This is a genomic window from Paramagnetospirillum marisnigri, assembly GCF_001650715.1.
Lineage (GTDB): Bacteria > Pseudomonadota > Alphaproteobacteria > Rhodospirillales > Magnetospirillaceae > Phaeospirillum > Phaeospirillum marisnigri.
In genome coordinates this window covers 1-113,017 of the sequence record NZ_LWQT01000055.1, presented here as the reverse complement: position 1 = coordinate 113,017, position 113,017 = coordinate 1, and the positions used below count along the sequence as shown (strand labels likewise).

Annotated in this window: 107 protein-coding genes, 1 tRNA gene and 1 riboswitch (1 of these 109 cut by a window edge); of the genes, 51 read left to right on the top strand and 57 right to left on the bottom strand. The window is 65.8% G+C overall.

Annotation, left to right across the window (positions count from 1 at the left end):
- Nucleotides 1-1,168, top strand: the 3' portion of a protein-coding gene (locus A6A04_RS10390) for a SpoIIE family protein phosphatase (RefSeq protein ID WP_245651158.1). Its footprint begins 482 nt before the window's first position; the window shows 1,168 of its 1,650 coding nt (coding positions 483-1,650); its start codon lies off the left edge, out of view; the stop codon is at nt 1,166-1,168.
- A gap of 18 nt (nt 1,169-1,186) precedes the next feature.
- Here the strand turns inward: A6A04_RS10390 and A6A04_RS10385 are convergent, their stop codons facing one another.
- The 7 genes from A6A04_RS10385 to A6A04_RS10355 all read right to left on the bottom strand — a co-directional run bounded on the left by A6A04_RS10385 (nt 1,187) and on the right by A6A04_RS10355 (nt 7,854).
- Nucleotides 1,187-1,774: a hypothetical protein gene (locus A6A04_RS10385; RefSeq protein ID WP_068492549.1), complete on the bottom strand. Its 588-nt coding sequence runs from the start codon at nt 1,772-1,774 to the stop codon at nt 1,187-1,189.
- Nucleotides 1,775-1,997: 223 nt separating this feature from the next.
- Nucleotides 1,998-2,087, bottom strand: a tRNA-Ser gene (locus A6A04_RS10380).
- A 116-nt stretch (nt 2,088-2,203) separates the two neighbouring features.
- Nucleotides 2,204-2,725 (bottom strand): translation initiation factor IF-3, encoded by a 522-nt coding sequence (infC, locus tag A6A04_RS10375; protein WP_068492547.1) that lies wholly within the window; start codon nt 2,723-2,725, stop codon nt 2,204-2,206.
- Nucleotides 2,726-2,827: 102 nt separating this feature from the next.
- Nucleotides 2,828-4,744 carry a threonine--tRNA ligase gene (thrS, locus tag A6A04_RS10370; RefSeq protein WP_068492545.1) on the bottom strand — a complete coding sequence of 639 codons (1,917 nt, stop codon included), beginning with the start codon at nt 4,742-4,744 and terminating at the stop codon, nt 2,828-2,830.
- Between the two features lie 65 nt (nt 4,745-4,809).
- Nucleotides 4,810-5,715: a metallophosphoesterase gene (locus tag A6A04_RS10365; protein ID WP_068492543.1), complete on the bottom strand. Its 906-nt coding sequence runs from the start codon at nt 5,713-5,715 to the stop codon at nt 4,810-4,812.
- Nucleotides 5,712-6,638: a glycosyltransferase family 9 protein gene (locus tag A6A04_RS10360; RefSeq protein ID WP_068492541.1), complete on the bottom strand. Its 927-nt coding sequence runs from the start codon at nt 6,636-6,638 to the stop codon at nt 5,712-5,714. The genes A6A04_RS10365 and A6A04_RS10360 overlap by 4 nt, the downstream gene beginning before the upstream one ends.
- On the bottom strand, nt 6,631-7,854 hold the full coding sequence (locus A6A04_RS10355) for a glycosyltransferase family 4 protein (protein WP_082914841.1): 1,224 nt from the start codon (nt 7,852-7,854) through the stop codon (nt 6,631-6,633). The genes A6A04_RS10360 and A6A04_RS10355 overlap by 8 nt, the downstream gene beginning before the upstream one ends.
- A 22-nt stretch (nt 7,855-7,876) precedes the next feature.
- Here A6A04_RS10355 and A6A04_RS10350 point away from each other — a divergent pair, with 22 nt between their 5' ends.
- Nucleotides 7,877-8,665, top strand: coding sequence for an alpha/beta hydrolase (locus tag A6A04_RS10350; protein WP_068492539.1), 789 nt, complete (start codon nt 7,877-7,879; stop codon nt 8,663-8,665).
- Nucleotides 8,666-8,802: 137 nt separating this feature from the next.
- A complete protein-coding gene (locus A6A04_RS10345; RefSeq protein WP_245651157.1) occupies nt 8,803-9,159 on the top strand; it encodes a hypothetical protein in 357 nt (118 codons plus the stop codon).
- 5 nt (nt 9,160-9,164) lie between these two features.
- On the opposite strand, the gene A6A04_RS10340 is transcribed toward A6A04_RS10345, so the two are convergent.
- The 3 genes from A6A04_RS10340 to A6A04_RS10330 all read right to left on the bottom strand — a co-directional run bounded on the left by A6A04_RS10340 (nt 9,165) and on the right by A6A04_RS10330 (nt 12,115).
- A complete protein-coding gene (locus tag A6A04_RS10340; protein WP_068492535.1) occupies nt 9,165-9,383 on the bottom strand; it encodes a hypothetical protein in 219 nt (72 codons plus the stop codon).
- Nucleotides 9,384-9,521: 138 nt separating this feature from the next.
- Nucleotides 9,522-11,087 carry a DHA2 family efflux MFS transporter permease subunit gene (locus A6A04_RS10335; protein WP_068492533.1) on the bottom strand — a complete coding sequence of 522 codons (1,566 nt, stop codon included), beginning with the start codon at nt 11,085-11,087 and terminating at the stop codon, nt 9,522-9,524.
- Complete coding sequence (locus A6A04_RS10330; protein WP_068492876.1) at nt 11,084-12,115, bottom strand: HlyD family secretion protein; 1,032 nt, start codon at nt 12,113-12,115, stop codon at nt 11,084-11,086. Before A6A04_RS10330 ends, A6A04_RS10335 begins: the two co-directional genes overlap by 4 nt.
- A 207-nt stretch (nt 12,116-12,322) precedes the next feature.
- Here A6A04_RS10330 and A6A04_RS10325 point away from each other — a divergent pair, with 207 nt between their 5' ends.
- Nucleotides 12,323-13,024, top strand: a complete 702-nt coding sequence (locus A6A04_RS10325; RefSeq protein WP_068492531.1) for a pirin family protein — start codon at nt 12,323-12,325, stop codon at nt 13,022-13,024.
- Nucleotides 13,025-13,028: 4 nt separating this feature from the next.
- Here A6A04_RS10325 and A6A04_RS10320 read toward each other — a convergent pair whose 3' ends face one another.
- On the bottom strand, nt 13,029-14,075 hold the full coding sequence (locus A6A04_RS10320; protein WP_068492529.1) for an alpha/beta hydrolase: 1,047 nt from the start codon (nt 14,073-14,075) through the stop codon (nt 13,029-13,031).
- Nucleotides 14,076-14,143: 68 nt separating this feature from the next.
- Nucleotides 14,144-16,630, bottom strand: coding sequence for a PAS domain-containing sensor histidine kinase (locus A6A04_RS10315; RefSeq protein WP_082914839.1), 2,487 nt, complete (start codon nt 16,628-16,630; stop codon nt 14,144-14,146).
- 297 nt (nt 16,631-16,927) lie between these two features.
- On the opposite strand from A6A04_RS10315, the gene rimP reads away from it, so the two are divergent.
- The 9 genes from rimP (at nt 16,928) to pnp (ending at nt 26,758) form a co-directional block, all read left to right on the top strand.
- Nucleotides 16,928-17,425: a ribosome maturation factor RimP gene (rimP, locus tag A6A04_RS10310; protein WP_068492528.1), complete on the top strand. Its 498-nt coding sequence runs from the start codon at nt 16,928-16,930 to the stop codon at nt 17,423-17,425.
- Between the two features lie 21 nt (nt 17,426-17,446).
- The gene (gene nusA, locus A6A04_RS10305) at nt 17,447-18,958 is read left to right on the top strand and encodes a transcription termination factor NusA (protein ID WP_068492871.1); all 1,512 of its coding nucleotides are present in this window, start codon (nt 17,447-17,449) and stop codon (nt 18,956-18,958) included.
- A gap of 23 nt (nt 18,959-18,981) precedes the next feature.
- Entirely contained in the window at nt 18,982-19,611 is a 630-nt protein-coding gene (locus A6A04_RS10300; protein ID WP_068492526.1) for an RNA-binding protein, read from the top strand.
- A gap of 62 nt (nt 19,612-19,673) precedes the next feature.
- Nucleotides 19,674-22,295 (top strand): translation initiation factor IF-2, encoded by a 2,622-nt coding sequence (gene infB / locus A6A04_RS10295; protein WP_068492524.1) that lies wholly within the window; start codon nt 19,674-19,676, stop codon nt 22,293-22,295.
- 44 nt (nt 22,296-22,339) lie between these two features.
- Nucleotides 22,340-22,765: a 30S ribosome-binding factor RbfA gene (rbfA, locus tag A6A04_RS10290; protein ID WP_068492522.1), complete on the top strand. Its 426-nt coding sequence runs from the start codon at nt 22,340-22,342 to the stop codon at nt 22,763-22,765.
- Between the two features lie 86 nt (nt 22,766-22,851).
- Nucleotides 22,852-23,202, top strand: a complete 351-nt coding sequence (locus A6A04_RS10285) for a hypothetical protein (RefSeq protein WP_068492520.1) — start codon at nt 22,852-22,854, stop codon at nt 23,200-23,202.
- A gap of 37 nt (nt 23,203-23,239) precedes the next feature.
- Nucleotides 23,240-24,202, top strand: coding sequence for a tRNA pseudouridine(55) synthase TruB (gene truB / locus A6A04_RS10280; protein ID WP_068492518.1), 963 nt, complete (start codon nt 23,240-23,242; stop codon nt 24,200-24,202).
- Entirely contained in the window at nt 24,186-24,455 is a 270-nt protein-coding gene (rpsO, locus tag A6A04_RS10275; protein WP_068492516.1) for a 30S ribosomal protein S15, read from the top strand. Before truB ends, rpsO begins: the two co-directional genes overlap by 17 nt.
- A 149-nt stretch (nt 24,456-24,604) precedes the next feature.
- Nucleotides 24,605-26,758, top strand: a complete 2,154-nt coding sequence (gene pnp / locus A6A04_RS10270) for a polyribonucleotide nucleotidyltransferase (protein WP_068492514.1) — start codon at nt 24,605-24,607, stop codon at nt 26,756-26,758.
- 94 nt (nt 26,759-26,852) lie between these two features.
- Here the strand turns inward: pnp and A6A04_RS10265 are convergent, their stop codons facing one another.
- Genes A6A04_RS10265 through A6A04_RS10250 form a run of 4 tightly spaced genes read right to left on the bottom strand, consistent with a single transcriptional unit; the run spans nt 26,853 to nt 30,170 of the window.
- Nucleotides 26,853-27,869 (bottom strand): NAD(P)/FAD-dependent oxidoreductase, encoded by a 1,017-nt coding sequence (locus A6A04_RS10265; RefSeq protein ID WP_068492512.1) that lies wholly within the window; start codon nt 27,867-27,869, stop codon nt 26,853-26,855.
- Between the two features lie 10 nt (nt 27,870-27,879).
- Nucleotides 27,880-28,746 (bottom strand): TIGR01459 family HAD-type hydrolase, encoded by an 867-nt coding sequence (locus A6A04_RS10260; protein WP_068492510.1) that lies wholly within the window; start codon nt 28,744-28,746, stop codon nt 27,880-27,882.
- Complete coding sequence (locus A6A04_RS10255; RefSeq protein WP_068492508.1) at nt 28,743-29,813, bottom strand: quinone-dependent dihydroorotate dehydrogenase; 1,071 nt, start codon at nt 29,811-29,813, stop codon at nt 28,743-28,745. The genes A6A04_RS10260 and A6A04_RS10255 overlap by 4 nt, the downstream gene beginning before the upstream one ends.
- Nucleotides 29,814-30,170 (bottom strand): DUF952 domain-containing protein, encoded by a 357-nt coding sequence (locus A6A04_RS10250; protein WP_068492869.1) that lies wholly within the window; start codon nt 30,168-30,170, stop codon nt 29,814-29,816.
- 209 nt (nt 30,171-30,379) lie between these two features.
- On the opposite strand from A6A04_RS10250, the gene A6A04_RS10245 reads away from it, so the two are divergent.
- The 4 genes from A6A04_RS10245 to A6A04_RS10230 all read left to right on the top strand — a co-directional run bounded on the left by A6A04_RS10245 (nt 30,380) and on the right by A6A04_RS10230 (nt 34,867).
- On the top strand, nt 30,380-31,036 hold the full coding sequence (locus A6A04_RS10245) for a response regulator (protein WP_068492506.1): 657 nt from the start codon (nt 30,380-30,382) through the stop codon (nt 31,034-31,036).
- On the top strand, nt 30,981-33,641 hold the full coding sequence (locus A6A04_RS10240; protein ID WP_281196751.1) for a cation-translocating P-type ATPase: 2,661 nt from the start codon (nt 30,981-30,983) through the stop codon (nt 33,639-33,641). The genes A6A04_RS10245 and A6A04_RS10240 overlap by 56 nt, the downstream gene beginning before the upstream one ends.
- Before the next feature lie 3 nt (nt 33,642-33,644).
- Nucleotides 33,645-34,142, top strand: coding sequence for a prolyl-tRNA synthetase associated domain-containing protein (locus A6A04_RS10235; protein WP_068492504.1), 498 nt, complete (start codon nt 33,645-33,647; stop codon nt 34,140-34,142).
- An 80-nt stretch (nt 34,143-34,222) separates the two neighbouring features.
- On the top strand, nt 34,223-34,867 hold the full coding sequence (locus tag A6A04_RS10230; RefSeq protein ID WP_082914838.1) for an MlaC/ttg2D family ABC transporter substrate-binding protein: 645 nt from the start codon (nt 34,223-34,225) through the stop codon (nt 34,865-34,867).
- A gap of 1 nt (nt 34,868) precedes the next feature.
- Here the strand turns inward: A6A04_RS10230 and A6A04_RS10225 are convergent, their stop codons facing one another.
- Entirely contained in the window at nt 34,869-35,363 is a 495-nt protein-coding gene (locus A6A04_RS10225) for a hypothetical protein (protein ID WP_068492502.1), read from the bottom strand.
- 265 nt (nt 35,364-35,628) lie between these two features.
- Here A6A04_RS10225 and guaA point away from each other — a divergent pair, with 265 nt between their 5' ends.
- Nucleotides 35,629-37,182 (top strand): glutamine-hydrolyzing GMP synthase, encoded by a 1,554-nt coding sequence (guaA, locus tag A6A04_RS10220; RefSeq protein WP_068492500.1) that lies wholly within the window; start codon nt 35,629-35,631, stop codon nt 37,180-37,182.
- A 145-nt stretch (nt 37,183-37,327) separates the two neighbouring features.
- Nucleotides 37,328-39,262 (top strand): motility associated factor glycosyltransferase family protein, encoded by a 1,935-nt coding sequence (locus tag A6A04_RS10215; RefSeq protein ID WP_068492498.1) that lies wholly within the window; start codon nt 37,328-37,330, stop codon nt 39,260-39,262.
- Here A6A04_RS10215 and A6A04_RS10210 read toward each other — a convergent pair.
- Genes A6A04_RS10210 through A6A04_RS10200 form a run of 3 tightly spaced genes read right to left on the bottom strand, consistent with a single transcriptional unit; the run spans nt 39,230 to nt 42,771 of the window.
- A complete protein-coding gene (locus tag A6A04_RS10210; protein ID WP_068492496.1) occupies nt 39,230-40,705 on the bottom strand; it encodes an AMP-binding protein in 1,476 nt (491 codons plus the stop codon). The genes A6A04_RS10215 and A6A04_RS10210 overlap by 33 nt on opposite strands.
- A 1-nt stretch (nt 40,706) precedes the next feature.
- Nucleotides 40,707-41,462, bottom strand: coding sequence for an AAC(3) family N-acetyltransferase (locus tag A6A04_RS10205; RefSeq protein WP_068492494.1), 756 nt, complete (start codon nt 41,460-41,462; stop codon nt 40,707-40,709).
- Nucleotides 41,434-42,771, bottom strand: a complete 1,338-nt coding sequence (locus A6A04_RS10200; protein ID WP_068492864.1) for a DUF4910 domain-containing protein — start codon at nt 42,769-42,771, stop codon at nt 41,434-41,436. Before A6A04_RS10200 ends, A6A04_RS10205 begins: the two co-directional genes overlap by 29 nt.
- Before the next feature lie 179 nt (nt 42,772-42,950).
- On the opposite strand from A6A04_RS10200, the gene A6A04_RS10195 reads away from it, so the two are divergent.
- Nucleotides 42,951-43,796, top strand: a complete 846-nt coding sequence (locus tag A6A04_RS10195) for a radical SAM protein (protein ID WP_068492492.1) — start codon at nt 42,951-42,953, stop codon at nt 43,794-43,796.
- Between the two features lie 6 nt (nt 43,797-43,802).
- Here the strand turns inward: A6A04_RS10195 and folE are convergent, their stop codons facing one another.
- From folE to metZ, 3 genes are all read right to left on the bottom strand, one after another.
- Nucleotides 43,803-44,435, bottom strand: a complete 633-nt coding sequence (folE, locus tag A6A04_RS10190; protein WP_068492861.1) for a GTP cyclohydrolase I FolE — start codon at nt 44,433-44,435, stop codon at nt 43,803-43,805.
- Nucleotides 44,436-44,547: 112 nt separating this feature from the next.
- Nucleotides 44,548-44,940 carry a Co2+/Mg2+ efflux protein ApaG gene (gene apaG / locus A6A04_RS10185; protein ID WP_068492490.1) on the bottom strand — a complete coding sequence of 131 codons (393 nt, stop codon included), beginning with the start codon at nt 44,938-44,940 and terminating at the stop codon, nt 44,548-44,550.
- Nucleotides 44,941-45,018: 78 nt separating this feature from the next.
- Complete coding sequence (metZ, locus tag A6A04_RS10180) at nt 45,019-46,221, bottom strand: O-succinylhomoserine sulfhydrylase (RefSeq protein WP_068492488.1); 1,203 nt, start codon at nt 46,219-46,221, stop codon at nt 45,019-45,021.
- A gap of 56 nt (nt 46,222-46,277) precedes the next feature.
- Nucleotides 46,278-46,356, bottom strand: a riboswitch (SAM riboswitch).
- 162 nt (nt 46,357-46,518) lie between these two features.
- On the opposite strand from metZ, the gene fabI reads away from it, so the two are divergent.
- Nucleotides 46,519-47,319 (top strand): enoyl-ACP reductase FabI, encoded by an 801-nt coding sequence (fabI, locus tag A6A04_RS10175; RefSeq protein ID WP_068492486.1) that lies wholly within the window; start codon nt 46,519-46,521, stop codon nt 47,317-47,319.
- A gap of 25 nt (nt 47,320-47,344) precedes the next feature.
- Here fabI and A6A04_RS10170 read toward each other — a convergent pair whose 3' ends face one another.
- Nucleotides 47,345-47,611 carry a hypothetical protein gene (locus tag A6A04_RS10170; RefSeq protein ID WP_068492484.1) on the bottom strand — a complete coding sequence of 89 codons (267 nt, stop codon included), beginning with the start codon at nt 47,609-47,611 and terminating at the stop codon, nt 47,345-47,347.
- 59 nt (nt 47,612-47,670) lie between these two features.
- Nucleotides 47,671-48,306 carry a S24 family peptidase gene (locus A6A04_RS10165; protein WP_068492481.1) on the bottom strand — a complete coding sequence of 212 codons (636 nt, stop codon included), beginning with the start codon at nt 48,304-48,306 and terminating at the stop codon, nt 47,671-47,673.
- A gap of 161 nt (nt 48,307-48,467) precedes the next feature.
- Between A6A04_RS10165 and A6A04_RS10160 the strand changes: the two genes are divergently transcribed.
- The 5 genes from A6A04_RS10160 (at nt 48,468) to A6A04_RS10145 (ending at nt 51,756) form a co-directional block, all read left to right on the top strand.
- Nucleotides 48,468-48,791, top strand: coding sequence for a hypothetical protein (locus A6A04_RS10160; protein ID WP_245651155.1), 324 nt, complete (start codon nt 48,468-48,470; stop codon nt 48,789-48,791).
- The gene (locus tag A6A04_RS21645) at nt 48,788-49,213 is read left to right on the top strand and encodes a hypothetical protein (protein ID WP_082914835.1); all 426 of its coding nucleotides are present in this window, start codon (nt 48,788-48,790) and stop codon (nt 49,211-49,213) included. The genes A6A04_RS10160 and A6A04_RS21645 overlap by 4 nt, the downstream gene beginning before the upstream one ends.
- 110 nt (nt 49,214-49,323) lie before the next feature.
- Nucleotides 49,324-49,530, top strand: coding sequence for a hypothetical protein (locus A6A04_RS10155; protein ID WP_068492859.1), 207 nt, complete (start codon nt 49,324-49,326; stop codon nt 49,528-49,530).
- A gap of 2 nt (nt 49,531-49,532) precedes the next feature.
- A complete protein-coding gene (locus A6A04_RS10150; protein ID WP_407670254.1) occupies nt 49,533-51,053 on the top strand; it encodes a portal protein in 1,521 nt (506 codons plus the stop codon).
- 22 nt (nt 51,054-51,075) lie between these two features.
- Nucleotides 51,076-51,756 carry a capsid assembly protein gene (locus A6A04_RS10145; RefSeq protein ID WP_068492475.1) on the top strand — a complete coding sequence of 227 codons (681 nt, stop codon included), beginning with the start codon at nt 51,076-51,078 and terminating at the stop codon, nt 51,754-51,756.
- A gap of 53 nt (nt 51,757-51,809) precedes the next feature.
- On the opposite strand, the gene A6A04_RS10140 is transcribed toward A6A04_RS10145, so the two are convergent.
- Complete coding sequence (locus A6A04_RS10140) at nt 51,810-52,832, bottom strand: Fe(3+) ABC transporter substrate-binding protein (protein WP_068492473.1); 1,023 nt, start codon at nt 52,830-52,832, stop codon at nt 51,810-51,812.
- A 245-nt stretch (nt 52,833-53,077) separates the two neighbouring features.
- On the opposite strand from A6A04_RS10140, the gene A6A04_RS10135 reads away from it, so the two are divergent.
- The gene (locus A6A04_RS10135; protein WP_068492471.1) at nt 53,078-53,560 is read left to right on the top strand and encodes a hypothetical protein; all 483 of its coding nucleotides are present in this window, start codon (nt 53,078-53,080) and stop codon (nt 53,558-53,560) included.
- Between the two features lie 82 nt (nt 53,561-53,642).
- On the top strand, nt 53,643-54,746 hold the full coding sequence (locus tag A6A04_RS10130; protein ID WP_068492468.1) for a hypothetical protein: 1,104 nt from the start codon (nt 53,643-53,645) through the stop codon (nt 54,744-54,746).
- 31 nt (nt 54,747-54,777) lie between these two features.
- On the opposite strand, the gene A6A04_RS10125 is transcribed toward A6A04_RS10130, so the two are convergent.
- The 4 genes from A6A04_RS10125 to A6A04_RS10110 are packed head-to-tail and all read right to left on the bottom strand — an operon-like array spanning nt 54,778 to nt 58,983.
- Nucleotides 54,778-55,827, bottom strand: coding sequence for an ABC transporter ATP-binding protein (locus A6A04_RS10125; protein WP_068492466.1), 1,050 nt, complete (start codon nt 55,825-55,827; stop codon nt 54,778-54,780).
- Nucleotides 55,824-57,482: an ABC transporter permease gene (locus A6A04_RS10120; protein ID WP_068492460.1), complete on the bottom strand. Its 1,659-nt coding sequence runs from the start codon at nt 57,480-57,482 to the stop codon at nt 55,824-55,826. Before A6A04_RS10120 ends, A6A04_RS10125 begins: the two co-directional genes overlap by 4 nt.
- Complete coding sequence (locus A6A04_RS10115) at nt 57,479-58,237, bottom strand: oxygen-binding di-iron domain-containing protein (protein ID WP_068492457.1); 759 nt, start codon at nt 58,235-58,237, stop codon at nt 57,479-57,481. The genes A6A04_RS10120 and A6A04_RS10115 overlap by 4 nt, the downstream gene beginning before the upstream one ends.
- Nucleotides 58,238-58,254: 17 nt before the next feature.
- Nucleotides 58,255-58,983: a chemotaxis protein gene (locus A6A04_RS10110; protein ID WP_068492456.1), complete on the bottom strand. Its 729-nt coding sequence runs from the start codon at nt 58,981-58,983 to the stop codon at nt 58,255-58,257.
- A 333-nt stretch (nt 58,984-59,316) separates the two neighbouring features.
- Here A6A04_RS10110 and A6A04_RS10105 point away from each other — a divergent pair, with 333 nt between their 5' ends.
- The 13 genes from A6A04_RS10105 (at nt 59,317) to A6A04_RS10050 (ending at nt 71,059) form a co-directional block, all read left to right on the top strand.
- Nucleotides 59,317-60,135 (top strand): phage capsid protein, encoded by an 819-nt coding sequence (locus A6A04_RS10105; RefSeq protein ID WP_068492454.1) that lies wholly within the window; start codon nt 59,317-59,319, stop codon nt 60,133-60,135.
- A 10-nt stretch (nt 60,136-60,145) separates the two neighbouring features.
- A complete protein-coding gene (locus A6A04_RS10100; RefSeq protein ID WP_068492452.1) occupies nt 60,146-60,415 on the top strand; it encodes a hypothetical protein in 270 nt (89 codons plus the stop codon).
- Nucleotides 60,416-60,711: 296 nt separating this feature from the next.
- A complete protein-coding gene (locus tag A6A04_RS21640) occupies nt 60,712-61,308 on the top strand; it encodes a hypothetical protein (protein ID WP_156612553.1) in 597 nt (198 codons plus the stop codon).
- Between the two features lie 100 nt (nt 61,309-61,408).
- A complete protein-coding gene (locus A6A04_RS21635) occupies nt 61,409-61,858 on the top strand; it encodes a hypothetical protein (RefSeq protein WP_082914834.1) in 450 nt (149 codons plus the stop codon).
- 117 nt (nt 61,859-61,975) lie between these two features.
- Nucleotides 61,976-62,545: a hypothetical protein gene (locus A6A04_RS10090; protein ID WP_068492448.1), complete on the top strand. Its 570-nt coding sequence runs from the start codon at nt 61,976-61,978 to the stop codon at nt 62,543-62,545.
- Nucleotides 62,542-64,446, top strand: a complete 1,905-nt coding sequence (locus A6A04_RS10085; protein ID WP_068492446.1) for a hypothetical protein — start codon at nt 62,542-62,544, stop codon at nt 64,444-64,446. Before A6A04_RS10090 ends, A6A04_RS10085 begins: the two co-directional genes overlap by 4 nt.
- Nucleotides 64,447-64,476: 30 nt before the next feature.
- Nucleotides 64,477-66,201, top strand: coding sequence for a hypothetical protein (locus tag A6A04_RS10080; protein WP_068492444.1), 1,725 nt, complete (start codon nt 64,477-64,479; stop codon nt 66,199-66,201).
- Nucleotides 66,202-66,501, top strand: coding sequence for a hypothetical protein (locus A6A04_RS10075; RefSeq protein ID WP_068492443.1), 300 nt, complete (start codon nt 66,202-66,204; stop codon nt 66,499-66,501).
- Between the two features lie 76 nt (nt 66,502-66,577).
- Nucleotides 66,578-68,311: a hypothetical protein gene (locus A6A04_RS10070; protein ID WP_068492442.1), complete on the top strand. Its 1,734-nt coding sequence runs from the start codon at nt 66,578-66,580 to the stop codon at nt 68,309-68,311.
- A gap of 67 nt (nt 68,312-68,378) precedes the next feature.
- Nucleotides 68,379-68,687: a hypothetical protein gene (locus tag A6A04_RS10065; protein WP_068492440.1), complete on the top strand. Its 309-nt coding sequence runs from the start codon at nt 68,379-68,381 to the stop codon at nt 68,685-68,687.
- The gene (gene terL, locus A6A04_RS10060; RefSeq protein WP_068492438.1) at nt 68,684-70,168 is read left to right on the top strand and encodes a phage terminase large subunit; all 1,485 of its coding nucleotides are present in this window, start codon (nt 68,684-68,686) and stop codon (nt 70,166-70,168) included. The genes A6A04_RS10065 and terL overlap by 4 nt, the downstream gene beginning before the upstream one ends.
- Nucleotides 70,169-70,182: 14 nt before the next feature.
- Nucleotides 70,183-70,482, top strand: coding sequence for a hypothetical protein (locus A6A04_RS10055; protein WP_068492436.1), 300 nt, complete (start codon nt 70,183-70,185; stop codon nt 70,480-70,482).
- A 13-nt stretch (nt 70,483-70,495) separates the two neighbouring features.
- Complete coding sequence (locus A6A04_RS10050) at nt 70,496-71,059, top strand: 3TM-type holin (RefSeq protein WP_068492434.1); 564 nt, start codon at nt 70,496-70,498, stop codon at nt 71,057-71,059.
- A gap of 6 nt (nt 71,060-71,065) precedes the next feature.
- On the opposite strand, the gene A6A04_RS10045 is transcribed toward A6A04_RS10050, so the two are convergent.
- Entirely contained in the window at nt 71,066-71,566 is a 501-nt protein-coding gene (locus A6A04_RS10045; protein WP_068492432.1) for a ferritin-like domain-containing protein, read from the bottom strand.
- Nucleotides 71,567-71,726: 160 nt separating this feature from the next.
- On the opposite strand from A6A04_RS10045, the gene A6A04_RS10040 reads away from it, so the two are divergent.
- Both A6A04_RS10040 and A6A04_RS22310 read left to right on the top strand, forming a co-directional pair.
- A complete protein-coding gene (locus A6A04_RS10040; protein WP_068492430.1) occupies nt 71,727-71,939 on the top strand; it encodes a dodecin in 213 nt (70 codons plus the stop codon).
- Between the two features lie 453 nt (nt 71,940-72,392).
- Entirely contained in the window at nt 72,393-72,764 is a 372-nt protein-coding gene (locus A6A04_RS22310; RefSeq protein ID WP_156612552.1) for a hypothetical protein, read from the top strand.
- Nucleotides 72,765-72,841: 77 nt separating this feature from the next.
- On the opposite strand, the gene A6A04_RS10035 is transcribed toward A6A04_RS22310, so the two are convergent.
- Nucleotides 72,842-73,219, bottom strand: a complete 378-nt coding sequence (locus tag A6A04_RS10035; RefSeq protein ID WP_068492428.1) for a hypothetical protein — start codon at nt 73,217-73,219, stop codon at nt 72,842-72,844.
- Nucleotides 73,220-73,407: 188 nt separating this feature from the next.
- Here A6A04_RS10035 and A6A04_RS10030 point away from each other — a divergent pair, with 188 nt between their 5' ends.
- A complete protein-coding gene (locus tag A6A04_RS10030; RefSeq protein ID WP_068492426.1) occupies nt 73,408-73,842 on the top strand; it encodes a hypothetical protein in 435 nt (144 codons plus the stop codon).
- Between the two features lie 52 nt (nt 73,843-73,894).
- On the opposite strand, the gene scpA is transcribed toward A6A04_RS10030, so the two are convergent.
- From scpA to A6A04_RS10010, 4 genes are all read right to left on the bottom strand, one after another.
- On the bottom strand, nt 73,895-76,045 hold the full coding sequence (scpA, locus tag A6A04_RS10025; RefSeq protein WP_068492424.1) for a methylmalonyl-CoA mutase: 2,151 nt from the start codon (nt 76,043-76,045) through the stop codon (nt 73,895-73,897).
- A gap of 139 nt (nt 76,046-76,184) precedes the next feature.
- A complete protein-coding gene (can, locus tag A6A04_RS10020) occupies nt 76,185-76,841 on the bottom strand; it encodes a carbonate dehydratase (RefSeq protein WP_068492420.1) in 657 nt (218 codons plus the stop codon).
- Nucleotides 76,838-78,829, bottom strand: a complete 1,992-nt coding sequence (locus tag A6A04_RS10015; protein WP_068492419.1) for an acetyl-CoA carboxylase biotin carboxylase subunit — start codon at nt 78,827-78,829, stop codon at nt 76,838-76,840. Before A6A04_RS10015 ends, can begins: the two co-directional genes overlap by 4 nt.
- 13 nt (nt 78,830-78,842) lie before the next feature.
- Entirely contained in the window at nt 78,843-80,375 is a 1,533-nt protein-coding gene (locus A6A04_RS10010; protein WP_068492416.1) for an acyl-CoA carboxylase subunit beta, read from the bottom strand.
- A 202-nt stretch (nt 80,376-80,577) separates the two neighbouring features.
- Between A6A04_RS10010 and A6A04_RS10005 the strand changes: the two genes are divergently transcribed.
- A complete protein-coding gene (locus tag A6A04_RS10005) occupies nt 80,578-82,002 on the top strand; it encodes a helix-turn-helix domain-containing protein (protein ID WP_068492857.1) in 1,425 nt (474 codons plus the stop codon).
- 1 nt (nt 82,003) lies between these two features.
- Here A6A04_RS10005 and A6A04_RS10000 read toward each other — a convergent pair whose 3' ends face one another.
- From A6A04_RS10000 to A6A04_RS09960, 9 genes are all read right to left on the bottom strand, one after another.
- The gene (locus A6A04_RS10000) at nt 82,004-82,477 is read right to left on the bottom strand and encodes a response regulator (protein WP_068492414.1); all 474 of its coding nucleotides are present in this window, start codon (nt 82,475-82,477) and stop codon (nt 82,004-82,006) included.
- Nucleotides 82,478-82,761: 284 nt separating this feature from the next.
- Nucleotides 82,762-84,165, bottom strand: coding sequence for a dihydrolipoyl dehydrogenase (gene lpdA, locus A6A04_RS09995; RefSeq protein ID WP_068492412.1), 1,404 nt, complete (start codon nt 84,163-84,165; stop codon nt 82,762-82,764).
- Nucleotides 84,166-84,318: 153 nt separating this feature from the next.
- A complete protein-coding gene (odhB, locus tag A6A04_RS09990) occupies nt 84,319-85,515 on the bottom strand; it encodes a 2-oxoglutarate dehydrogenase complex dihydrolipoyllysine-residue succinyltransferase (protein WP_068492410.1) in 1,197 nt (398 codons plus the stop codon).
- A 23-nt stretch (nt 85,516-85,538) separates the two neighbouring features.
- Nucleotides 85,539-88,487 (bottom strand): 2-oxoglutarate dehydrogenase E1 component, encoded by a 2,949-nt coding sequence (locus A6A04_RS09985; protein ID WP_068492409.1) that lies wholly within the window; start codon nt 88,485-88,487, stop codon nt 85,539-85,541.
- A gap of 164 nt (nt 88,488-88,651) precedes the next feature.
- Nucleotides 88,652-89,533 carry a succinate--CoA ligase subunit alpha gene (sucD, locus tag A6A04_RS09980; protein WP_068492407.1) on the bottom strand — a complete coding sequence of 294 codons (882 nt, stop codon included), beginning with the start codon at nt 89,531-89,533 and terminating at the stop codon, nt 88,652-88,654.
- Nucleotides 89,534-89,535: 2 nt separating this feature from the next.
- Nucleotides 89,536-90,732 carry an ADP-forming succinate--CoA ligase subunit beta gene (gene sucC / locus A6A04_RS09975; RefSeq protein ID WP_068492404.1) on the bottom strand — a complete coding sequence of 399 codons (1,197 nt, stop codon included), beginning with the start codon at nt 90,730-90,732 and terminating at the stop codon, nt 89,536-89,538.
- A 27-nt stretch (nt 90,733-90,759) separates the two neighbouring features.
- Entirely contained in the window at nt 90,760-91,719 is a 960-nt protein-coding gene (mdh, locus tag A6A04_RS09970) for a malate dehydrogenase (RefSeq protein ID WP_068492402.1), read from the bottom strand.
- Between the two features lie 296 nt (nt 91,720-92,015).
- The gene (zapE, locus tag A6A04_RS09965; protein WP_068492401.1) at nt 92,016-93,176 is read right to left on the bottom strand and encodes a cell division protein ZapE; all 1,161 of its coding nucleotides are present in this window, start codon (nt 93,174-93,176) and stop codon (nt 92,016-92,018) included.
- A gap of 78 nt (nt 93,177-93,254) precedes the next feature.
- Entirely contained in the window at nt 93,255-94,187 is a 933-nt protein-coding gene (locus A6A04_RS09960; RefSeq protein ID WP_068492395.1) for a DHH family phosphoesterase, read from the bottom strand.
- Nucleotides 94,188-94,373: 186 nt separating this feature from the next.
- On the opposite strand from A6A04_RS09960, the gene A6A04_RS09955 reads away from it, so the two are divergent.
- A complete protein-coding gene (locus tag A6A04_RS09955; RefSeq protein WP_068492393.1) occupies nt 94,374-94,769 on the top strand; it encodes a hypothetical protein in 396 nt (131 codons plus the stop codon).
- 227 nt (nt 94,770-94,996) lie between these two features.
- Here A6A04_RS09955 and A6A04_RS09950 read toward each other — a convergent pair whose 3' ends face one another.
- From A6A04_RS09950 to sdhC, 4 genes are read right to left on the bottom strand one after another with little or no spacing between them, the layout of a single operon-like run.
- Nucleotides 94,997-95,779 carry a succinate dehydrogenase iron-sulfur subunit gene (locus A6A04_RS09950; protein WP_068492391.1) on the bottom strand — a complete coding sequence of 261 codons (783 nt, stop codon included), beginning with the start codon at nt 95,777-95,779 and terminating at the stop codon, nt 94,997-94,999.
- 22 nt (nt 95,780-95,801) lie between these two features.
- Entirely contained in the window at nt 95,802-97,583 is a 1,782-nt protein-coding gene (gene sdhA / locus A6A04_RS09945; RefSeq protein ID WP_068492389.1) for a succinate dehydrogenase flavoprotein subunit, read from the bottom strand.
- 4 nt (nt 97,584-97,587) lie between these two features.
- Nucleotides 97,588-97,968, bottom strand: a complete 381-nt coding sequence (sdhD, locus tag A6A04_RS09940) for a succinate dehydrogenase, hydrophobic membrane anchor protein (protein ID WP_068492387.1) — start codon at nt 97,966-97,968, stop codon at nt 97,588-97,590.
- Between the two features lie 16 nt (nt 97,969-97,984).
- Nucleotides 97,985-98,359 carry a succinate dehydrogenase, cytochrome b556 subunit gene (sdhC, locus tag A6A04_RS09935; RefSeq protein WP_068492385.1) on the bottom strand — a complete coding sequence of 125 codons (375 nt, stop codon included), beginning with the start codon at nt 98,357-98,359 and terminating at the stop codon, nt 97,985-97,987.
- A 268-nt stretch (nt 98,360-98,627) separates the two neighbouring features.
- Here sdhC and hisN point away from each other — a divergent pair, with 268 nt between their 5' ends.
- Nucleotides 98,628-99,401 carry a histidinol-phosphatase gene (gene hisN / locus A6A04_RS09930; RefSeq protein ID WP_068492383.1) on the top strand — a complete coding sequence of 258 codons (774 nt, stop codon included), beginning with the start codon at nt 98,628-98,630 and terminating at the stop codon, nt 99,399-99,401.
- Entirely contained in the window at nt 99,398-100,033 is a 636-nt protein-coding gene (gene nth / locus A6A04_RS09925) for an endonuclease III (protein WP_068492381.1), read from the top strand. Before hisN ends, nth begins: the two co-directional genes overlap by 4 nt.
- A gap of 3 nt (nt 100,034-100,036) precedes the next feature.
- Here nth and A6A04_RS09920 read toward each other — a convergent pair whose 3' ends face one another.
- Both A6A04_RS09920 and A6A04_RS09915 read right to left on the bottom strand, forming a co-directional pair.
- The gene (locus tag A6A04_RS09920) at nt 100,037-100,687 is read right to left on the bottom strand and encodes a hypothetical protein (RefSeq protein WP_068492379.1); all 651 of its coding nucleotides are present in this window, start codon (nt 100,685-100,687) and stop codon (nt 100,037-100,039) included.
- A gap of 128 nt (nt 100,688-100,815) precedes the next feature.
- Complete coding sequence (locus tag A6A04_RS09915; protein ID WP_068492377.1) at nt 100,816-102,768, bottom strand: acetoacetate--CoA ligase; 1,953 nt, start codon at nt 102,766-102,768, stop codon at nt 100,816-100,818.
- A gap of 160 nt (nt 102,769-102,928) precedes the next feature.
- Here A6A04_RS09915 and A6A04_RS09910 point away from each other — a divergent pair, with 160 nt between their 5' ends.
- Complete coding sequence (locus A6A04_RS09910; protein WP_068492375.1) at nt 102,929-103,231, top strand: STAS domain-containing protein; 303 nt, start codon at nt 102,929-102,931, stop codon at nt 103,229-103,231.
- A 20-nt stretch (nt 103,232-103,251) separates the two neighbouring features.
- Nucleotides 103,252-103,737: a DnaJ domain-containing protein gene (locus A6A04_RS09905; protein WP_068492373.1), complete on the top strand. Its 486-nt coding sequence runs from the start codon at nt 103,252-103,254 to the stop codon at nt 103,735-103,737.
- A gap of 4 nt (nt 103,738-103,741) precedes the next feature.
- On the opposite strand, the gene A6A04_RS09900 is transcribed toward A6A04_RS09905, so the two are convergent.
- On the bottom strand, nt 103,742-105,202 hold the full coding sequence (locus A6A04_RS09900) for a M48 family metalloprotease (protein ID WP_068492368.1): 1,461 nt from the start codon (nt 105,200-105,202) through the stop codon (nt 103,742-103,744).
- A 153-nt stretch (nt 105,203-105,355) separates the two neighbouring features.
- A complete protein-coding gene (recA, locus tag A6A04_RS09895; protein ID WP_068492367.1) occupies nt 105,356-106,435 on the bottom strand; it encodes a recombinase RecA in 1,080 nt (359 codons plus the stop codon).
- Between the two features lie 282 nt (nt 106,436-106,717).
- On the opposite strand from recA, the gene A6A04_RS09890 reads away from it, so the two are divergent.
- On the top strand, nt 106,718-108,286 hold the full coding sequence (locus A6A04_RS09890) for a sensor histidine kinase (protein ID WP_068492366.1): 1,569 nt from the start codon (nt 106,718-106,720) through the stop codon (nt 108,284-108,286).
- Nucleotides 108,287-108,298: 12 nt separating this feature from the next.
- On the opposite strand, the gene A6A04_RS23415 is transcribed toward A6A04_RS09890, so the two are convergent.
- From A6A04_RS23415 to A6A04_RS09870, 4 genes are all read right to left on the bottom strand, one after another.
- Nucleotides 108,299-110,002, bottom strand: coding sequence for a methyl-accepting chemotaxis protein (locus A6A04_RS23415; RefSeq protein WP_281196746.1), 1,704 nt, complete (start codon nt 110,000-110,002; stop codon nt 108,299-108,301).
- A 174-nt stretch (nt 110,003-110,176) separates the two neighbouring features.
- A complete protein-coding gene (locus A6A04_RS09880) occupies nt 110,177-111,535 on the bottom strand; it encodes a heavy metal sensor histidine kinase (RefSeq protein ID WP_068492365.1) in 1,359 nt (452 codons plus the stop codon).
- Between the two features lie 32 nt (nt 111,536-111,567).
- Nucleotides 111,568-112,242: a heavy metal response regulator transcription factor gene (locus tag A6A04_RS09875; RefSeq protein WP_068492361.1), complete on the bottom strand. Its 675-nt coding sequence runs from the start codon at nt 112,240-112,242 to the stop codon at nt 111,568-111,570.
- Nucleotides 112,243-112,516: 274 nt separating this feature from the next.
- Complete coding sequence (locus tag A6A04_RS09870; protein ID WP_068492357.1) at nt 112,517-112,885, bottom strand: sodium:solute symporter family transporter; 369 nt, start codon at nt 112,883-112,885, stop codon at nt 112,517-112,519.
- Between the last annotated feature and the right edge of the window lie 132 nt (nt 112,886-113,017).

Here is a 113,017-nt window from a genome sequence, read left to right as displayed (position 1 = left end):
GCTGATGAGCCGCTATATCTCCCATATCGCCAGCACGGCGGCGGCGGGGGCGGCGCGCACCGTGCTGTTGTGCCTGCTGGTAGTGGCGGTGTTCTATGTCCTGATCACCAAGCCGCTGCTGAAGATCAGCGCCGCCATCGGCAAGGTCGATCCCGAGCGGCCGGGCGATTTCCTCATCGCCATGCCGCCCCGCCATCAGCGCGACGAATTGGGATTGCTGGCCTCCACCGTCAACGCTCTGCTGGACCAGACCCAACGCGGCCTGCGGGCCCGCGACGCCGCCGAGGCGGAACTGGCCGCCCTGGCCCGCGACCTGGAACAGCGGGTGGTGGAACGCACCGCCGAACTTGCCCAGGAAAAGGAAGTGGTGGAACGGGCCAATATGGAACTGGAAAAGGCCAGCCGCTTCATCTCCGATGGTATCCGCTACGCCAGCCGCATCCAGACGGCGCTGCTGCCCGATCCCGCCACCCTGAGCGGCAGCATGATGGATTTCGCGGTGGGCTGGCATCCGTTCGAGATCGTGGGCGGCGACTATTACTGGGCGGGCAAGTTCGGCGACAAGACGGTGGTGACGGTGATGGACTGCACCGGTCACGGCGTCCCCGGCGCCTTCATGACGGCGGTGGTGTCGTCGATCCTGGCCCGCGTGCTGCACCATCACCAGCACGAGGATCCGGCCGCCATCCTGGCCCTGCTCAATACGCTGGTGAAATCGGCCTTGCGGCAGGACCGCGCCGATGCTCCCGCCAATGACGGTCTGGACGCCGCCATCTGCGTGGTGGACCATGGCCGCCGGATTTTGTCCTTCGCCGGCGCCAACCAGCCGCTGCTGATCTGGTCCAAAGGCGAGATGAAGCTGGTCCAGGGCGATCGCTGCAGCCTGGGCTATTGCGATTCACCGGCCGAGCTGGCGCTGACCCGTCATGATTTCGATATCGCCGAGGGCGATACCTTCTATCTCTACACCGATGGATTGGTGGACCAGATGGGCGGGCCGTCGCAGCGGCTGTTCGGGCGCCGCCGCCTGCTGGAGGCGCTGAGCGGCGTGGCCGATTTGCCGCTGGAGCAGCAGAAGGAAAAGCTGTTCGCCTTGCTGGCCGAGTGGCGCGGCGGTCAGGCGCTGCGTGACGACACCACTTTCGTGGCCTTCCGTCCCAGGCTCTGACGCCGCGCCACGGCGGTTCTACTGAATGACCCAGCGGTTGAGATAGCCGCGGATCAGCGGGGTCAATTGCTCGTCGATGTCGCGGGACAGGGCGTCGGTGATTTCCCACCAGATCCGGTCACGCTGGTTGATGCTCAGACCCTCGGGCACGGTCCGCGATCGGGTGGCATTGGCCAGGGCCTCGCCGATCACCATTTGGCGGGCGTCAAGGATCTGGACCGCCACGTCCAAGGCGGCGTCATAGCGGTATTCCTGCTCCTTCTTGAAGGAACCGCTGACCCCCTTGTCGATGGCCAGGGGCACCTCGACCACCTTGGCGTCACGGATCACCACCCGGGCCAGCCCGGTCTTGCCCATGGGACGCAGGCGGTCCTGGGCCCATCGCTGGATGGCGGCTTCGGGCGATACCGGCATCAGATGCTCGATATTGGGACTGCGGCCCGGGGCGGCATATTCCGACACGATTTCCAACTGGCCGACATTCAGCTGGAAGGGGCGCTGGCTGGTGAAGCTGATCTCGGGCAGCTTCTGCATGGGCGGGACGGTCTGGCAGGCGGTGGCGGCCAGGGCGGCCATCACGACCACCACCAGGTGGAAGTGCTTCATGGGAAGGGAATCCCTTGGCTGGAGAGGACTTCCGACCATATTGGCAGGTCGCGGCCATCCGTCAAGCCGACTGGGAGTCGGGGGATGCCGGTCCCGGCGGGATTCAGATTGCCCCTGCCCCCCAGGACTAAACACGAAGCGGTGAATGGTGTTGGTGAAGCCGTCCGCTCCCCGCACCTGTCCAAAAGAAAAGGCCGTCACAGGGACGGCCTTTTCTTTTGGATGGCGGAGGGGGTGGGATTCGAACCCACGATGAGCTTGCACCCATACCGGTTTTCGAGACCGGCGCATTCGACCACTCTGCCACCCCTCCAAGGGTCGCTTGATCCCCGGGTCGGTGGGGAGGCGCGGAAAATAGCGCAAAGGCCGGGACGAGGCAACCCGCTTTAGTCCCGGCATCGCAAGAAGTTGACGAGGGTCGCGCCAGCCTTAGCGGGGCGCGATCACCATCACCATCTGACGGCCTTCCATCTTGGGGAGCTGCTCGACCTTGCCGAGATCGTCCAGGTCTTCCTTGACCTTTTCCAGCACCTTCATGCCGAGATCCTGGTGGGCCAGTTCGCGTCCACGGAAGCGGAGCGTCACCTTGACCTTGTCACCTTCCTCGAGGAATTTCCGCATGCTGCGCATCTTGACGTCATAGTCATGGTCGTCGATGTTCGGCCGCAGCTTGATTTCCTTGACCTCGATGACCTTCTGCTTCTTGCGGGCGGCATTCTTCTTCTTCTGGTCTTCGTACTTGAACTTTCCGAAGTCCAGAATCTTACAGACGGGCGGATCGGCGTTGGGGGAGACCTCGACCAGATCGAGACCGGCTTCCTCGGCCATGGTCAGACCCTCGCGCAGGGTCACGACTCCGATCATTTCTCCGTCGGCGCCCACCAGGCGGATGGAACGCACATCGATCTCGCGGTTGACGCGCGGCCCATCATTCTTGGGCGGCGTCTGCATTGGGGGCCTAGCTATAGAACAGTCTCCATCGTTTCGAGTACGCCGACGGGTCCGGGCGCTCGTTCCGCGAGCCGGACCGCCGACTTGAACGGCGAGACCCCGTCACGCGGGCGGGGTCGCTTCCCTGGCAAGTGTAGCGACTGCTTGATCCAGCGCAACAATTTCTTGACTCTGACTTCCCAGGCGACGGATGGCGACCTGGCGGCTTTCGGCCTCGCGCTTACCCACCACCAGCATCACCGGCACCTTGGCCACCGAGTGTTCCCGGACCTTGTAGTTGATCTTTTCGTTCCGCAAGTCGAGTTCGGCCCGGATTCCGGCGGCTTTCAGCGCCGCCTGGACCTCAACGGCGAAGTCGTCGGCCTCGGAGACGATGGTGGCCACCACCGCCTGGGTCGGCGCCAACCACACCGGGAAGCGACCGGCGAAATTCTCGATCAGGATGCCGAGGAAGCGCTCGAACGAGCCCAGGATGGCCCGGTGCAGCATGACCGGGCGGCGACGGCCGCCGTCCTCGGCCACATAGGAGGCGTCGAGCCGCTCGGGCAGCACGAAATCCACCTGCAACGTGCCGCACTGCCAGTCGCGGCCGATGGCGTCGCGCAGCACGAATTCCAGCTTGGGGCCGTAGAAGGCGCCCTCGCCCGGATTGAGGATGGTTTCCAGCCCGGCGGCCTTGGCGGCCTCCAGCAGCGCGCTTTCCGCCTTGTCCCAGGTCTCGTCGGACCCGGCCCGCTTGGCCGGACGGTCGGAGAACTTGACCCGCACATCGGTGAAGCCGAAATCGGTATAGACCTCCTTCAGCAACTGGCAGAATTCGATGGTCTCCGAGGTGATCTGGTCCTCGGTGCAGAAGATATGGGCGTCGTCCTGGGTAAAGGCGCGCACCCGCATGATGCCGTGCAGGGCACCCGAGGGTTCGTAGCGGTGGCACGAGCCGAATTCCGCCATGCGCAGCGGCAGGTCGCGATAGCTCTTGATGCCCTGGCGGAAGATCTGCACATGGCAGGGGCAGTTCATGGGCTTCACCGCCAGATGGCGCTCGTCCTGGGTCTTGATGGTGAACATGGACTCGGAGAACTTGTCGGCGTGGCCCGAGGCCTCCCACAGCGAGAAGTCCACCAGTTGCGGCGTCTTGACCTCCTGGTAGTCGTTGGCTTCCAGGCGGCGGCGCATATAGCTTTCCACCGTGCGATAGAGCTGCCAGCCCTTCTGGTGCCAGAACACCGAACCGGCGGCTTCCTCCTGCTGGTGGAACAGCTCCATCTCGCGGCCCAGGCGGCGGTGGTCGCGCTTTTCCGCCTCTTCCAGCATGGTGAGATAGGCGTCCAGGTCCTTCTTGTCGAACCAGGCGGTGCCATAGATGCGCTGGAGCATCTCGTTCCGGGAATCGCCGCGCCAATAGGCGCCGGCCAGCTTCATCAGCTTGAAGGCCTTGCCCAGCTTGCCGGTCGACGGCAGATGCGGCCCGCGGCACAGATCGATGAAATTGCCCTGGCGATACAGGCCGATCTTCTGGTCGGTGGGGATCGAGGCGATGATCTCCGCCTTGTATTTTTCGCCCAGGGATTCGAAGAACCTGACCGCCTCGTCGCGGTCCCATTCCTCGCGGGTGATGGCCTCGTCGCGATCGACGATCTCGGCCATGCGCTTCTCGATCTTCTCCAGGTCCTCGGGGCCGAACGGGGTCGGCCGCGCGAAGTCGTAGTAGAAACCGTTCTCGATGGACGGGCCGATGGTCACCTGGGTCTCGGGATAGAGTTCCTTCACCGCCTCGGCCATCACATGGGCGGCGTCGTGGCGCAGCAGCTCCAGCGCGTCGGGGCCGCTTTTGGCGGTGATGATGGACAGAGCCACATCGCGGTCCAGCACGGTGGCGAGATCCTTCATCTCGCCGTCCACGGTCACCGCCAGCGCCGCCTTGGCCAGGCCGGGGCCGATGGACTTGGCCACGTCCAGACCCGTCACCGGGGCATCGAACTGACGGACGGAGCCGTCGGGCAGGGTAATGGCGACCATGGAACTCTCTCTTCGGGCTGCAAGCGCTGACAGGGGGAAGGACTCTACGGGGAAACGCCACGGAGTCAAGAAATGCGCCGCAAGGTGATCAACGCCATCTCGGGGCGGCAGTTGAATCGCACCGGCGGCGTTCCCGAACCGAGACCTGCACTGGTATAGCCACGCATGCCGTGATGATTCCAATGGCCGGCAGCCAGGGACTTAAGTCGCGGCAGGGCTGTCAGGATCGGGCGGCCACCGGGCAGGCACACCTGACCGGCATGAGTATGCCCAGCGAGATAGAGGTTCATTCCAGTTGCGACGGCCTGGTCCGCGAATTCAGGGCTGTGAACCAGTGCAATCCTGAATCCATGGGGCGCATTCTTCAGGGCAGACAGAGCTTCTTCCGTATAGAAGCAATTGACATCGTCGGTTCCCACCAGCACCAACCGGTCGCCGCCAATCTCGATCACGGCGCTTTGATTGACCAGAAGTCTGACGCCGCGCCGGAGCAGCGCCCCTGCCATGTCGTGCCGATCGTGGTTGCCAAGCACTCCATAAATTCCGAAAGTCGGGCGCAAGGCCGCCAACAGAGGTTCCATCAATGATATGGTCTGGTCGGCGGACGGTTGACCAAAGCTCTGGTAATCGCCTCCCAGCACAGCCAAGTCGTACTTCACCCCATCCAAACGATGGGCTGCCGCTGGGAATATTTCGGGGACCGAGGCCGCATGCAAGTCGGATAAAAATAGAATGCGCATCCCATCGAGGCCAAGGGGAAGGGCGGGATGTCGGATCTCCATCTCGTTCAGATGGAAGTTCAGGGCATTGCGGCGGCCGCGATCGTAAAGTCCGCTCAGTCTGAAGGCGAGGGAAAAGCCGTTGTTGATCAAGGTGTAGGGCGGACTGAGAAACTCTCCCTGGGGATTACGCCGCCACCGCTCGCGGTGCAGCCGCTCCTCTGCCCGTCGTCTCTGCTCCAGCCAGGTCACGGCAGTACCCGCTCCAGGGCGGATTGCACTTCGGATTCTTCCAGGTCGGCGAGACTGGGACGGCGCAGCACCGTGACCCGGCCGCGCGGCGCGCACAGCGCCGGGTCGGACTCGTGGGAGAACAGCACCACCGATGGGCAGCCCCCGGCGGCGATCAGGTGCATGGGGCCGGTATCGTTGCCCACCGCCGCCACCGCCTGGCGCGCCAAGGCAAGGATGTCGAGCACCGAGGTCTTGCCGCATAGATCCACGACATCGGGGCAGGCCTCGGCAATGGCCCGGAGTTCGGCCGCTTCCTTGTCGGTGCCCAGCAGCACTGGCGTGAGTTCCCGTTCCGCCAGCCAGCGGGCCAGGGCGGCGAAGCGCTCGGACGGCCAGCGCTTGGCCGGACGGTGGGCGGCACCGCCGGGACACAGCAGGGCAAAGGGCGCCGACAGGCCGTAGCGGCCGGGATCGGCCTTGGCCCAGCCGAGATCGGGCGCTGCCACCGCCGCAACCCCCGCCGTCGCCAGTTGCTCGCGCTGGCGCTCGATGGTGTGCATGGAATCGCGCCGGGGATTGGCATGGGGATGCGAGCAGCCCTTGGCGATGCCCGACCATTCCGGCTTGCGGCCCATGAGGCGGAAATAGGAGGACGAACGGTCGGAGGTCTGGAGATCGTAGACCCGCGAGAAATTGCCGCCGCGCAGGCGGGCGCGCAAGGCCAGCAGGCGGCCCAGTTGCCAGGCCTTGGGGCGGGTGTCGATCCAGACCTCGTCGAACCAGGGCGAGGCCCGCGCCAGATCGGCGAAGGGCGCCGTGGTCAGCAGGGTGATATGGGCGTCGGGGTGATGGGCGCGGATGGCGGCGAAGGGCCCCATGGCCTGGACGAAATCCCCCAGGGCGCCCAGCTTGATGACGAGAATGTTTTCTGTGTCAGGCATCGGCCGCGGCAAGGCCCAGGACTTCGCGATAGACCTCCAGGGTCTTGGCGCACATGGTTTCCTTGCTGAAATTGGCCCGCACATGCTCGATGGCCACCTGGGCCATGCCGCCGCGTTCCTCCGCCGACAGGGCCAGGAAACGGTCCAGCGCCTGGGCCAGGGCTTCCGGATCGCCCGGAGGCGTCAGCCAGCCGGTGCGGCCGGGCAGCACGGTTTCGCCGGTGGCGCCGTGGGCGGTGACGATCACCGGGCGGCCCATGGCCTGGGCTTCCACCGCCACCCGGCCGAAGGCTTCCGGATCGGTGGAGGCCGACACCACCGCGTCGGTCAGCATATAGGCGGCGGGCATGTCGTTGCACTCGCCGGTCAGGTGGACCACGTCCACCAGATCGCGGCGGCGGACCAGTTGCTCCAGCTCCTCGCGATAGCCGGTGCGGCCCTGGTCGGACCCCACCAGCAGGCAGCGCACGTCATGGCGGCCCAGCAGGGCCAGCGCCTCGATCAGCACCGACTGGCCCTTCCAGCGGGTCAGGCGGCCGGGCAGCATGATGACGCGATGGCCGTCGGGCAGCCGCCATTTCTGCGCCAGCTGGATGATGCGTTCAGGGCTGACCCGGGCGGGGTCGAAGCGGCCCAGGTCGATGCCGCGATGGACCACCCGGATGCGGTCGGGGTCCAGGCCATAGACCCGCCTGGCATGCTCGGCGATGAATTCCGAGATGGCGATCACCCGCTCGCCCTTGGTCATCACCGCGTTGTAGCGGTTCTTCAGGCCGAACCAGCCGCCGGTATTGTAGGTGCCGTGGAAGGTGGTGAGAAAGCGGCAGCCGGTGGCCTCCGCCGCCATCAGGGCGCTCCAGGCCGGGGCGCGCGAGCGGGCGTGCAGGATGTCGACGCCGCGCTGCGTCACAAGCTCGGCCAGCCGGTCGGCGTTCTTGCGGATCACCAGCGGATTCTTGCTGGCCAGCGGCAAGGTGATGTGCTCGGCGCCCACCCGGCTGAGTTCGCGGGTCATGGGGCCGCCTTCCGAGGCGACGATGGCGGTCCAGCCCGCCTCGGCCAGGGCGATGGCCATGTCCACCGCGCCGCGCTCGACGCCGCCGGTCACCAGGGCGGGCAGCACCTGCAACACCACCGGCGGCCGCTGGCCATCGGGAAGGGGTTGACGTGCCTGGGGCGACGGCGCATCGATTGACGTAGTGGGGTCCGTGGACATTGACTGAAGGTGTGCTCTTGCCATGACGAATGATCGGGATGCAGACGCGATGCCCGTAGGGGGCGGGAGTGTATCACGCCCGGACGGCGCGACAATCGCTTACCATAGGCTGGAGGGCAAAAACCCCGCTGTCGTCTTCCTGCATGGCTATCATTCCGACATGACGGGCACCAAGGCCCTGGCCCTGGAGGCCCTGTGCCGCGAGCAGGGCCGCGCCTTCCTGCGCTTCGATTATTTCGGCCATGGCCAGTCCTCGGGCGATGTCCTGTTCGGCACCGTGGGCCGCTGGGCCGAGGACGCGCGGGCGGTGATCGAGCAGCTGACCCAGGGTCCGGTGGTACTGGTGGGGTCCAGCCTGGGCGGCTGGATTGCCCTGCTGACGGCGCTGGAGCTGCGCGACCGGGTGGTGGGATTGGTGGGGGTGGCCGCCGCGCCGGACTTCACCGAGGATCTGATGTGGGCCGATTTCAGCTTCGAGCAGCGCCGCCAATTGCTGGAAACGGGCGAAGTCAGCCTGCCCAATTGTTACGAACCCGAAAATCCCTGGCGGGTCCATCGCTCGCTGATCGAGGACGGGCGCAATCACCTTTTGCTGCGCGACACCATCAATATCGCCTGCCCGGTGCGGCTGATCCATGGCCAGCAGGATGCCGATGTGCCGTGGCGCACCGCCCTGGCCATCAGCGATTGCCTTGCCTCGGAGGATGTGGAGGTGGTGCTGGTCAAGGACGGCGACCACCGCTTGTCCCGCGACCAGGACATCGCCCGGCTGTGCCGGGTGGTGGACAGTCTTTTGTCTACCATCCGATAAACATAGAGCAAAGACCCTAGTTCCGTTCCGCCGCCAGACGCGCTAGGCTGCGTCCGGTCATGGACTTGGATTGCCGCATGATACGGAATTGGTTGCTGATGATGGTGGGTGTGGCGGCTGTCGGGGGCTGCTCGATCGTGAGTCCTGACCGCAGCGTCGAGGCCACCCGCGTCAATGCGGAACGCATGACCAATTTGCGCATTTCCCTGCCACCCGACCAGGCCTGCGCCAAGACCGCGCGCATGCTGATGTGGTGCGCGGGCGGGCTCGGCTTCCACTATCGCTGCGACAGCCAGAGCGGCAATGCCCGCTCCGAGTTGAACGGCACCATGGAGCAGGTGGTGCGCACCGAGTATTTCCTGGTGGTGGAATTCCTGCGCGGTGGTTCGGACACCCAGGTGACCGTGCGCCAGCGCGACGCGCTGCTGCTGACCGATTACGGCGCCCTGATCGACAAGTATTTCCAGAACAAGTCGGATTGCCAACCGCGCTGAACCGGTCAGCCGGTCCGCTGGAACATCTCCGGATCCAGCAGCATGCTGAGCGCCACCGTCATGACGCGGCCGCTGCCCTGATCCACCAGACGGACATGGCGAGGAATATCGGGATAGTCGAACACCCGTTCCACCCGCCAGTCGGCACCATAGGTCCCGATCTTGCGAAAAATCTGCCCCGGGCCGACCTCTTCACCGCCGCGACCGCGTGAAAACAGGCTCATTGGCCCTGAACGGCCCCAAACGCCGCCTTATAGACTTGCACCATCACCCTCATTCGATGTGTCGAACCTTCCCTTCCCAGGATGGATTTACACGCGAAACGGTCGCCGTGTCGAGATCGAAACGACTCCGCCCCGTCTTCAGTGGTCGCCGCCGCCCGCGCTGGGGTGACCGACTTTCTGCAGCAGTGGCAGCAGCAGCAGCCCCAGGACGAACACCGTGGACATCATCATGAACACGTCACCGAAGGCCAGGGTGGTGGCTTCCCGCCGCGTTAACTGCCAAAGCAGTTTTAGGGCGGCCCGATCGGCGGCCCCATCGAGAATCGGCTGCAGCCGGGCCGTCAGTTCGTCCAGCAGGCCTAAGGCGGCGCCATTGGCGGCGGTCAGATGGTCGCCGAGGCGACTCATATGGAGGTCGAGGCGATGGGTCAGCGCGGTATTGATCACCGCCAGACCGATGGCACCTCCGAGATTACGCATCAGATTGTACAGACCCGAGGCATTCTGCACCTGGCCCGGGGGCAGATGGCCCAGGGCCACGGCGTTGATGGGCACGAAGCAGAACATCAGCGACAGACCGCGCACCGCCTGGGGCAGGAACATTTCCCAATAGCCCCATTCCGAGGTCAGCGCGGAATTGAGCCACAACCCGCCGCCGAACAGGGCGAGCCCCAGCCCGAGCATGTGGCGCAGGTCCATGTGGCGGGCCAGGTTGCCCGCCAGCGGCGCCGACAGGGCCTGGAACAGGCCGGTGACCATCATGGTGGTGCCGATTTCCAGGGCGGAATAGCCGCGCACCCGGCCCAGATACAGCGGCACCACATAGACCGAGCCGTAAAGGCCGATGCCGATGATGAAGGAATAGAGGCAGCCCACTGCGAAATTGCTGTCGGCGAAGGCGCGCAGGTCCACCACCGGATGGCTGGCGCGCAGTTCCCGCCAGACGAAGCCCAGACCCGCCGAGGTCGAGACCAGGCTCATCAGCACGATGCGGCCATCGTCGAACCAGTCGTCGCCGGGGCCTTCCTCCAGCACGTATTGCAGCGAGCCCAGGAACACCGCCACCAGCACGATTCCGGCGGCGTCGAAGCCCTTCAGCATGGACCATTGCGGCGCCTCGCGCCGTCCGAAGGCGAAGACCAGCGAGGCCACCACCGCGCCGGGCACCACATTGACCAGGAACAGCCAGTGCCAGCTCCAGGATTCGGTCAGCCAGCCGCCCAGGGTGGGGCCGATGGTGGGCGCCATGGTGGCCACCAGGCCGATCACCACCGACAGGCTCGCCTGCATGCGGGGCGGGAAGATCATATAGGTGGTGGCGAAGACGGTGGGGATCATGGCCCCGCCCAGAAAGCCCTGGATCGCCCGGAACACGATCATGGACTCGATGGACCAGGACGCGGCGCAGGCGGCGGAAGCCAGGGTGAAGGTGACGCAGGAGGCGAAGAACAGGATGCGGGTCGAAACCAGCCGCGCCGCCCAGCCCGACAGCGGGATCATCACCACCTCGGCGATCAGATACGAGGTCTGGACCCAGCTGACCTCCTCGGTCGAGGCGGAAATCCCCGCCTGGATCTGGGCGATGGAACTGGCGACGATCTGGATGTCGAGGATGGCCATGAACATGCCCAGCACCATGGCCAGGAAGGCGATCCAGTCCTTGGTGGAGACGACCCTGTCCTGGGGGGAAAGGGGAGTGGTCACGGCGGCGGGTCCCTGGTATCCACCGTCACCACCACCGACAGGCCGGGCCGCAGCAGACCCTTCAGGGCATTGTCGTCATCGGGCAGGATGCGCACCGGCACCCGCTGCACGATCTTGGTGAAATTGCCGGTGGCGTTTTCCGGGGGCAGCAGGCTGAACTTGGACCCGGTGGCGGGGGCGAAGCTGTCCACCCGGCCGGTGATGGACTGGCCGGGAAAGGCGTCGACCTTGATCAGCACCTTCTGCCCCGCCCGGATGCGGCCCAGCTGGGTTTCCTTGAAATTGGCGTCGATCCAGACGCGGCCCAAGGGCACCACCGCCATCAGCATCTGGCCCGGCCGCACATACTGGCCGTCGCGTACGGCGCGGTTGCCCACCACGCCGTCCACCGGCGCCCGCACCACCGTGGCTTCCAGATCGGTATCGGCCAGGGTCAGGGCGGCCTTGGCCTGTTCCATCTGGGCCTGGACCATGACCTTTTCCGAGGCCAGCACCGCCAGTTGCCGCTGCGCCGCCTGCAACCCGGCGCCCGATCCGGTCAAGCTGGCCTGGGCCTTGGCGGCGTCGGCGGCCATCAGGTCGAAACGCTGGCGGCTGACGAAATCCTCGCGCACCAGGCGTTGGGTCCGCTCGAAATCGGCCCTGGCGCGGACCACATCGGCCCGCGCCGCCGTGATGGTGGCGCCGGACTGGGCGATCACCGACCGCTGCACCGCTTCCCGGTCCTCGATCTGGATCAGCTGGGCCATGCGCGCCGCCACCTGGGCGCGGGCCTCTTCCACCTTGGCGCGGTAATCGCGGTCGTCGATGCGCAGCAGCACCTCGCCCTTGGCCACCGGCCGGTTATCCTGGCCCCGCAACTCGACCACATAGCCGGAAACCTTGGGCAGGATGGCGGTGACGTCGCCGTCCACATAGGCGTCGTCGGTGGCTTCCTGCCAGCGCCAGTCGCTGGCCCAGCGGCTGGCGGTCCAGCCCGCCCCGGCGAGCAGGCCAAGAACCATGAGGGCGGCGACGGGCTTTTTCATGATGGACCACATATCTTAAACTGAACCGTTCAGTTCAGTTTATAGACGTACCCGCCGCCGGGAGTCAATGCCAAGGCACAGAATCATTGTTGCCGATCTCGCAACGTTGCGATTTTCAATTGAAGGATTATCCCATCGGCGTCCAAGGCCTATCTTCTAGGCAAGCAAGCGGCACAGTGGTGCCCCCCATTTTCGGAAGGTATCGCCATGACCATGACCCTACGCCCCGCCGACGCCCGCTTCCATGGCCAGCATGGCTGGCTGGACTCGCGGCACAGCTTCTCCTTCGCGGAATTTCATGATCCAAATCATATGGGATTCCGGGCGCTGCGAGTGATCAACGACGACTGGATCGCCCCGGGAGCGGGCTTTCCCACCCATCCCCACCGCGACATGGAAATCCTGACCTATGTCACCGAGGGCGGGGTGGAACACCAGGACAGCACCGGTGGCCACGGCATCACCGTCCGCGGCGACGTGCAGGCCATGACTGCCGGTACCGGAGTTCGCCACAGCGAGTTCAATGCCTCGGCCACCGAGCCGCTGAGGCTGCTGCAGATCTGGATCCTGCCCGAGGCCCGGAGCCTGACGCCGGGCTACCGTCAAGCCCGTTTCGATGACGCCGACAAGCGCGACCGGCTGCGGCTGATCGCGTCGCGCGATGGCCGCGACGGCTCGGTGGTGCTGCACCAGGACGTCGCCATCTACGCCTCGGTGCTGTCGGCGGGGTCCAGCCTCGGCCACTCCCTGGCGCCGGGACGCGGCGCCTGGATCCAGATGGTGCGCGGCCGCATCCAGGCCAATGGCACCCCCCTGGTCCAGGGTGACGGTGCCGCCCTGGAGCATATGACGGAGATCATGATCCAGGCCGAGGAGGACTCGGAGTTCCTGCTGTTCGACCTGGGCTGATCCCTTACTGCACGGGCGTTTCCAGGAATTCCTTCACCGCGTTGTACAACTGGTGGCGGTTGGCCTCGAACAGGGCGGCATGGGTGGTCTCGCCCACCATGACATAGCGCTTGAGCGGGGTTTGGCTCAGTCGGTTGAACACCGTCATGCCCATGGCGGGCGGCGCCTCGGAATCCCATTCGCCCTGGATCACCAGGCAGGGAACCGACACGGATTCGGGTTTCCAGCGCGGCTTGCCCATGGCCCAATATTTCATGGTGTCGGCCACCACCCCGTTGGGGGCGCGCACCGTGCCCGGCATCGCCGGTTCCTTGTCGCTGTTCAGGGTGGCATTCATCCAGGTGGTGAAGACCGACTTGGGCAGGACGGTGTCGCGCTTGGCCTCGGGCACCGATTTCAGCCAGATGTCGCGGGCCAGGCGGGGATCGACGCTGCGCCAGGCGGGAACCCGGGCGATGTCGGCTTCCGATGGCGGCGCCACATCGCGCAGCCATTGCGGGGCGTAAAGCACCAGACGCTCGACCCGCTGCGGGGTCTGGGTGGCATAGGTTCCGGCCACGGTGGCGCCCCATGACCAGCCCACCAGCACCAGCTTGTCGGTACTGCGCCGCGACAGGATGAAATCCACGGCGGCGGCGACATCCTCCACCGCCTGGGTGGTATCCACCACCGGGGCATTGGCCTCGGGGGTCTGGCTCATGGCGGCGGGGCGGCTCGACTTGCCATAGCCGCGGATATCCAGGGCATAGACGTCGAAGCCGCGCTCGGCCATCCAGTCCATCCAGCTCTTGCCCTCCACCGCCAGGTCGAAGGAGGAATGGGCGGGATAGGAGGCGCCGTGGATGAACAGCACCGTCTTGTTCGCCTTGGCGTTGTTAAGCTCATCGGGATGCTTGTTGCGCAGATACAGCCGGACATCGGGCTTGTGGCCGCTGATGGTGAACTCCTCGGTCATCACCGCGGCGGCGTCGGCCGGTCCCACCAACCCGACCACCATGGCCCCCGCCACCACGGCCAGACTCCACATCCATCCCAACAGTCTGCGGCTCATTCGTGTCTCCTCCCCCACCGTCATTCGTCCATTTTGGCGGCTTCGCCACCGCCGGTAAACACCCCGTCTCACACCGTGCCCGCGCCCGAGGGCAGCCGCACCGTGACGGTGGTGCCCTCGCCCGGAGCGGTGGCCACCTCCATGCGCCCGCCATGCAGGTCGACGAAGCGTTCCACCAGGGCCAGACCCAGCCCGGCCGCCGGTCCGCCGCCCACCGGCACCACCTCGGAGCGGCGGCGATAGGCATCGCCGTCGAACAGCCGGGCCTTGTCCTCCGGCGTCATGCCGGGGCCGGAATCGGCGATGGTGAAGGCGATTTCCGCCCCGCGACGTTCGGCCCGCACCAGCACCCGTCCGCCGGAAGGGGAATCCTTGACCGCGTTGCCGATCAGATTGAACAGCACCTGTTTCAGGCGGCGTTCGTCGGCGACGATCCAGCCGATGTTCAGGGCACAGTCGAAATCCAGCGACAGCTTCTTCTCGCGCACCCGCTCGCGCACCAGCCCCAGCACCGCCGACAGCATGGGATGGACGTCCACGGTATCCAGTTCCAGGCGCATCTGCCCGGCATCGATGGCGGCGAGGTCGAGAATGTCGGAAATCAGCGCCTGCAAGCCCTGGCCGGCCTCGGTGATGCCCCGGGCGTATTCGTGCTGGCGCTTGTTCAGCTTGCCGAAATACTCGGCCGACAGCATTTCGGAAAAACCGATCACCGTGGTCAGCGGCTTTCGCACTTCGGCCGAGACATTGGCGATGAACTCGCTTTTCAGGGTGTCGGCGGCCGCCAGCGCCTCGTTGCGCTCGCGCAGCGCCTTTTCCACCCGGGCGGTGTCGGTGACGTCCAGCCAGGTCAGCAGCAGGGCCCCGTCGGGCAACGGCACCGAGGCGAAATCCACGATGGTGTCGTCGAAGCGTTCCAGGCGGCCTTCGCGCGGGACACGGTCGTTGAACAGGGCAATCAGCCGCTCGCGCACCAGCGGCCAGTCCGAGGCGCGATCGGGGCGGCCCTCGAAGAACGGCCGATGAGCCTCCACCAGTTCCGCCAGATGGGGCTCGCCCGCCAGGCTGGCCTCGCTCAGCGACCAGATCCGGGCGAAGGCGGGATTGTAGAGCCGCAGGCGGCCATCGCCCTTGAACACCGCCACGCCTTCATGCAGGTGGTCCAGGGTCTCGCGTTGCACCGCCAGCATGGTGTTGAACGAGCGTTCCAGCGCCAGGGTATCGGTGACGTCCTCATAGGTGAAGATCAGCCCGCCATAGGGATGGGCCGAGATCATCCGGCGCAGGGTGCGGCCATCGGGCAGGTGCAGCAGGGTCTCGGCGGCGTCGATCAGCGAGATGAAGCGCTTCAGCTCGTCTTCCTTATAGGCGCGGTAATCGGCGGCCTCGGGCAGCAGGCGGCGCTCGCGCAGCGCGTCCAGCACCGCGCCATAGGTGGGCTGGGCCCGCAACCACTCCTCCTCCAGCCGCCACAGCCGCACGAAGGCGGTATTGAAGAAGGTCAGCCTGGTATCGGTGGAGAAGATGGCGATGGCGGTGGCCAGATGCTCCAGCACCTCGGCATGGGCGGTGGCGTGACGGGCCAGTTCGGCCTGAAGCTCCTCGATGGGGGTCAGGTCCATGGCGTATCCGGCGGTCAGGCGCTCGCCGTCGCCGGTCTCGAACGGCGCCTCGGTGATCTCGGTGAAGCGGCGCTGGCCGCCCAGCACCAGGTGGAAGCGCTCGGAGCGGGATTCGCCCGCCGCCCGGGCGCGCGCCGCCAGGGCCCTCGCCTCGCGCACCGAGCCCTCCGAGGCCAGCTCGATCTGCCCGGCCACCGCCGCCTGAGGGCTGGCGGCATCCACCGAGCGGGCATAGGCCCGATTGACATGGACCAGGGAGAGGTCATCGTCGCGGACCCAGACCGGCACCGGCAGCACGCCCAGCAGTCCGTCCAGACGCTGACGCTCGGCCGCCATGCCGTCGATGCGTTCGGCCAGTTCCTCCTCCACCGCGGCGCCCTCGGTCACATCCTGCATCCAGACCAGGTCGGCCAGGGGGGTGCCATCGGCATCGGCGGCCCGCACGCCCGAGGCGCGCACCCGCCGCAATCCGTCGCGCAGGCTGATCTCGATCTCGAAGCCGCGCCCGTCCTGGCGCAATTGGCGCAACACTCCGTCCAGGCGGGCGGCATCGGTGGCGGTGAAGGATTCCAGCACGTCCATGAAAGTGGAGTCGGTGCCGGCGAACAGGCCCAGCAGCACGGCCAGGCGCCGCGAACAGATTTCGCGCTCGCCCAGCCAGGCATAGAAGCCATCGGGGGCGGCCAGCAGGCTTTCCTGTAATCGTTCGGTTTCGGTTTGAGCGCGGGCGGCTTCGCGCTCCCACGCCGCCATGCGCAGCCGCAGCCCCGCCAGGGCCGCCAAGGCGGGCAACAGCACCACCAGGGCGCCCATGGCCGCCGATGTCGGGTCCAGCCAGCCCGACGAAGACGGCGCCGTTCCCTGGGCGTCCTGGGCGAGGGCCGCACCGCTTGTCAGCACAAAAACCGTTATGGCCGCGACAGCCGCGCGCATGGCACCACTCTAGCCTATTGAAGTGGGACGGATTCAGTTTCGAGAGCGTTCGCCGGGTGATCACTCTCGAAGCATCCGGCTCTGGCCGGTCCCAAAGTGCCGCAAGCGGCCGGGCGGCGCAAGCGCCGTGGCCCGCCGCGAACGGGGGCGGAGTCACAACACCCTTGCCTCACGGCGCGTTTTGGTTATTATGCGCCTAGACACATTCTTACGTGCCCGCTCGACGGGATTGTGAGGGTGGGCCATTGGCCCACTTTTTTCTTTTTTAGGGACCGCTACGGTCGCAGGCGACAGGGTATGGATCTTCAAAGCCGTTTGGAGGCCCTGATCGCGCCGTCCCTCGATGCCATGGGCTACGAGTTGGTGCGCGTTCAGCTTCAGGGCAAGCAGCGATTGACGCTGCAGGTCATGGCCGACCGCAAGGACGGCGTGATGATGACGGTGGAGGATTGCGCCGATATCTCGCGCTCGATTTCGGCGCTGCTCGATGTCGAGGACCCCATCTCGGCGGCCTACACCCTGGAGGTCAGCTCGCCCGGCATCGACCGGCCGCTGACCCGGGCCAAGGATTTCGAGATCTGGGCCGGTTTCGAGGCCAAGATGGAGGCCAGCCAGCCCATCGACGGCCGCAAGCGGTTCCGGGGCAAGCTGCTGGGTCTGGACGAGGCGGGCAATGTCCGCCTGGGCGTCGAGACCGGTGAAGTCGCCATTCCCATGGCGGATGTCAGGGGCGCCAAGCTGGTGCTGACCGACGAGTTGATCGCCGCGACCATGCGGGACCAGACAGAAGACTGAGGACGAACGAGTACGATGACCATGGAACGGATCGCCGCACTTCCCCGCCCCGAACTCCTGCAGGTGGCTGACGCCGTCGCCCGGGACAAGGGCATCGACCGCGACGAGGTGCTTGAAGCCATGGAGCAGGCCATCCAGAAGGCCGGTCGCTCCAAATACGGCCACGAACACGATATTCGCGCCCATATCGACCGCAAGACCGGCGAGATTCAGCTGGCCCGCTTCATCGAGGTGGTGGAAGAGGTCGAGAACGAGGCCACCCAGTTCACCCTGAAGCAGGCGCTGAAGAAGAAGTCCGACGCCGCCATCGGCGACTTCCTGGTGGACCCGCTGCCGCCCATCGATTTCGGCCGCATCGCGGCGCAGACCGCCAAGCAGGTCATCGTCCAGAAGGTGCGCGACGCCGAGCGCCAGCGCCAGTTCAACGAATACAAGGACCGCATCGGCGAGATCAGCAACGGTCTGGTCAAGCGCGTCGAGTTCGGCAATGTCATCATCGACCTGGGCCGCGCCGAGGGCCTGCTGCGCCGCGACGAGTTGATCCCGCGCGAGACCTTCCGCACCGGCGACCGCGTGCGCGCCTATATCTACGACGTTCGCGCCGAGCCGCGCGGCCCGCAGATCTTCCTGTCGCGCACCCATCCGGTGTTCATGGCCAAGTTGTTCGCCCAGGAAGTGCCGGAAATCTATGACGGCATCATCGAGATCAAGGCGGTGGCCCGCGATCCCGGCTCGCGCGCCAAGATCGCCGTGCTGTCCCACGATTCCTCCATCGACCCGGTCGGCGCTTGCGTCGGCATGCGCGGTTCGCGCGTCCAGGCGGTGGTGGCCGAGTTGCAGGGCGAGAAGATCGACATCATCCAGTGGTCGCCCGACATCGCCACCTTCGTGGTGAACGCCCTGGCTCCGGCCGAGGTCACCAAGGTGGTGATGGACGAGGAAGCCGGCCGCATCGAGGTGGTGGTTCCCGACGACCAGCTGTCGCTCGCCATCGGGCGGCGCGGCCAGAATGTCCGCCTGGCCAGCCAGCTGACCCAGTGGAACATCGACATCCTGACCGAGGCCGAGGAATCCGAGCGCCGCACCGAGGAATTCCGCTCGCGCTCCAACATGTTCATCAACGCCCTGGACGTGGACGACGTCATCGCCCATCTGCTGGTGACCGAGGGCTTCTCCTCGGTGGAGGAAGTGGCCTATGTGCCGCTGGAGGACATCGCCGAGATCGAGGGCTTCGACGAGGGCGTGGCGGAAGAGCTGCAGGGCCGTGCCCGCAACTTCCTGGCCGAGCAGGACGAACGCTATGACCAGATGCGCAAGGATCTGGGCGTCGCCGACGAACTGACCGGCATCGAGGGCCTGGCTCCGATCATGCTGGTCAAGCTGGGCGAGAAGGGGGTCAAGACCCTGGACGACCTGGGCGATCTGGCCTCGGACGAACTGATCGACATCGTCGGCCGCGATGCCATGACCGAGGACGAGGCCAATGCCGTGATCATGGCGGCGCGCGCCCATTGGTTCGAGGGCGAGGGCTGAGACGACGGGCCGGGACCGGCGGCATGACCGACAGCCCGGACCACGAGGACGAGGACGAGATGACCGGACCGGAGCGGCGATGCATCGCCACCGGCGCCATCCGGCCCAAGGGCGAGCTGTTGCGCTTCGTCGTCGGGCCGGACGGATCGCTGGTTCCGGATTTGGGGCACGGTCTTCCCGGGCGGGGAATCTGGTTGAGCCCCCGCCGGGATGTGGTAAATACGGCCCTGGCGAAACGGCTTTTCGCCAAGGCGGCGCGCCGTCAGGTCAGCGTGCCGGATGATCTGGCCGACCGGATCGAGGCCTTGCTGGCCCGCCGGTGTCTGGATGCCATAGGCCTGGCGCGTCGCGCCGGCCAGGCGGTCACGGGGTTCGAGAAGGTTTGCGCCGAGGTGCGCGCCGGACGAGCCGCCGTGGTGCTGGCGGCGCGGGACGCGTCCCGCGATGGCCGCGAAAAGGTTCGAGCGCTGGGGGGCGGCTTGGCCGTGATTGAGCTTTTTGACGGTGCCGAGCTTGGCCCCGTCTTCGGCCGCGACATGGCCGTGCATGGGTGTATTTCCCCGGGCAAGCTGGCCCTCAGGCTTCTGGCCGAGGCAGCGATGCTAGCGGGATTTCGCGACGACGGGACCGGCGATGTCGCCGGAACCGGCTGAGAGATGACTATCGGGCGGCATTCCGGCCGCCAGTTTTGGCTGCGTGAGAGACGAAGTCCTACATGAGCGATGATTCCAAGGATCAAGAGCGTAAGGCCCCGCTGAAGCTTTCCCAGCCGGGCAAGCTGGAGCTGAAGAAGACGGTGGAGACCGGACAGGTCCGCCAGAGCTTCTCCCATGGCCGTTCCAAGGTGGTGACGGTGGAGGTGCGCAAGAAGCGGACCTTCTCCAGCGCCGGTGGCGCCATGCACGAGATCAAGGACGGTGTCCACTCCGCCGCCGAAGCCGATCTGGCCGCCGCCGTGGCCAAGGTCGAGGCCGCCGCCCGCGCGGTCAACGCCCATGATCTGACCAATCATGAAAAGAACGCCCGTGCCCGGGCGCTGCAGGAAGCCCGCGCCGCCGAGGAAGACGCGCGCCGCCGCGCCGAGGAGGAGGCCGTCCGCGCCGCCATCGAGGCCGAGGCCGCCCGTCGCGCCGAGGAAGAGGACCGTCGCCTCGCCGAGGAAGAAGCCGCGCGCCGCGCCGCCGAGGAGCCCGAAATCGCTCCCGAGCCCGCTCCGGTGGTCGCCGCTCCCGCTCCGGCCGCTTCGCAGCCGGTGGCCGCTCCCGCCGCCGCTCCGGTGGCCAAGCCCGCCGGTCCGGCCGCACCCGCCGCCGCCGCTCCCGCCGCTGGTGACGCCGTCGCCCCCGTCCGCTCGCGCGCCGAGGAAGAGGAAGAGGAAGAGGAACGCGCCCGTAAGCGCGCCGCCGCCCACAAGCCCGCCCCGGTCAAGCGCACCGAGCCGCGCCGCCGCACCGGCAAGCTGACCATCACCGACGCCCTGACCGACGACGACCGCTCCGAGCGCGGCCGGTCCCTGGCCGCCGTCAAGCGCGCCCGCGAACGCGACCGCCTGAAGCACATGCAGAAGGGGTCGGAAAAGGTCATCCGCGACGTGGTGGTTCCCGAATCCATCACGGTGCAGGAACTGGCCAACCGCATGGCCGTGCGCGGCGCCGACGTCATCAAGTGCCTGATGCGTCTGGGCGTGATGGCCAGCATCAACCAGAACATCGATGCCGATACCGCCGAACTGGTGGTGACCGAATTCGGTCACAACATGAAGCGCGTGTCCGAGGCCGACGTGCTGGTGGGCCTGGAAGGCGACGTGGATACCGACGAGAATCTGATCTCGCGCCCGCCCGTGGTCACCATCATGGGCCACGTCGATCACGGCAAGACCTCGTTGCTGGACGCCCTGCGGGAAACCGACGTGGTGTCGGGCGAAGCCGGTGGCATCACCCAGCATATCGGCGCCTATCAGGTGACCATGAGCACGGGTGGCAAGATCACCTTCATCGACACCCCCGGCCACGAAGCCTTCACCGCCATGCGCGCCCGCGGCGCCAAGGTGACCGATATCGTGGTTCTGGTGGTGGCCGCCGATGACGGCATCATGCCGCAGACGGTGGAAGCCATCCGCCATGCCCGCGCGGCGCAGGTGCCGATCATCGTCGCCATCAACAAGATCGACAAGCCCGAGGCCAACAGCAACAAGGTCCGCCAGGAACTGTTGCAGCACGAGTTGGTGACCGAGGATCTGGGCGGCGACGTCCTGGCCATCGAAGTGTCGGCCAAGAAGCGCCTAAACCTGGAAAAGCTGGAAGAAGCCATCCTGCTGCAGGCGGAAATCCTCGACCTCAAGGCCAATCCCGAGCGGGTCGGCCAGGGCGTGGTGATCGAGGCCAAGATGGAAAAGGGCCGTGGCTCCGTCGCCACCGTCCTGGTCCAGAAGGGCACGCTGAAGGTGGGCGACGTCTTCGTGGCCGGCGCCGAATGGGGCCGGGTGCGCGCCCTGGTGGACGATCACGGCGCTTCCATCAAGGAAGCCGGTCCGTCCACTCCGGTGGAAGTTCTGGGCCTGCAAGGCACGCCGTCGGCCGGTGACGATTTCATCGCCGTCGAGGACGAGGCCCGCGCCCGCGAAATCGCCGGTTACCGTCAGCGCATGGACCGCGAGGCCAAGGCGAAGCTGGAGCAGCGCGGTACCCTGGAAGAGATGTTTACCGCCATCAAGGCCGGCGAGGCCAAGGAACTGCCCATCGTCGTCAAGGGCGACGTGCAGGGCTCCATCGAAGCCATCGTCGGCACCGTGGAAAAGATCGGCAACGACAATGTCAAGGTCCGCACCCTGCATTCGGCGGTGGGCGGCATCAACGAATCCGATGTCACCCTGGCCCGCGCCACCGGTGGCCTGATCATCGGCTTCAATGTCCGCGCCAATCCCCAGGCCCGCGACATGGCCCGGCGCGACGGCGTCGATATCCGCTACTACTCCATCATCTACGACGTCACCGACGACCTGAAGAAGATGCTGTCGGGCATGCTGGCGCCGACGCTGCGCGAGCATTTCCTGGGCTATGCCAGCATCCGCGAGGTGTTCAACATCACCAAGGTCGGCAAGGTGGCGGGCTGCATGATCACCGAGGGCACCGTCAAGCGCGGTTCCAAGGTCCGCCTGCTCCGCGACGACGTGGTGATCCATACCGGCGATCTCGCCCAGCTCAAGCGCTTCAAGGACGACGTCAAGGAAGTCCGCGAAGGCTACGAATGCGGCATGTCCTTCACCAATTACGAGGACATCCGCCCGGGCGACGTGATCGAGTGCTTCGAGATCGAGGAGGTGGCGGGCGTCCTGTAAGGGACGCACCGCTTCCCCTTTTCCTCAACGGCTCGGAGGGACTCATGTCCAGAGGCGACAAGGCCCCAACCCAGCGGCAATTGCGCGTCGGCGAGGAATTGCGCCACGCCATCGCCAATGTGATCGAGCGGGGCGAATTCCGCGATCCCGACCTGCAGGGCCGCGCCATCACCGTCACCGAGGTGCGGGTCAGCCCCGATCTAAGGAACGCCACCGTCTTCGTGGTGCCCTTGGGCGGCGGCGATCCCGCGCCGGTCCTGACCGGGCTGAAGCGGGCCAAGGCCTTCCTGCGCCACGAGATCAGCCGCGCCGTGCAACTGCGCGCCGTTCCCGATCTGTGGTTCCAGCCCGATACCAGCTTCGACGAGGCGTCCCGCATCGACGATATCCTGCGCTCGCCGGTGGTGCGGCGCGATATCGGCCTGGACGAGGGCGACGATTTCCAGACCGATGGCGAGGACGGGGAATAGGCGGCCCATTCTCGTATTCGAGGTGAAATGTGAGTGAAGCAGATCTCCCCCCCGGAATTGGTCCGCATGAAGGGCGGGAATGCGAGATGATGCTCGCCGGTCTCAAGCCACTTGCCATGTTCTGCGACGTTGTCGGTGAATGCCACCACTTCCCCGAAGATGAATTCATCCCCCATGTAGCTTCGGGCACCCTAGTCATGCGAGAGGAAATCTACGCCGCCGTTCCGGGGGAGCGCCCGGTGCGTTGCATCTATTACGCCCGTCCAGGAGAGGAGTGGCGGATCGAGGCCGCGCATGCAATCAAATCGGCCGTTTATTCCCTGTCTCGGCCATGGGCCGAATCCGACGACATCGAATTGGGGCGTCTGCTCGGTTATAGCGAATGGGAAATCCAGGCATTCCTTGATCGCGTGCGCAGCTTCCGGACTTCAGCCTAAATCAATCGGGCGCAGCCCTCAGAGAAAGCACCGCCCCATGGCCCGTAAGCGCAAGGGACTTCCCATTTCCGGCTGGCTGGCCATCGACAAGCCCCTGGGCCTGGGGTCAACCCAGGTGGTGGGCAAGGTCAAATGGCTGCTGAAGGCCGCCAAGGTCGGCCATGGCGGCACCTTGGACCCGCTGGCCACCGGCGTGCTGCCCATCGCGCTGGGCGAGGCCACCAAGACGGTGCAATACGTCATGGACGGCACCAAGACCTATGAGTTCCAGCTGCGCTGGGGCGAGGAGACCGCCACCCTGGACCGCGAGGGCGAGATCACCGCCATCTCGGATATCCGTCCCGACCGCGCCGCCATCGAGGCCGCCCTGGCCGGTTTTGTCGGCGAGATCGACCAGATTCCGCCCGCCTTTTCCGCCATCAAGGTGGATGGCGAGCGCGCCTATGACCTGGCGCGGGCCGGGGAAGAGGTGGAATTGGCCTCGCGCCGGGTCCGTATCGACGCCCTGACCCTGCTGGCCATGCCCGACACCGACCTCGCCGATTTCCGGGTGGTCTGCGGCAAGGGCACCTATGTCCGCTCCCTGGCCCGCGACATCGCCCGGGTGCTGGGCACGGTGGGCCATGTCACGGTGTTGCGCCGCACCAGTTGCGGCCCCTTCACCCTGGAAAACGCGATTTCCCTTGAAACTCTGGCCGAGCTGGGGCAAGGTCCCGCCCCTCGGACCTATCTGCTTCCCGTCGAGACCGCGCTGGACGACATCCCGGCCCTGGCCCTGACAGAAAGCGAGGCCCGCCGCCTCCAGAGCGGTTGTCCCGTGTCACTGATGCGCGTGGCTTCCCTGCAACCCGAGGTCAAATTCGCCGAAGGCACAATGTGCCGGGCGATGCTGACCGGACGGTTGGTGGCGGTGGCGCGTATCGAAGGCGGCGAAATCCGTCCGGTGCGCGTGATGAATCTTACTCATGACGAAGGAGTTGACGATGTCGATCACGCCTGAACGCACCCAGGAGCTGGTGAAGGAATACGCGACCAAGGACGGCGACACCGGTTCCGCCGAGGTCCAGGTCGCCATTCTGTCGGAGCGCATTCGCAACCTGACCGAGCACCTGAAGGAGCACAAGAAGGATTTCCATTCCCGTCGCGGTCTGTTGATCATGGTCGGCCAGCGTCGCCGCATGCTCGACTATCTGAAGGCCAAGGATGCCAAGCGCTACGAGGGGCTTATCTCCCGCCTCGGCCTCCGCAAGTAAGCGGAAACGGGACTTGATAATCGGCCGGACGTCGGCCGGGACGGTGCCCGCGTGGGGATGGCTCCACGCGGGTTTCCGCATTTGATATTTTCGACGTCGGGACCGATCGCAATCCGGCGACGGTTCTAAGCAATAAGGAAGCGACTGTAATGTCCATGTTCAATGTTCACCGCAAGGAGATCACCTGGGGCGGCCGCAAGCTGGTGCTTGAGACCGGCAAGATCGCCCGCCAGGCTGACGGCGCCGTGCTGGCCACCTATGGCGACACCAGCGTGCTGTGCACCGTGGTCGGTGTGAAGAGCCAGCGCCCCGGGATCGATTTCTTCCCGCTCACCGTGAACTACCAGGAAAAGGCCTTCGCCGCCGGCAAGATCCCCGGCGGCTTTTTCAAGCGCGAAGGCCGCCCGTCCGAGAAGGAGACCCTGGTCTCCCGCCTGATCGACCGCCCCATCCGTCCGCTGTTCGCCGATGGCTTCCGCAATGAAGTCCAGGTGGTCTGCACCGTGCTGAGCCACGATCTGGAAAACGATCCCGACATCGTCGCCCTGGTCGGCACCTCCGCCGCCCTGACCCTGTCCGGCCTGCCCTTCATGGGCCCGGTGGGCGCCGCCCGCGTCGGCTATGCCAATGGCGAATACGTGCTGAACCCGCTGGTCGCCGACATCAAGGACAGCGCCCTCGACCTGGTGGTCGCGGGCACCGTCGAAGGCGTGCTGATGGTCGAATCCGAAGCCAAGCAGCTGTCGGAAGAGGTCATGCTGGGCGCGGTGACCTTTGGCCACAAGTCGTTCCAGCCGGTGATCCAGGCGATCATCGAACTGGCCGAAGCTTGCGCCAAGGACCCGTGGGACCTGCCCGAGCCCCCCGCCGAAGTGGCGGTGGTCAAGGCCAAGTTCGAAGCGGCCGGCATTCCCGCCGCCCTGTCCGAAGCCTACAAGATCGTCAAGAAGCAGGACCGTTACGCCGCCGTCGGCGAGGTCAAGAAGAAGGCCCTGGCCGACCTGACCGAGGCCGCCGAGCTGGCCGTCGCTCCCGGCATCCTCAAGGGCCTGGAATCCGACGTGGTGCGCGGCAACATCCTGAAGACCGGCCTGCGCATCGACGGCCGCGACACCAAGACGGTGCGCGCCATCGAGGTGGAAGTGGGGGTTCTGCCCCGCGCCCACGGCTCCGCCCTGTTCACCCGTGGCGAGACCCAGGCCCTGGTGGTCGCCACCCTGGGCACCGGCCAGGACGAGCAGATCATCGACCAGCTGGCGGGCGAGTACCGCGAGCACTTCATGCTGCACTACAACTTCCCTCCCTACTCGGTGGGCGAAGCTGGCCGCATGGGTTCGCCCGGCCGTCGCGAGATCGGTCACGGCAAGCTGGCCTGGCGCGCCATCCGTCCCTGCCTGCCGGCCAAGGAAGCCTTCCCCTACACGTTGCGCGTGGTCTCGGAAATCACCGAGTCCAACGGCTCCTCCTCCATGGCCACCGTCTGCGGTTCGTCCCTGGCGCTGATGGATTCCGGCGTGCCCATGCCCAAGCCGGTGGCGGGTATCGCCATGGGCCTGATCAAGGAAGGCAACGACTTCGCCGTGCTGTCCGACATCCTGGGTGACGAGGATCACCTGGGCGACATGGACTTCAAGGTGGCGGGCACCGTCGACGGCGTCACCGCGCTGCAGATGGACATCAAGATCACCTCGATCACCGAGGAGATCATGAAGATCGCCCTGAACCAGGCCAAGGACGGCCGTATCCACATCCTGGGCGAGATGAACAAGGGTCTCGACCATGCCCGTGATTCGGTGTCGGGCAACGCGCCCCGCATCACCACCATGAGCATTCCCAAGGAAAAGATCCGCGAAGTCATCGGCACCGGCGGCAAGGTCATCCGCGAAATCTGCGAACAGACCGGCGCCAAGATCGATATCGACGACGACGGCACCATCAAGGTGGCCTCGGTGGATGCCGATGCCGCCCAGCGCGCCATCGACTGGATCCGCGGCATCGTCGCCGAGCCCGAGCTGGGCGTGATCTACAACGGCAAGGTCGTGAAGGTGGTCGATTTCGGCGCCTTCGTGAACTTCCTGGGATCGCGCGACGGCTTGGTCCACATCTCCGAGCTTTCGCGCGATCGGGTCGCCAAGGTGGCCGACGTGCTGAAGCAGGGCGATGTGGTCAAGGTCAAGGTGCTGGGCTTCGACGATCGCGGCAAGGTGAAGCTGTCCATGAAGCAGGTGGATCAGGCCACCGGCGAGGACATCTCCGCCCAGATCGAGGCGGAAAAGGCCGAGCGCAAGCGCGACCGCGACTAGGATCACGGCCTGACGGCCTGATCCAAGGAAAGAAGGCGTCCCGCTTCGGCGGGGCGCCTTTTTCGTTGCCGGAGCGCGGGCGTCCTCGCCCGCCCTACCCCCTCGCGGGCACGCCCGAGGTGGTGGAATGCTCGAAATGCAACGCCTCGCCGGGATGGACCACGCCATGGGCGGAATGGGCGGCGCGGGCCGCCTCGGCGAAGCCCGACAGGATCAGCTTCAGCTTGCCGGGATAGGTGCAGATATCGCCCACCGCATAGACCCCCGGCGCGCTGGTGGCGCAACTGGCGGGATCCACGGCGATGACATGGCGGTCCATGGTCAGGCCCCAATCGGCGATGGGGCCGAGATTGGTGGACAGGCCGTAGAACGGCAGCAGGCAATCGGCCTCCAGCCGCTTTGTGGCCCCCTCCAGATCGGCCACCACCACCGCCGACAGGGTGGCGCCTTCGCCTTCCAGCCCGTGCAGTTGATAGGGCACCACCAGGTCGATGGTCCCGGACTCGGCCAGCTGCTTCAGCCTTGCCTCGCTTTCCGGGGCGGCGCGGAACTTGGGGCGGCGATGCACCACCATGACCTTGGCCGCCACTTCGGACAGCGAAATGGCCCAGTCCACCGCCGAATCGCCGCCGCCCGCGATCACCACCCGCTTGTCGCGGAAATCCTCGCGTCGGCGCACCAGATAGAACACGGAGCTGCCTTCGAAGCGGTCCAGCCCCTCCAGCGGCGGCCGGTTGGGGCCGAAGGCGCCGCCGCCCGCCGCGATGATCACCACCGGAGCCAGGATGGACTCACCGTTGGACAGGCCGCAGCGCCAGCGCCCATCCGCCTCGCGCGCCAGGCTGTCGACCTGGACGCCGAAATGATAGACCGGCGCGAAGGGCGCCGCCTGCTCGGCCAGACCATCCACCAGATCGGCGGCCAACACCTTGGGGTGACCGGGAATGTCGTAGATGGGCTTTTCCGGATACAGCGCCGACAACTGGCCGCCCACCGCTTCCAGGGCATCCACCACATGGCAGCGCAGCTTGACCATGCCGCACTGGAAGACGCTGAACAGCCCGGCCGGGCCCGCGCCGATCACCACGGCATCGGTTTGATGGATCGTCATCGCTTGTCCCCTACCACTCGAACTTGACCATGGCGGCCACCGGGCGCTCGCCGTGATGGCGGATCACCTCGGACAGCCGGTCGGGATCGGGGGCCTCGCCCCATTTGATGCCCAGCTCATCGGCATGGATGCCGCCGGTGACCAGCACCGCGTCGACCCCGGCCATGCGTCCGCCCCGGATATCGGTATGCAGCGCGTCGCCCACGGCGCAGACCCGGCGGCGGTCCACGATCCCCAGCAGGGCCAGCGCCATGTCGTAAATGGCGGGATCGGGCTTGCCCCGCTCCACCACCAGCCCGCCCATGTCGGAATAGCAGGCGGCGATGGCCCCGGCGCAGGTGATGCGGCGGCCCTGGCGGATCACCACATGGTCGGGATTGGCCGAGACCATGGGCAGCCGCCGCGCCAGGGCGCTGGACAGAAGCTCCTGGTAATCTGCCACGGTCTCGTCCAGTTCCACCGGCCCGGTATTGAGGACGAAATCGGCCTGATCCAGGGTGGTTTCCTGGTAGTCCAGCCCCTCGAAGACATTGCGGTCACGCTCGGGGCCCAGGTGATACAGGCGATTGCCAAGACCGGCGAAAACCGGATCGCTTCGCCGCTGCAATTCCAGGTGGACGGCTTCGCCCGAGGACAGCACCTGGTCATACAGGGCGCGATCGATGCCGAGGCGGGTCAGTTGCTCCACCAGCGCCCCGGCGCGGCGCGGTGCGTTGGACAGCATGATGGTGCGCTTGCCCGCCCGCTTCAGCCCGGCCAGGGCCTCGGCCACGCCGGGATAGGCCTCGACCCCGTCATGGATCACCCCCCACAGGTCGAGGATGAAACCGTCATAGGCCTCTTCCAGGCGCGACAGGCCCGAGATCAGCGGGATCACGGCTTGGTCTCCCGGTGGTCGACGCCCACCGCCTCGGCGATGGTGGAAAATCCGTCCCGGCTCAACAGGTCCAGCAGGTCATGCTTGATGCGGGTGACCAGGCCGGGGCCGTGATAGACCATGGCGGAATACAGTTGCACCAGCGAGGCGCCCGCCCGGATCTTGGCATAGGCCTCGGAGCCCGAGGCGATGCCGCCGACACCGATGATGGGCAGCTTGCCCTGGGTCAGTTCGTACATGCGCCGCAGCACGGCGGTGGAAGCCTCGAACAGCGGCGCGCCTGACAGACCTCCGGTCTCCTTGGCATTGGCCGAGCGCAGGGTCTCGGGTCGTGCCACCGTGGTGTTGGAGACGATCAACCCGTCCAGGCTGCCGCTCAGCGCCACCGCCGCGATATCGGCCAGATCCTCCCAGGCCAGATCAGGGGCGATCTTCAGCAGCAGCGGCGGCGCGCCGCTGGGCATGGCCTTGAGCAAGGCGGCGCGGGTGCGGCCTACCAGGGACTCCAACTGATCACGCCCCTGCAGGGCGCGCAGGCCGGGCGTATTGGGAGACGAGACATTGATGACCAGATAGTCGGAGACCGACGCCAGCCGGGCGGCGCCGATCTCGTAATCGGCGGCGGCGTCCTCGGTGTCCTTGTTCTTGCCCAGATTGGCGCCGACCACGCCGACCCGTCGGCGGGCGCTCAGCCGGGCACGGACCGCCTCGACACCTTCATTGTTGAAGCCCATGCGGTTGATCACCGCCTCGTCCTCGGGCAGGCGGAACATGCGCGGCTTGGGATTGCCCGGCTGCGGCCGGGGCGTCACCGAGCCGATTTCCACGAAGCCGAAGCCCTGGGCCAGCATGGCATCGGGCACCTGGGCGTTCTTGTCGAACCCGGCGGCCAGGCCGATGGGATTGGCGAAGTCGCGTCCCCACAGCCGGACTCGCAGCGCCGGAGGATTGAAGCGGGGCTGGCTGGGTACCACCCCGGCTTCCAGCAGCCGGACGGTCAGCCCGTGGGCGGTCTCGGCGTCGAGCATGCGGACCAGCGGCCCGACCAGACGATAGTAATCCACGATTCAGGCCTCGATCTGGGGGAACACGTGCCGCCCGCTGGCGGGGTCAAGGGGAAGCTCGGCGACCCATTTCACCGCCGCCAGGGGAAGCGCGCCGTAAAGATGGGGGAACAAGGCGCCACCGCGCGATGCCTCCCACCGCAGCGCTGTGCCAAGCCGGGCAGGGTCCACCGCCAGCATCACCAGCCCATCCTGTCCGGCCCGGTGCCTGGCGACGCTTTCCACCACCTGGGCAGGGCCGGAAAAATGGATGAAGCCGTCCGCTGCGTCCTGGGTCGAGCCGGGATAGCTGCCGGAAGCCTGGGCCGCCTGCCATTCGGCGTGGCGGCAGACATGGTAGATGGTGGTGATTTCGGTCATGGCGGGCGGGACCATACTAGATGACGAAGCCAAAGGCGAGTCGCCGCCTTTTGGATTGCGGGTTTAATTGAGAATGATATAAACTCGCACGCATGGGGTTTATGCGTGAAAATGCGCTGCTTTTCCCTGTCAAAGCCATTCTTTGTTTGCGACAATGAGGTCAAGCCTGTACGTATTATTACGACCGGCAACTGCCCGGTGGGGGAGATATGAAAATCCTGATCGCCGATGACCATGAGTTGTTCCGGGACGGGCTCCGGCATGTTCTCGACCAGTTCGAGGGGCCGCCGACCATCGTGGAAGCGGGTGACTTTCCGGAAGCCATCGCGCTGGTTCAGAAAGACAAGGACATCGGCATCGTGCTGATGGACCTGTCCATGCCCGGCATGCCCTGGACCGAGGGCCTGACCCGGCTGAAGGAAACCTTGCCCGACACCGTGCCGGTGATCGTGCTGTCGGCCACCGACGACCGTCGGCATGTGCTGCAGGCGGTCAATATGGGGGCGTCGGGATTCATCCCCAAGACCTCCTCGTCGCGGGTGATGCTGTCGGCCCTGAAGCTGGTGATGTCGGGGGGTGTCTATCTGCCGCCCGCCCTGCTGGAGCCGGACAACGCCGATTCCGATGGCATGCCGGTGGCGGGCGACGCCGCCGTGGCCTCGCTGACACCGCGTCAGCGCGAGGTGCTGGCGCTGCTGGGCCAGGGCAAGTCCAACAAGGAGATCGCCCGGGTACTGGAACTGGCCGAGGGAACCGTCAAGCTGCACGTCACCGCCATCTTGAAGGCGCTCAACGTCAACAACCGCACCCGTGCGGTGGTGGCCGCCTCCCATTTGGGACTCAGCGCTCCTGAACCACGCCACTGAGGTTAAGCCGTGGCATTCCCAGGCCGCCGCCGAGGTCTTGGCGGCCCTGGGGAGCGATGGCCATGGACTGGGCGAGGAAGAAGCCGCCCGGCGGCTGGCCAGCCATGGCCCCAACCGCCTGCCCGAACATCCGCCCCGCCCCGCCTGGGCGGTGTTCCTGGACCAGTTCCGCAATCTGCTGACCCTGATGCTGCTGGGCGCCGGTCTGTTGGCCGGTCTGATCGGCGACGTTACCGATATGGTGGCGGTCCTCGCCGTCACCGCCTTCAACGCGGTGCTCGGCTTCGTCCAGGAACGCCGGGCCGAACGCATCCTGGCGACGCTCAAATCCATGCTGGCGCAACAGGCGCGGATACGCCGCGGCGGCCAGGTGCGCGACATCCCCGCCGAGGCCCTGGTGCCGGGCGACCTTGTCCTGCTGGAGGCCGGGGACCGCATTCCCGCCGATGGCCGCCTGATCCTGACCCGCGCCGCCATGGTGGACGAATCGGCGCTGACCGGCGAGTCCCTGCCGGTGGACAAGCAGGCCGAGACCATCTCCGCCGCCGCCGCCCCCCTGGGCGACCGCCTGGGCATGGCGTTCATGAACACGGTGATGACCGCCGGTCGCGCCGAAATGGTGGTCACCGAAACCGGTGGCGCCACCGAGATGGGACGCATCGCCCATTTGCTGGCGACGGTGGAGGCTCCGGCGACGCCGTTGCAGCAACGCCTCGACGCCCTGGGCCGCCGTCTCGCCCTGGTGGCGGCGGTCGTGGTGGCGGTGGTGGCGCTGCAAGGCTGGCTGCGGGGCGAGACGGCGGTGGACATCCTGCTGACCGCCGTGGCCCTGGCGGTGGCGGCCATCCCCGAAGGCCTGCCCGCCGTGGTCACCGTGACCCTGGCCATCGGCATGTTCCGCATGGCCCGGCGCGGCGCCATCGTGCGCCGCCTGTCGGCGGTGGAGACCCTGGGCTCCACCACGGTGATCTGCTCGGACAAGACCGGCACCCTGACCATGAACCGCATGACCGCCCTGGCGGGCTGGGCGCGCGGCCGCCGTTTCGGCGAGGCCGATATGGCGGAAATGAGCCGGTCGCTGCTGGTCGCCGCCCTGTGCAACGATGCCCGGTTGGGCGCCGATGGCGTCGCTTCGGGCGATCCCACCGAGGCGGCGCTGCTGGTGCTGGCGGCGCGAGCCGACGCGGTACCTCCGCCGGGAGAATGGCAGCGGCGGGCGGAACTGCCCTTCGATTCGGCGCGCAAGCTGATGGCGACCATCCATGACGGCCCCGAAGGCCCGCTGCTCAGCGTCAAGGGCGCTCCCGACGTGGTGGCTGCGCTCTGCGTCTCGGCCATGGGGCCGGAGGGTGAAATTCCGCTGGATGCCGAGTCCCGCCGGGTCCTGGACGACGAAATCGCCCATATGGCCGGTCAGGCGCTGCGGGTCATGGCCCTGGCCTCGCGCCCGGTGGCGTCGGGCGCCGACCCGGCCGCCTCCCTGGACGGTCTGTGCCTGCAGGCCCTGGTGGGGCTGGCCGATCCTCCCCGGCCGGGGGTGAAGGAGTCGGTGGCGGCCTGCCATCAAGCGGGTATCGCGGTCAAGATGATCACCGGCGACCATGCCGTCACCGCCGCCGCCATCGCCACCCAGTTGGGCATCATGGGCAAAGGGGCAAACGGGGGAGAGGTGGTCACCGGGGCGGATCTGGACCGCATGGCGCCCGAGGAGTTGGCGCGCCGCGTCGGCGCCATCGCCGTCTTCGCCCGGGTGGCGCCGGAGCACAAGGTCCGCATCGTCGAGGCGCTGAAGGCCGATGGTCAGGTCATCGCCATGACCGGCGATGGCGTCAATGACGCCGCGGCGCTGAAAAGCGCCCATCTCGGCGTCGCCATGGGCCGTTCCGGCTCGGACGTCACCCGCGAGGCCGCCGCCATGGTGCTGACCGACGACGACTTTTCCACCGTGGTCCGGGCGGTGCGGGAAGGCCGCACCATCGCCGACAACATCGTCAAATTCCTGCGCTTCCAGCTATCCACCAATATGGGCGCCCTGCTGGCGGTGCTGGCGGCGCCGCTGTTCGGCCTGCCGCTGCCTTTCGGCGCCATCCAGATCCTGTGGGTCAACATCATCATGGACGGGCCGCCCGCCATGGCGCTGGCTTTCGATCCACCGCGCCGGGGCGCCATGCGCGAGCCGCCGCGCGACCAGGACCAGCCGATTCTTGGAGCGCGACGCCTGGCGCGGCTGGCCTGGCTGGGCGGGCTGATGGCGGCGGGCACCCTGGCGGCGCTGCATCTGGCCCTGGCGGCGGGCCAGGACACGGCAACCGCCCGCAGCCTGGCCTTCACCACTTTCGTGCTGTTCCAGGTGGTCAATGTGTTCAACGCCCGGGTCGGACGCGAAAGCGCGCTGGGCCGGATGGCGCTGGCCAATGGCAAGCTGTGGCTGACCCTGGCGGCGGTGCTTGCCCTTCAGGCCGTGGTGGTGCATTGGTCGGTGGCCCAGGCCCTGTTCCACACCCGCGACCTGTCGCTGGACCAGTGGCTGCTGGCCGCCGGATTGGCCTCCTTGGTGCTGGTGGCCGAGGAATTGCGCAAGCTGCTGATGCGAGGGAGAGTCTGACCCATGCCGCCGACCCAAGCCACCCCGGACGACCTGCTGTCCCTGCTGCGGCGCCTGGAGATACCCGCCACCACCCACCGGCATGACCCCGCCTTCACGGTGGAGCAGGGCAACGCGGTGTGGGGCGCCATTCCCGGCGTGCATTGCAAGAACCTGTTTCTCAAGGACGGCAAGGGGCGGTTGTGGCTGGTGGTGGCCCCGGCCGAGCGCCGCATCGACCTGAAACGCCTGCCCGAGGCCATCGGCTCCGCCCGCCTCAGCTTCGGCTCGGCCGAGCTGCTGGGCCGGACCCTGGGCATCGAGCCGGGATCGGTGACACCCTTCGCCCTGATCAATGACCACGAGCGCAAGGTCACCCCGGTGCTGGACCGCTGGATGATGGAACAGCCGCTGGTCAACTACCATCCCCTGCGCAACGACATGACCACCACCATCCCGTCCGAGGGGTTGCTGCGCTTCCTCGGACACACCGGCCATCTTCCTGAAGTGGTATCGCTGTAGCCTCTTGCCGATAAACCGGCAATTACGGTATCTCGTTCGGCCAGGACCTAAAGTTGGCCAGGGTCGGGCTGGAGTCGGGAATGGTGATGTCGGTCATGCGCGCGTTCTTCTCCCTGTTGGGGGTGTTTTTCCTGGTGGCGGCGGGTCCGTCCCATGCCGGCGAGGCCGACAAGGGGCGTGCCCTGGTCCAGGCCGCCGTTGACGAGGGCCTGGGGACCTTCACCAGCAAGACCTATCCCCTGGATGAGCGCGCCCGGCTGCTCGACAGCCTGCTGCGTCGCTACAGCGACGCCGAGCTGCTGGCCTCGGGCTCCCTGGGCCGCCACTGGCCCAAGCTGACCCCGGCCGAGCAGGCCGAGTTCACCACCACCTTCATGCGCTATGTGGTCTCCAGCTATGTGGGGCTTCTGAAGAATCTGCAGGGCGGAACCGTGGTCAAGATCGGCGAGGCGACGGAAGCCCCCGGCGGCAAGGTCCGGGTGTCGTCGACGGTAACCCTGCCGTCCCAGCCGGGCGTGCCGCTGCCGGTGGACTGGGATCTGGTGACCAAACCCGATGGCCGACTGGTGGTGGTGGACGTCACCGCCGATGGCATCAGCATCATCCGCGCCATGAAGGACGATTTCGCCTCGGTGCTGCGCAGCTCTGGCGGCAAGGTCGCGCCGCTGCTGGATGCCCTGGCCCGCAAGATCGCCGAGAACGATCAGGTCAACGCGGCGCGCTGAGTTATTTCACAAAGGTCATGCGGCCGCCCTCGGCGAAATCGCCCGAGGCCGCCAGATCCTTGAAGAAGTTGCGCGCCATGCCCCCGGACCCCAGCAGGCCGTTGATGGGGCCGGGCTTCAGGCCCAGGCCGTGGGCCTTGAGCAGGCGCGGCTCGGCATCCTTGTTGGGCGCCATCAGCACCATGTCGGACCCGTCCATCCTGGCCAGCAGCGCCAGCCGGGTGACGTCCATATACTGCACCAGATACAGCCCCGAGGCGACGCGCTGGGCCCGGGCGGTGCCGCCGCGACCCTGTTCAGATCCGGGGGCCACCACGTCATAGACCTTGTCGGCCTCGTTCCAGTGCACCCGCACCTCGACCCCATCGGGTCGGCGATACAGCCCATCCCTGACCCCCTCGACCCGCACCGACGAGGATAGCGGCACGACATCGCCGTCCACCTGATAACAGGCGGAGACCAGCAGCAGCAAGGCAAGGGCGAGAAGACGGCGCATGGCACGGTTCCGGATCGGTGGAAAGCGATGCCCGAGCCTAGCATCCCCCCGCCGAAGCGGAATTGACCCCGGCCAAGTGCTTGTTCCGGCCGAGGCGGAGCGGAGCGACTAGCCCATTGAGGGCGCGCGCCCCATGGCGCGGAAGCCAAGGGCGCGCAAGCGCCCGCCGACGCCTGAGGCCCATGGTGAAAACCGCCCCGGCCAAGTGCTTGTTCCGGCCGGGGCGAATCGCTAAAGTCCCGCTGCCTTATCCCCCGGAGGAATCATGTCCGAGCGTGTGCTGATCGTCGATTTCGGCTCCCAGGTGACCCAGCTGATCGCGCGGCGTGTCCGCGAGGCCGGGGTCTATTGCGAAATCCACCCCTTCAACCGGGTCACGGTGGACAGCATCCGCGATTTCGGCGCCAAGGCGGTGATCCTGTCGGGCGGTCCGGCCTCGGTGACGGAAGCCGGCTCGCCCCGGGCGCCCCAGGGCCTGTTCGAGATGGGCCTGCCCATCTTAGGCATCTGCTACGGCCAGCAGACCCTGTGCGAGCAGTTGGGCGGCAAGGTGGAACCCGGCCATCACCGGGAATTCGGCCGCGCCATGCTGAAGCTGGCCGAGCCCTGCGCCCTGTTCGATGGCGTCGCCGCCAAGGGCGACGAGGTCCAGGTGTGGATGAGCCATGGCGACCGTGTCACCGCCATCCCCGCGGGCTTCAAGGTGGTGGCGACCTCGGAGGGTGCGCCCTTCGCCGCCATCGCCAATGCCGAGAAACGCATCTATGGCGTCCAGTTCCATCCCGAGGTGGTCCACACCCCCATCGGCAAGCAATTGCTGTCCAACTTCGTCCACAAGATCGCCGGTTGCGCCGGGGATTGGACCATGAAGGCCTTCAAGGCCCAGGAAATCGCCAAGGTGCGGGCCCAGGTGGGAAGCGGCCGGGTGATCTGCGGCCTGTCGGGCGGCGTCGATTCCTCGGTGGTGGCGGCGCTGCTGCATGAAGCCATCGGCGACCAGCTCACCTGCGTCTTCGTCGATACCGGCTTCATGCGCTCGGGCGAGGCCGACCAGGTGGTCAGCCTGTTCCGCGACCGCTTCAACATCAAGCTGGTGCACAAGGACGCCTCGGACCTGTTCCTGGACAAGCTGGCGGGCCTGACCGACCCCGAGAAGAAGCGCAAGATCATCGGCGCCACATTCATCGACGTGTTCGAGGAAGAGGCCAAGGCGGTGGGTGGCGCCGACTTCCTGGCCCAGGGCACGCTCTATCCCGACGTGATCGAATCGGTCAGCTTCACCGGCGGGCCAAGCGTCACCATCAAGAGCCATCACAATGTGGGTGGCCTGCCCGAACGCATGAACATGAAGCTGGTGGAGCCGCTGCGCGAGTTGTTCAAGGACGAGGTCCGCGAACTGGGCCGCGAGCTCGGCCTGCCCGACGACATGGTCGGCCGCCATCCCTTCCCCGGCCCCGGCCTCGCCATCCGCATTCCCGGCCAGCCCCTGACCCGCGAGAATCTGGACATCCTCAGGAAGGCCGATGCCGTCTATCTCGACGAAATTCGCAAGGCCGGGCTCTACGACCAGATCTGGCAGGCTTTCGCCGTGCTGCTGCCGGTGCGCACCGTCGGCGTCATGGGTGATTCGCGCTCCTACGACTATGCCTGCGCGCTCCGCGCCGTCACCTCCACCGATGGCATGACCGCCGATTTCTACCCCTTCGACATGGCCTTCATCGGCCGGGTGGCCAATCGCATCATCAATGAGGTCAAGGGCATCAACCGGGTGACCTATGACGTGACCAGCAAGCCGCCGGGCACCATCGAGTGGGAGTGAGGTTGCAAGGGGTTGGCCCCAGGTGTCCCTTTGCAGAGGACGTCATCGCGGGCATATGACCTCGCTGGTGATGGAAACGGGGCGTTAACGGGTTGGCCCCTACCATCGCGGCCGGGCGAACGCGGGCGCGGGCGCCGGACACCCCATGACCCAGCCGAGCCAAGCCGAGCCCATGAGACCCTATCAGAATGCCGATCGGTACAAGAGCAATCTGCGGCAATTGTCGCGCCATGGCCATCTGAGCGGGCTGCCGCCGCTGTCATCGGCCGCGACCCGGCTGGTGATCGACGGGGCGGGCAATCTGAATGTCGATATCGGTGGCGGCAATCTGCTTTATCCCGGCGATGCCCAGGCGGCGGTGGAACGGCAGGTCGCCAGTTTCCTCGAAACCCCGTCACGCTGCTTTTGCAAGCCCGAGGAGGTCTTCGAGGACGGGGCCGAGGTCAACTGGCTGTATCGCAGTCTGCGCGACCGACTGGCGTCCTTCCCCAAGGCCGAGACCCAGGCCCCCTTCGCGGGTTTCCTGGTGGTGTTCGGCCTGGGGCTGGGCCATCACGTCAGGATGCTGGCCGAGCGATTGCGCTTCAAGGCGCTGATCGTGATCGAGACCCATGACGATTTCATCAATCACAGCCTCCATGTGGTGGATTGGGCCGGACTGGCCCAGTCGCTGGCCCGCAGCGACCGCAGCCTGCATTTCGTGCGCGGGCCGAATCTTTACGGCCAGATCGTTTCCATCATCAACAGCGACGACTACGCTCTGCTGGACGGCTCCTATCTGTATGCCCACTACCAGACCCCGGAATACACCGACCTGATCCAGAAGCTGTTCTTCAAGGCCAAGGATCTCACCATGCTGCCGGGATGGGTCGAGGATCAGCTGCTGGTGTTCCGCAACGCCACCGCCAATTTCGCCCGCAGCGGCTATTGGCTGCAGCGGGCCAGGGTGCCGTCAAGGCGGCGGCGACCGGCCTTCGTGATCGGCGCCGGCCCCTCGCTGGACAAGGATCTGGACGACATCAAGCGCTGTCGCGACCAGGTGGTGGTGATCACCGCCAGCAGCGGGCTGAAGCCCTGCCTGGAAAACGGCATCCGCCCGGATATCCACTGCGAGTTGGAGAACTCCCCCGGCCTGGGCGACGTCGCCGAAAGCCTGGCCGCCAAATACGACCTGTCCGGCATCACCCTCTACGCCACGCCATCGGTCGATCCGCGCATCTCGCCCTGCTTCGACAAGACGGTCTATTTCTTCCGCAGCGGCCTCAGTTCCACCGTCTTCTATGGCCAGGGCGCCGACCATACCCCCCTGGCCGAGCCCACATCGGGCAATACGGCGGTGTATTGCGCCCTGTCGCTGGGCTTCAAGGAAATCTATCTGTTCGGCCTCGATTTCGGTGCCCGGGACCCCAATCACCATCATTCCCGCCACTCGGTCTATTTCACCTATGAGGACGAGGCCGAACTGGCGACCTATACCCCCTATCAGTTCGACTACACTCTGCCGGGCAATTTCGGCGGTGCGGTCAATACCGGCTGGCTGCTCAATCTGGGCCAGACCGTGGTCGGGCAGGCCATCGCCCAGATCGGTGATGCCCGCGTCATGAATTGCAGCGATGGCTGCCGCATTCCCGGCGCGGCGCCGCTGGCGGCGGAAGCCATCGCCCTGGCCGATCCGCCCTGTTCCGTGGCGGTGGACCTGGAAGCCGCCCTGGCCGAGCTGGCCCGGGTGGGCGAGCCCTTGACCCGGCCCGATGATTTCGCCCGGCTGGGGGCCAGCCTGCGCGGCTTTGCCGCCGACTGCCGCGACATCCTGCACCGGCTCGATCCCCATGGCGCTCCCCAGGGGGTGATCGTCGCCTTCTGCGATCAGGTCAACCGGCGCCTGGGCGCGCTGAAGGAAGATGGCGGCGCCGCCTATGGCATCATCATCGGCCATTCCCGGGCCTTGACCTCGGGTGCCTTCCATTATGCCTCGACCCTGGATCAGGCCGATGACGGCGGCGGGCTGGCCGCCCTGATCGCGGTGCTGGACGAGGGGCTTGCCCGGCTAGGACCGGTGATCGACGCCACCTTCGGCTAAAGTCACCAGACCGGCCAAGGCGCCCAGGTCGATCTTGTCATTGGCGTTGCGCGGCAACTGGTCGAGGCGGTGAATCCGCTCGGGAACCGCGTGGGGGTCGAGCCTGCGCCCCAACTCATGGCGCAGCTTGCTCTCGTCCAGGGGGGGAGGGGCGCCGACGAAGGCGTGCAGCCGGCCCTCCACCAGCACCGTTGCCGCCTCGGCGAAGCCCAGGCCGCGCAGGGCGGAATTGACCTCGTCCAGTTCCAGGCGATAGCCGCGAATCTTGACCTGGGTGTCCTTGCGGCGGGCAAAGAACAACTGTCCATCGCGCATTCGCACCATGTCGCCGGTGCGATAGGCGCGAATCGCCTCGCCTTCTTCCTCCAGGGTGATGAAAGCGTCGCGGGTGCGGGCCTCGTCCTCCCAATAGCCATCGGCCAGTTGCGGCCCGCTGATGGCCAGTTCGGTCCCCTGCTCGCCGTCGAGAAGATGCAGCCGCATGCCGTCGATGGCCGTGCCCAGGGCGACGGTGTCGTCGCAGGCATGGCGGAAGCGCTCGGCGGTCAGGCGCAGCTCGGTGCAGGACACGGTGCATTCGGTGGGGCCGTAGGTGTTGTGGATCACCGCTTGCGGCGCCGCCTGGAACAGGGCCTCGACCTGGGCGGTGTGCAGGGCTTCGCCGCAAAAGGTAAGCAGCCGCAGCGAGGCCAGCCGCTCGGGCGTCAGCTCGCGGGCCTTGGACATCATGTCGACGACGCTGGGAACCGAGTTCCAGATGGTCAGGCGGTGGGCGGCGATGAAGCGGGCGGGCAGCATGCGCTCGCTCTCGCTGCGCAACGGATAGAGGGCCGCCCCCGAACACAGGGCGCCGAAGATGTCGAGGACGCTGAGATCGAAACTGATATTGGGGTGCTGCGACCAGCGGTCGCCAGGGCCGGGGCGCATGGCCGCCAGGGCCCAGTCGACGTAATGGTTCAGCGCGGCGCGGGGGATCATCACCCCCTTGGGCATGCCGGTGGAGCCCGAGGTGAAGATCACATAGGCCAGCCGGTGGGGCGCGCGTATCTGGGGCATTCCATCCCGGGGCGGGACCTTGTGCAGCACCGGCAGGCCGGGGGGCAGCGCCAGACCGGCGGTCTGCTCCGGCCCGGCCACCAGCACGTCGGGGCCAAAGCGCCCGATCACCGCCTCGATCTTGGCCGCCACCGAGGCGGTATTGCACGGCAGGTAGGTGCCGCCCGCCAGCAGGCTGGCGATCATGGCGGCATAGGCATCGGCGCCCTGGGGCAGCAGCACCGCCACCTTGGGATGGGCCCCGAAGCGGGCCAGTTCCCCGGCCAGCCCCCAGGCGCGCGCCACCAGCTCGCCATAGGAGACGGCGACGCCGCCCTCGACCACGGCGGGAAGGGTGGGATCGGTGGCGGCCCAGGCCAGGATGCGCTCGATCACATCGCCGCCCATCTCAGCCTCCGCCCATCAGGGCCATGGGGTCGTCGCGCAGCAGGGCGAGGGTGACGGCATGGAGGTCCTCGATCCGGCAGGCATGGCTCTCCCCCAGGGGGCAGGGCGCCGAGGCCACCAGCCCCGCCGCATCCAGCCGCCGTCGCACCGGCTCGAAATCCGGGGTGAGGTCGGTGCGCGAACGGGCGTAATAGCGACAGATCACCGGCCGCAGACCGCCATCGGGCTCGACCCGCTGCCGCGCCAGGGTCAGCCAGTGGCGATAGGGCACCCCGGCCACCGCCTCCACATGATGGATATAGGCGCAGCCCTCGCTGAAGCCGCAGCCCAGCAGCAGCACCTTGAAGCCGTGGCGCCGCATCAGGTCGAAATCCGATCCGGGCCCCAGCGAGCATTCCGGGTCGGACTGGCGCAGCAGCACCGCCTCGGGGCCGATTCCGGCATGGCTGTGGATGGGGCACAGGCTGCGGATGGCGCCGGGCAGCAGGCGCACATGGTCGGACAGCGCCCCCACCCCCTCGCCCGGCCGGTGGGCGGGGTCGAAGGGCGGCACGGGATCGAAGGTATAGGCCGGCACGATCAGGGTTCCGGATTCGCCGATGCGCTCGCGCAGCACCTGGCAGACCAGGGCGGGGCCGCCTTCCACCCGGCCGAACGACAGCAGGCGGCTGTGCACCGCCAGCCGGTCGCCGGGTTCGATGCCCAGGCGGTCGAGATGGTGGCGCAGCTCAGCCGCGGAGGTGGTGGGAAACGGCATGGTCCGATCCGGGAGCAAGGAGCCCAGCCTGGGCCAGGATGGCGGCCTGTTCCGCCAGCAGGGCCACGGGCATGTGGCAGCGTTGGGCGATGGCGAGGATGTCGCGGCTGCCATCGCACTGGTTCAGCAGCCAGCGGCGCGCCAGCAACTGGCGATCGGCGGAGACCCCCGGAGTCGACAGGGTCGGCGCCAGGTCGTGGCGCGAGAAGAACGGCTCGCCGAAGGGGGCGGTGTTGCGCCAGATCCGGTTGGCCTCGATCACCCGGCAGATGTCCACACAGGCCTCCACCGCCGCGATGATGGATTCGGCGGTCACGAAATCCAGATTGTCGTCGGAGGTGTGATAGGCGGGATTTTGCTGGAAATAGCTGCGCATCAGGGCACAGACCGGGAAGTTGTAGCCGGGCGAGCAGTAATTGCGCTCGTCGGCGCCGCGCGGGTCGAAGTCCAGCAGCCGGTGGGGGATGTCCCGGTCGGTGAAGGCCTGGATCGCCGCCCGCTCGGCCAGGGTGTCGCCGCGCTGTGATTTCTTCAGGCTGAGCGGCTGGCGATCGCCGATATTGGTCAGGACATAGCCCGCCCGCAGCCGCTGCCGCAGATGCTCGCCATGGCGCGACAGATAGGCGATGGAGCCGACATTCTCCGGCCCCAGCACGAAGCGGTAGGTCATCCGCCGCCGGGGCAGCGCCGCCAGGGCACGGTAGAGGAAGGCCAGCACCAGCGGTCCCGACAACTCGTTATTGGCCATGGAGGGATGGCAGCTATAGGACGAGAACAGCACCTCGCCGCCATCCTCCTCTCCCGGGCTGGGGGGCAGGACGCAGTCGGACACTCGCATCACGCCGTCGATCATCTCGGTATCGATGGTCACGCCATAGCGTCCCTCGGCCAGCCCGGCGCGCATCTCGTCGGACAGGCAGAAACCCCAATGGGGGGCGTAGTAGCTGGTCACATAGGGAATGGCCCAGGGCCGGTCGGGCAGCGAGTGGAGATGGGGCTGCAACTCCGCCAGATCGAGGCTGCCCTGGAAGGGCTGGGAGTAGTTGACCAGATGCAGGGTATGCTCGGCGGCGTCCAGGATGCGCCGTCCGGCGGGGTCCTCCAGAGTGGCCCGGCGGAACACCCATTCCCGGGGCACCTCCCAGTCGAGAATCCGGGTTCCCGACGGAATGTCCCAGTGGTCGAAGGGCACCAGTTCGGCCAGCATGTCGTGGGTCAGGCGCTGACCGGCGCCGGTGATGCTGCGCATGATCGGCCACAGCCGCCGCAGCCAGCCTTCGACCTCGTCCGGGCTGGGCAGTCCGGTCATGGACGCCTCCAGCCGGAGAAATCCGGCCCGATCCATCGCCTGGGAAATTCGTTGTCGCCGTTCATGGTGCCTCGTGCCCGGTGCCATCCCCATGGTGGGGTCAAGGGTGTTAAGATTGCGTTGGCGCCCAACGCACCCTAGGGTAGGTTGGGCACGCCTTCCCGGAGCAAGGGCCGAGCATGGATAGCGCCGACAGCCAAAGAATATCGCTGCCCCACGGCGTCGAGATGGACATCGCCCATGTCTGCAATCTGCATTGCCGTTTCTGCAGCCATTATTCCAACTATACCCTGAAAGGGGTGGTGCCGCTGGCCACGGCCGCGCCCTGGCTGGACGCCCTGCACCGCAAGGTGATCCCCAACAGCTTCTACATCCTGGGGGGCGAGCCCACCCTGAATCCCGATCTGTGCGACTATATCTGGCTGGTCGCCGAGCTGTGGCCGGACATCGAGCGTGGTGTCGTCACCAATGGGCTGATGCTGGACCGCCATCCCGATCTGTGGAGCACCCTGGCTGAAACCGGCACCATCCTCGCCATCAGCCGCCATTCCCGCTCGGACCAGCCCTATCTCGACAAGTTCGAGCCCGCCATGGTCAAGGCGGAGGAAATGGCCAAACGCCATGGCGTCAATCTGATCCGGCGCGAGGGCTATTACGCCTTCTACCGGACCTATCAGGGCGAGGGGCCAGGCATGCGCCCCTTCGCCGAGGGCAACCCCGGCCAGTCCTGGACCGTCTGCGCCAACCGCTATTGCATGAGCCTGTATCAGGGACGGTTATGGAAATGCCCGCCCATCGCCTTCCTGGAGATGGTGCTGCGCAAATTCGGGTTGGAGGGGCATGAGGCCTGGGCGCCCTATCTGGCCTATCGCGGCCTCGATGTTCATGCCTCCATGCCCGAATACGCCGCCTTCATGAAGGCGAATTTCGGCCCCGAGCCCATTTGCGGCATGTGCCCGACCCAATTGGACTTTTTCGAGCACGAGGACGTCACCACGCCGTTCCGGGCGCCCGGAAAGCCATAACCTCCGTCAGACGTTGGACAGGCCGCCGCCGTGCTGATTGTGGATCAGCGCCATGAATTCGCGCCGGGTCGCCGGATTGTCGCGGAACTCGCCCAGCATGCGGCTGGTGACCATGGTGACGCCGGGCTTGTGGATGCCCCGGGTGGTCATGCATTGATGCGCCGCTTCGATCACCACCGCCACGCCCTTGGGCTGCAACACGTCGTTGATGGTGTTGGCGATCTGGGCAGTGAGCTTTTCCTGGATCTGCAGGCGGCGGGAATAGATTTCCACCACCCGGGCCAGTTTGGAAATGCCGACCACCCGGCGATTGGGCAGATAGGCCACATGGGCCTTGCCGATGATGGGGACCACATGGTGCTCGCAATGGGATTCCAGGCGGATGTCGCGCAGCAGCACCATCTCGTCGTAGCCGTCGGTTTCCTCGAAGGTGCGGTGCAGGATTTCGGTGGGGTCCTGGTCGTAGCCCTGGAAGAATTCCTCATAGGCGCGGACCACCCGATCCGGCGTGCCCACCAGACCCTCGCGGTCGGGGTCGTCGCCGGCCCAGCGCAGCAAGGTGCGCACCGCCGCTTCCGCCTCGGCCCGGCTGGGACGCGATGGGTGCGACCGCTCCTGGGGCAGCAGTTCCCGGGGCAGGACGAGGCTGGTGTCCTTGGTATTCACGGCGTTATCTCCTGGCGGACAATCCCTTGACCATACGCCATTTGGTTCCGTGCCGCACCAAATGCAACCCCCCGTCCGGCCGGGCTCAGTTCACGCTGGGGTGGTCATGGGGGCTGTCCAGCGAGAAGGCGGGAATGACGATGTCGAAGCTTTCGCCGCCTTCGTCCTTCATCTCATAGGTGCCGTGCATGATGCCCGACGGCGTCGGCAGCGGCGTGCCGCTGGTGTATTCGTAGCCATCACCCGGGCGCAGGACCGGCTGTTCCCCCACCACGCCGGGCCCCTTGACCTCCTGGACCCGGCCGATGCCATCGGTGATGATCCAGTGACGGTTGATGAGCTGGACGGTGCGCGAGCCCCGATTCTCGATGCGGACGCGATAGGCCCAGACATAATGGTTGTCGGCGGGTGACGACTGGTCATCCAGGAAGAACGGCTTCACCGTGACCACGATGTCGCGGGTGGTTTGACTGTACATTCCGTAATGCCTCGCCTGAACTCCGACTCCGTCCATTCTAGGGCGGACGGGGCCGAAGTAAAATGATTCCAGATCAGGTCATCCCAGGCCATCCAGGGCCTGGGCCAGGTCCTCCACCAGATCGTCACCGTCTTCCAGGCCCACCGAAAGCCGCAGCATGCCTTCGGAAATGCCCATGGCCAGCTTGTCCTCGGCGGCGAGGCGCTGGTGGGTGGTGGTCCAGGGGTGGGTGATCAGACTTTTGGCGTCGCCCAGATTGTTGGAGATGTCGATCAGCCCCAGGCGGTCGAGCAAGGTATAGGCCGCCGGCTTGCCGCCCTTCAGCTCCAGGGCCAGGATCGAGCCCCAGCCGGTCATCTGCCGCGCCGCCAGCGCGTGCTGGGGATGGCTTTCCAGGCCGGGATACAGCACCCGGGCCACCTCGGGGCGGCTTTCCAGGAAACGGGCGATCTTCAGGGCATTGGCGCAATGGCGCTCGACCCGCAGGTCCAGGGTTTCCAACCCCTTCAGCAGGACCCAGGCATTGAAGGGCGAGAGCGTCGGTCCGGTATTGCGCAGGTAAGGCCCCAGCACGTCCTGGCAGAAGGCCTGATCGGACAGCACCGCTCCCCCCAGGCAGCGGCCCTGGCCGTCGATATGCTTGGTGGCGGAATAGACCACGATGTCGGCGCCCAGCTTCAGCGGGCTCTGCAGCATCGGCGTGGCGAAGACATTGTCCACCACCACCTTGGCTCCGGCGGCATGGGCGAGGTCGGATACCGCCCGGATATCGATGATTTCCAGGGTGGGATTGGCCGGGGTTTCCAGGAAGACCACGGCGGTGGGCTTGGCGAGGGCGACGGCCCAGGCGTCCAGGTCGGGGCCGTCGACGAACACCCGCTCGATGCCGAAGCGCGGCAGCAACTCGTTGATGATCCACTGGCACGAGCCGAACAGGGCGCGCGACGCCACCACCCGGTCGCCCGCCTTCAACTGGCAGACGATGGCGGCATGCACGGCGGCCATGCCCGAGGCGGTGGCGCGGCAGGCCTCGGCACCTTCCAGCGCGGCCAGGCGCTGCTCGAAGGTGGCGATGGTGGGGTTCTTGAACCGGGAATAGACCATGCGGTCCAAGGTGCCGTCGAAGCTGGCCTCGGCCTCGGCGGCACTGCCATAGACATAGCCCGAGGTCAGGAACAGCGCTTCCGAGGTCTCGGAAAAGCCGGTCCGGTTCAGGCCGCCGCGCACGGCGCGGGTGCGGGGCCGCCACTGCTTGGAAGAACTGGAATCCGCGTTGCCCATCTCGCCTCCTGAAAACAAAAAGCCCCAACCTCGCGTGGAAAAGGGTCGGGGCTCGGAGATACCGGGCGCGAACCTCTTTAGCGGGTTGTTTAACGTGGCCGCAATCCGGTCGGACAAATCACCACGGGAAAAGTCTTAGACCCACTGGCTTGCAGGCGTCAAGGCCCCGTGATTATTTCAGTCTCCGCGAATATTGCGGTTTGGCTAAATCATGTCACCCATGCGCCCACTGGCCTTGCCCCAAGGGGACTCCACGCCTATGTTGCGTTGCAGCATCACTATTGGAGCGGGCTTGTCATGAATGGAACCAACGGCGCCCAGGCGCCCCTGCAACTGCTTGACCTTCGCGGCAAGAAGGGCTTGATCATCGGTATCGCCAACGAGCAGAGCATCGCCTATGGCATCGCGCGCCATTGTGACGCCTATGGCGCCGAACTGGCCATCACCTATCTCAACGAAAAGAGCGAGAAATACGTCCGCCCGCTGGCCGAGGGCCTGCACGCTCCCATCATCGTGCCCTGCGACGTCCGCGTCGACGGCGAGCTGGAAGCGGTGTTCGAGGCCATCAAGGAGAAGTGGGGTCGGCTCGATTTCGTCATCCACTCCATCGCCTTCGCCAATCGCGAGGACCTGCACGGCCGGGTGACCGATTGCTCGCGCGACGGCTTCGCCCTGGCCATGGACGTGTCGTGCCATTCCTTCCTCCGCTGCGCCAAGCTGGCCGAGCCGCTGATGACCAATGGCGGCTGCCTGATGACCGTGTCCTTCTATGGCGGTCGCAAGGTGGTCGAGCATTACAACGTCATGGGGCCGGTCAAGGCCGCCCTGGAAAGCGCCACCAAATACCTGGCCCACGAGTTGGGCCCCAAGGGCATCCGCGTCCTGGCGCTGTCGCCCGGCCCGCTGAAGACCCGTGCCGCCTCGGGCATCGACCGCTTCGACGAACTGCTGGACGAGGCCGCCGCCAAGGCTCCCACGCAGCAGTTGGCCGACATCAATGATTGCGGCTCCTTCGCCGCCTATCTGGTCAGCGATCTGGCCAAGTCGGTGACCGGCACCACCTTGTTCATCGACGGCGGCGCTCACATCGTCGGCTGATCCGGACCGGTTGGGGGCGGTGGGATCAGTCCCGCCGCCCCCTCCACCACGCGACGCCCTGGTCGCGATAGAACCGCAAATCCTCCTGCCCATGCCGCAGGCCCCGATCCATCAGGGCCTGATCGGCCGCCAGCATCCGCCGCCGTGCCGCCGCCAGACGACGCTGTTCCGCCGCCAGACGCAGGAACAAACCGTCGCGGTCGCCTGCCCATGGGGAATCGGCGGGCGGGATCGGGCCGTTATAGCGGCGTTCCAGCATCAGGCGATGGGGCAGGGACCAGGATGGCGGCATGAAGTTCTCCCGCGCCGATGAGAACTTAAGGCGAACAAAATTTCAAGGAAATTCTTCCGCTACTGGCTGGCCCACAGGATACGGGCCATCCAGGCCACTTCCTCGGACGCCAGGGATCGGCCGGAATGGGCCGGATTAATGGAGGCTAGGTCGATGCGCTTGGCGGTCAGGCGCACCAGCTGCTTGACCATGACCTCGCCCTCGGTGGTGCGGACCACGACACGATCGCCCCGCCGCACCCCGGCCCCCGGCGAGACGATCACCACATCGCCATCGCGGTACAAGGGCTCCATGGAATCGCCGCTGACTTCCAGGGCATAGGAATGGGGGTCGCCAATCTCGGGGAATGGAATTTCGTCCCAGCCCCCCCCTGCCGGATAGCCCGCGTCGTCGAAGAATCCGCGGTCGCCCGCCTGGGCGAAGCCGATCAGGGGGATGGTGGCAACCGTGGCGGCGGTGGCAGTGGCGCCCTCGATATAGCTGACGAAATCACTCATGGAGGCGCCGGTGGCCTCCAAGACTTTGGCCACGCTTTCGGTGGAGGGCCAGCGCGCCTTTCCCTCGCGGGTGATCCGCTTGCTCTTGTTGAAGGTGGTGGGGTCCAGGCCCGCCTTCCGGGCAAGTGCCGAGGCCGTCAACCCGTGGTCACGGGCAAGCGCGTCAAGGGCGGCCCAGATGTCGGCATGTTTCAACATGGGAAGATCGTCTCGCAAATCGCTTCCCGCTGCAGCAGGAAAATACACCTAGCATATTGACATTAAGTCCGGGTAGGCGGCAGAGTATCCCATATTTGTTCCTATCAAAGGAGAACATAATGGGAAAACAATGCCGTGCCGGGATGGGCGGATGTGGCCGGTTGACGGAGCCGTTTGCAACCGTTGAGGAGGCGTGGCTGTGGTATGTCCGCTGTCAGGCCGCCCGCGACGATGGCGCCCGCTTCATAGCCGGGCTGGGGATGGTGGCGCGCCCTTGCGAGCCCGACGACATCGCGCGCGAGGTCCGGCGTCTGGCCATGCGCCGTGTCCTGCGTCCGGCGCATCTCCACGTCCTGGGGCATTTGGTTGGCCGGGCCGGGCGCCCGGATCCATGGAGCGACGATCCCGCCGCCGCCGCCTTGCTGTGGGACGAGGCGCTGGACCGGCTGGCGACGCCGCTGAAGCGCAAGGGAATTGTGGCATGAGCGGCGGGGAGGTCGCGGGCTCGGGCTGGACCCGGGCGCTGGTGGTGTTCTCCGGACGCACCGATCTGGTATGGCTGCGGCTGCTGCGCCCGGGTTTCCGCCACTGCTTCGCCGTGCTGGGCTCGGCGGGCGGGTGGATCTGCGTCAACCCCATGGCCCATGGCACCGAGATCAGTGTGCTGCCGGTGGCGCCGGATTTCGATCTGGCGGGCTGGTACCGCAGCCAGGGGTTGATTTGTGTCTCGGCCACGCCCCGGCGGCCGCCCCGGCGTGCCATTGGATGGCGTCCCTATACTTGCGTCGAGGAGGTCAAGCGAGTCATAGGACTTTCGGGGTGCGCTGCCCTAACACCATGGCAGTTATACCTATCATTATCTAAAAACGGAAAATCATCCTTGACACCCGGCGGTAAATCGGCCTAGGGTGTTTTTGTCAACGCCATGATTGTGCCCAAAATCAGCCGCCCCGCGCAGGGCGCCCGGCTGCTTGGCGATTAGAACAAAACATGATCAATCAGATGCAGGAGAGTGCCATGGGTGGATTTTTTACCCCCGACCCGCCGCCACCGTCGCCACCGCCGCCGCCGGTGATCGTCACCGATCCCGAAGCCGAGGCCGCCCAGGCCAGGCAGGACGCCATCGCCCGCAACCGCCGCGGCCTGGCCGGAACCATCGCCACCTCCGAGACCGGCCTGTTGCAGCCGAGCCAGGGCGTCGGCAAATCCCTGCTGGGAGAATGAGGATGAGCGCAGCCTCCCCGGAAACCCTGGCCCTGGCCGCCCGTGGCGAACAGCTATTGGGCGACGACGAGGATGATGCCTCGATCCTGCTGCGACGCTATCACAAGGCCAAGGAGCGCCGCGCCGTGTGGGAGTCCCATTGGCAGGAATGCTATGACTTCGCCTTGCCGCTGCGCGACGCCATCCTGCACCAGGGGATTCCCGGCGAAAAAAAGGCCGACCGCCTGTTCGACGGCACCGCTCCCGACGCGGTGGATCAGTTGGCCGCCAGCCTGCTGTCGGAACTGACGCCGCCCTGGGCGCAATGGTTCGGCCTGACAGCGGGTGAGCAACTGAGCGAAGCCGAGCGCGAGCGGGCCGCCCCGGCGCTGGAACGCATCGGCGCGGTGCTGCAATCCCATTTCGACCGCTCCAATTTCGCGGTGGAAATGCACCAGTGCTATCTGGACGTGGTCACGGGCGGCACCGCCTCGCTGCTGTTCGAGGAGGCGCCGCCGGGCGAGGCCTCGGCCTTCCGCTTCACCGCCGTGCCCCTGGGCCAGGTGGTGATGGAGGAAGGGCCGGAAGGCCGTCCCGATGTCACCTTCCGCCGCAGCGAGCTGACCTGGGCCGGTCTCGCCAGCCGCTTTCCCGGCGCCCATCCGCCCGAGGAGATGGTCAAGGCCGCCGCCGAGGACCCCGATCTGCGCTTCGGGGTGGTGGAGGCGGTGGTGCCTGCCGGGCATGGCTATGCCTATGCCGCCGTGCTGGAAAACGACGATGACAACGCCGTCCTGGCCAGCGGCCGGTTCGAGATGACGCCCTTCATCAATTTCCGCTGGCTGAAGGCTCCGGGCGAGGTCTATGGCCGCTCGCCGGTGATGAAGGCGCTGCCCGACATCAAGACCGCCAACAAGGTGGTGGAACTGGTGCTGAAGAACGCCACCATCGCGGTGACCGGCATCTGGCAGGCCGATGACGACGGGGTGCTGAACCCCGCCAATATCAAGCTGGTTCCCGGCACCATCATTCCCAAGGCGGTGGGCTCGGCCGGGTTGCAGCCTCTGACCGCCCCCGGCCGCTTCGACACTTCGCAACTGGTGCTCGACGACCTGCGGTCCCGCATCCGCCATGCCTTGATGGTGGACCGCCTGGGCCAGGTGGAGGCACCGAAAATGACCGCCACCGAGGTTCTGGAGCGGTCCAGCCAGATGGTCCGGCTGCTGGGGGCCACCTATGGCCGCCTGCAAAGCGAGCTGCTGACGCCGCTGGTCATGCGCGCCGTCCACATCCTGCGCCGCCGGGGTGAAATCCCCGATCTGGTGGTGGATGGCCGGTCGGTGGACCTGCAATACCGCTCGCCCCTGGCCCAGACCCAGGCCCAGCGCGATGCGCGCAATATGCTGACCTGGCTGTCGGCCCTGGGCCAGTTGGGACCCGAGGCGGTGGCCACCATCGACCCCGCCGCCGCCGCCCGCTGGCTGGGCCGCACCTTCAACGTTCCGGGCGCGCTGATGCGTCCCGAAGCGTCCAAGCTTTCCTGACCCTGTCCCAAAGGAGACAAGCATGCATTCCGAAGATTCCCTCGAGCCCGCCACCCAAGCCCGCCCGACCAATGTCCCCGAGAAGTTCTGGGACCCGGCCAAGGGCGAAATCCGCGTCGAGGCGCTGTTGCGCGCCTATCGCGACCTGGAGCGCCATGCCTCGGCCGCGCCCCGTGGCGCCGCCGCCGCCCTGCCCGGGGGACCCGATGGCTACAAGATCAGCCATCGTCACCCCAAGCTGGCCTCCAGCATGGAGGTGAACAAGCGCCTGCACGCGGCGGGCTTCAGCCAGGAGCAGGCCCAACTGGTCTATGATCTGGCCCATGATTGCCTGCTGCCGCTGCTGGATCAGGCGGGGGGCCAGGATGACCATGCCGCCCATCTGGCGGAACTGGCCCGCCATTTCGGCGGCGAGAGCCGGTGGCGCCAGTTGGCGCCGCAACTGGCGGCCTGGGGCAAGAAGAACCTGCCGCCCGAGGCCTATCAGGCCCTGGTGGCTTCGCCCGACGGCGTCAAGGCGCTGCATCGGTTGATGGCCAGCGGCGAGCCCAGCCTGGGTCGCGCCGCCCCGGCCTCGGAAGAAACCCCGAGCGAGGAGGAGCTGAAGAAGATGATCCGCGATCCGCGCTACTGGAAGACCCGCGACCCGGCCTTCATCGCCAAGGTCTCGGCCGGGTTCGGCCGTCTCTACGGCGAGGGCTGACCTCGCCGTCTCCGGCACCTCCCCCGCCATGGGCGGGGGAGGTTGTCTGGATGTCAGCGCCAGCCGACGCGGTCGAAGATGCGCACCGCCACCGGATTGTTCTCGCCCAGCATGGCGACATTGATCTCCTCGGCCTTGAACGGGCCCCAGCCCGCCACGATCTCCGAGGCCTTGGCCGAGGCCAGGACCGGGTATTCGCTGTTGGCCTCGGCGAAGATCTGCTGCGCCTCGGGACCGGACAGGAACTCGATCAGCTTGATCGCCTCCGCCTTGTGCTTGGCCGAGGCGGTGACCCCGGCTCCGGCCACGTTCATATGGGCGCCGCGACCCTGCTGGCCGGGAAAGAAGATGCCGACCTTGGCGGCGGCGTCGCGCTCCTCGGCCTTGGTCGAGGTCTGCAGATTGCCGTAGTAATAGGTGTTGGCGATGGCGACGTCGCACTGCCCGGCGGCCACGGCGGTGATCTGGTCTCGGTCGCCGCCCTGGGGCTTGCGCGCCATGTTGTCGACCACGCCCTTGGCCCAGGTTTCGGCCTTGTCCGGCCCCATCACCGCTATCAGATGGGCCAGCAGCGACTGGTTATAGGTGGAGGACGACGAGCGGACGCAGATGCGGCCCTTCCATTTGGGATCGGCCAGATCCTCGTAGCTGGACAGCTCCGAGGGCTTGACCCGGTCCTTGGCGTAGAACAGCACCCGGGCGCGGGCCGACAGGCCGTACCAATAGCCCTGGGGATCGCGATACTTGGCCGGAATATTGGCGTCGATCACCTTGGACGAGATCGGCTGCAGCACGCCCGCGACGCGGGCCTTGTGCAGATGGGCGACATCGGTGGTGATCAGCACATCGGCGGGGCTGTTCATGCCCTCGCTCTTCAGGCGTTCCAGCAACTGGTCCTCACCGGCGGGCAACAGGTTGACCTTGATCCCCGTCTTCTTGGTGAAGCCGTCGAGCACCGGCTTGACCAGATGATCCTTGCGGGCGGTATAGACATTGACCTCCTGCGCCGACGCGGTGCCGACAGCCAGGATGGTGACGGAGATGGCCAGAATGGCCCGATGGAGGATCTTACCCATATGCGCGCCCCAGAGAGATAATGCTAATGATTTGCATCTGCGGCAGTATGGTCACATTTGTTTTGGGTGTAAAGGGTGAATCTCGAACGCCACCGCCCCGCCATCAATGGCCAAAGGGGTGTTCCCACCGGCAATCATCCGCTCTGCCCCCATTTTTCCTGGCTCCGGGCGTTGTCATTCGAGACCATTGCGAGTAGTGGGCGACAACGGCACCATGGGGCGACTATTGCGTGGGATGATCGTCCATGAGGCCAACGCGTATTCTGCCCATTCTGCTGGCCGCTCTGATGGCTGCGCCCATCGCACTGGCCGAGGACGCGCCATCGACGGACAAGAAATGCCCGCCGGTCTACGGCACCTGGCGCACCACCCATGTGGCCGACCGGTTCGGTAATTTCGAAGAGCTTGATCCCCCCAAGGGCCGCCGCAGGGAACTGATGGAAGCCCGGATTGACGAGCACAAAGCCGTTCTTATTTGGAACGGCAAGCGCCAGCCTGTGACCGAGGGGAGGAAAAGGCGCACATTCAAGCGTGTCTACCGTTATGAACAGACGCCCAATTATTTTGAAGGCATCGATCAGGATAGGCAATATATTGAGATTCATGCAAATTTCTACATGAAGACGCCCTATCCAGATGACAAATGCTACTTGCTAATAGGGGCGTTCCCTAAAATTGATTCAATAGAATATTTTCTAACTCACGCCCTTATGCTCAGTGTCAAATAGCCGCATGGCATTCAAGCATTTCGCCGCCCAGGCCCGCTCCCCCCCGGAGTGGGCCTTTTTCTTTGCAACCCGGAGAACCATCATGCCCGAGATCATCCGCCGCTCCCCCATGCCCCCGACCAAGCTGTCGCAACAGGATTACACCAGCGCGGTCGCCAACCATTTGAAGACCTTTGAGGGCGCCGTGCCCCGCATCTATACCGACGACTACGGCATTCCCACCATGGGCAGCGGCGTCGCCCTGGCAGTGCGTAATGGCAGCGGTAGATTCATTTTGCGCGATCTGAGCGCCATTGGCGGCGAGATCAGCGGTGACCTCACCAAGCCTTATCGCTTCGCCCCGGCGGAAACCAAACTGCTCAACGACACCGTGGGCAAGCTGAATGATCCGAAGCTCGATCCGGATGCAAAAAAACGAGAGGCCCAGAAGCTCATCCCCGAGTACAGGCCTGGCGCCGAAACCGCCGACAAGAACAAGTTCGGCTTTTCCTTGAGCGACGAGCGGATCGCCAAACAGGCGGAAACCGCTTGGTCCGAGCATCGCGAGCGCGCCTTCGACACCGTTCGCCAGCAGGCCGACAAACGCGGCTGGTCCAAGGAGCAGACCGATGCCTATATCGAGTCCCTGAAAGGCACGCGGCAGGAGATCGCGCTTACCTCCATGGCCTTCAACGGCGTCCCCGCCCCCAAGGCGACGGGGGCCATGCTGGACAATGATCCCGCCACCATGCGCAAGGAAATCCTCTACGACTCCAATGCCGATGAAAGCCGGGGTATCGCCACCCGCCGCCGGGCCGAGGCCGACCTGGCCACCGGCAGTCCATCCGGCTGGAAGCCCGAGGAACAGGCCAAGTGGAAGGCGGTCGAAAATTCCACGGAGGCCAAGGCTTACCGCAAGGCCTATCCCAAGGCGTTCGAGCAAGGCCAGCCGTCGCCGGACACGAAGGACCCCATGAGCACCGACAGCCTGATCGAGCGGTTGAAGGCCAACCCGCTGCCCCGGTTCGAAGGTCAGCCAGCCCCCTGGCCCACCGCCTCCCAATGGCCTCAACCCAAGGACGGTGGCGCCGACGGCGCCGACGAAGGTGATGGCGGCGGTGGCCCCGGCCCCCAGGATGCCCCCATGGGCCAGACCGACCCCGAGGACTTCACCCGCAGCTTCGGCTCCGGCCTGGGGTTGTTGTGATCACCCGGTGCCGTCGCCGGTCCGTCGCCTTCTATTCGGGAATCGGATAGACGAACGCCTTGGTGGCGTCCACCGCGATGGTCACGCGCTGTTCCTCGGCGGGCGCGGTGCCGCTTCGCAGGCGGGAATGGAGGTGGCAGGGGGCCATACCCGCGCGCTCGACCCTCAGATGGACCAGGCTTGACCGCCCCAATGGGCGCGCGGTCAGCACCACCGCCTCGCCCTCGGGCGCCGGGGACAGACTCAGCCCCTCGGGCCGGATCAGGACCTCGGCCCTGGTTCCCTCGCCCAGCCCCGGCGCCGGAAAGTTTCCCAATGCCGTGGCGACATTGCCCTGGCGCACCACGCCCTCCAACAGATTGACCTCACCGAAGAACGAGGCGACGAAGGCATTGCGCGGCTGGTTGTAGAGTTCCTCGGGTGCCGCCATCTGCACGATCTCGCCGCCCCGCATCACCGCGATGCGATCGGCCATGAACATGGCTTCCTCGGGGTCGTGGGTGACCATCAGGGTGGCGACGCGGGTGGATTTCAGCACGTGCAGGGTCTCGTCGCGCACCTGGTCGCGCAGGCGCTTGTCCAATCCGGAAAAGGGCTCGTCCAGCAGCATCAGGCTGGGACTGGGCGCCAGGGCGCGGGCCAGGGCGACCCGCTGCTGCTGGCCGCCCGACAGCTGATGCGGCCAGGCCCGGGCGTAGTCCTCCATGCCCACCTGGGCCAGCATCTGGCGGGCGCGGGCCTCGCGCTCGGCATCGGACAGCGAGCGCAAGCCGAAGGTGACGTTGCCCAGCACGTCGAGATGGGGGAACAGGGCATAGTCCTGGAACAGGAATCCCACATGGCGCAATTCCGGCGGCAGATGGACACCGCCGCCCGACACCAGCTGGCCGTTGAGGATGACTCGGCCCAGGCGTGGCGCCTCCAGCCCGGCGGCGACCCGCAGCGTGGTGGTCTTGCCGCAGCCCGACGGCCCTAGCAGGCAGACCAGTTCGCCCGGTCGGACCTGCAGCGAGACGTCCTTGACCACCGGCACGCCGTCATAGTCGTGGCCGATGGAGTCGAGAACCAAACCGTCGGTCATGGGCTGCCTCCGGGGCGGGAACGGGCGATGGTCCGGCTGAGCAGCATCACCGGCAGCAGGCCCGCCAGCACGATGGCCAGGGCGGGCGCCCCGGCATCGGCAAGGCGCTCGTCCGAGGCCAGGGTGAAGGTGCGCGTCGCCAGGGTGTCGAAATTGAACGGTCGCATGATCAAGGTGGCGGGAAGCTCCTTCATCACGTCGACGAAGACCAGCAGCCCCGCCGATAGCAGGCTGCCCCGGATGATGGGCAGATGGACCCGGCGCAAGGTGCCGAGGCTGCCTTCGCCCAGGGTGCGGGCGGCGGCCTCCATGCTGGGGGTGACCTTGCCCAGGCTGGCCTCGACGCCGTTGACCGCCACCGCCAGAAAGCGGACCACATAGGCATAGACCAGCCCGGCGATGGAGCCGGTCAGCAGCAGCCCGACGCTCCAGCCCAGGGTGCTTTGCGCCATGTCGGCGATGACGCGATCCACCGAGGTCAAGGGGACCAGGGTACCCACCGCGATGACCGAACCGGGTATGGCATAGCCCAGCGAGGCCAGCCGCACGCCGCTTTTCACCGCCGGGCGCGGATGCAGACGCAGGGCATAGGCCAGCACCAGCGCCACCGTCACCGCCGCCAATCCGGCCACTGCCGCCAGGATGACGCTGTTGCGGGCCAGGGGCAGGAACTCGCCCGCCAGCGCCCGCTCGGCGCCGCCCTCGATGGCCCACAGGCCCAGAACCCCGGCGGGAATCAGAAAGCCCAGCAGGATCGGCGCCAGGCAGAACACCTGCGCCGCCAGGGCGGCGAACCCGGTCAGACGAAGCTGCGGCAGGCGCCGGTAGCGGCCGGTGGTGTGGTGATAGCGTCGGCCGCCGCGCGAGATGCGCTCGGCCAGCACCAGGGCGAGGACGAACAGCATCAGCACCGCCCCCAACTGCGCCGCCACGGCGGGTTGCCCCAGGCCCAGCCAGGTGCGGTAGATGCCGGTGGTGAAGGTATCCACCGCGAAATAGTGGACGGTGCCGAAATCGTTGAGGGTCTCCATCAGCGCCAGCGCCACCCCTGCCGCCACCGCCGGGCGCGCCAGCGGCAGCGCCACCGTCAGGAAGGCCCGCCAGGGGCGGCAGCCCAGGGTGCGGCTGGCCTCCAGCACGCAGACCGACTGCTCCAGGAAGGCGGCCCGCGCCAGCATGGTGACATAGGGGTACAGCACCATGGACATCACCCAGATGGCGCCGCCCAGGCTGCGGATCTCGGGGAACCAGTAGTCGCGGGCGGTGTGCCAGCCGAACAGGACGCGCAGGCCCGACTGCACCGGCCCGGCATAGTCCAGCAGGCCGGTATAGGTATAGGCCACCACATAGGCGGGCATGGCCATGGGCAGCAGCAGCGCCCATTCCAGGGTGCGGCTGCCGGGGAAGCGGCACATGGTCACCAGCCAGGCGGTGCCGATACCGCCAAAGGCGACACAGACCCCGACCCCCAGCATCAGCCACAGGGAATTGGCGACATAGGTGGCGAGCACGGTTCCGGCCAGGTGACTCCACACCTCGGCCGATGGCACCAGCAGCTTGGAGGCCACCGCCAGGACGGGAAGGGAGACCACGGCCACCAGCACGAAGACCGCCACCGACCAGCCCCGGCCGGTGGGCGTCGCCGGGGACCTCATCGGTTCATGGAAGCGACGCCGCTGCCGATCTCGAGCCCGGCGATCCAGTCGATGAAGCGCTTGACGTCATCGCCCTTGAAGATCAGGCCGTGCTGCGGCGCCAGCATGTCGATATCCAGCTTGGACACCTGGGCCACCCAGGCATCGCGGGCTCGGGTCGATCCCAGCCAGCGGCGGTGGAAGCCGTCCATGTACTGGATGTGGCCGGCGAAATCGCTGACGAACATGGTTCCATTGGCCCGGTCGGCGGGGACCAGGGCGGCCCCCATGTCGCCGGAGAACAAGATACGGGCCTTGGGGTCGTAGACGTTGAAATTTCCCGAGGAGTGCAGGTAGTGCGCCGGAATGAAGCGCAGCCTCACGTCATGGGACAGGGAAATCTCCATGCCTTCGTCGGGAATGGTGGTGAAGGTGGCGTCGCGGTCGAAATGGGCGGTGAATCCGGCCCATAGCCAGGACAGGTAGATCTTGACGTCGGGGCGGCAGACCCGGCGCCACAGCGGCAGCGACGAGCCGATATCCGGGTCCTGGTGCGACAGGAACAGCGCCTTGATCTCGTCGACCGGGATTTCGCGGGTCAGCGCCGCCAGCATGGCCGGGAACACCTCCATTCCGCCGGGATCGAGCAGGATGGCCGATCCGCCCGCGCGGATCATGTACTGGTTGGTGTCGATGACATTGTCCGGCTTGTCCCGATCCTGGCCGAAAGCCTGCCAGCTATGATCGTCCTGGCGGAACAGGGTGACGCATTTCATGTTTCGCTCGCTAGCCGTTAGCCGTTGAATCCGAGTTCGCCGAGGCTGTCCATGCCGAGCCTGCGCAACGATTCGCCCTTTTCGGACGCGCGGCGGACGGCATCGGAAGCCTCGTCGATCATCTTGCGCAGATCGTCCACGTAATGCCGCATCGTATCCGACACCGTGCGGAATTCCTTTTCATGCACCCCGGCGGCGGCGGCCTCGATGGCGATGTTGGTGGCGATGGAATCCGACTGGCTGACCACCTCCTCGACGCCATGGGCCCGCCGGGCCAACTCGCCCACGCAATTGGCCATGTCACTCAGGGTGTCCACCAGCATGCGCATGATGTCGTGGAAGGCGTGGTCGGCCGCCGATTTGGCGCGGGCGTCATGATCATGGTCGTCGATCAGGCCGCAGGCCCGCTCGAACAGCGACATCTGGCTGAGGCCCCGCAGGATGGTCGAGGACAGGGCGAAGGTGCGGCCGCGCAGGGAATTCATCTCGCCCTGGATCTGGGCCAGCCGGTTGACCAGTTCGCGGGTGTATTGGGTCAGCGCCCGCACCGCCCGGCCCTTGTCGCCCGCCCGTCCGGCGGCCAGTTCGGCATTCAGGGATAAAATCCGCAGGTTCTCGGCCAGCTCATCCAGCTCGCCAAAGGCGTGGAAGGCCCGGCGGCAATCGCTCAGCAATCCGTTGGCCCGAGCCTCGATACGGTCGGTGCGCGGTGTCCGTTCGCGTACCGGAGTCGACACCTGGTTCATGGACGTCCTTGTCCCTCGAAATCCGCATGCAGCAATCGAATCGGCCAGATAATAACGATTTTCATGATGGGGGACAGAGGGAATTTGGCCAGGGTCGGCGATCGGGAATAGTTCAAAAATTTATAAAGGAATATATTAACAATAGCAGGGGATAGTGTATCTTAATTCCTATCAACACCACAATTGCGCCCACGGACAACCGGCCCTTCCAGGCTTGGCCCGATGGGCATTCGCGCGTCGGGCTTCGGCGAGCAACCGTCACGGCCGTCGGCGGCTCATAACCCATGTCCGGGCGCCATCCTCCCATTCCCCCAGACAGCAAGGGAACAAAACATGTCCGCGAGTGTGATCAACGCCTACTCGAAGCAGTATGGCCACGAGGTCCATGCCGCCTATCAGCGCATGGGCACCAAGCTGCGCAACACCGTCCGCGTGCGCAACGACGTCAAGGGCGCCATCGCGGTGTTCCAGAAGGTCGGCAAGGGTTCCGCCGCCACCAAGGCCCGCCACGGCAAGGTGCCGGTGATGAATGTCGACCACGGCACCGTCGAATGCCAGCTTTACGACTATTACGCCGGTGACTGGCTGGACAAGCTGGACGACCTGAAGATCGAGCACAACGAGCGCCAGGTCCTGACCAATGCCGGGGCCTATGCCCTGGGCCGCAAGACCGACGAACTGATCATCGCCGAACTGGACAAGTCCACCAACTACGCCCTGGACGGGTCCTCCGGCCTGACCAAGGCCAAGGTGCTGGAGGCCTTCGAGAAGCTGGGCGAGGCCGATGTCCCCGATGACGGCGAGCGTTATGCCGTGGTCGGCTGGAAGCAGTGGTCCGAGCTGATGGATATCGAAGAATTCTCCAGCTCCGACTATGTCGGCGCCGATGACCTGCCGTGGAAGGGCACCCAGGCCAAGAAGTGGCTGGGCACCCTGTGGATGCCCCACTCCGGCCTGACCAAGAGCGGCACCACCCGCTATTGCTACTGGTACCACAAGACCGCCATCGGCCATGCCTGCGGCGCCGAGGTCAAGACCGAGATCACCTATCAGGGCGATCGCGCCGCCTGGTTCATCAACAACTTCATGTCCCAGGGCAGCGCCCTGATCGACCCCGTGGGCATCGTCAGCCTGCGCTGCCTCGAACCCTAAGGAGCCCCCCATGGCCTATCTGTCCAAGGATCTCAGCGTGCTGGCCTATGCCAACGGCTTCACCCTGTGGCACTACACCACCGCCGATGTCGCCAATACCATGGATACGGAGGGCTATTTCAACGCCGCCTCCACCATGCTGCGGGTCGGTGACATCATCGTCGCCAATGTGGATACCGCCGGAACCATGAAGGGCGGCCTGTTCCTGGTCTCCGCCAATTCCGGCGGCGTGGTCGATGTCAACGACCTGACCCAGATCGGCGCCGCCGACAGCCGGTAGCATCTGTCTCCATCCTCCCCCGGTTGCGGCCGGGGGAGGATGTCCTTGACCGCGAAATTCCCTCGGCCCCGGCGATCCGGGCGGGTTCCCCCCTGCTTGCCCGTGGAGCGCTGGCCGCCGCCCCGCCCCTGGCGCGTGCCCCTCCTTCTGCGCGCGAGGGGCGGGGATTGGCTTTCTCGACCGGAGACCGTCCATGTCCACCCTTCCCCTCACCGAGGCCAACCTGAAGAAGGCCATGGCCGACCCCCGTTACTCCAACCCGCGTCACCCGGACTACCCGTCGTGGCGCGACTAAGGTGTCGCGGGGCTTCGCCACCCTCTACCCCGACCAGAGCCTGCGCGGCGATCACACCGATTCGCTGGAACGCCACCAGGGTGCCGATGGGCACATCTATGCCTCTGACGGAACCAAGGTCGCCAGCGGAAGCATCCAGGTTCGCGGCTACAGCCGCACCGTCAACGGTCAGGTGGTGGAGGTCGCGGCGCACGAACGAAGCGGCGGCAGTGGAGGCAAGGCACCGTTCGATGCGGACAAGGCCGTCGAAAAATTGAGAAGTCAGGCAGCTCTCGGCCCAACCAAATATTGTGCAAGATTCGTGAAATCAGCCCTTGCTGCGGGCGGTCTCAAGGTCGGTGCAGGCGTCGAATCAGCCAAGGATATGGGACCTTCACTGGAGAAGGCTGGATTTGAACCTGTTTCCAAGGACGGGTATAAACCACAAAAGGGTGATGTCATCGTTATTCAACCCCATCCAGGCGGCAGCAAACACGGCCACATCGCTATGCACGATGGAGGCGGTTGGGTTTCGGATCATAAGCAAAGGGATATGTGGGGTGGCGATGGGTACCGTACGCACAAGCCAGCCTATCAAATCTATCGTCGTACTCCTTAGCCTGCTCGTGGCCCCCTTCGCCTCTAGTCCGTCTTTAGGGGAGGATGCGACTTCGGTGACGAGTACGTTCCATCGGCCCCACTCGTCGCCGGAGCGGGCAGTGAATGCCCTGCTGAAAGTGGAGGCCACTCCTCCGTTGGGAGATTCGCGACTTCACCAATTTCTCATTGATTACAAAGGCGGCAGGCGCTTGCATCACAAGCTCTTCGGTCGGCATTTCACTTCAGCTTATCTCGATGCCGTCGCGGCCTTTGAGCGCGAATTGGTCGTCCAGAATTGTGGCGGCGAGTATGTCGAGGGTGATATGTGCGGGCTGGAATCAAGCCCGATCAACTGCGCCCAGGATGTGGCCCCCCATGGTTACTGGTATCGCACCGAACATAGTACGGGTGACACGGCCATCATCCTTGCCGCCTGGAAACGCTCCGGCCCTTGGACGGCCCGATACCGGATGAAGAAAGAGTCTCGCGGCTGGGTGGTCGATGGCGTCGAGTGCCCGTTGGGTGATCGTTACAACTGGCCGGACGGGACAGCGGCACCGAACCGATGAACCCTGTTCAGGCGAATTCCGCCAGCTAACCCGACCCGATACGCATTCTGTTCAGCCCGCCCGACCCTTGGTCCGGCGGGTTTTTTCATTCCATTGTCCCATTCCAGGAGAAACGCCATGGCCCTGTCCGCCATCGCCTTGTGCTCGCGCGCCCTGCTGCGGCTCGGCGCCAGTCCCATCGCCAGCTTCGAGGACGGCACCGCCGAATCCGAGGTGGCCGCCCTGCTGTATCCGCCGCTGCGCGACGCGGTGCTGTCGTCCCATCCCTGGAGCTTCGCCACCGCCCAGGGCAGCCTGCCCCGGCTGGCGGCGGCGCCGGTGGCCGATTTCGCCAATGCCTTCCAACTGCCCGCCGATTTCCTGCGGGTGCTGTCGGCGGGACCGGGCGGGCGCGGCCAGGGCCTGACCTATCGCATCCACCAGGACCGGCTGTTGTGCGATGCCGAGGAGGTGGTGCTGACCTATGTCTTTCGCCCCGATGAAAGCGGCTTTCCGCCCTTTTTCGACCAGATGCTGATGGCGCGCCTGACCGCCGAGTTCTGCATTCCGGTCACCGAAAGCACCACCCGGGCCCAGTTCCTGTTCCGCCTGGCTGAGGACGAGTTCCGCCGCGCCAAGCTGATCGACGGCCAGCAGCAGACCCCCGCCGCCATCGCCGATTTCCCGCTGGTGGAGGTGCGCTCATGAGCGGCATGGTCAATGTCACCAAGACCAGCTTCACCGCCGGAGAACTGGACCCCGCCCTGCTGGGACGCGGCGATCTCGGCGCCTATGCCAATGGCGCCAGACGGCTGCGCAACGTCATCGTCGCTCCCACCGGCGGCGTCAGTCGCCGACCCGGCCTGCGCTACGTGGATACCGTCCGTGGTCCCGGCCGCCTGATCGGCTTCGCCTTCAACACCGAGCAGACCTATCTGCTGGTGGTGAGTGACGGTTATCTGGACGTCTATCAGGGCGGCAGCCGGATCCAGACCCTGGCGACGCCGTGGACCACCGACCGGATCCCTCAACTGGCCTGGGCGCAAAGCGCCGACACCTTGCTGGTGACCCATCCCGACTGCCCGCCGAAGAAGATCGTGCGCACCAGTAGCGGCATCTGGACCATGAACGACTGGGCGTTCTTCGAGGAAGACGGCGTCATCTGCCTGCCCCATCACAAATTCGCCGAGGACGCGGTGACCCTGACGCCGAGCGCCGGTTCGGGGACCATCACCCTGACCGCCTCGGCAGGGATGTTCCAGGCCGGGCATGTGGGATTGCGCTTCCGCCTCAAGGCCAAGCAGGTGCTGATCACCGCCGTGGCCTCGGCCACCTCGGCCACCGCCGAGGTCAAGGAGGGTCTGACCGATACCCAGGCCACCAGTGATTGGGAGGAACAGGCGTTCTCGGCCCTGCGCGGTTGGCCCGCCTCGGTCTGCTTCCACCAGGGCCGCCTGGTGATCGGCGGCAGCCGCGACCTGCCCGGGCGGCTGTGGCTGTCGCAAAGCATGGATCTATTCAATTTCGACCTCGGCACCGGCCTCGACGATGAAGCCATCGAGTTCTCCATGCTGTCCGATCCCGTCAACGCCATCCGGGCGGTGTTTTCCGGTCGCCATCTCCAGGTTTTCACCACCGAGGCGGAATACATGGTCAGCGGCGCGCCGCTGACCCCCACCAAGATCCAGGTGATCCGCCAGACCCGTGTCGGCTCCCCCAACGACCGCCTGGTGCCGCCCCGCGACGTGGACGGCGCTACCCATTTCATCTCGCGCAATGGCCGTGATCTGCGCGAATTCCTCTATGCCGATGTGGAGCAGGCCTATCAGTCCACCGATCTGGCCATGATCGCCAAGCATGTGATGAACCATCCGCTGGACCAGGACTACGACGGCGGGCGGCGGCTGTTCCATGTGGTCATGGACGACGGCAGTCTCGGCGTGCTGACGGTCTATCGCTCGGAGAAGGTCACCGCCTGGAGCGTGCTGCACACCGATGGGCGCTTCCTGGCGGTGGCGGTGATGGGCGGCGAGGTCCATGTGCTGGTCGAGCGCCAGGGTGCGGTTTTCCTGGAACGCTTCGACAGCGCCCTGTCGCTGGATTGCGCCCTGACCGGCCAGCAGGCCACACCCGCCACCGTTTGGAGCGGGCTCGGCCATCTGGAGGGTCGCAGCCTCCGGGTGCTGGCCGATGGCGGTACCCTAGCCGACCAGGTGGTGAGCGGCGGGCAGATCACCTTGGCCCAGCCCGCCGCCGCCATCCAGGCCGGGCTGCCCTTCACCCACGAGATCGAGCCGCTGCCGCCCATGACCGGGTCGTCCCAGGCCGCCACGCCCGGCCGTGCCGTCCGGCTGGTCCAGGCCAGTTTCCGGGTGCTGGAGACGGCGGCACTGCATGTGGATACCGGGCGCGGGCCGCTGCCGGTGCCGTTGCGCCGCTTCGGCAGTGCCCGCTTTGGCGCGGCGCCGCCCCGCTTTTCCGGCGATATCGCCGTGCGGGCCCTGGGCTGGAAGCATGATGCCCTGCAACCGCTGTGGCGGATCCGCCAGGATTCGCCGTTGCCCTGCTGTGTGCTGTCGGTGACCACCCAGATGAAATTCGCCGACTGACTTTTTCAAATCCGTTTCAAGGAGCCCAACATGGCTGACCATATCCAGGTAGGTGATGCCGTGCCGCGCGTCCAATACGTGGCCAACGGCGTCCAGGCCGCCTTCACCTATCCCTTTCCCATCTTCAAGCCCCAGGACCTGGAGGTCTGGGTCGATGACGAACTGCAACTGCCTGCCGTCTATGCGGTGTCGAGTGCCGGAGTCTCGGGCGGGGGAAGCGTGCTGTTCGCCCAGCCGCCCGCCGCCGGAGGTTTCGTCACCCTGCGCCGTCGCCTGAGCATCCGGCGCGACACCGACTATCTCCATGATGGCCTGATCCGCGCCAAGGAACTGAACGACGAGTTGGACTACCAGACCGCCGCCCTGCAGCAGGTGGCCGAGGAAGCCTCGCGCGCCGTGCGGCGCTCCTTTCTCAGCACCGATGCCGCCGACCTCACCCTGCCCGAGCCGGTGGGCGGTCGTGCCCTGAAATGGAATGCCGATGGCAGCGGGCTGGAGAATTCCGCCAGCGATCTCGACACCGCCGCCGCCAGCGCCGCCGCCGCCCAGGCGTCCGCCGCCATCGCCACCGCCAAGGCCTCCGAGGCCAGCGCGGCCCAGACCTCCGTCGCTTCCGACGCGGCCGCGACCCATGCCGACTGGATCGCGGTGACGGCCGATGCCGCCCAGGTCGCCGCCGATAGGGCCGTTGTCGCGGCGGACAAGGCCCTGGTGGCTGCTGACAGGGCTGCCGCCGCCGCGTCCGCCCTGGCCGCCTCGGGCTCCGAGACCAACGCGCTCGCCTATCGCAACGCCGCCCAGGTTGCCCAGATGGCGGCCGAGGCGGCGCGTGACGCCACCCTCGCCGCCTATGACAGCTTCGATGACCGTTATCTCGGCGCCAAGGCCAGCGCCCCCACGCTGGACAACGACGGCAACGCCCTGGTGGGTGGCGCGCTCTATTTCGACACCACCGCCGGAGCCATGCAGTTGTGGACCGGCACCGCCTGGGTGGCGGCCTATGTCTCGGGCAACGGCACTCTCGCCGCCGCCAACAACTTGGCCGACGTTGCCAATCCGGCGACGGCTCGGAGCAATCTCGCCGCCGCCGCCGCCAGCCACGGCCATGCCAGCACCGCCATCACCGACTGGACCGAAGGCGTCCAGGACGTGGTGGGCGCCATGGTGGCGGCGGCGGGCGGCAGCTACAACGACGGTGCCGGGACCATCGCCTTTCCGGCGGGTGGTGGGGGCGATCTGGTGAAAATATCCACCGCCACGATTTCATCACCCGCGGCGTATATCCAGTTCACGGGGTTGTCCGATGCGTATCGGACATATCTGGTGATTGTCGAGAATCTTAGGCCCGACGTCGCCGGGAACGTGACGCCAGAGCTTGAATTCCGCAAGGAGAGTGGTGCGTCCTGGTTCAGCAATATCTATGACTGGACCGGGGGGTGCGTGAACGAGGATGGATCGACCTCGTACTGGGGATCGGGGGCGGACCACAACAATTGGACGATCCGGTTATGTCAGTCCCTTGCCACCAGCACTGCCGGAGAGGGCGGGTACTGCGGTCACATCCTTATCCTGAACGCGAGAAACCCCACCGTCTATACCAGGGTGGAACATCACGGGTCGGTATTCTTCTACAACGCCATGCGGTCGTTCTGGGCGTCTGGGTATGTCTATGACACCAGTGTCGTGGATGCTCTGAGGATCGGCTGTGGTCAGAACATCCTGACGGCGTCGGCAACCCTTTACGGGATGAAGTAAATGAGCAAATTCATTCACAAGATGGTCGATGGCGTCCTGAGCCCCCTGACCAGCGCCGAGATCGTCGAGCTGGAGGCCCGCGAGGCCCAATGGGCCGCCGGTCAGGCCGAGCGCGACCGCGCTGCCCATAACTCCCCCATCCTGGCCGAGATCGCCGCCCTGGACGCCAGGCGGGTGCGCCCGGCCGCCGAGGTGGCGCTGGCCCTGGCCAGCGGTAACCCGCCCGCCCCGGCCGACCTGGACCGGCTGGCGAGCCTGACCGCCGCCATCGCGGCGCTGCGAGGCGAGTTACAGCCTTAACGCGACGCGAATTTCAGCTTTTCCCCGCCCGCCGATCCGCTGATCGGCGGGCTTTTTTGTCTCTGAAAGGACCATCATGACCACCCATATCCGCATTCCCGATATTTCCCCGGTGATCCAGCATGGCGGCGACGGCAGCCAACGCGTCTTCGCCTTTCCCTTCCCGGTGTTTCGCGACAGCGACGTGGAGGTCCGTCTGGGCACCACCCAGCTGATCAGCGGTTTCACCGTGTTCGGCGCCGGGTCCAGCAAGGGCGGCGCCGTGGTTTTCGCCACTGCCCCCGGCAACGGCGTCCGCGTCACCCTGCGCCGCAAGCAGGTCTACGCCCGTGACGAGGATTTCCTCGACGAGCGCGCCCCGACCCCCCATGAACTGAACGACGCCATCGACCAGACCGTCGCCGCCGTGCAGGAACTGGCGGAAGAGAGCGCGCGGGCGGTGAAGCTGCCGCTGTCGGCCGATCTGTCGCAGCCGGTGGAGCTCGGCCTGCCGAGCCCCGAGGCGGGCAAGCTGCTGGGCTGGAACGGCTCCGCCAACGCCCTGGTCAATATTCCGCAGGTCGACACCTCCGACGTGCTGCTGAAGTCCCAAAACCTGGCCGACCTGCCCGACAAGGCCCAGGCGCGGCTGAATCTGGGGCTGGCTCCCGTGGCGAGTTCGGGCGCCTATGCTGACCTGAGCGGCACCCCCAGCCTGGGCAGCGCCGCCGCCCTGCCGGTGGATACCGATCCCACCCTGGCCGCCGACAGCGACAGCCGGGTGCCCAGCCAGAAGGCGGTGAAGGCCTATGTCACCTCGCAGACCCTCGGCCATCAGGCCCTGTTCGACCGCCTGGCCATTAATGACCTCCGGAATGTGCTGTCGGCGGCGGTCAATGGCGGTTGGCCAGCGGAAAGCATGGTCGGCGGCGCCTATGATGGCTTCAGTGCCGACACGATCGGCGCCACCTCCACCAACCAGACCTATCTGGGGTCGGATCGGGCCTACGGCTATCTGCCGACCACGTCCTATTCCGCCACCGGCGGCTCGGGCAATCGCAGTGGCGTGGTGAGCATCACCACCGGCGGCGGCGTGTGGAATCTGTATACCGGCAGCACCGGCCAGATCGTCAACGGCAATACCTCGACCATGGATTATGGCGTCCTGCCGGTCCAGACCGATCCGGGCAATGCCACCGGCAAGTATTGCGTCTTCGATTTTGGGGCAGGAGCGGCCAATTTCCTGACCGAGATCAAGGGCTATTGGCAGTACACCACCCCGGCTGGCGGCACCTGGATCTGGCAGGGCTCCAATGACGGCAGTACCTGGGCGGACCTGACCGCTACGACTCCCTGGGGCGGTGGCGGTTCGTCCAGCACCGTGGTCTATCCGGTGACTGGCAATCACGGCCCCTGGCGCTATGTCCGCATTTACTGCATCGATGGCGCCTCGGTCATCAGCCAATGGCTGTGCGAGGTCGAGTTCAAGCTGGGATCCATCACGGGTGGCATTCCCGACGTCACCCTGGTCTCGGCGGCCCTCGTTCCGGCTCCGGCCTCGGCGCCCGGTGTCGCTGGTTTGCTTGTGCTGCACAAGGCCGTGGATGCGGTGAGCCTGAACACGGACTTCACCGCCGAGGCGACCCGGAACGGCACGGGCTGGACCCAAGGCACGCTCCAGGACACTGGCTTGACCATCTCCGGCTACAAGGTCCTGTGGACGGCAATCGACCTATCCGGCCAGGCTAGCGGCACCACGGTCAAGTATCGCCTGAAGATGCTGAATTCCAAGCTCCAACGGGTGAAGGGAGTCGCCATCACCGTCAGCTAGGATTTGCTTTCCCCCGCCGGTCCTCCCGACCGGCGGGGATTTTTTCGCTCCAGCAAGGAGATCAGGCATGTCCGAGGACCTGTCCGGCCTGCGCCAGAAGCTGGCGATCAGCCTGCCCGGGCGCATCCAGGCCGCCGTGGCGGGCTATGAGATTTTCGTGGCCTCCGAGCCGCCGGTCGAGGCCAAAGGCTTCGCCGCCTGGCACGCGGCGGCTAAGTCCGCCCTGGCCCATGTGGATCTGCTGGTCAAGCTGGCCCGCTGGGCCGAGGGCGGCGACGAGGCGGAAGACGCCGATGGCAATGGCGGCATCGACCGCATGCTGTCCCAGGCCCGTGCCGCCCTGGACGCCCTGGATGACGATGAGGAGCCGGAATGAAGACCGCCAATTTCCCCGAATTCGTCTGGGTGTGGAACCAGCGCCTGGGCATGGACACGCCCCGCCACCAGTTGCGCATGGCGCGCTGGCTGGCGGCGCGCTGGCATGGCCGCGACCGCGAGCTGCTGCTGATGGCCTTCCGCTCTTCCGGCAAGTCCACCATCGTCGGCCTGTTCTGCGCCTGGGTCCTGGCCTGCGATCCCGATACGCGCATCATGGTGCTGGCGGCCGATTTCGCCCTGGCCAAGAAGATGGTCCGCAACGTCAAGCGCATCGTCGAGCGGCACCCCCTGACCGCCGGGCTGAAGCCCAGGCGCCGCGACCAGTGGGCCGCCGACCAGTTCACCGTCAACCGTCCCGGCGAGTTGCGCGATCCCTCCATGGTGGCCAAGGGCATCGGCGCCAATATCACCGGCTCGCGCGCCGAGATCGTCATCTGCGACGATGTCGAGGTGCCCAATACCTGCGACTCGGCGCCCAAGCGGGCCGATCTGCGCGAGAGGCTGGCCGAGATCGACTATGTCATGGTGCCGGGCGGCACCCAGCTCTATGTCGGCACGCCCCACAGCTACTACACCATCTACGCCGATTCCCCCCGGCTGGAGACCGGCGAGAGCCGCCCCTTCCTGGACGGCTTCGCCCGTCTGGAACTGCCGCTGGTGGACGCCAAGGGCCGCAGCGCCTGGCCCGATCGCTTCCCGCCCGAGCGCATCGGCGCCATTCGCAAGCGCACCGGCCCCAACAAATTCGACAGCCAGATGATGCTGATGCCGGTCAATGTCGCCGATGGCCGCCTCGACCCCGACCGCATGCGCTATTACGAGGCCGAGCTTTCCTATGCCGAGGGCAATGGCCAGCCGCTGCTGACCCTGGGCGACAAGCGGCTGGTCGCGGCCTCGTGCTGGTGGGACCCGGCCTATGGCGCGCCGGGCAAGGGCGATTCCTCGGTGATCGCCGCCGTGTTCACCGATGCCGATGGAATGTACTGGCTGCACCGGATGCGTTACCTGGAGCACGATCCGGCGAAGGCCGAGGTGGACGAGGCCACCCAGCTCTGCCGTCAGGTGGCCACCTTCGCCGCCGAACTGCACCTGCCCGCCGTCCAACTGGAAACCAACGGATTGGGCCGCTTCCTGCCCGGCCTGCTGCGGCGTGAACTGGCGGCGGCGGGGCTGGCCTGCGCCGTGGTCGAGATCAGCTCGCGCAAGCCCAAGGACCAGCGCATCGTCGACGCCTTCGACGCGGTGCTGGCGGCGGGCGCCCTGCACGTCCATCGCAGCGTCTGGACCACCCCCTTCATCGGCGAGATGCGGGAATGGCAGCCGGGCGGCCGCCTGCGTGACGACGGCTTGGACGCGGTGGCGGGCTGTTTGCTGTCGCAGCCGGTGCGCCTCGCCCGGCCCGGCGGCTCCATCGCCGCCCGGCCCGACTGGCGCCCCGGCGGCGGCTCGCTGGTGGCCGATTCCCATTTCGACTTCTGACCCCGGAGACCCCCATGGATCATTCGCTTCTCTCTCCCGACTGGTGGATCACCGCCGTGGAACTGCCGGTGCTCGGCGGCCTCGCCATGCTGCTGTGGCGCACCCGCCAGGATGGCGACCGCCGCGCCGACGAACTGGAACACCGGTTGGAGATCGGTCTGGGCCAATCGCGCGACGCCCTGGCCGCCTACAAGCTGGAAGTGGCGAAAAGCTATGCCACCACCGGCTATCTCAAGGATGTGGAAAGTCGCCTGACCGAGCACCTGATTCGCATCGAGACCAAGCTGGACGCCGTCCAGTGCGGCAGCCGCTAGAAAGGGGCCGACCATGGATCCCATCACCATCGCCCTGGGCCTGGCCCAGTTCATCCCCGGCCTGATCCGTTGGATCGGCGGCGACGACCGCTCCAAGGCCGCCGCCCTGGCCGAGCAGGCCATCGGCGTCGCCAAGACCGTTACCGGCCGCGACTCGGGCGAGGCCGCCCTGGCCGCCATCAGGTCCGATCCCGCCCTGGCCCTGGCGCTGCAACAGGCCTGGCTGGCCCATGAATTGGAATTGTCGCGGGAAGAAACCCGCCAACTGGCCGAGATCAACGCCACCATGCGGGCCGAGGCCGCCAGCGGCGACGCCTATGTCCGGCGCTGGCGCCCCACCTTCGGCTATGCGGTGGCGGCGACCTGGACCGCCACCATGGCCGCCGTGGCCTGGGCCATCGTGGCCGAGCCGACCCAGGCGCCATCCATCATCGCCGCCCTGGTCAACACCTCGCCCATCTGGGGCATCGCTCTCGGCGTTCTGGGGGTGTCGGTGGTCAAGCGCAGCCATGACAAGGCAAGGGCCAGTGGCGCGCCCGTCGGGGACGCGCCACTGGCCCTGTTCAAGCCCCGTTGATCGGACTCAGTCGACGCCCTGGGCCTCGTCCGCATCCTCGGCCCAGGAAACGGACGGACGCGGGGTCTTCTCGATCCACTTGTCCAGCGCCGTCACATGCTCGGCCTCTTCCTCGGCGAAGTCCTTGCCCAGGCGCTTGACCTCGTTGTCCGAGCTGTTGGCCGCCGCGTCGCGATAATATTCCATGCCGCGAATCTCGTTGTCGCGGGCATAGCGCAGCGCATGATACGGGGTCATCAGGTAGTGGATCTCGTCGTCGCCGCCCACTTCCGGCGGCGTCTTCCAGCGATACTGCCACGACATCAGCTTGGGCAGCTCCAAGGCGCGGGCGCGCTGCTTGATTTCGTCGCCGTGCAGGGTCGAGAACCGCGACATGTCGCGAAACACCGAAGCGGTTTCGAGGTTGTTGTGCGCCTCCATCATATCCGCCAATTCGAGATAGCGCTCGGCCGCCTCCTGTTCGAGTGCGATCGCGTGTGCCAGGAATTCTGCCAAGGTATAGCCCATCTGCGCCTCTTGCTTGCTTGTCCGGGTAGGAAAAAAGGGTAGTGGCGGAAGACTGAACCGTCAATCGCAATCCGGCATTCAAATACCGAATTGCGACCTTCTGGTCCACGGCCATTGTCTTCCCATATCCAGCATGAGGCAAGCCTGGAGGAGACCGAGCATGGGCAATCACACCTATAAGATCATCGAACTGGCGGGGAGTTCCGACAAATCCTATGAGGACGCCATCCGCAACGCCGTCGCCTGCGCCTCCAAGACGGTGCACAACCTGCGCTGGTTCGAGGTCACCGAGACCCGCGGCCATATCGACCAGGGTCAGGTGGCCCATTGGCAAGTGGTGCTGAAGGTGGGGTTCACCATCGATCCCGACTGATGGATGCCGGCCATCCCGCCGCAACCGGCCCGCCCCACCCGGGGTGGGCCTTTTTCATGGAAGACCGCCATGCCCGGTCTTGCCCCTGATCCCATCGCCGCCGATACCTATGTCCGCTTCGTTTGGGACCATCTGCGACGCGTCGAAGGCGGATTTATATCGGGTATTCCCACCCAGGGCACCGGTCTGGCCCTGGCGGTCAGGGGATGTGATGGCGGCTGGCCTCGGTCCGCTTCAATATCGGCCTGGGATGTCCCACCCCCAAGGCGATCCGAGCCCTGGCCGAAGGCAATCGCGCCCGTCTGCGGGCCAACCGAATCGCCCACTCAAATTGCGGAGATTGAACTTGCTGGGCATAACAACCCAATGAGATTGATTGGGTTGATAAATAGACTTAAAGATGTAATCTGACAATTGGTTGTAGATCTGGTTCGGCGTCAGGCGGTAGGAACAATGAAGAGAATAACGCGCAATGCGACAGCCCTTGTGGCTATGCTTGCCGTGTTGGGAGCATGCGGGACGCCCGGCCCGGGAATGCTGTTCGATGCGGCATCAAAGGAATACAAATCGCGGGAAACTGCTCAGCTTAATTCTAGAGTTTCAGCTTTCTTGTCGAAGAAATCATCAACTAATAGCCTTCGCGGAATTATCACATTTAACCAAGGTGTCGTAACGGGGTATCTTAGAAAATATATGATTATAATAAGTGGTAGGTCGGCAAGTCAGGAAGATATTAATTATATTAAAGATGAGCTGCCGACATTTCTAGAAATTGAACGTGATCGCTGTGAGTTTAAAATAGATATTGATTTCGTTAATGGCTGAGGCAGGCCTCCCAGGGAGAGTTTATCGTGGATCGATCTCCCTGGGATTTGCGGAATCAGAACTGTATTCAAGATGTCTCAGATTCGTTCCATCTGGATATTGATGGTCGGCGGATACTTGTTCATGGCGCCAGACGCTGCATCCACGCCGACGCCAATCACCCCACCAAACACGATATTACCCCAGGTCATGCCTTCAAGATTAGAAGTCGCGACCGCCGCGCCGTCACGGTAGCCCTCCTTCTTACAAACGATGCTGATATCATCTTTTGACTTCTCGACGCTCACCGACCCAGGAGCAACAACGAACCATGTCTTGCCAGAAGTTGACGTAAGACTGCATCTCGCAGCATCAACACCTGGGGTCATGACGGTGATCAGCTGATCGGTTCCCTGGGTAAGGGTCGAGCAACCAACAAGCATGATTGATGCGATAATTAATTGCAAACTGCGCATGATACTCCCCCAATTTCTTCAGACATGAACCATTATCAAGCGCATAAAATGCTGTCAACGGTTGTAAGTATGTAGCGAAGCTTTCGTTTCGTGGTGCTGAATCGTGTGAACGCGCGTTCTTGTGGTCTGGCTTTTCTGCTTTTTGACGATCCTCCCCCCCCCCCCCTCAGATACAGGAGCCTGGAATCATGGCCGGTTTTGAAGAAGCAATCCCTGCGGTTATTCAACTGACATCCGATGTTATCGATGCCCAGGCGCAGCAGTCGGCCGAGGATGAGCATGTCCTGGCAGTCAATAACCAGATCGTCCGCCGCAATCAGATGATCGCCGCCCAGCAGGACCGCCAGGCGCGGCAGCAGCGTGACCTGCTGGATAAGCAGCAGGCGTCCGCCCGGGCCCAAATGGGTGCCTGGGGTGTGGGCGGCGGCGGCGGTTCGGCCGACGCCATCCTGGAAGGCATGGCGCAGCGCAGCGCCGAGACCATTGCCGCCGATGATGCCCTGGCCCAGTTCAAGATGGAGCGCAATACCGCGCGTGCCGGGCAGGGAAGTGGTTCCAATCTACTGGATTCCGCCATGGGCAACGGCATGAAGGTGTTCCAGAGCTTCTTCGACGGCCCATGAAAAACGCCCCCGGATTTCTCCGGGGGCGTTGGTGTTCGATCTGGCGAATCGATCAGGCGGCCTGACCCCGCTTCTTCAGCAGTTCCAGGATTTCCGCCGCCGCCTTGGGGATATTGGTGCCGGGGCCATAGACCGCCGCCACGCCCGCCTTGTACAGGAAGTCGTAGTCCTGGGTCGGAATGACACCACCGGTCACCACCAGGATGTCGCCCGCGCCCTGGGCCTTCAGCTCGCCGATCAGGGCGGGGACCAGGGTCTTGTGACCGGCGGCCAGGGAGGAGGCGGCGACGATATGGACGTCGTTCTCCACCGCCTGGCGGGCGGCTTCCTCGGGGGTCTGGAACAGCGGCCCGATATCCACGTCGAAGCCGAGATCGGCGAAGGCGGTGGCGATGACCTTGGCGCCGCGATCATGGCCGTCCTGGCCCATCTTGCACACCAGCATGCGGGGGCGGCGGCCCTCGGCCTTGGCGAAGGCGTCGATATCGGCCTTCAGCTTGGCGAAGCCCTCGTCGCCCTGGTAGACGCCGCCATAGACGCCGGAAATGGTGCGGTTGACGGCGCGGTGACGGGTGAAGGTGGTTTCCAGCGCGTCGGAAATCTCACCCACCGTGGCCCGCGCCCTTGTGGCGTTGACTGCCAGCTCCAGCAGATTGCCCTGGCCCGACGCGGCGGCGTCGGCCAGCGCCTTGAGCGCCGCCTCGACCTTGGCGGTATCGCGGCTGGCCTTGATCTGCTTGAGGCGGGCGATCTGGGCTTCGCGCACCATGGCGTTGTCCACGTCGAGAATCTCGATGGGGGTCTCTTCCTTGGGCTGGTACTTGTTGACGCCCACCACCACTTCGTCACCCCGGTCGATGCGGGCCTGACGGCGGGCGGCGGCCTCCTCGATCTTCATCTTGGGCATGCCGGACTCGACCGCCTTGGTCATGCCGCCCAGCGCCTCGACTTCCTGAATCAGCTTCCAGGCTTCCTCGGCCAGCGAGGCGGTCAGGCTTTCCACGTAGTAGGACCCGGCCAGCGGATCGACCACATGGGTGATGCCGGTCTCTTCCTGGATGACCAGCTGGGTGTTGCGGGCGATGCGGGCCGAGAACGGGGTCGGCAGCGCGATGGCTTCATCCAGCGCATTGGTGTGCAGCGACTGGGTGCCGCCCAACACCGCCGCCATGGCTTCGATGGTGGTGCGGATGACGTTGTTGTAGGCGTCCTTTTCCGTCAGGGAGACGCCCGAGGTCTGGCAGTGGGTGCGCAGCGCCATGGAGGCGGGATTGGTCGGATTGAACTGCTTGATCATCCGCGCCCACAGCAGGCGCCCGGCGCGCAGCTTGGCCACTTCCATGAAGAAGTTCATGCCGATGGCCCAGAAGAAGGACAGCCGCCCGGCAAAGTCGTCGATCTTGAGGCCGCTGGCCAGGGCGGTGCGGACATATTCCAGTCCGTCGGCCAGGGTGAAGGCCAGTTCCTGCACCGCCGTCGCCCCGGCTTCCTGCATGTGGTAGCCGGAGATGGAGATGGAGTTGAACTTGGGCATGTTCCTGGAGGTGTAGGAGATGATGTCCGACACGATCCGCATGCTGGGCGCGGGCGGATAGATATAGGTGTTGCGGACCATGAACTCCTTCAGGATGTCGTTCTGGATGGTGCCCGACAGCTTGTCCTGGGAGACGCCCTGTTCCTCGGCGGCGACGATATAGCCCGCCAGCACCGGCAGCACCGCGCCGTTCATGGTCATGGAGACCGACATCTTGTCCAGCGGAATGCCGTCGAACAGGATCTTCATGTCCTCGACGGAATCGATGGCGACGCCGGCCTTGCCCACATCGCCGACCACCCGGGGATGATCGGAATCATAGCCGCGATGGGTGGCCAGGTCGAAGGCCACCGACAGGCCCTGGCCACCGGCGGCCAGATTGGCGCGATAGAACTTGTTGGATTCCTCGGCGGTGGAGAAGCCCGCATACTGGCGGATGGTCCAGGGCCGGAAGGAATACATGGTGGCGCGCGGGCCCCGCGTGAAGGGCGGGAAGCCGGGCAGCGAGCCCAGATGGTCGAGGCCTTCCAGATCGGCGGCGGTATAGAGCGGCTTCACCGTGATGCCTTCGGGGGTTTCCCAGGCCAGGGTGTCGGGCGAGGCGCCCTTCAGGTCCTTGGACGCCAGGGCATCCCAGTCGGCCAGGGTCTTCTTGGGGAAATCGCTCATGGTGTTGCTCCTTATTGCCCCTCAGTCGCCGGGCGGGCGCGTCCCGCGCCCTTGGCTCTCGCTCGCACGCGCTCGCGGGCGCTCAATGCGCCAGTCGCTGCGCTCCAGTTCTTTCACACCCTCGGTCGCCGGGCGGACCTTAAAACGCGCCGCGCATCAGATAGGAGGCGCCCAGCTCGTCCAGGCTCTTCAGTCCCGCCACCACCGGCCCCAGCGGCCGCACCAGCCCATCCTCAAGTCCATAGACCCAGGAATGGACCGCCAGCTTCTGGCCCCGGCTCCAGGCATCCTGCAGCACCGGAGACCGGCACAGGTTACGCACCTGCTGCATCACGTTCAACTCGCACAGCCGGTCGACCCGCGCCCCTTCGCTGGGCAGCATGTCCAATTCATGGCGATGACGTTCGCAAATATCCCGCACCGGGCGGATCCAGTGCTCGGTCACGCCCAGGCGGGTATCCTGCAGGGCCGCGCGCACGCCGGAACAGCCGTAATGGCCGCAGACGATGATATGCTTGACCTTGATGACATCGACGGCGAATTGCAGCACCGAGAGGCCGTTGAGGTCGGAGTGGCTGAACAGGTTGGCCACATTGCGGTGGACGAACAGTTCACCCGGCTCCAACCCCACGATCTCGTTGGCGGGCACGCGGGAATCGGCGCAGCCGATCCAAAGATAGGCCGGAGATTGCTGCTGGGCCAGATGGGCGAAGAAGCCCGGCTTCTCGCGCTCGACCCGTTCGGCCCAGGCGCGGTTGTTGTCCAGCAGGCGGTCGATCCCCGGCGCCTTCTTCATCCCCCGAACTCCACGATCTTCTGGTCCACCGCCAGCGAATCGCCAGCGGCGGCGTGGATCTTGGCGATCTTGGAGTCACGCTCGGCCTTGAGGATGTTTTCCATCTTCATGGCCTCGATGACGGCGATGGCTTCGCCCGCCTTGACCTCCTGGCCTTCCTCCACCAGCAGCTTGACCAGCAGACCCGGCATGGGCGACAGCAGGAACTTGCTCATATCCGGCGGCGCCTTGAACGGCATCAGCTTGTGCAGTTCGGCGGTGCGCCGGGTCAGGACCCAGACTTCCGCCTGGACGCCGGAATGGGACAGGCGGAACGACACGCCGGTGCGGTCCACCTGGACGCAGACGGCGCGGCCGTCCACATTGGCGCGGATCAGGGGATCGCCGATCTGCCAGTCGGTCTTGACCTCGATGGCCTCGCCGCCCACCACCACGGCATAGCCGCCGGTGGCCGGATGAACATCGACGTCATGATACTGGCCGCCCAGCAGCACCGTCCACTGGTCGGGGGCCTTCATCTCGTGGCCGGGGAACTGGCCCGAAATCTGGATATTACGCTCGACGATGCGCCGCTTCATGGCCGCCGCCACCGCGATCAGGGTGGTGGGGTCGTCGGCGGGCAGATCCTCGGAGGTGAAGCCGTTGGGATATTCCTCGGCGATGAAGTTGGTGGTCAGGTTGCCCTTGACGAAGCGTTCCTTGGAGAACAGCGAGGCCAGGAACGGAATGTTATGGGACAGGCCGCGGATATAGTACTCGTCCAGGGCCTGGCGCATATGGGCGATGGCGGCGTCGCGGGTGGGGCCATAGGTGATCAGCTTGGCGATCATGGGATCGTAGAACATGCTGATCTCGCCGCCTTCGTAGACGCCGGTATCGACGCGCACCTGATTGCTTTCCGCCGGTGGGGCGTAGCGGGTCAGGCGACCGGTCGAGGGCAGGAAGCCCCGGAAGGGGTCCTCGGCATAGACGCGGGCTTCCATGGACCAGCCGGTCAGCTTGACGTCGTCCTGGGTGATGGACAGCTTCTCGCCATAGGCGACGCGGATCATCTGTTCCACCAAGTCGAGGCCGGTGATCTTCTCGGTCACCGGATGCTCCACCTGCAGGCGGGTGTTCATCTCCAGGAAGTAGAACTCGCCGGTGGCGCCGCCGACGATGAATTCCACCGTGCCCGCCGACTTGTAGTTGACGATGCGGGCCAGGGCGCAGGCCTGCTCGCCCATGGCCTTGCGGGTCTCGGGGGTCAGGAAGGGCGAGGGCGCCTCTTCGATCACCTTCTGGTGGCGCCGCTGGATCGAGCATTCACGCTCGCCCAGATACAGCACCGTGCCCTGGCCATCGGCCAGCACCTGGATTTCGATGTGGCGGGGCTGTTCGATGAACTTTTCCACGAACACCCGGTCGTCGCCGAAGCTGGTCTTGGCCTCGTTGGTGGCGCTGGTGAAGCCCTCATGGGCCTCGGCGTCGTTCCAGGCCAGGCGCATGCCCTTGCCGCCGCCGCCGGCCGAAGCCTTCAGCATGACGGGATAGCCGATCTCGCGGGCGATCTTCACCGCCTCGTCGGCGTCCTTGATCACGCCGAGATAGCCCGGCACGGTGTTGACGCCCGCCTCGCGGGCCAGCTTCTTGGACTCGATCTTGTCGCCCATGGCGAAGATGGCGTGGGCGTCGGGGCCGATGAACTTGACCCCGGCCTTGGCCAGGGCTTCCTGGAACTCACGCTTTTCCGACAGGAAGCCGTAGCCGGGATGCACCGCCTCGGCGCCGGTCTGCTTGCAGGCGGCGACGATCTTGTCCACCACCAGATAGGACTGGGCCGAGGCCGCCGGACCGATATGCACGGCCTCGTCGGCCATGGAGACATGCAGGGCGTCCTTGTCGGCGTCGGAATAGACCGCCACCGTCTGGATGCCCATCTTGCGCGCGGTCTTGATGACCCGGCAGGCGATTTCGCCGCGGTTGGCGATCAGAATCTTCTTGAACATGTGATCGTCCCCCTCAGAGCGGAATGTTGCCGTGCTTGCGCCACGGATTCTTGACGTCCTTGTCCTTCAGCATGGCGAGCGAGCGGCAGATGCGCTTGCGCGTATTGCGCGGCATGATGACGTCGTCGATGAACCCGCGATGCCCGGCGATGAAGGGGTTGGCGAATTTCTGGCGGTATTCCTCGGTACGGGCGGCGATCTTGGCGGCATCGCCGATATCGCCGCGGAAGATGATCTCCACCGCGCCCTTGGGCCCCATCACCGCGATCTCGGCGGTGGGCCAGGCGAAGTTGACGTCGCCGCGCAGGTGCTTGGAGCTCATCACGTCATAGGCGCCGCCATAGGCCTTGCGGGTGATGACGGTGATCTTGGGCACGGTGCATTCGGCATAGGCATAGAGCAGCTTGGCGCCGTGCTTGATGATGCCGCCGTATTCCTGGGCGGTGCCGGGCAGGAAGCCGGGCACGTCGACGAAGGTCAGGATCGGAATGTTGAAGGAATCGCAGAAGCGCACGAAGCGGGCGCCCTTGATGGAAGACGCGATGTCGAGACAGCCCGCCAGCACCATGGGCTGGTTGGCGACGATGCCGACGGTGCGGCCTTCCATGCGGGCGAAGCCGACGATGATGTTGCCGGCATAGCCCGGCTGCACCTCGAAGAAGTCGCCCTCGTCCACGACCTTGGCGATCAGCTCCTTCATGTCGTAGGGCTTGTTGGCATTGTCGGGGATCAGGGTGTCCAGGCTGTGCTCCACCCGCTCGGGGCTGTCCGAGGTCGGCCGGAACGGCGGCTTCTCGCGGTTGGAGGCGGGCAGGAAGTCCATGAAGCGGCGCAGTTGCAGCAGCGCCTCGACGTCGTTCTGGAAGGCCAGGTCGCAGACGCCCGACTTGGTGGAATGGGTGATGGCGCCGCCCAGTTCCTCGGAGGTGACGCTCTCATGGGTCACCGTCTTGACCACGTCGGGGCCGGTGACGAACATGTAGGAGCTGTCCTTCACCATGAAGATGAAGTCGGTCATGGCCGGGGAATACACCGCGCCACCGGCGCAGGGGCCCATGATCATGGAAATCTGCGGCACCACGCCCGAGGCCATGACATTGCGCTGGAACACCTCGGCGTAACCGGCCAGGGAGGCGACGCCTTCCTGGATGCGGGCGCCGCCGGAATCGTTGAGGCCGATGACCGGGGCGCCGACCTGCACCGCCTTGTCCATGATCTTGCAGATCTTCTCGGCATGGGCTTCCGACAGCGAGCCGCCGAACACGGTGAAGTCCTGGGAGAACACGAAGACCAGGCGGCCGTTGATGGTGCCATAGCCGGTCACCACGCCGTCGCCGGGGGTCGCCTGCTCCGCCATGCCGAAGTCGTGGCAGCGGTGCTCGACGAACATGTCCCATTCCTCGAACGAGTCGGGATCGAGCAGCAGTTCGATGCGCTCGCGCGCGGTCAGCTTGCCCTTGGAGTGCTGCGCCGCGATGCGCTTCTCGCCGCCCCCAAGGCGGGCGCGATCCCGCTTCTCCTCAAGCTGGCGAATGATCTCATGCATCTCGATGTACCTCCGGCGGGAAGAGTAACAGGTCGATGCTGTCATATTCGCAAAGCGGGCCGCGAGGCAATACGAACGGTCAGGAAAAGGGCGGTGATGCGAAGCACTTCGCAACCTCGCATTGCGAATTTGCAAAGGTTGCGAAGGCGGGGTATAAGGCTGGCCCTATGAGCGCCCGCCCGGCGCTTGAGGGGCTTTGTTCATGACCAAGAAACTGTTCCTCGGCTATAAGCTGCGGCGCCTGCGCGAAGGCAAGAAGCTGTCCCAGGCGGCCCTGGCGGTGCTGCTGGAGGTGTCGCCCAGCTATCTCAATCAGATCGAGAACAACCAGCGGCCGCTGACGGTGCCGGTGCTGCTGCGCATCGCCAAGGTGCTGGACGTGGACCTCGCCACCCTGGTGGAGGACGAGGAATCCCGGCTGGTGGCTGATCTGCGCGAAGCCATGAACGACCCGGTGTTCGGTCTGGGCACCATCGGCCTGTCCGAGCTGAGGAATGCGGCCTCCGCCTCGCCCGAACTGGCCAAGCGGGTGCTGACCCTCTACCAAGCCTTCCGCCAGTTGGACGAGCGGCTGCAAAGCCTGACCGAGAACCTGTCCTCGGCCACCGGCGAGGAGCGGGCGGGCCATGCCCACTTCCCCTATGAGGAGGTCCGCGACTTCTTCTATTACTGCAATAACTATTTCGGCGGGCTGGACGAGGCCGCCGAGCAGTTGGTGGAGCGGGAAGGCTTCCGCCTGGGCCAGATGCACAACGACCTCGCCGCCTATCTGGAAAGCCGCCACGGCGTCCGGGTGCGGGTTAATGCCGACGACGACGGCGCGGGCATGCGGGCCTTCGATCCCGGCAGCGGCTCGCTGTCGCTGTCGGCGCTGCTGTCGGTGCCGTCGCGCACCTTCCAACTGGCGCATCAGGTGGCGCTGCTGGCCTATCACGATCTCATCGCCGAGGTGGTGGACGGTGCCAAGCTGTCTTCGGACGATGCCCGTTCCATCTGCCGGGTGGGCTTGGCCAATTACTTTGCCGGTGCCCTGGTGATGCCCTATGGGGCGTTCGCCGAACAGGCCCGGCTGCTGCGCCATGACGTGGAGCAACTGCAAAGCCGCTTCGGCGCCAGTTTCGAGCAGGTCTGTCATCGCCTGTCGACCCTGCAACGCCCCGGCGCCCGGGGGGTGCCGTTCTATTTCGTGCGGGTCGACATGGCGGGCAACATCACCAAGCGCCATTCCGCCACCCGTTTCCACTTCACCCGCTTCGGCGGCGCCTGCCCGCTGTGGAACATCCACGAAGCCTTCGCCCAGCCCGGCAAGATCCTGGTGCAGTTGGCGCGCATGCCCGATGGCATTTCCTATATCTGTCTGGCGCGGACCGCGTCGAAGCGCGGCGGCTCCTATCTGCGGCCCGATCGCCAGTTCGCCGTGGGGCTGGGCTGCGAAACCGCCTATGCCGACGAGGTGGTCTATTCCGCCGGTCTCGACCTCGCCCATGAACAGGCGGCGGTGCCCATCGGGGTCAATTGCCGCATCTGCGAGCGCGATGATTGCCGCCAGCGCGCCTTCCCTCCCATCGGCAGCCATATCAGCGTCGACGAGAACAACCGCAGCTTCGTGCCCTACTTGTTTTCGTGAGTCACAGCGATAGCTGATAGGTGAGGCTGGCCGTCGCCGCCAGGGGCGGGGCCTCGTCCTGCACCGCCCATTCGCCGTACAGATCGCCCGTGCGCTCGAGGGCGAAATCCACCTGACGCCGCAGCGAGGCCATGGAGATGGGCTTGCGCAGGAAACCGGACACCCCCAGGGCCCGCGCCTGGGCCACCAGGGTCTCGCCCGCGTCGTCGCTGAGGAAGATCACCGGGGCGACGCGGACCAGATGCTTTTTCTCGGCCAGCAGGGTCTGCATGAAGACGATGCCGTCCACCGGCTTCATCTCGGGAACGCAGATCACCACATGCGGCCAGTGGGTGGCATAGGCTTCCAGGCCCGAGGCGCCATCGGCGGCCTCGGCGACCTTGCGAATGCCCATGGCGCGCAGCAGTCTCACCGTGGTCATTCGCGAGAAGTGCTTGTCGTCTATGACGAGGGCTCTGATGTCGGCGTAGAGCATGGCCTGATGTCCTGAAGGGTTACAGTCATGAAGCCACAGTGAACGACTTCACACAACTGGACAGAAGGATTAGATAATACTGTTTTAATATTGTTTGCGTAAAATTGTATGGAAATTTTAGGCGTTTTTATTGTGCAATGTCGGCCAATAATGCATTTGTCATCCCGACGGCCCTTGGGCGGAGATCCCTCGCATGCGCTCGGGATGACAGGAAGGAACGGGAGTCCAAATAAAAAGCCTCCCCCATGCCGGGCATGGGGGAGGCTGAAAGAAACGTCCCGATCTCAGGTGTGCAGCGGACGCCCGTCCACCGCCAGGGCGGCTTCCTTGACCGCTTCGCCCAGGCCGGGATGGGAATGGCAGGTCCGGGCGATGTCCTCGGCCGCGGCGCCGAATTCCATGGCCAGCACCACTTCCGCCAGCAGATCGCCGGCATTGGGGCCGACGATATGGGCGCCCAACACCTTGTCGGTGGTGGCGTCGGCCAGAATCTTGACGAAGCCGTCGGTCTCGTTCATGGAGCGGGCGCGGCCATTGGCGGTGAAGGGGAACTTGCCCGCCTTGTAGGCGATGCCTTCGGCCTTCAACTGCTCCTCGGTCTTGCCCACCGAGGCCACTTCCGGCCAGGTATAGACCACCGCCGGAATGACGTCGTAATTCACATGGCCGTGCTGACCGGCCAGGATTTCCGCCAGGGCCACACCCTCTTCCTCGGCCTTGTGGGCCAGCATGGCGCCGCCGACCACGTCGCCGATGGCATAGATTCCGGGCACATTGGTCTTGAAATGGCCGTCGATCTGGACAAAGCCGCGCTTGTCCAGGGCGACGCCGACCTTGTCCAGGCCCAGGCCATCGGTATAGGGCTTGCGGCCGATGGCCACCAGGACGCAATCGGCCTCGATGGTCTCGGCCTTGCCGCCAGCGGCGGGCTCGACGGAGACGGTGGCCTTCTTGCCCTTCTTGTCGATGCCGGTGACCTTGGTGCCCAGCTTGAACTCCATGCCCTGCTTGGCGAGGATGCGCTGCATCTGCTTGGACACTTCGCCGTCGTTGAACGGCAGGATGCGGTCCAGGTATTCCACCACGGTGATCTTGGTGCCCAGGCGGCCCCAGACCGTGGCCAGTTCCAGGCCGATGACGCCGCCGCCGATCACCACCAGATGCTTCGGCACCTTGGGCAGCGCCAGGGCGCCGGTGGAGGAGACGATGACCTCCTCGTCGATGGTGACGCCGGGCAGCGGCGTGACGTCGGAGCCGGTGGCGATGACGATATGCTTGGCGGTCAGGGTCTTGGCGTCCTTGCCGGTGACCTTGACCTGGCCGGGGGCGGTGATCTCGCCCGCGCCGACGATATAGGTCACCTTGTTCTTCTTGAACAGGAACTCGATGCCCTTGGTGTTGTCGGACACCACCTTGTCCTTGTGGCCCATCATGGCCCCGAGGTCGAGCTCGACCTTGCCCACCTTGACGCCGAAGGCGGCCAGCTCGTGACCGGCGGCGTGGAAGTGGTGCGAGGCCGACAGCAGCGCCTTGGACGGAATGCAGCCCACATTGAGGCAGGTGCCGCCGAGCGTGCCGCGCTTTTCCACGCAGGCAGTCTTCAGGCCCAACTGGGCGGCGCGGATGGCGGCGACATAGCCGCCGGGGCCACCGCCGATGATGACGACGTCGAAAGTGTTCTCGGACATTGTTTCGTCCTCAATCTAGCCCCCTCCCTCGCCGGAGGCGGGGGAGGGATGGGGAGGGGGCCGCGCGGAACGCGCGGAAAGGTGTCCGGCGGCGGGGACGGACGCCCCCACCCCGACCCTCCCCCGCCTGGGCGGGGGAGGGAGGGAGACGAACTACATCTCCAGCAGGATGCGCTGCGGGTCCTCGATGCACTCCTTGACGCGCACCAGGAAGGAGACCGCCTCGCGGCCGTCGATGATGCGGTGGTCATAGGACAGCGCCAGATACATCATCGGGCGCGCCTTGATGGAGCCGTCGGGCATGACCATGGGGCGCTGCTGCACCTTGTGCATCCCCAGGATGCCGGACTGCGGCGTGTTGAGGATGGGGGTGCTCATCAGCGAGCCATAGACGCCGCCATTGGAGATGGTGAAGGTGCCACCCATGAGGTCTTCCATGGACAGTTTGCCGTCCCTCGCCTTCTTGCCCAGATTGGCGATGCCCTGCTCGACCCCGGCGAAGGACAACTGGTCGGCGCCGCGCAGCACCGGCACCACCAGACCCTGGGGGGTGCCCACGGCGACGCCGATGTCGTAGTACTTCTTGTAGACCAGGTCCTCGCCGTCGATCTCGGCATTGACGGCGGGCCAATCCTTCAGGGCGGCCACCGAAGCCTTCACGAAGAAGGACATGAAGCCCAGCTTGGTGCCGTGCTTCTTCTCGAACTGGTCCTTGTACTGGTTGCGCAGATCAAACAGCGCGGTCATGTCCACCTCGTTGAAGGTGGTCAGCATGGCGGCGGTGTTCTGGGCCTCCTTCAGGCGCCCGGCGATGGTCTTGCGCAGGCGGGTCATGCGGACGCGCTCTTCCAGGTCGGCCTTGGCGCGCGGGCCGGACGGGGCCTTCGGCGCGGGGGCCGGGGCAGGAGCGGCGGCGGCGGCCAGCACGTCGCCCTTGGTGACGCGTCCGTCCTTGCCGGTTCCAGCGATGGCGGCGGTGTCGACACCGGCATCGGCGGCAATCTTCTTGGCCGACGGCATCACCGCCGGGGCCTCGGCCGCCTTGGCGGGAGCCGGGGCGGCAGCCACCGGAGCGGCAGCGGCGGCGGCGGGCTTGGCGGCGACGGCGGCACCGGCGGCGCCGAGCAGACCCAGCAGGGCGCCGACCTCGACGGTGGACCCCACGGCGGCGGTGATCTCGGTCAGGGTCCCGGCGGCGGGAGCGTTGACCTCGACCGTGACCTTGTCGGTCTCCAGCTCAACCAGCGGCTCGTCGGCGCGCACGGCATCGCCCACGGCCTTGAACCACTTGGCGATGGTCGCCTCGGTGACGGATTCGCCCAGGGTGGGCACCTTGATTTCGATGGACATAGTGGCGTTTCCTTTTTCTGGGCCTAGGCGTGCAGGCTGGACAGCTTGGTGGCACGGCGGAAGGGCTGCGGCAGGTCCTTGATATTGCCGGCCAAAGCCATGTCCACGATCCATTCCTGCTCGGCGACGTGGGTCTTGTAGAGTCCGGTGGCCGGAGAGGCGGCGGCGCGCCGGCCGCAATAGGCCGCCCGGGTCGCCTCGATCTCCAGCTCTTCGCAAATGAACTCGATGCGGCGGTCGACGAAGGTCCACGGCCCCATATTGGCGGGCTCTTCCTGGACCCACACCACCTCGGCATGGGGATAGCGGGCCAGCTGGGCCTTCACCGCGTCCTTGGGCCAGGGATAGAGCTGTTCCACCCGGACGATGGCCACGTCCTTGATGCCGCGCTTGGTGCGTTCCTCCAGCAGGTCGTAATAGACCTTGCCCGAGCACAGCAGCACGCGCCGCACCTTCGGTCCGGCCACCAGCTTCTCGGTCTCCTCCAGCACGCGCATGAAGCGGGTGCCGGTCATCATCTGGTCCAAGCGCGAGACGCACAGCTTGTGACGCAGCAGCGACTTCGGCGTCATGATGATCAGAGGCTTGCGGTAGTTGCGGCGCAACTGGCGACGCAGCGCATGGAAGTAGTTGGCCGGGGTCGAGATGTTGCAGACCAGCCAGTTGTCCTCGGCGGAAAGCTGGAGATAGCGTTCCCAGCGGGCCGAGGAATGCTCCGGTCCCTGGCCTTCATAGCCATGGGGCAGCAGCATCACCAGACCCGACATGCGCAGCCACTTGGACTCGCCCGAATTGATGAACTGGTCGATGATCACCTGGGCGCCGTTGGCGAAGTCGCCGAACTGGCCTTCCCAGATCACCAGCGAGTTGGGCTCGGCCTGGGAATAGCCGTATTCGAAGCCCAGCACCGCCTCTTCCGACAGCGGGCTGTCGATGACCTCGAAATGGGCCTGGCCCTCGCGGATATGGTTCAGGGGCTCGATGCGGCTTTCATTTTCCTGGTCGGTCAGGCGGCAGTGACGCTGCGAGAAGGTGCCGCGGCCGCAATCCTGACCGGACAGGCGCACCGAATTACCTTCCAGCAGCAAGGTGCCGAAGGCCAGGGCTTCCGCCGTGGCCCAGTCGATGCCTTGCCCGGAATCCACCATCTCCTTCTTGGCCTGGAGCTGGCGCAACACCTTCTTGTTGATGTTGAAGTCGGCCGGAACCTTGGCCAGGGCATAGCCCACTTCCTTCAACGCCTCGGCGGCGACGCCGGTCTTGTCCTCGCGGAACTCCTCCTCGCCCGCCAACTGCACCAGACCCTGCCACTTGCCCTCAAGCCAGTCGGCCTTGTTGACCTTGAAGCTCTTGGCGGCCTGGAACTCGGCTTCCAGCTTGGCCTGGAACTCGGCATAGATGGTGTCGGCCTGGTCCTTGGTCAGGGTGCCCTCGGCCACCAGCTTGTCGGAATAGATGGCCCGGGTGGTGGGGTGGCTGGCGATCTTGCGATACATCAGCGGCTGGGTGAAGGCCGGCTCGTCGGATTCGTTATGGCCGTGGCGGCGATAGCAGATCATGTCGAGCACCACGTCGCTCTTGAACTCCTGACGGAATTCGGCGGCGATGCGGGCGACGTGGACTACGGCTTCCGGGTCGTCGGCATTGACGTGGAACACCGGGGCCTGCGGCCCCTTGGCGATGTCCGACGAATAGGGGCCGGAGCGCGAATACTGCGGCGCGGTGGTGAAGCCGATCTGGTTGTTGATGATGATGTGGATGGTGCCGCCGGTGGCATAGCCGTGCAGCTGGGACAGCAGCAGGGTTTCCGGCACCACGCCCTGACCGGCGAAGGCGGCGTCGCCGTGCAGGATGATGCCCATCACCTTGGAGCGATCGGTGTCGTTCTTCTGGGTCTGCTTGGCGCGGACCTTGCCGACCACCACCGGGCCGACCACTTCCAGATGCGACGGGTTGGGCATCAGCGACAGATGCACCACCTGGCCGTCGAAATCACGGTCGGCGGAAGTGCCCAGGTGATACTTGACGTCGCCCGAGCCCTGGACGTCTTCCGGATTGGCGGCATTGCCCTGGAATTCCGAGAAGATGGCCTGATAGGGCTTCTTCATGAAATTGGCCAGGATGTTGAGGCGGCCGCGATGGGCCATGCCCATCACCACTTCCTCGAGGCCCAGCTGGCTGCCGCGCTTCAGGATCTGCTCCAGCGCCGGGACCACGGTCTCGCCGCCTTCCAGGCCGAAGCGCTTGGTGCCGGTATACTTGACCTGCAGGAAGCGCTCGAAGCCCTCGGCCTCGGTCAGGCGCTCAAGAATGGCCTGCTTGCCACGCGGGGTGAAGTCGGTGCGGTTCTGGATGGATTCGATGCGCTTCTGGATCCAGGCCTTCTGGTCGGGATACTGGATGTGCATGAACTCCACGCCGATGGAGCCGCAATAGGTCTCCTGGACGATGCGGATGATGTCGCGCAGCTTGGCGGTTTCCAGGCCGAGGACGTGGTCGATGAAAATCTCGCGGTCCAGGTCGGCGTCGGTGAAGCCGTAGGTGCGGTAATCCAGCTCCGGATGGGGCTCGATCTTGGCCAGGCCCAGGGGGTCCAGGGTGGCCTGCAGATGGCCGCGCACGCGGTAGGAGCGGATCAGCATCAGGGCGCGGATGGAATCCAGCTGGGCCTGACGGATCTCGGCGGCGGACGGAGCGGCGGCGGCGGGCTTGCCCCCCTTCTTGGCCGCGGCCGCGGCGGCGGCGGCGGCTTCGGGGTCCACGGCGCCGATGATCTTGAGGTCGCGTTTGGCCGAGGGAGTGCCCTTGAAGTCCTGCGCCAGGGCGGTGCCCTCGTCCTTAAGCTCCTGGAAGAATTCCACCCAGGATGCGTCGACGGAGGACGGATCATCGAGATAGCGGGCATAAAGCTCCGCGATGAAGACGGCATTGCCGCCGGACAGGAATGACGGTTCGTCGAACTGCTTTGTCATGGTGGCGTTGACGCGAGTTCTTGCCCGCGTCCCTTTCTTGAGGGGCCGCAACGGCGCCGCCGGGCGCCGCGACTAAGGACGGCGCAAACATCTTTCGCAATTCCCCCCCTGATGGGGATCGGTCCGACGCCCCCGGCGGTGCGTCGGACCGACTTTTCTTATTTTTAGATCTCGCCCTTCAGCAGCTTCACCATGGTCGAGCCCAGCGAGGCGGGCGAATCGGCCACGGCGATGCCGGCGGACTTCAGGGCTTCCACCTTGAAGTCGGCGGTATCGTTACCACCGGAAATCACCGCGCCGGCATGGCCCATGCGGCGACCGGGAGGAGCGGTGCGACCGGCGATGAAGCCGACGGTCGGCTTCTTCACCTTGGAGCGCTTCAGCAGCTCGGCGCCCTGGACCTCGGCGTCGCCGCCGATTTCGCCGATCATGATGATCGCCTGGGTCTCGGGGTCGGCCAGGAAGAGCTCCAGGCTGTCGACGAAGTTGGTGCCGTTGATGGGGTCACCGCCGATGCCGATGCAGGTGGTCTGGCCGAGACCGGTAGCGGTGGTCTGGGCGACCGCCTCATAGGTCAGGGTGCCGGACCGCGACACGATGCCGATCTTGCCGCGCTGGTGGATGTGACCGGGCATGATGCCGATCTTGCACTCACCGGGGGTGATGACGCCCGGGCAGTTCGGCCCGATCAGGCGGGTCTTGGAACCGATCAGGGCGCGCTTGACCGCCAGCATGTCGGCCACCGGAATACCTTCGGTGATGCAGACGGCCAGCTCGATCTCGGCGTCGATGGCTTCCAGGATGGCGTCGGCGGCGAAGGGCGGCGGCACATAGATCACCGAGGCGTTGCAGCCGGTCTTGGCCTTGGCCTCGGCGACGGTGTTGAACACCGGCAGGTCGAGGTGGGTGGTGCCGCCCTTACCGGGGGTGACGCCGCCGACCATCTTGGTGCCGTAGGCGATCGCCTGCTCGGAGTGGAAGGTGCCCTGGGCGCCGGTGAAGCCCTGGCAGATCACCTTCGTATTGGAATTAACGAGAACGGCCATTTTTATGCAGCCTCCTTCACGGCCTTGACCACCTTCTCGGCGGCGTCGGCAAGGTTGTCGGCCGCGATGATCGGCAGGCCAGATTGAGCCATGATCTTCTTGCCCAGTTCCACATTGGTGCCTTCGAGGCGAACCACCAGCGGAACGTTCAAGGACACTTCGCGGGCAGCGGCGACAACGCCTTCGGCGATGACGTCGCAACGCATGATGCCACCGAAGATGTTGACCAGGATGCCTTCGACATTGGGGTCGGACAGGATCAGCTTGAACGCGGTGGTGACGCGCTCCTTGGTGGCGCCGCCGCCGACATCCAGGAAGTTGGCGGGCTCGGCGCCGTACAGCTTGATGATGTCCATGGTGGCCATGGCGAGACCGGCACCGTTGACCATGCAGCCGATCTGGCCGTCCAGCTTGATGTAGTTCAGGCTGTGGCGGGCGGCTTCGAGCTCGGCAGGGTCTTCTTCCGACTCGTCACGCAGCTCTTCGATGTCCTTGTGACGGAACAGCGCGTTGTCGTCGAAGTTCACCTTGGCGTCCAGCGCGATCAGCTGATCGTCGCCGGTGACCACCAGCGGGTTGATCTCGATGATGGAACCGTCCAGGTCCATGAAGGCCTTGTAGAGGCCGGCCAGGAACTTCACGGCGGTGTTGACCTGCTTGCCTTCCAGGCCCAGGCCGAAGGCGATCTGGCGGCCGTGGTACTGCTGGAAGCCTTCCACCGGATCGATGGCGACCTTCAGGATCTTTTCCGGGTGGCTGTGGGCCACTTCCTCGATCTCCATGCCGCCCTCGGTGGAGGCGATGATGGTGACCTTGGAGGTGGCGCGGTCGATCAGCAGCGACAGATACAGTTCGCGACGGATGTCGCAGCCCTGCTCGATGTACAGGCGCTTCACTTCCTTGCCCGCCGGGCCGGTCTGCTTGGTCACCAGGACCTTGCCCAGCATGGCGTCGGCATTGGCGCCCACTTCTTCCACCGACTTGACGACGCGGACGCCGCCCTTGCCGTTGGGGTCATTGGCGAAGCGACCGGCGCCACGGCCACCGGCATGGATCTGCGACTTGACGACCCACACCGGGCCGCCCAGGTCCTTGGCCACCTGAATGGCCTCGGCGGGGGTGTAGGCGACGCCGCCCTTCAGCACCGCCACGCCGTACTTGGCCAGCAGCTGCTTGGCCTGGTATTCATGAATGTTCATGGGACTTGATTCCCCTTTCGCTGTGAACTAGCCCATCAGGCCCTTGGCGACCTTCACCAGGCCACGGACGGCATCGGCGGACTTGTTGAATTCGGCCTGCTCGGCGGCATTCAGCTCGATCTCGACAATGCGCTCGACACCGCCTTCGCCGATCACCACCGGCACGCCGACGAACACGTCGTCGGGCTGGCCGTAGGTGCCGCCCTTGACCAGGGTGGCGACGGGCAGGACGCGCTTCTTGTCCTTCAGGAAGGCTTCGGCCATCTGGACGCCCGAGGCGGCCGGGGCATAGTAGGCCGAGCCGGTCTTCAGCAGGTTAACGATCTCGGCGCCGCCGTCACGGGTGCGCTGCACGATCTTGTCCAGCTTCTCCTGGGTGGTCCAGCCCATCTTGACCAGGTCGGGCAGCGGGATGCCGGCCACGGTGGAGTAGCGCACCAGCGGCACCATGGTGTCGCCATGGCCGCCCAGCACGAAGGCGGTGACGTCCTCGACCGACACGTTGAACTCTTCACAGAGGAAGGTGCGGAAGCGGGCGGAATCCAGCACGCCGGCCATGCCGACGATCATGTTGGCGGGCACGCCCGAATAGTGCTGCAGCGCCCAGACCATCACGTCCAGCGGGTTGGTGATGCAGATCACGAAGGCGCCGGGGCAGTTTTCCTTGATGCCCTGGCCGACGGCGGCCATGACCTTGAGGTTGATGCCGACCAGGTCGTCGCGGCTCATGCCCGGCTTGCGCGGCACGCCGGCGGTGACGATGACCACGTCGGCACCCTTGATGGCCGAATAGTCGTTGGCGCCGGAATAGCGGGCGTCCACGCCCTCGACCGGAGTGGACTCGAGGATGTCGAGACCCTTGCCCTGGGGGATACCCTCGGCGATGTCGAACATGACGACATCACCCAGTTCCTTGAGGCCGATCAGGTGGGCGAGAGTGCCGCCAATATTGCCGGACCCTACGAGAGCGATCTTCTTGCGTGCCATGGATGGGTTCCCTCGAACGTGGAGATGATTCTGGACAAACGGGTGGGTCGCGCGATGCGCGCGAAAAAGGCCTGGGGGGCTTAGGTAACCCGATTCGCGCCCAAGGGCAAGCGGATTGGCATGCATGGCGCGCAAAGCCGCTCCGCCCGCAAACCCTGGAATTTCAGAACTCTGCGGCGGCAGCGGTCGGACCAGCGGACTAACGCTTTGGAGTCTTTATAAGATTACCTACCCGGAGGGGGATGTGCCCTACCCGTTGGGGGTGGTCGGGTTGGCGTCGCCGGTCGCGTCGGGCCTCATCGCACATGCTCCCGCATGACGTAATCCTCGGCCTGCATTTCCATCAGGCGGGAGACGGTGCGCTGGAACTCGAAGGCGCCGACACCCTCGGGGTAGAGGGTTTCGGGCGGGGCGGCGGCGGAGCAGACCAGGGTGACCTTGTGCTCGTAAAGCGCGTCCACCAGGGTGACGAAGCGCCGTGCCTCGTTCATGTTGGCGGGCGACAGCAGCGGGATGTCGGACAGCACCAGGGTGTGATAGCGCTCGGCCAGGGCGAGATAGTCGCTGGGACCCAGCATGGCGCCGCACAACTGCTGGAATGAGAACCGCGCCACACCGGTGGCGGCCAGCGGGACCCGGAACTGGCGGCCGTGCACCTCGATGATGTGGGGCACCGCCTGGGTGCCCTCGGTCAGGCGGGCGAAGGCCAGTTCCAGGGCGGTCTCGGCCTCCTCGGTCAGCGGCGCGTGGTAGACCTGCAGCCCCCGCTTGCGGCCCAGCCGGTAGTCGCGCTCCGAGTTCAGCTCCAGCACGTCGAGGGAGTCCTCGATCAGCTTGATGAAGGGCAGGAAGCGGTCGCGCTGCAGCCCGTCCTTGTAGAGGTCCTTGGGCGGGCGGTTTGAGGTGATCACCACCACCACGCCATCATCCAGCAGGCATTTGAACAGGCGGCCGACGATCATGGCATCGGCGATATCGGTGATCTGCAACTCGTCCAGGCACAAAAGCCAGGCCTCGGAGGCGATGGCGCGCGCCAGCTTGGGGATGGGGTCGGCCTCGGCCCGTGACGGCGCGTTGCGCAGCTTGTGGATGTCGGCGTGGAAGTCGCGCATGAATTCGTGGAAGTGGATGCGCTTCTTGCCGGGGATGGTGGCGGAGTGGAAGAACATGTCCATCAGCATGGACTTGCCGCGCCCGACCTCGCCGAAGATGTACAGCCCGTGCTTGGGCGCCGCCTGCTCGCCGTCACCGCCCCGCCAGGTCCAGGTGGAGCCCGGCTGGGCCTTTTTCAGGCCGAATCGGGCCAGCCACCCGGCCTCGCCCAGGGACGGGCGGTAACGGGCCAGGGCGTGATGCAGGCTTTGCAGCTTCTCCACCGCCAGCTCCTGGGCCACGTCCGGTTTGACTTCGCCGGACTGGAGCTTGGCACGGTAGGCGAACAGGGGACCTTCGCCCATGACGGCAGGCACTCTTTCCACGGGATGGAAACGGAAAAGGGCGCGAACAGGGCTGGCCCGTTCGCGCCCCTGGACGGATCAGCCGTCGGCGTTGATCTTGGCCACCAGTTCGGCCATGACCTTGTCGCAAACCGCGTTGTCCACCTGACAGGTGCCGGCATTCATATGGCCGCCGCCACCGTATTTCAGGCACAGCTCACCCACATTGGTCTTGGAGCTGCGATTGACGATGGACTTGCCGATGGCGAACACCGTGTTCTGCTGCTTGACGCCCCACAGCACATGGATCGAGATGTTGGTGTCGGGATACAGCGCGTAGATCATGAAGCGGTTGCCCGCGAAGATGGTCTCTTCCTTGCGCAGGTCCAGCACGATCAGGTTCTTGTGCACGGTGGAGCAGCGCTTGATCTGGTCCTTGAACTTCACCGCATGCTCGAAATAGAGGTCGGTGCGCTCGCGGACATCGGGCAGTTCCAGGATCTGCTCGATGGTGTGGTCGCGGCAGTAGTCGATGAGGTTCATCATCAACTGATAATTGGAGATGCGGAATTCGCGGAAGCGGCCAAGGCCGGTGCGGGCATCCATGATGTAGTTCAGCAGGGTCCAGCCGGTGGGGTCGAGAATCTCGTCCAGCGAGTACTGGGCGGAATCGCCCTGGTCCACCGCTTCCATCATGCCGGTCCACGATGCCGGGAACTTGGCGGCACCGCCGTAGTAATTATAGACGACGCGGGCCGCCGACGGGGCCTCGGACTCGATGATGTGGTTCTCCTTGCGCCCCACCCGGATGGTTTCGGACAGGTGGTGGTCGAAGGCGATATGAACGCCGTCCACATAGGGCAGATTGGTGGTGATGTCGTTCGGCCCGATCTCGATCACGCCGTCCTGCATGTCCTTGGGATGCACGAACTTGATGTCATCGATCAGGTCCAACTGCTTCAGCAGCACGGCGCAGACCAGCCCATCGAAGTCGCTGCGTGTCACCAGGCGAAATTTCTTACCGTCAGCCATTGAATATCTCCTCCTTCCCGCCCCGGGGACCTGAGTACTGGACGGAAGGATAGCCCCCCGCGCGCGTCGAGACAACGCCAGACCTGATTGTCTTGGGTTTATTCGCGTCCCATCGCATGGTTCCCAAAACTATGACCTTGGGGTACACATGGGAAATCAACCGGCCGCTTTGAAGGTCCTTCACGCATGCATCCGCTTCGCCCTGTCGCTTTCGCGCTGATTGTTCTGGTCCTGGCGGGCTGTGCCGATGGCGGTGCCTTCGTCGATCGCAACTACACGGTGATGTCGGTGAAGAAACAGAAGCTGCCCGGCTATAACGGCCAGGTGCTCGTCTGTTATGACGACAAGACGCCGCTGGCCAAGCGTGACGAACTGGCCGGCGAGGCCTGCGAGGTCTATGGCCTCAAATCCATGCTGGTGCTGGAACAGAAATGGCAATGCCGGGTGACCAAGCCGCATCAGGCCACCTATGCCTGCTATGATCCCGAGATGCGCATGGCCGATGGCCGCTACGTCAATCCCTTCAGCGGTTCCCAGGTCAATGCCTGGGCCCAGGAACAGGGCAAGGCCCCGGCCGAATAGCAAGTGAGGGCCGAATAGGAAACGGGGCGGCCCCGATAAGGCGCCGCCCCGCTGATCCATTCAGACCGATGGCCGGACCCATGCAAAATCCCGATGAACGGGGCTCATCGGGATTTTGTTAGGCCCAAAGGGCCGCGCGCCCCGTGGCGCGGGAGGCAAGGGCGCTCGCGCCAGCCCGCCGCTTAAGGGCGATCCCGGTGATCGGCTGCGATCACCGGGATCTGATATTAAAGCCGACGCTCGATCATCTTTTCCTTGATGGCACCGATGGCCTTGGCCGGATTCAGGCCCTTGGGGCAGGTCTTGGTGCAGTTCATGATGGTGTGGCAGCGATAGAGCTTGAAGGGGTCTTCAAGGGCATCCAGACGCTCGCCGGTCATCTCGTCGCGGGAGTCCAGGATCCAGCGGGCCGCCTGCAGCAGCACCGACGGACCGAGATAGCGGTCGCCGTTCCACCAGTAGCTGGGGCAGCTGGTCTGGCAGCAGAAGCACAAGATGCATTCCCACAGCCCGTCCAGCTTCTCGCGCTCTTCCGGGCTCTGCAGCCGTTCGCCATCCGGCGGCGGGGCGGTCTGGGTCTGCATCCACGGCTTGATGGAGGCCAGCTGGGCATAGGGCAGGGTCAGGTCGGGGATCAGATCCTTGACCACCGGCATGTGCGGCAGCGGATAGATCGCCGCGTCGCCCTTGATGTCCTCGATGGGCTTCAGGCAGGCCAGGGTATTGGCGCCGTCGATGTTCATGGCGCAGGAGCCGCAGATGCCTTCACGGCAGGACCGGCGGAAGGTCAAGGTCGAGTCGATCTCGTTCTTGATCTTCAGCAGGGCGTCCAGAACCATCGGGCCGCAGGCGTCCAGATCGATCTCGAACGAGTCCAGGCGGGGATTGGCCCCCGAATCCGGATCGTAGCGATAGATCTTGAAGACCTTCACATTCTTGGCCCCGGCGGGGGCCTTGTGGACCTTGCCGGGCTGGACCCGGGAATTGGGGGGAAGGGCGAAATCGACCATATCCGTTCTCCGTGCCCGAGCCTTAGTAGACGCGCTTTTGCGGCTTGATGTACTCGACCTCGTCGGTCAGCGTGTAGGTGTGAACCGGACGGTAGTCCAGCTTCACCTTGCCGTTCTCGACCCAGGCCAACGAGTGCTTCTGCCAGGTGACGTCGTCGCGATCGGGGAAATCCTCGTGAGCGTGGGCACCACGGCTCTCGTGACGGGCTTCCGCCGAGACGATGGTGGCGAGCGCGCAATCCATCAGGTTTTCCAGCTCGAAAGCCTCGACCAGATCCGAGTTCCACACGGTGGAACGGTCGTTGATCTTGATCTGCGGCAGGGTGGAGGCCACCTGACCCATCTTCTCGCAGCCTTCGGCCAGCGACTTGGAGGTCCGGAACACGGCGGCGTCCATCTGCATGGTCTTCTGCATGGCCAGACGGATTTCGCTGGTATGCATGGAGCCATTGGCGTTGCGCAGACGGTCGAAGCGCGACACCGCCAGATCGCTGCCATCCTTGGGCAGCGGCTTGTGCGAGGTGCCGGGCTTCAGAGTGGCGGCGGCGCGGAGCGCGGCGGCGCGGCCGAACACCACGATGTCCAGCAGCGAGTTGGTGCCCAGGCGGTTGGCGCCGTGCACCGACACGCAGGCCGCCTCGCCGATGGCCATCAGGCCCTCGACGGTGGCGTCGGGATTGTCGGCGGTGGGGCGCAGCACTTCACCATACAGGTTGGTGGGGATGCCGCCCATGTTGTAGTGGACGGTCGGCAGCACCGGGATGGGCTGACGGGTCACATCGACACCGGCGAAGATCTTCGAGGTCTCGGAGATGCCAGGCAGGCGCAGTTCCAGATCGGCCGGATCCAGGTGATCCAGATGAAGGAAGATGTGGTCGTTGTCCTTGCCCACGCCGCGGCCCTCGCGGATTTCCACGGTCATGGCGCGCGACACCACGTCGCGCGACGCCAGGTCCTTGGCGGTGGGGGCGTAACGCTCCATGAAGCGCTCGCCGGCGGAATTCTTCAGGATGCCGCCTTCGCCACGGGCACCCTCGGTGATCAGGCAGCCGGAGCCGTAGATGCCGGTGGGATGGAACTGCACGAACTCCATGTCCTGGAGCGGCAGGCCCGCGCGGGCCACCATGCCGTGGCCGTCGCCGGTGCAGGTATGGGCCGAGGTGCAGCTGAAATAGGCGCGGCCATAGCCGCCCGAGGCCAGCACCACCTTATGGGCGCGGAAGCGGTGCAGGGTGCCGTCATCCAGGTTCCAGGCCATGACGCCGCGGCAGGCGCCGTTCTCCATGATCAGGTCCAGGGCGAAATATTCGATGAAGAATTCGCACTGGTGCTTCAGGCACTGGGAATACAGCGTGTGCAGGATGGCATGGCCGGTCCGGTCGGCGGCGGCGCAGGCGCGCTGCACCGGCTTCTCGCCGAAATTGGACATGTGGCCGCCGAACGGGCGCTGGTAGATCTTGCCTTCCGGGGTGCGCGAGAACGGCACGCCGAAATGCTCCAGCTCGTGCACGGCGGGCACCGCCTCGCGGCACATGTATTCGATGGCGTCTTGGTCGCCCAGCCAGTCCGACCCCTTCACGGTGTCGTACATGTGCCACTGCCAGGTATCCTCGGCCATGTTGCCGAGGCTGGCGCCGATGCCGCCCTGGGCGGCCACGGTGTGCGAGCGGGTGGGAAACACCTTGGTGATGCAGGCGGTCTTGAACCCGGCCTGTCCCATGCCCATGGTGGCGCGCAGTCCGGCGCCGCCGGCGCCGACGACCACGACGTCGTAGGTATGGTCAATGATCTTGTAGGCGGCCATGGCGTCAGACTCCGACAGCGACTTTCAGGATCGACACCGTCATGAAGACGGCGAGGAAGGCGACGGCGAACTTCATCGCGATCAGCGAAACCAACTTCTTCGCTTCGCAATGGACATAGTCCTCGATCACCGTCTGCAGGCCGAGATGGGCGTGGTAGAGCACGCTCAGCACGGTCAGCAGCATTAGGGCGGAATTGCCCGGGCTGGCGAACCACGCCTTCACCCCGGCGTAATCCACCCGCGACAGTCCGATCACGGCGGTGACGAACCACAGCGACAGGGGGATCAGGAAAATGGCGGAAACGCGCTGGCCCCAGAAATGGCCGGCGCCTTCCTTGGCGGAACCCAGGCCGCGGGCGCGGCCGAGAGCGGATTTAAGGCTCATCTGTACGCCCCCCGAGTTAAGCGATGATCCAGGTCAGCACGGTCAGGACGGCGGCCGCCCCGACGACGATGCGACCCGACTTGTCGGCGGCGGCGGGCTCGAAGCCGCGCCCCACGTCCCAGAACAGGTGACGGATGCCGTTGCACAGGTGATAGAACAGCGCCGCCGTCCAGCCGAACAGCACCAGCTTGCCCAGGAACGAGCCGAGCACCGCCTGGGCGTGGCCATAGGCCACCGGGCCATAGGCGGCCGAGGCCAGCCAGTAGCCCAGCACGATGGTGCCGACCGCCAGCGCCACGCCGGTAATGCGGTGGGAGATGGACAAGATCGCCGTGAACGGCATCTTGTAGATCTGAACATGCGGGGAAAGCGGCCTGGTGCGCGTTGTCATGGCGAGGTGCCCCTGAAAGTCGGACGACGAGGACCTGGATTGAAAGGTCCTTTGCGGCGATGCGGCAAGTGTTTAGACCCTCGCGGCGTCGGAGTCAACGATGTGAAACCACACTTTACGGCGGGACATCCCACCCGAAGGGGTTGGCGGCGGGTGGAGCGGGTTTGAAACGGTTCCAATCGCGTCCCCTTGGCGGTGGCAAAGGGGGCTGGTCAGACACGCGCTTTCGCGCCAAACTCGCCCGTCCCGCAAGCGAGAGACTCCTGTCATGAGCGACTGTCCCGCCGAGTTCGTCACCCTGGCCGAGCGACTGGCCGATGCCGCCCGGCCCGTGATCACCCGCTATTTCCGCACCCCCGTCGCCATCGACGACAAGGCCGACGATTCGCCGGTCACCATCGCCGACCGCGAGGTGGAATCGGCCATGCGGGCGATCCTGGCCGCAACGGTGTCCGGCCACGGCATCCTGGGCGAGGAGCACGGCCGCATCAATTGCGACGCGGAATGGGTCTGGGTGTTGGACCCCATCGACGGCACCATGTCCTTCATCACCGGCGTGCCGGTATTCGGCACCCTGATCTCGCTGTTCCATCACGGTCGCCCGGTGCTGGGGATCATCGACCAGGCCATCCTGAACGAGCGCTGGCTGGGCGTGGCGGGCCGCCCCACCACCTTGAACGGTCGGCCAGTGAATGTCCGCGCCTGTCCCGACCTGGGATCGGCCTATGCCTTCACCACCTCGCCGGACCTGTTCGGCCCCGACACCCGTCCCGGCTGGAACAAGGTGGCGGCGGCGGTCAAGCGCACCCGCTTCGGAGCCGATTGCTACGCCTATGCCCTGCTGGCCACCGGCTTCGCCGATGTGGTGGTGGAAGCGGGGTTGAAGCCCTATGATTTCGGCGCCCTGGTGCCGGTGATCACCGGCGCGGGCGGCGTCATGACCGACTGGGCGGGTCAGCCCCTGACCATCGCCTCCGAGGGCAAGGTCTGCGCCGCTGGCGATGCCCGCCTGCACGCCCAGGCGCTGGGGCTGCTGGCGTGAAAGCCCAGGCCATCGACCAGTTCTATGCCCGGCTGGCGGCGCGCGATCCCGAGCCCAAGAGCGAGCTGGCCTATTCCAATCCCTATACCCTGCTGGTGGCGGTGGTCCTTTCGGCCCAGGCCACCGATGTGGGGGTGAACAAGGCGACGGGGCCGCTGTTCGCCACGGTGGACAACCCGGCCGCCATGCTGGCGCTGGGCGAGGAGCGGCTGGCCGAGGCCATCCGCACCATCGGCCTCTACAAGACCAAGGCCAGGAACGTCATCGCCTTGTCCGCCATCCTGCTGGACAAGCATGGCGGGGAGGTGCCGCGCGACCGCGAGGCGCTGGAAGCCCTGCCCGGCGTCGGGCGCAAGACCGCCAATGTGGTGCTGAACGTCGCCTTCGGCGAGCCCACCATCGCGGTGGACACCCATTGTTTCCGGGTGGCCAACCGCACCGGGCTGGCGCCGGGCAAGACGGTGCTGGAGGTGGAGATGGGGCTGTTGAAGCGCACGCCCAAGCGCTGGCTCGATCACGCCCATCACTGGCTGATCCTGCACGGCCGCTATGTCTGCAAGGCGCGCAAGCCCGACTGCCCGGCCTGCATCGTGCGCGATCTCTGCGGTTTCAAGGGTAAGGAAGAGGCTTGAGCCTCAGAACTTCAGGCCCATGCCCGCGCCCAGCATGAAGCCGGAACCGGTGGTCTTGTCCTCGCCGCCCAGCTTGTTGGCCTGAGCGATGCCGCCGAAGCTGAAGGATGGCGTCATTTGATGGGTCAGGCTGAGCGACAGGTTGAGGTCGGTGCCGGATTGTGACGCCGCCGGGTCGGTCAGGCCAGGACCAGCCTGCAGCGGATTGGGGCTGAAGCCCTGGGGCTTGGCCCAGACCGAGCCCAGGCTGAGGGCGGCGGTACTGGCGTTGCCCAGCAGACCCCCGGCATAGGCGGCGGAAATATTGGCGCGCATGGCGCCGCCGTCGCTGGTCAGCGACGAGGTCAAGCGGCCGTCCCCCATGCCATAGGCGATATAGCCGCCCACCGCCAGATTGCCCTGGCCGGACCAGGGCAGCGACAGGGCGGATGCCGAACGGGAGGGTTCGGCAATGCCGCCGACGCTGAAGGCGCCGCTGGTGAGCAGGGGCAGGCGCGTTTCGCCGATGGACTGCGCCCGCAAGGCCGAGCCCCCGGAAAGACCGGAAGCGCCGCCCGCCACCAGGCGGTTTCCCGCCTCGGCCGCCAAGGCCTGTCCCGCCGCCATCAGCGGCAGGGCCAGGGTCAGGGCAAGAAGGAGGCGGCGGCAAGCCATCGCGGTTTCAGTCCAAATCTAAATCTCATCTCCAATATAGGAGCCCGCCCGTGCCACGGGAAGGGGGTGGGTGCGGCGCAGCATGAATTGTTGCCACACTGTGGCAAATATGCACCGCGCCCCTCGGGTCATGTCTCCAGTTCGGGGCGGTCGCGGAACAGGTCCAGCGCCTCCGGATTGGCCAGGGCCTCCACATTCTTGACCGGGCGGCCATGGACCAGGTCGCGCACCGCCAGTTCCACGATCTTGCCCGACTTGGTGCGGGGAATGTCGTCCACCTGCACGATCCTGGACGGCACGTGGCGGGGCGTGGTGTTGTCCCTGATGCGCTGCTTGATGCGGGCTTCCAGCTCGGGCGTCAGCTCCACGCCGGGGCGCAGGCGGACGAACAGCACCACCCGAACATCGGCGTCCCAGTCCTGGCCGATCACCAGGCTTTCCAGCACCTCGTCGATCTGCTCCACCTGCCGGTAGATTTCGGCGGTGCCGATGCGGACGCCGCCGGGGTTCAAGGTGGCGTCGGAGCGGCCATAGACCACGATGCCGCCGGTGGCGGTCAGCTCCACCCAGTCGCCATGGGTCCAGATACCGGGGTATTTCTCGAAATAGGCGGCCTTGTACCTGGCGCCATCGGGGTCGTTCCAGAAGCCGACGGGCATGGAGGGGAAGGCCTGGGTGCAGACCAGTTCGCCCTTGGCGCCGTCCACCGGGCTGCCGGTCTCGTCGAACACCTGCACCCTCATGCCCAGGCCGCGGGCCTGGATCTCGCCGCGATAGACCGCGCCGATGGGATTGCCCAGCATGAAGCAGGAAATGATGTCGGTGCCGCCCGAGATGGAGGCCAGTTGCACGTCCTTCTTCACCTTGGCGTAGATGTAGTCGAAGCCTTCGGGGGCCAGCACCGATCCGGTGGAACAGATGGTGCGCACGCTGGCCAGGGAATGGGTCCTGGCGGGCTCCAGCCCCATCTTGGCGATGGCGTCGATCCATTTGGCCGAGGTGCCGAACAAGGTCATGCCCTCGGCGTCGGCGAAATCGAACAAGATGTTGCCGTCCCGCGCGCTGGGATTGCCGTCATAGAGCAGCAGCGTCGCCTCGGCCGCCAGGCCCGCCACCAGCCAGTTCCACATCATCCAGCCGCAGGTGGTGAAGTAGAACAGCCGGTCGCCCGGCTTGACGTCGCAATGCAGCCGGTGCTCCTTCAACTGCTGGATCAAGCTGCCGCCCGCCGAATGGACGATGCATTTCGGGGCGCCGGTGGTGCCCGACGAATACATGATGTAGAGGGGATGATCGAAGGGCAGTCGGGTGAACTCCACCGCCTTGGCGGCGAAGGGGGCGACGAAATCGGCGAGATGGATCGCCTTGGATATGGCGGCGAGATCGGCCCGCTCCCGGGTATAGGGCACCACCACCACCGCTTGCAGCGAGGCGATGGCGGGAACGATGGCGGCCAGCTTGTCCAGCGAGTCATGGGCCTTGCCCGAATAGAAATAGCCATCGGCCGAGACCAGCACCTTGGGCGCGATCTGGCCGAAGCGGTCCAGCACGCCCTGGACGCCGAAATCGGGCGAGGCCGACGACCAGATGGCGCCCAGCGAGGCGGCCGCCAGCATGAAGGCCACCGATTCCGGCATATTGGGCATATAGCCCGCCACCCGGTCGCCGACGCCCACTCCGGCCGCCTTCAGCGCCTGCTGAATCTGCGAGACCAGGGCGTTCAGCTCGGCGAAGGACAGGCGGCGCTTGACCTTGTCCTCGCCCCAGAACACCAGGGCGTCAGCCCCGTCCTGGCGGCGCAGCAGGTTCTCGGCGAAGTTCAGCCGGGCCTGGGGGAACCATTTGGCTCCGGGCATCTTGCGGACATCGTCCACCACCACCTCGCCGGGGCCGTCGCCGATGATGCCGACCTCGTCCCAAACCAGCCGCCAGAACGAGGCGGGCGAGGCCACCGACCATTGCCACAGGGATTGATAATCGTCGGTTTCCGCCCCAAATCGTTGGTTGGCTGTCTTGATGAAGCTGGAAATATTGGCGGCGGAGACGCGGGCATCGGAGGGCTGCCACAGCAGGACGGACATGCGAGACTCCAGTTTACGATCAGTCGTTCGTTTATTTTAGCGCGGATTGGCGATCCTGTCACCGTGCCTCAGGTCGGGCTTGCCCCGGCGGCGAGTGCAGCGCACAATCGGCTTCGGATCAAGACCAAGCAATAACCGCAACGCGGACCGGGAGGACAGGATGAACATCTCCATTGCCCACACCAACGACATCCTGACCGTGTCGCTCGACGGCGTGCTGGACTATACCACCAGCAATCAGATGGAAAGCCTGATCACCGATTTGAAGGTCATCAAGGCGGCCAGGGTCGTGGTGGATCTGGCCAAGGTTCCCCGGGTTGATTCGGTCGGTTTGGGGATGCTGCATCTGGTCAAGGACAGCATTATCGACAATGGCGCCCGCATGGTGCTGAAGGGCGCGGTGGGCAATGTCCAGCGCCTGTTCCAACTGACCGACAGTTCCCAGAGCTTCGACATCGAATAGAGACGACGGAGGCCGCCCGCATGGTCCTGCGCCTCGCCATCGCCATCGGCGGGTTGCTCGCCCTTTGGCTGGCGTTGCGCTGGCTGTCCAAGGCGCCGCCCGCCAAGGCCAAGAAGGCGCTGATCCTGGGCGGTCTCGGTCTGCTGGTGGCGGTGGGGGTGGCGCTGGTGGCCACCGGCAAGATGGCCGGGCTGTTCGCGGTGGCGGCCGGTCTGTCGCCCTGGGTGGCGCGCGCCATGCGGCTGCATTCCCTGTGGCGGGGGGTGCAGCATCTGCGCCAGGGACGGAACGGGGCCCAGGCCCCGGGCGGCCCATCGCCGGGGGTGACGGACTCCGTCATGACCCAGGCCCAGGCCTATGAGGTTCTGGGGCTGAAGCCCGGGGCAAGCCCGGACGAAATCCGCGAGGCCCACCGCCGCCTGATGCGGGCCAACCACCCCGATGCAGGGGGCTCCACCTGGATCGCGGCACGCCTCAACCAGGCCCGCGACCTGCTGCTGGGATAGTTCTTCAGATCACCATCTTCAGCTTCTGGCCGGGCTTGAGGCTGGCGGTGTCGCTCAGGCCGTTGAGCACCCGGAAGCGTTCCAGCTTGTGGTCGTCATAGGGCATCTTCTCGGCCAGGGACTCGACGGTATCGCCCGACTTGACGGTGATGATCCTGAGCCGCAGCGGCTTGATCTGGCCGCGCTCGGCCTCGGTCAGGTGACGCAGGCTGTAGGTGGTGCGGCGGAAGTCCTCGGTATGATCCGCGGTCGCCTGGGGCTTGGTCAGGAACATGAGGCGATAGACCGCCTTGCCGTCCTTGACCGCCAGCAGGCGGGCGTCCATGGCGCCCCGGTTGGTGTTGAGCCGGGCCAGGCCGGTGGCGGCGGGCATGCCGTTGATGGTGATGGCCTCGATATTGGCCAGGCGGGTGCCCTTGGCCCACTGGCTTTGCAGATAGTTGGTCATGTCGCCATGGGCCTCGGGTCCCATGTCGAAGCGGATGACCGAACCATCGGAATGGGCGGCGGTCACCGCCTTGGTGCCGTTGCTTAGGCGAAAGCCCTGGGGGACCTCGTAGCGGATGCCGAGACCGGAATGGGAGAACACCCTGCCGCGCACCACGCCCTCGGACGGGTCGTCGCCCACCAGCATGCCGTCGATATTGGCGAGATAGGCCTCGCGGCCAACCGCTCCCTGACGGCTTCCTCCCTTGTCCGCCAAGGCCGCCGCCTCCTTGACGCGGTCGATCAGGCGGGGATGGCTGGCGAACATGGAATGCTCGTCGATCTTGTCCGGCGACTGGCCCGCCAGCAGTGCCTCCAGCCGCGACTGCTCGCGCAGCTTGGCCAGGAAGGTGGCCATGGAGTCGGGATCCCAGCCGCTGGTGGCCATATAGCGCACCCCCAGGGAATCGGCCTCGCTTTCCTGGTCTCGGGAATAGCCCTGGACATAAGCCCCGGCCGCCAGTCCCGCGATATCGCCCAGGCCGCCGACGCCGGTGACCGCGCCGAGCACCGCTCCCAACACGCCGGTGGCGACATTGGCGGCCATGGCCTGGCTGTGGCGCTGGGCGGTGTGGCGGCCGGTGACGTGGCCGATCTCGTGGCCCATGACGCCCGCCAGTTCGGCCTCGTCACCAGCCAGGCTCATCAGGCCGCGGGTGACGTAGATATAGCCACCGGGCAGCGCCATGGCGTTGACGACGGTGCTGTTGAGGATGGTGAAGCGGAAGGGGGCGGTCGGTGTCTCGGTATTCTTGGCCAGACGCTTGCCGATCCCCGCCACATAGGCCTGAAGCTTTGGGTCGTCATAGGCGCCGCCGAACTGGCTCATGATGTCGGGATGGGCCTCGGCGCCCATCTTGGCCTCTTCCTCGGCCGAGACGATGTTGAAATTGCTTTGGCCGGTGCCCGGTGCCACCTGGCACGAGGTCAGCAACGACAGGGACAGGGCGGCGGCGATGGCGACGGATGGGCGGCGCATGGGAAGCCTCGGGCAAGGGTCACGGCTGTCAGTGATGATAGGCACTCCGTCGCCCGGGTCAAAATCATTCGGTGAGGCAATTGCCGCCGCCCGAACGACAAGCCCCCCTTGGCCGGGCCAAGGGGGGCTGATCACTGGCGGGGAAGACCGGCCTCAGTCCTCGGTGGGGGTGCCGTCCAGGTCGCCGGGACCACCGGCCAGGGCCTCGGAAATCAGTCCGGCATTCTGGCGGATGGCGCCCTCGATCTCGGCGGCCATGGCCGGATTCTCCCGCAGGAAGGTCTTGGCGTTCTCGCGGCCCTGGCCGATGCGGGTGGAATTGTAGGAGAACCAGGCTCCCGACTTTTCCACCACATTGGCCTTGACCCCCAGATCGATCAGTTCGCCCATCTTGGAGATGCCCTCGCCATACATGATGTCGAAGTCGACCACCTTGAACGGCGGCGCCAGCTTGTTCTTGACCACCTTGACCCGGGTCTGGTTGCCCACCACCTCGTCGCGGTCCTTGATGGCGCCGACGCGGCGGATTTCCATGCGGACCGAGGCATAGAACTTCAGCGCATTGCCGCCGGTGGTGGTTTCGGGATTGCCGAACATCACGCCGATCTTCATGCGGATCTGGTTGATGAAGATGACGATGGTCTTGGACTTGGACACCGAACCGGTCAGCTTGCGCAGCGCCTGGCTCATCAGGCGGGCATGCAGGCCCATATGGTTGTCACCCATCTCGCCTTCCAGTTCGGCGCGGGGCACCAGGGCGGCCACCGAGTCCACCACCAGCACGTCGATGGCGCCGGAGCGGACCAGGGTGTCGGCGATTTCCAGCGCCTGTTCACCCGCATCGGGCTGGCTGATCAGCAATTCGTCGAGATTGACGCCCAGCTTGCGGGCATAGCTGGGGTCCAGGGCGTGTTCGGCGTCGACAAAGGCGCAGGTGCCGCCCTTCTTCTGGGCCTCGGCGATGATGTGCAGCGCCAGGGTGGTCTTGCCCGAGCTTTCCGGGCCATAGACCTCGATGATGCGGCCGCGCGGCACGCCGCCGATGCCGAGCGCGACGTCGAGGCCGAGGGAACCGGTGGAGACCACCTCGGTCTCGACCACCGAATCCTTTTGCCCCAGCTTCATGATGGAGCCCTTGCCGAATGCCCGCTCGATCTGGCTGACGGCGGCTTCCAGTGCCTTCTGTCTATCCATGGTGTCCTTGTCCACGAGACGCAACGCAGCCTGCGACATGGCAGTTCCCCTTCATCTATCCCGAACCGGGCGGTCATGCAATGAGCAATAGAGTACAGGCTTTGTTCCGGAACGCAAGCGGAATGTTCGCGTTTGTTCCTATTTCGTATGCGCGACGTGCCAGGTCAGGGGGCGCGTTTCGAGGGAAAGCGACCTTTGGCCCTTCTCCAGGCGGCGGGAACGCGCTAGTGTCCGGGCTGCTGGCGCGAGCGGGTGGTTCGACCGGTCGACGCAGGAATCCCATTCGGGGCTGCCGGGGGGGCGGGCCCGGGAGAACGCGGCATGAGCACCAATACCCTGGCCGACATCTTGCGCGGCCCGGTTCTCTCCATCGAGGCCGACCAGCGCATCGAGGATGCCTTGCGCCTCATGAGCGAGCGGCGCATCAGTTGCCTGCTGGTGACACGCCAGGGGGCAACCTGCGGCATCGTCACCGAAAAGGACCTTGTGCGCAGTTATAGCGGCGTGACCAGCCACGACCGCAACGTGGTGGCCGACATCATGACCGAGGCACCGCTGACGGTTCCGGCCAGCACCGACCATCTGGAGGCCTATCGGCTGATGACGGAGCGGCGTATCCGCCATCTGCCGGTGACCGACGGCCAGGGCCAGGTGATCGGCATCGTGACTGAAAGCGATTACGTCCGAACCCTGGGCACGGATTATTATATCCGGCTGAAGGACGTGGCTTCGGTGATGGCGCCGGTATCCTCGCTGCAGCGCGCGGCGGCCTTCAGCCGGGCGTTGGAAATGCTGTCGCGCTCGGATGTGTCCTGCGTGGTCATCGCCGACACCGAGGGCGCTTGCGGCATCCTGACCGAGCGCGACGTCGTCCGTCTGCTGCGCCAGGGCGTCGACCCCCAGTCGGTGACGGTGGGCGAGTTGATGACCGCCCCCATCGTGACGGTGTCGCGTGACTCCAGCCTGCTGGACGCCTCCGCCCTGCTGGCGGAACGCCGCATCCGCCGGGTGGTGGTGGTGGACGAGGGCAATCGGCCGGTGGGCATTCTCAGCCAGCACGAGATCGTGAAAGGGTTGGAGAACGAATATATCGGTCATCTGGAAGGGGTGATCGCCGACAAGAACCAGGCCCTGGAGGAACTGAGCCAGACCCGCTGGAGCCTGGAGGAGCAATCGCGGCTGTTGCAGCGGACACTGGACGAGCTGTCGGCGGCCCATGCCGGTCTGCGCGAATTCACCAAGATCGCCGCCCATGACCTCCAGGAGCCCCTGCGCGGCATGCTGATCCATTGCCAGGTGCTGGAGCGCCAGTGGGGCCAGGCCATGCCCGAGACGGCCAAGGGGACCCTGGGCATCATCGTCGACAAGGCGGAACGGGCGCGGCAGTTGGTTCGCGATCTGGTTGGCTTCTCCGGCGCCATGGAGCGGATCGAGCGCCTGGATGACGTCGAGACCATGGACACGGTGGACGGTGCCCTGGCGCTGCTGCGGCGCCAGATCGAGGAAACCGGCGCCGAAGTCACCGTGGTGGCCTTGCCCCGGGTGCGGGCGACCCGCGCCATGATGGTGGAGATCTTCACCTGCCTGATCGGCAATGCCATGAAATTTCGCCGCCCGCAGGTGGCTCCCCGCATCCGGATAGAGGCGGAACCGGAGCCGGAGGGCGGCTGGCGGTTCACCGTTTCCGACAACGGCATCGGCATCGAGTCGGAATACAACGACCAGATATTCGGCCTGTTCAAACGCCTGCATCCGGCATCGGCCTATCCCGGCAGCGGCGTCGGCCTGGCCATCTGCCGTCGTCTGGTGGAACTGCTGGGCGGGCGCATCTGGGTGGAGTCCGAGCCCGGCCAGGGCTCGCGCTTCCATTTCACCGTGGCGGCGCCCTGACCAAGGCCTCCGTCAGGCGGCGCGGATATGGGTCAGGAAGGTGTCCACCTGGACCTGCAGGGTGGCCGCCCGCTCCGCCACCGCATGGGCGGTGCGCAGGACATCGGCGGCGGCTTCGCCGGTCTCGCTGGCCGCCTGGTCCACCTCGCCCACATTGGCGCTGATATGGTCGGTGGCCTGGGCCACCTGCTGCACATTGCCGGCAATATCGGTGGTGGCGGAGTCCTGTTCCGCGACCGAAGCGGCGATGGCCGCCGACAATTCGGTCATGCGGTCGATGATGGCCGAGATATCGGCGATGGCCGCCACCGCTTCGCTGGTGCCGCTCTGGACCGCGCTGATCTGGGCGGAAATCTCGTCGGTGGCCCGTGCCGTCTGGTTGGCCAGGGTCTTGACCTCGCCCGCCACCACGGCGAAGCCCTTGCCGGCCTCGCCCGCCCGTGCCGCCTCGATGGTGGCGTTGAGCGCCAGCAGGTTGGTCTGGGACGCGATATCGTTGATCAGGGTCACCACCTCGCCGATCTTGATCACCGCCTGGGACAGGCCCAGCACCATCTTGTTGGTGCTTTGGGCCTTGTCGCGGGCGCTTTCGGCGATGCGGACCGAATCCGTGGCCCGGGTATTGATGGATTCCACCGATCCCGCCAGATGATCGGTGGCGGTGGCGACGGTGCGCAGATTGGCCGCCATTTCGCCCACCGAGGCCGATACCACCCCGACCCGGTCGGTTGTCCTCTTGGCCGTTTCCGACATGGCCTGGGAGGTGGCTTCCAGTTCGGTGGCCGAGGCGGCCATGGTCTCCAGCATCTCGGCGACCTCGACGTTGAACTGGGCCAGGATGCCGTCGATCACTTGGGCGCGGCGGTCGCGCTGGCGCTGGTGGTTCTCCTGCTGGCGCCCCAACTCGTCGGCGCGGATCAGCCCGTCGCGGAAGACGCGCACGGCGCGGGCGATGTCGCCGATCTCGTCCTTGCGCTGCTGGTCGGGGACCTCGGCGGCGGTATCGCCATCGGCCAGCGCCGTCATCAGCCGGGTCATGTCGCCGATGGGGCGGGTGATGATCCGGCTCAGCACCAGGCGCAGGGCCAGTACGGTCAGGATGGTTCCAACCACCGCCCCCGCCATCAGCCAGAGCAGCACGGTGTTCAGCCGCTCGTCGGATTCAGCGGTGGACAGGGAGGAGGACAGCACGGCGATGACGTCGCCGTCCTTCAGGCCCATGGCGCCGTGGCAGGCGTGGCAGACTTCGGCCTGGGCGCCATCGGTGACGCCCAGGACGATGGGCAGGGAATAGCGATAGGCCCCATTGGCCAGCCTTGCCACCGGCTTCCGGCTTTCGAAGGCCTCGCGGTCGATGTCGTCGAGGGGAGGCTTGGGCGGACGGCTGGGCTCGACCTCCTTCATATGCGCCGCCACCTGCGTTCCCCAGGCACTCCAGACCTTGCCGGGATAGTGGGAATTGCGGCTGCCGAACCAGTTATTGAAGACGGCGATGCCGATATTGTCGCCATCCTCGGGACGCTTGGCCATGACATTGACGATGAAGGCATGCAGCGAGGTGATCTCGTTGACCGACAACTGGTGCAGTTGCCGTTCCATCTCGGCGCGCTCGAAACGGGCGATGGTGACCACCAAGATGGCTGCCAGACCGCAGACCACCAATCCCATGATCACCATGAATCGGCCGGACAGCCGCATATTCCCCAGGATATCCACGCGGGATGACTCCAGACAGTAGAGGACGCCCGCTCCTAGGCCGGTGGTGGCGTCCGGCCATAGTCAGGCGAGCATGAAGTACCCTTAGAAAATATAAGGATATGGAACAACTGCGCATAGGGCTTATGTGTCGCCGCGCACCCACCCATTCCGGATAGGGTGGCTGTCCTTCGCTCAGGCCTTGCCGCCGTCGGGCAGGACCAGGGTGACCCGGGTGCCGATGCCGGGTTGGCTCTCCACCTCGATGCGTCCGCCATGTCGGGTAATGATGGCCTTGACGATGGCGAGGCCGAGGCCCACGCCGCCTTCGCGTGCCCGTTCGCGCCGGAAGAAGCGGTCGAACAGGCGGGGGATGTCCTGGGGCGCGATGCCGCAGCCGGTGTCTTCCACGCGGATTTCGGCGCCATCCTCCACCCGTCCGGCGCCAAGGGTCACCCGTCCGCCGCTGGGGGTGTGGCGGATGGCATTGGCCACCAGATTGGTGATGGCGCGGCGCAGCATGACACGATCGCCGATGGCATGGATGGTGCGGGGTGTCGATGACACGTCCAGCTCGATGCCGGCCTCGAGGGCCAGGGGCTCGTAGAATTCCTGCACGGCGGTCAACTCGGCGGTGAGGTCGAGGCGCTCCCGCCTGAGCTCCACCGACTGGTTTTCCACCCGCGACAGGAACAGCAGGCGCGCCACCATGTCCGACAAGGTCACGATCTCCTCGCGCACCGATTCCAGAACCTCGCGATATTCGGCCTGGCCCCGCTCGGCGGTCAGGGCGACGTCGATCTGGCTTTGGATGATGGCGAGGGGGGTTCTCAGCTCGTGGGCGATGTCGTCGGTGACATGCGAGACCATGTCGAAGGATTGGCGCAGGCGGTCGAGCATGCTGTTGAAGCTGCCGCACAGGGGCTGCAGTTCCTGGGGCTGGCTGGCGGGATCGATGCGTCGGTCCAGGGTCGATCCGCCAGTGGCCTGGACCGCCTCGGCCAGATTCTGCAAGGGCCGGATGGCGCGTCGGGCGATGTGATAGCCCGCGATGCCGCTGAGGATCAGGGCGATGCCGCTGGCCAGCCACAGCCTGCCGCCGGTGGGGGCCATCAGGCGGAATTCGGTGGCCTCGACGGCAACCTGGACCACTACCGGGGGCGCGATCAGGCTTTGATGTCCGCCAACCCAGTATTGCCGCCCGGAGGTCCCGCCGATCAGCACGGCCTGATCGGTGAGCCCGTCGGTTGACAACTGCATCTCCGCTTCGAGTCCCGGCGTCTCGGCGATCACCGTGTCGCCGACGATGACCCGGACGAAGCCCGATGCCGCGGGCGGCATCAGGGACTCGATGCGCGGCATCTCGCCCGAGCGCAGGCTCGCCACCACCCGGCCGCCGATCTGGCGGGCCGTGGTCAGGACATATTGCCCCTCCTGCGCCGACATCACCGGGGCCATGGTCCAGTAGGTGAACAGGGTCTTGGCCAGCAGCAGGACCAGCGAGGTGGCGGTGAACCACCAGGTCAGCTGGCCCGCGATGGAGTCCGAGGCCAAGCGTATTCCTCTCACCAGGCGGCGGAGCGGCCTCATGCCCAGTCGTCCAGGGCATAGCCCACACCCCGGACGGTGCGGATCAGGCGCTGGGCGAAGGGATCGTCCACCTTCAGGCGCAGTCGGCGGATATGGACGTCGACCACATTGGAATCGCCGTCGAAATTCATGTCCCAGATCTGCTGGGCGATGAAGTGGCGGGACAGCACCTCGCCCCGGCGCCGCGCCAGCAAATGCAGCAGGGCGAATTCCTTGGGGGTGAGGTCCAGACGTGCCCCCCCGCGCGAGGCGCTCATGCGCGCCGGTTCCAGTTCCAGGTCGCCAATGCGGATGACGCTGGGCTGGCGAACCGGGCCGCGCCGCAGGATGGTGCGGATGCGCGCCAGCAGTTCGGCGAAGGCGAAGGGCTTGGGCAGATAGTCGTCGGCTCCCAGTTCCAGGCCACGCACCCGGTCGCTGACGGCGTCGCGGGCGGTCAGGAACAGGGTCGGCACCTCCAGCCCCCTTTGCCGGATCTCGGCGAGGATCGACCAGCCATCGCGACCCGGCAGCATGACGTCGAGGATCAGGAGGTCGTATTCCCCCAGCAATGCCATGCCGAGCCCGTCATCCCCATTGGCGGCGATGTCGACCACGAAGCCATGCTCGCGCAGCCCCTTGGCCGTGAAGGCGGCAAATTTCGTCTCATCCTCGACCAGCAGGACCTTCATGTCGGCTCTTTCGATGTATTCCTGACCCGCTTTAATTCTGGTGTCATCTGGGCGCAATCTTGGCCTTGTATGGTCTTCATCGCGACATCGGACGACCCCTGCGGGACACGCCCTGAACCGGTTGGCCGATGGTCATCGCACTTTGACCCACACGACAAGTCTTATGGCGCTTGCCCTCGCGGCAGGCGCCATTTTTTTCCTGGGTTCACCCGGCAAGAAAACAGGCCGCCGGTTTCCCGACGGCCTGCCTTGAACATAACACCGATCGTGCCGCTCAGTGCGAGGCGGCGCCTTCGGCACCCAGACCGGTCTCGGACCGGATGGACTGGGCTTCGTAGGCGGCGCGTTCCGCATTGGCCGACTCGCTGTTGTCCGTGATGGAGAACAACCACGAGAAGATGAAGGCCGCGGGCACCGAGAACAGGGCCGGATAGGCGAAGGGGAAGATCTCCGAGCCGAAGCCGAAGCTCTGCACCCACACCGCCTTGGACAGCACCACCATGATCACCGACATCAGCAGGCCGATCATGCCGCCGAGGACGGCGCCACGGGTGGTCAGGCCGCTCCAGAACATGGACAGCACCAGCACTGGGAAGTTGGCCGAGGCCGCGACCGAGAAGGTGAGCGCCACGATGAACGCCACGTTCTGCTTCTCGAACATCAGGCCCAGGCAGCACGGCGATGACGCCGAGACCGATGGACGCGATCTTGGAGACGGTCACTTCCTTACCTTCGGTGGCATGACCATGCATGATCACGCTGGCGTACAGGTCGT

Coding starts and splice junctions, on each gene's coding strand:
- A6A04_RS10325 (WP_068492531.1), top strand. CDS start 12,323: ATGACCATGACCCTACGCCCCGCCGACGCCCGCTTCCATGGCCAGCAT.
- A6A04_RS10250 (WP_068492869.1), bottom strand. CDS start 30,170: ATGACCGAAATCACCACCATCTACCATGTCTGCCGCCACGCCGAATGG.
- A6A04_RS10155 (WP_068492859.1), top strand. CDS start 49,324: ATGGGTGGATTTTTTACCCCCGACCCGCCGCCACCGTCGCCACCGCCG.
- sdhD (WP_068492387.1), bottom strand. CDS start 97,968: ATGAGCCTTAAATCCGCTCTCGGCCGCGCCCGCGGCCTGGGTTCCGCC.
- A6A04_RS10285 (WP_068492520.1), top strand. CDS start 22,852: ATGATGCTCGCCGGTCTCAAGCCACTTGCCATGTTCTGCGACGTTGTC.
- metZ (WP_068492488.1), bottom strand. CDS start 46,221: ATGGGCAACGCGGATTCCAGTTCTTCCAAGCAGTGGCGGCCCCGCACC.
- A6A04_RS10165 (WP_068492481.1), bottom strand. CDS start 48,306: ATGTTGAAACATGCCGACATCTGGGCCGCCCTTGACGCGCTTGCCCGT.
- A6A04_RS10035 (WP_068492428.1), bottom strand. CDS start 73,219: ATGCGCAGTTTGCAATTAATTATCGCATCAATCATGCTTGTTGGTTGC.
- A6A04_RS10040 (WP_068492430.1), top strand. CDS start 71,727: ATGGGCAATCACACCTATAAGATCATCGAACTGGCGGGGAGTTCCGAC.
- A6A04_RS10265 (WP_068492512.1), bottom strand. CDS start 27,869: ATGACGATCCATCAAACCGATGCCGTGGTGATCGGCGCGGGCCCGGCC.
- A6A04_RS10045 (WP_068492432.1), bottom strand. CDS start 71,566: ATGGGCTATACCTTGGCAGAATTCCTGGCACACGCGATCGCACTCGAA.
- A6A04_RS10330 (WP_068492876.1), bottom strand. CDS start 12,115: ATGAAAAAGCCCGTCGCCGCCCTCATGGTTCTTGGCCTGCTCGCCGGG.
- A6A04_RS21645 (WP_082914835.1), top strand. CDS start 48,788: ATGAGCGGCGGGGAGGTCGCGGGCTCGGGCTGGACCCGGGCGCTGGTG.
- A6A04_RS10230 (WP_082914838.1), top strand. CDS start 34,223: ATGGTGATGTCGGTCATGCGCGCGTTCTTCTCCCTGTTGGGGGTGTTT.
- A6A04_RS09905 (WP_068492373.1), top strand. CDS start 103,252: ATGGTCCTGCGCCTCGCCATCGCCATCGGCGGGTTGCTCGCCCTTTGG.
- A6A04_RS10005 (WP_068492857.1), top strand. CDS start 80,578: ATGACCAAGAAACTGTTCCTCGGCTATAAGCTGCGGCGCCTGCGCGAA.
- infC (WP_068492547.1), bottom strand. CDS start 2,725: ATGCAGACGCCGCCCAAGAATGATGGGCCGCGCGTCAACCGCGAGATC.
- mdh (WP_068492402.1), bottom strand. CDS start 91,719: ATGGCACGCAAGAAGATCGCTCTCGTAGGGTCCGGCAATATTGGCGGC.
- terL (WP_068492438.1), top strand. CDS start 68,684: ATGAAGACCGCCAATTTCCCCGAATTCGTCTGGGTGTGGAACCAGCGC.
- A6A04_RS10150 (WP_407670254.1), top strand. CDS start 49,533: ATGAGCGCAGCCTCCCCGGAAACCCTGGCCCTGGCCGCCCGTGGCGAA.
- A6A04_RS10125 (WP_068492466.1), bottom strand. CDS start 55,827: ATGACCGACGGTTTGGTTCTCGACTCCATCGGCCACGACTATGACGGC.
- A6A04_RS10000 (WP_068492414.1), bottom strand. CDS start 82,477: ATGCTCTACGCCGACATCAGAGCCCTCGTCATAGACGACAAGCACTTC.
- A6A04_RS10225 (WP_068492502.1), bottom strand. CDS start 35,363: ATGCGCCGTCTTCTCGCCCTTGCCTTGCTGCTGCTGGTCTCCGCCTGT.
- A6A04_RS09920 (WP_068492379.1), bottom strand. CDS start 100,687: ATGGCTTGCCGCCGCCTCCTTCTTGCCCTGACCCTGGCCCTGCCGCTG.
- scpA (WP_068492424.1), bottom strand. CDS start 76,045: ATGAGCGATTTCCCCAAGAAGACCCTGGCCGACTGGGATGCCCTGGCG.
- A6A04_RS10120 (WP_068492460.1), bottom strand. CDS start 57,482: ATGAGGTCCCCGGCGACGCCCACCGGCCGGGGCTGGTCGGTGGCGGTC.
- rimP (WP_068492528.1), top strand. CDS start 16,928: ATGGATCTTCAAAGCCGTTTGGAGGCCCTGATCGCGCCGTCCCTCGAT.
- sucC (WP_068492404.1), bottom strand. CDS start 90,732: ATGAACATTCATGAATACCAGGCCAAGCAGCTGCTGGCCAAGTACGGC.
- A6A04_RS10195 (WP_068492492.1), top strand. CDS start 42,951: ATGGATAGCGCCGACAGCCAAAGAATATCGCTGCCCCACGGCGTCGAG.
- A6A04_RS10320 (WP_068492529.1), bottom strand. CDS start 14,075: ATGAGCCGCAGACTGTTGGGATGGATGTGGAGTCTGGCCGTGGTGGCG.
- A6A04_RS10075 (WP_068492443.1), top strand. CDS start 66,202: ATGAGCAAATTCATTCACAAGATGGTCGATGGCGTCCTGAGCCCCCTG.
- A6A04_RS10215 (WP_068492498.1), top strand. CDS start 37,328: ATGACCCAGCCGAGCCAAGCCGAGCCCATGAGACCCTATCAGAATGCC.
- A6A04_RS10170 (WP_068492484.1), bottom strand. CDS start 47,611: ATGCCGCCATCCTGGTCCCTGCCCCATCGCCTGATGCTGGAACGCCGC.
- sucD (WP_068492407.1), bottom strand. CDS start 89,533: ATGGCCGTTCTCGTTAATTCCAATACGAAGGTGATCTGCCAGGGCTTC.
- A6A04_RS10100 (WP_068492452.1), top strand. CDS start 60,146: ATGGCCTATCTGTCCAAGGATCTCAGCGTGCTGGCCTATGCCAACGGC.
- A6A04_RS22310 (WP_156612552.1), top strand. CDS start 72,393: ATGAAGAGAATAACGCGCAATGCGACAGCCCTTGTGGCTATGCTTGCC.
- A6A04_RS10200 (WP_068492864.1), bottom strand. CDS start 42,771: ATGACCGGACTGCCCAGCCCGGACGAGGTCGAAGGCTGGCTGCGGCGG.
- A6A04_RS10360 (WP_068492541.1), bottom strand. CDS start 6,638: ATGCCTGACACAGAAAACATTCTCGTCATCAAGCTGGGCGCCCTGGGG.
- A6A04_RS10030 (WP_068492426.1), top strand. CDS start 73,408: ATGGCCGGTTTTGAAGAAGCAATCCCTGCGGTTATTCAACTGACATCC.
- A6A04_RS10140 (WP_068492473.1), bottom strand. CDS start 52,832: ATGGGTAAGATCCTCCATCGGGCCATTCTGGCCATCTCCGTCACCATC.
- A6A04_RS10235 (WP_068492504.1), top strand. CDS start 33,645: ATGCCGCCGACCCAAGCCACCCCGGACGACCTGCTGTCCCTGCTGCGG.
- guaA (WP_068492500.1), top strand. CDS start 35,629: ATGTCCGAGCGTGTGCTGATCGTCGATTTCGGCTCCCAGGTGACCCAG.
- A6A04_RS09900 (WP_068492368.1), bottom strand. CDS start 105,202: ATGCGCCGCCCATCCGTCGCCATCGCCGCCGCCCTGTCCCTGTCGTTG.
- A6A04_RS10135 (WP_068492471.1), top strand. CDS start 53,078: ATGAGGCCAACGCGTATTCTGCCCATTCTGCTGGCCGCTCTGATGGCT.
- sdhA (WP_068492389.1), bottom strand. CDS start 97,583: ATGGCCGCCTACAAGATCATTGACCATACCTACGACGTCGTGGTCGTC.
- A6A04_RS10205 (WP_068492494.1), bottom strand. CDS start 41,462: ATGCCGTTTCCCACCACCTCCGCGGCTGAGCTGCGCCACCATCTCGAC.
- A6A04_RS10385 (WP_068492549.1), bottom strand. CDS start 1,774: ATGAAGCACTTCCACCTGGTGGTGGTCGTGATGGCCGCCCTGGCCGCC.
- truB (WP_068492518.1), top strand. CDS start 23,240: ATGGCCCGTAAGCGCAAGGGACTTCCCATTTCCGGCTGGCTGGCCATC.
- A6A04_RS09890 (WP_068492366.1), top strand. CDS start 106,718: ATGAGCACCAATACCCTGGCCGACATCTTGCGCGGCCCGGTTCTCTCC.
- pnp (WP_068492514.1), top strand. CDS start 24,605: ATGTCCATGTTCAATGTTCACCGCAAGGAGATCACCTGGGGCGGCCGC.
- A6A04_RS10110 (WP_068492456.1), bottom strand. CDS start 58,983: ATGAACCAGGTGTCGACTCCGGTACGCGAACGGACACCGCGCACCGAC.
- infB (WP_068492524.1), top strand. CDS start 19,674: ATGAGCGATGATTCCAAGGATCAAGAGCGTAAGGCCCCGCTGAAGCTT.
- A6A04_RS09915 (WP_068492377.1), bottom strand. CDS start 102,768: ATGTCCGTCCTGCTGTGGCAGCCCTCCGATGCCCGCGTCTCCGCCGCC.
- A6A04_RS10055 (WP_068492436.1), top strand. CDS start 70,183: ATGGATCATTCGCTTCTCTCTCCCGACTGGTGGATCACCGCCGTGGAA.
- A6A04_RS10115 (WP_068492457.1), bottom strand. CDS start 58,237: ATGAAATGCGTCACCCTGTTCCGCCAGGACGATCATAGCTGGCAGGCT.
- A6A04_RS10340 (WP_068492535.1), bottom strand. CDS start 9,383: ATGAGCCTGTTTTCACGCGGTCGCGGCGGTGAAGAGGTCGGCCCGGGG.
- A6A04_RS10245 (WP_068492506.1), top strand. CDS start 30,380: ATGAAAATCCTGATCGCCGATGACCATGAGTTGTTCCGGGACGGGCTC.
- A6A04_RS09950 (WP_068492391.1), bottom strand. CDS start 95,779: ATGGTCGATTTCGCCCTTCCCCCCAATTCCCGGGTCCAGCCCGGCAAG.
- sdhC (WP_068492385.1), bottom strand. CDS start 98,359: ATGACAACGCGCACCAGGCCGCTTTCCCCGCATGTTCAGATCTACAAG.
- A6A04_RS09985 (WP_068492409.1), bottom strand. CDS start 88,487: ATGACAAAGCAGTTCGACGAACCGTCATTCCTGTCCGGCGGCAATGCC.
- apaG (WP_068492490.1), bottom strand. CDS start 44,940: ATGTACAGTCAAACCACCCGCGACATCGTGGTCACGGTGAAGCCGTTC.
- hisN (WP_068492383.1), top strand. CDS start 98,628: ATGAGCGACTGTCCCGCCGAGTTCGTCACCCTGGCCGAGCGACTGGCC.
- lpdA (WP_068492412.1), bottom strand. CDS start 84,165: ATGTCCGAGAACACTTTCGACGTCGTCATCATCGGCGGTGGCCCCGGC.
- A6A04_RS09960 (WP_068492395.1), bottom strand. CDS start 94,187: ATGGCTGACGGTAAGAAATTTCGCCTGGTGACACGCAGCGACTTCGAT.
- A6A04_RS10015 (WP_068492419.1), bottom strand. CDS start 78,829: ATGTTCAAGAAGATTCTGATCGCCAACCGCGGCGAAATCGCCTGCCGG.
- A6A04_RS09955 (WP_068492393.1), top strand. CDS start 94,374: ATGCATCCGCTTCGCCCTGTCGCTTTCGCGCTGATTGTTCTGGTCCTG.
- A6A04_RS10010 (WP_068492416.1), bottom strand. CDS start 80,375: ATGCATGAGATCATTCGCCAGCTTGAGGAGAAGCGGGATCGCGCCCGC.
- can (WP_068492420.1), bottom strand. CDS start 76,841: ATGAAGAAGGCGCCGGGGATCGACCGCCTGCTGGACAACAACCGCGCC.
- A6A04_RS10105 (WP_068492454.1), top strand. CDS start 59,317: ATGTCCGCGAGTGTGATCAACGCCTACTCGAAGCAGTATGGCCACGAG.
- fabI (WP_068492486.1), top strand. CDS start 46,519: ATGAATGGAACCAACGGCGCCCAGGCGCCCCTGCAACTGCTTGACCTT.
- A6A04_RS10300 (WP_068492526.1), top strand. CDS start 18,982: ATGACCGACAGCCCGGACCACGAGGACGAGGACGAGATGACCGGACCG.
- A6A04_RS09910 (WP_068492375.1), top strand. CDS start 102,929: ATGAACATCTCCATTGCCCACACCAACGACATCCTGACCGTGTCGCTC.
- zapE (WP_068492401.1), bottom strand. CDS start 93,176: ATGGGCGAAGGTCCCCTGTTCGCCTACCGTGCCAAGCTCCAGTCCGGC.
- nusA (WP_068492871.1), top strand. CDS start 17,447: ATGGAACGGATCGCCGCACTTCCCCGCCCCGAACTCCTGCAGGTGGCT.
- A6A04_RS10085 (WP_068492446.1), top strand. CDS start 62,542: ATGAGCGGCATGGTCAATGTCACCAAGACCAGCTTCACCGCCGGAGAA.
- A6A04_RS10090 (WP_068492448.1), top strand. CDS start 61,976: ATGGCCCTGTCCGCCATCGCCTTGTGCTCGCGCGCCCTGCTGCGGCTC.
- recA (WP_068492367.1), bottom strand. CDS start 106,435: ATGTCGCAGGCTGCGTTGCGTCTCGTGGACAAGGACACCATGGATAGA.
- A6A04_RS10315 (WP_082914839.1), bottom strand. CDS start 16,630: ATGCGCGCGGCTGTCGCGGCCATAACGGTTTTTGTGCTGACAAGCGGT.
- rpsO (WP_068492516.1), top strand. CDS start 24,186: ATGTCGATCACGCCTGAACGCACCCAGGAGCTGGTGAAGGAATACGCG.
- A6A04_RS10210 (WP_068492496.1), bottom strand. CDS start 40,705: ATGGGCGGCGATGTGATCGAGCGCATCCTGGCCTGGGCCGCCACCGAT.
- A6A04_RS09875 (WP_068492361.1), bottom strand. CDS start 112,242: ATGAAGGTCCTGCTGGTCGAGGATGAGACGAAATTTGCCGCCTTCACG.
- A6A04_RS10080 (WP_068492444.1), top strand. CDS start 64,477: ATGGCTGACCATATCCAGGTAGGTGATGCCGTGCCGCGCGTCCAATAC.
- rbfA (WP_068492522.1), top strand. CDS start 22,340: ATGTCCAGAGGCGACAAGGCCCCAACCCAGCGGCAATTGCGCGTCGGC.
- odhB (WP_068492410.1), bottom strand. CDS start 85,515: ATGTCCATCGAAATCAAGGTGCCCACCCTGGGCGAATCCGTCACCGAG.
- A6A04_RS10355 (WP_082914841.1), bottom strand. CDS start 7,854: ATGTCCACGGACCCCACTACGTCAATCGATGCGCCGTCGCCCCAGGCA.
- A6A04_RS10350 (WP_068492539.1), top strand. CDS start 7,877: ATGACGAATGATCGGGATGCAGACGCGATGCCCGTAGGGGGCGGGAGT.
- A6A04_RS10145 (WP_068492475.1), top strand. CDS start 51,076: ATGCATTCCGAAGATTCCCTCGAGCCCGCCACCCAAGCCCGCCCGACC.
- A6A04_RS10130 (WP_068492468.1), top strand. CDS start 53,643: ATGCCCGAGATCATCCGCCGCTCCCCCATGCCCCCGACCAAGCTGTCG.
- A6A04_RS10050 (WP_068492434.1), top strand. CDS start 70,496: ATGGATCCCATCACCATCGCCCTGGGCCTGGCCCAGTTCATCCCCGGC.
- A6A04_RS10065 (WP_068492440.1), top strand. CDS start 68,379: ATGTCCGAGGACCTGTCCGGCCTGCGCCAGAAGCTGGCGATCAGCCTG.
- A6A04_RS10070 (WP_068492442.1), top strand. CDS start 66,578: ATGACCACCCATATCCGCATTCCCGATATTTCCCCGGTGATCCAGCAT.
- thrS (WP_068492545.1), bottom strand. CDS start 4,744: ATGGTCGCCATTACCCTGCCCGACGGCTCCGTCCGTCAGTTCGATGCC.